The sequence below is a fragment of the Streptomyces sp. NBC_01471 genome (assembly GCF_041438865.1).
GTDB lineage: Bacteria > Actinomycetota > Actinomycetes > Streptomycetales > Streptomycetaceae > Streptomyces.
This window is the reverse complement of the sequence record NZ_CP109450.1, coordinates 513,292-627,243: the sequence shown is the minus strand read 5'-3', so window position 1 is coordinate 627,243 and position 113,952 is coordinate 513,292. Positions and strand designations below refer to the sequence as shown.

Annotated in this window: 101 protein-coding genes, 4 pseudogenes and 2 riboswitches (2 of these 107 cut by a window edge); of the genes and pseudogenes, 52 read left to right on the top strand and 53 right to left on the bottom strand. The window is 70.9% G+C overall.

Features of this window, described 5'->3' with window-relative positions:
* Positions 1-660: the 3' portion of a DUF3048 domain-containing protein gene (locus OG285_RS02710; RefSeq protein WP_371790044.1), read on the top strand. It extends 246 nt beyond the left edge of the window; the window shows 660 of its 906 coding nt (coding positions 247-906); the start codon falls outside the window, past its left edge; its stop codon occupies positions 658-660.
* Between the two features lie 36 nt (positions 661-696).
* Here the strand turns inward: OG285_RS02710 and OG285_RS02705 are convergent, their stop codons facing one another.
* Complete coding sequence (locus tag OG285_RS02705; protein WP_371793436.1) at positions 697-1,287, bottom strand: TetR/AcrR family transcriptional regulator; 591 nt, start codon at positions 1,285-1,287, stop codon at positions 697-699.
* A gap of 210 nt (positions 1,288-1,497) precedes the next feature.
* Between OG285_RS02705 and OG285_RS02700 the strand changes: the two genes are divergently transcribed.
* The 4 genes and pseudogenes from OG285_RS02700 to OG285_RS02685 all read left to right on the top strand — a co-directional run bounded on the left by OG285_RS02700 (position 1,498) and on the right by OG285_RS02685 (position 6,040).
* Entirely contained in the window at positions 1,498-2,967 is a 1,470-nt protein-coding gene (locus tag OG285_RS02700) for a cytosine permease (RefSeq protein WP_371790043.1), read from the top strand.
* A 93-nt stretch (positions 2,968-3,060) separates the two neighbouring features.
* Positions 3,061-4,719, top strand: a complete 1,659-nt coding sequence (locus OG285_RS02695) for an amidohydrolase (protein WP_371790042.1) — start codon at positions 3,061-3,063, stop codon at positions 4,717-4,719.
* 54 nt (positions 4,720-4,773) lie between these two features.
* A pseudogene (locus OG285_RS02690) lies at positions 4,774-4,979 on the top strand (acyl-CoA dehydrogenase family protein); the annotation flags it as partial.
* Positions 4,976-6,040: an enoyl-CoA hydratase/isomerase family protein gene (locus OG285_RS02685; RefSeq protein ID WP_356831592.1), complete on the top strand. Its 1,065-nt coding sequence runs from the start codon at positions 4,976-4,978 to the stop codon at positions 6,038-6,040. The pseudogene OG285_RS02690 and the gene OG285_RS02685, both read left to right, overlap by 4 nt.
* Before the next feature lie 272 nt (positions 6,041-6,312).
* Here the strand turns inward: OG285_RS02685 and OG285_RS02680 are convergent, their stop codons facing one another.
* Positions 6,313-6,795, bottom strand: coding sequence for a MarR family winged helix-turn-helix transcriptional regulator (locus OG285_RS02680; RefSeq protein ID WP_371790041.1), 483 nt, complete (start codon positions 6,793-6,795; stop codon positions 6,313-6,315).
* Between the two features lie 58 nt (positions 6,796-6,853).
* On the opposite strand from OG285_RS02680, the gene OG285_RS02675 reads away from it, so the two are divergent.
* Positions 6,854-7,381, top strand: coding sequence for a DUF6790 family protein (locus OG285_RS02675; protein WP_356831588.1), 528 nt, complete (start codon positions 6,854-6,856; stop codon positions 7,379-7,381).
* 231 nt (positions 7,382-7,612) lie between these two features.
* On the opposite strand, the gene OG285_RS02670 is transcribed toward OG285_RS02675, so the two are convergent.
* Positions 7,613-7,879, bottom strand: a complete 267-nt coding sequence (locus tag OG285_RS02670; protein ID WP_356831586.1) for a DUF6295 family protein — start codon at positions 7,877-7,879, stop codon at positions 7,613-7,615.
* 2 nt (positions 7,880-7,881) lie between these two features.
* Positions 7,882-8,625, bottom strand: a complete 744-nt coding sequence (locus OG285_RS02665; protein WP_371790040.1) for a dienelactone hydrolase family protein — start codon at positions 8,623-8,625, stop codon at positions 7,882-7,884.
* 48 nt (positions 8,626-8,673) lie between these two features.
* Here OG285_RS02665 and OG285_RS02660 point away from each other — a divergent pair, with 48 nt between their 5' ends.
* The gene (locus OG285_RS02660) at positions 8,674-9,120 is read left to right on the top strand and encodes a MarR family winged helix-turn-helix transcriptional regulator (protein WP_371790039.1); all 447 of its coding nucleotides are present in this window, start codon (positions 8,674-8,676) and stop codon (positions 9,118-9,120) included.
* 15 nt (positions 9,121-9,135) lie between these two features.
* Here the strand turns inward: OG285_RS02660 and OG285_RS02655 are convergent, their stop codons facing one another.
* Positions 9,136-10,050, bottom strand: coding sequence for a LysR family transcriptional regulator (locus tag OG285_RS02655; RefSeq protein WP_356831580.1), 915 nt, complete (start codon positions 10,048-10,050; stop codon positions 9,136-9,138).
* Between the two features lie 205 nt (positions 10,051-10,255).
* Between OG285_RS02655 and phnA the strand changes: the two genes are divergently transcribed.
* Both phnA and OG285_RS02645 read left to right on the top strand, forming a co-directional pair.
* Entirely contained in the window at positions 10,256-11,512 is a 1,257-nt protein-coding gene (gene phnA, locus OG285_RS02650) for a phosphonoacetate hydrolase (RefSeq protein ID WP_356831578.1), read from the top strand.
* Between the two features lie 256 nt (positions 11,513-11,768).
* Positions 11,769-13,178, top strand: coding sequence for an MFS transporter (locus OG285_RS02645; protein ID WP_371790038.1), 1,410 nt, complete (start codon positions 11,769-11,771; stop codon positions 13,176-13,178).
* A 52-nt stretch (positions 13,179-13,230) separates the two neighbouring features.
* Here OG285_RS02645 and OG285_RS02640 read toward each other — a convergent pair whose 3' ends face one another.
* A complete protein-coding gene (locus OG285_RS02640; protein ID WP_371790037.1) occupies positions 13,231-14,298 on the bottom strand; it encodes an IS110 family transposase in 1,068 nt (355 codons plus the stop codon).
* Positions 14,299-14,504: 206 nt separating this feature from the next.
* Here OG285_RS02640 and OG285_RS02635 point away from each other — a divergent pair, with 206 nt between their 5' ends.
* A complete protein-coding gene (locus tag OG285_RS02635; RefSeq protein ID WP_371790036.1) occupies positions 14,505-15,638 on the top strand; it encodes a TIGR03364 family FAD-dependent oxidoreductase in 1,134 nt (377 codons plus the stop codon).
* Between the two features lie 90 nt (positions 15,639-15,728).
* Here OG285_RS02635 and OG285_RS02630 read toward each other — a convergent pair whose 3' ends face one another.
* The 4 genes from OG285_RS02630 to OG285_RS02615 form a co-directional block, all read right to left on the bottom strand.
* Entirely contained in the window at positions 15,729-17,207 is a 1,479-nt protein-coding gene (locus OG285_RS02630) for an aldehyde dehydrogenase family protein (protein ID WP_356831572.1), read from the bottom strand.
* 202 nt (positions 17,208-17,409) lie between these two features.
* Positions 17,410-17,889, bottom strand: coding sequence for an SRPBCC family protein (locus OG285_RS02625; protein ID WP_356831570.1), 480 nt, complete (start codon positions 17,887-17,889; stop codon positions 17,410-17,412).
* Positions 17,890-18,012: 123 nt separating this feature from the next.
* Positions 18,013-19,590: a M81 family metallopeptidase gene (locus OG285_RS02620; protein ID WP_371790035.1), complete on the bottom strand. Its 1,578-nt coding sequence runs from the start codon at positions 19,588-19,590 to the stop codon at positions 18,013-18,015.
* An 82-nt stretch (positions 19,591-19,672) separates the two neighbouring features.
* Complete coding sequence (locus OG285_RS02615; RefSeq protein WP_356831566.1) at positions 19,673-20,818, bottom strand: ROK family protein; 1,146 nt, start codon at positions 20,816-20,818, stop codon at positions 19,673-19,675.
* A gap of 307 nt (positions 20,819-21,125) precedes the next feature.
* Here OG285_RS02615 and OG285_RS02610 point away from each other — a divergent pair, with 307 nt between their 5' ends.
* The 4 genes from OG285_RS02610 to OG285_RS02595 are packed head-to-tail and all read left to right on the top strand — an operon-like array spanning position 21,126 to position 26,889.
* Positions 21,126-22,976, top strand: coding sequence for a peptide ABC transporter substrate-binding protein (locus OG285_RS02610; RefSeq protein ID WP_371790034.1), 1,851 nt, complete (start codon positions 21,126-21,128; stop codon positions 22,974-22,976).
* A complete protein-coding gene (locus OG285_RS02605) occupies positions 22,973-23,923 on the top strand; it encodes an ABC transporter permease (RefSeq protein WP_356831562.1) in 951 nt (316 codons plus the stop codon). The genes OG285_RS02610 and OG285_RS02605 overlap by 4 nt, the downstream gene beginning before the upstream one ends.
* Positions 23,920-24,819 carry an ABC transporter permease gene (locus tag OG285_RS02600; protein ID WP_356831560.1) on the top strand — a complete coding sequence of 300 codons (900 nt, stop codon included), beginning with the start codon at positions 23,920-23,922 and terminating at the stop codon, positions 24,817-24,819. Before OG285_RS02605 ends, OG285_RS02600 begins: the two co-directional genes overlap by 4 nt.
* A 48-nt stretch (positions 24,820-24,867) precedes the next feature.
* Entirely contained in the window at positions 24,868-26,889 is a 2,022-nt protein-coding gene (locus OG285_RS02595; RefSeq protein WP_356831558.1) for an ABC transporter ATP-binding protein, read from the top strand.
* Between the two features lie 32 nt (positions 26,890-26,921).
* Here the strand turns inward: OG285_RS02595 and OG285_RS02590 are convergent, their stop codons facing one another.
* On the bottom strand, positions 26,922-27,593 hold the full coding sequence (locus OG285_RS02590; RefSeq protein WP_356831556.1) for an endonuclease V: 672 nt from the start codon (positions 27,591-27,593) through the stop codon (positions 26,922-26,924).
* A 198-nt stretch (positions 27,594-27,791) separates the two neighbouring features.
* Between OG285_RS02590 and OG285_RS02585 the strand changes: the two genes are divergently transcribed.
* Complete coding sequence (locus OG285_RS02585; RefSeq protein WP_356831554.1) at positions 27,792-28,349, top strand: DoxX family protein; 558 nt, start codon at positions 27,792-27,794, stop codon at positions 28,347-28,349.
* A gap of 170 nt (positions 28,350-28,519) precedes the next feature.
* Here the strand turns inward: OG285_RS02585 and OG285_RS02580 are convergent, their stop codons facing one another.
* Both OG285_RS02580 and OG285_RS02575 read right to left on the bottom strand, forming a co-directional pair.
* Positions 28,520-28,780, bottom strand: coding sequence for a type B 50S ribosomal protein L31 (locus tag OG285_RS02580; RefSeq protein ID WP_356831552.1), 261 nt, complete (start codon positions 28,778-28,780; stop codon positions 28,520-28,522).
* Positions 28,781-28,847: 67 nt separating this feature from the next.
* On the bottom strand, positions 28,848-29,087 hold the full coding sequence (locus tag OG285_RS02575; RefSeq protein WP_356831550.1) for a DUF6296 family protein: 240 nt from the start codon (positions 29,085-29,087) through the stop codon (positions 28,848-28,850).
* A 242-nt stretch (positions 29,088-29,329) separates the two neighbouring features.
* On the opposite strand from OG285_RS02575, the gene OG285_RS02570 reads away from it, so the two are divergent.
* A complete protein-coding gene (locus OG285_RS02570) occupies positions 29,330-29,521 on the top strand; it encodes a DUF6381 family protein (protein ID WP_356831548.1) in 192 nt (63 codons plus the stop codon).
* Positions 29,522-29,661: 140 nt separating this feature from the next.
* On the opposite strand, the gene OG285_RS02565 is transcribed toward OG285_RS02570, so the two are convergent.
* From OG285_RS02565 to OG285_RS02555, 3 genes are all read right to left on the bottom strand, one after another.
* Positions 29,662-30,219, bottom strand: coding sequence for a hypothetical protein (locus OG285_RS02565; protein WP_371790033.1), 558 nt, complete (start codon positions 30,217-30,219; stop codon positions 29,662-29,664).
* A 61-nt stretch (positions 30,220-30,280) separates the two neighbouring features.
* A complete protein-coding gene (locus tag OG285_RS02560) occupies positions 30,281-31,450 on the bottom strand; it encodes an epoxide hydrolase family protein (RefSeq protein ID WP_371790032.1) in 1,170 nt (389 codons plus the stop codon).
* A gap of 177 nt (positions 31,451-31,627) precedes the next feature.
* The gene (locus OG285_RS02555) at positions 31,628-33,082 is read right to left on the bottom strand and encodes an MFS transporter (protein ID WP_371790031.1); all 1,455 of its coding nucleotides are present in this window, start codon (positions 33,080-33,082) and stop codon (positions 31,628-31,630) included.
* A gap of 393 nt (positions 33,083-33,475) precedes the next feature.
* On the opposite strand from OG285_RS02555, the gene OG285_RS02550 reads away from it, so the two are divergent.
* Positions 33,476-34,639, top strand: a complete 1,164-nt coding sequence (locus OG285_RS02550) for a glutathione-independent formaldehyde dehydrogenase (protein ID WP_371790030.1) — start codon at positions 33,476-33,478, stop codon at positions 34,637-34,639.
* 204 nt (positions 34,640-34,843) lie between these two features.
* The gene (locus tag OG285_RS02545) at positions 34,844-35,500 is read left to right on the top strand and encodes a PepSY domain-containing protein (protein WP_371790029.1); all 657 of its coding nucleotides are present in this window, start codon (positions 34,844-34,846) and stop codon (positions 35,498-35,500) included.
* A gap of 19 nt (positions 35,501-35,519) precedes the next feature.
* Here the strand turns inward: OG285_RS02545 and OG285_RS02540 are convergent.
* The 3 genes and pseudogenes from OG285_RS02540 to OG285_RS02530 form a co-directional block, all read right to left on the bottom strand.
* Positions 35,520-35,705: pseudogene (locus OG285_RS02540) on the bottom strand (hypothetical protein); the annotation flags it as partial.
* Positions 35,706-35,854: 149 nt separating this feature from the next.
* Entirely contained in the window at positions 35,855-36,496 is a 642-nt protein-coding gene (locus tag OG285_RS02535) for an NAD(P)H-dependent oxidoreductase (protein ID WP_356831538.1), read from the bottom strand.
* A 57-nt stretch (positions 36,497-36,553) separates the two neighbouring features.
* Positions 36,554-37,078 (bottom strand): DsbA family protein, encoded by a 525-nt coding sequence (locus OG285_RS02530; protein ID WP_371790028.1) that lies wholly within the window; start codon positions 37,076-37,078, stop codon positions 36,554-36,556.
* 176 nt (positions 37,079-37,254) lie between these two features.
* Between OG285_RS02530 and OG285_RS02525 the strand changes: the two genes are divergently transcribed.
* Positions 37,255-37,710, top strand: a complete 456-nt coding sequence (locus OG285_RS02525; protein WP_371790027.1) for a winged helix-turn-helix transcriptional regulator — start codon at positions 37,255-37,257, stop codon at positions 37,708-37,710.
* Between the two features lie 313 nt (positions 37,711-38,023).
* On the opposite strand, the gene OG285_RS02520 is transcribed toward OG285_RS02525, so the two are convergent.
* Together OG285_RS02520 and OG285_RS02515 are read right to left on the bottom strand one after the other, a co-directional pair.
* Entirely contained in the window at positions 38,024-38,275 is a 252-nt protein-coding gene (locus tag OG285_RS02520; protein ID WP_371790026.1) for a hypothetical protein, read from the bottom strand.
* Between the two features lie 285 nt (positions 38,276-38,560).
* Positions 38,561-39,493, bottom strand: coding sequence for an NADP-dependent oxidoreductase (locus OG285_RS02515; protein ID WP_371790025.1), 933 nt, complete (start codon positions 39,491-39,493; stop codon positions 38,561-38,563).
* Between the two features lie 86 nt (positions 39,494-39,579).
* On the opposite strand from OG285_RS02515, the gene OG285_RS02510 reads away from it, so the two are divergent.
* Positions 39,580-39,960, top strand: a complete 381-nt coding sequence (locus OG285_RS02510; protein WP_356831532.1) for a helix-turn-helix domain-containing protein — start codon at positions 39,580-39,582, stop codon at positions 39,958-39,960.
* A 180-nt stretch (positions 39,961-40,140) separates the two neighbouring features.
* Here the strand turns inward: OG285_RS02510 and OG285_RS02505 are convergent, their stop codons facing one another.
* Entirely contained in the window at positions 40,141-40,890 is a 750-nt protein-coding gene (locus tag OG285_RS02505; protein ID WP_371790024.1) for an HAD family hydrolase, read from the bottom strand.
* 125 nt (positions 40,891-41,015) lie between these two features.
* Positions 41,016-42,224: an MFS transporter gene (locus OG285_RS02500; RefSeq protein ID WP_371790023.1), complete on the bottom strand. Its 1,209-nt coding sequence runs from the start codon at positions 42,222-42,224 to the stop codon at positions 41,016-41,018.
* A 90-nt stretch (positions 42,225-42,314) separates the two neighbouring features.
* Here OG285_RS02500 and OG285_RS02495 point away from each other — a divergent pair, with 90 nt between their 5' ends.
* From OG285_RS02495 to OG285_RS02480, 4 genes are all read left to right on the top strand, one after another.
* Complete coding sequence (locus OG285_RS02495) at positions 42,315-43,076, top strand: DeoR/GlpR family DNA-binding transcription regulator (protein WP_356831527.1); 762 nt, start codon at positions 42,315-42,317, stop codon at positions 43,074-43,076.
* Positions 43,077-43,794: 718 nt separating this feature from the next.
* Positions 43,795-44,121 carry a hypothetical protein gene (locus tag OG285_RS02490; RefSeq protein WP_371790022.1) on the top strand — a complete coding sequence of 109 codons (327 nt, stop codon included), beginning with the start codon at positions 43,795-43,797 and terminating at the stop codon, positions 44,119-44,121.
* A gap of 291 nt (positions 44,122-44,412) precedes the next feature.
* A complete protein-coding gene (locus tag OG285_RS02485) occupies positions 44,413-44,553 on the top strand; it encodes a hypothetical protein (RefSeq protein ID WP_371790021.1) in 141 nt (46 codons plus the stop codon).
* A gap of 278 nt (positions 44,554-44,831) precedes the next feature.
* On the top strand, positions 44,832-45,821 hold the full coding sequence (locus tag OG285_RS02480) for a TauD/TfdA dioxygenase family protein (protein WP_371790020.1): 990 nt from the start codon (positions 44,832-44,834) through the stop codon (positions 45,819-45,821).
* Positions 45,822-45,944: 123 nt separating this feature from the next.
* Here the strand turns inward: OG285_RS02480 and OG285_RS02475 are convergent, their stop codons facing one another.
* From OG285_RS02475 to OG285_RS02465, 3 genes are all read right to left on the bottom strand, one after another.
* Positions 45,945-47,753 (bottom strand): ABC transporter permease/substrate binding protein, encoded by a 1,809-nt coding sequence (locus tag OG285_RS02475; protein WP_371790019.1) that lies wholly within the window; start codon positions 47,751-47,753, stop codon positions 45,945-45,947.
* On the bottom strand, positions 47,746-47,919 hold the full coding sequence (locus OG285_RS02470; RefSeq protein WP_356831519.1) for a hypothetical protein: 174 nt from the start codon (positions 47,917-47,919) through the stop codon (positions 47,746-47,748). The genes OG285_RS02475 and OG285_RS02470 overlap by 8 nt, the downstream gene beginning before the upstream one ends.
* An 815-nt stretch (positions 47,920-48,734) precedes the next feature.
* Complete coding sequence (locus OG285_RS02465) at positions 48,735-49,004, bottom strand: hypothetical protein (RefSeq protein WP_371790018.1); 270 nt, start codon at positions 49,002-49,004, stop codon at positions 48,735-48,737.
* A 339-nt stretch (positions 49,005-49,343) separates the two neighbouring features.
* Between OG285_RS02465 and panD the strand changes: the two genes are divergently transcribed.
* The 7 genes from panD to OG285_RS02430 all read left to right on the top strand — a co-directional run bounded on the left by panD (position 49,344) and on the right by OG285_RS02430 (position 59,022).
* Positions 49,344-49,775: an aspartate 1-decarboxylase gene (gene panD / locus OG285_RS02460; protein ID WP_356831744.1), complete on the top strand. Its 432-nt coding sequence runs from the start codon at positions 49,344-49,346 to the stop codon at positions 49,773-49,775.
* A gap of 977 nt (positions 49,776-50,752) precedes the next feature.
* Positions 50,753-52,363 carry a class I adenylate-forming enzyme family protein gene (locus OG285_RS02455; RefSeq protein WP_371790017.1) on the top strand — a complete coding sequence of 537 codons (1,611 nt, stop codon included), beginning with the start codon at positions 50,753-50,755 and terminating at the stop codon, positions 52,361-52,363.
* A gap of 353 nt (positions 52,364-52,716) precedes the next feature.
* On the top strand, positions 52,717-53,499 hold the full coding sequence (locus OG285_RS02450) for a trans-aconitate 2-methyltransferase (protein WP_371790016.1): 783 nt from the start codon (positions 52,717-52,719) through the stop codon (positions 53,497-53,499).
* Positions 53,500-53,777: 278 nt separating this feature from the next.
* Positions 53,778-53,964, top strand: a riboswitch (cobalamin riboswitch).
* Positions 53,965-53,998: 34 nt separating this feature from the next.
* The gene (locus OG285_RS02445; protein ID WP_356831511.1) at positions 53,999-55,579 is read left to right on the top strand and encodes an ABC transporter substrate-binding protein; all 1,581 of its coding nucleotides are present in this window, start codon (positions 53,999-54,001) and stop codon (positions 55,577-55,579) included.
* 1 nt (position 55,580) lies between these two features.
* Complete coding sequence (locus tag OG285_RS02440; protein ID WP_371790015.1) at positions 55,581-56,528, top strand: ABC transporter permease; 948 nt, start codon at positions 55,581-55,583, stop codon at positions 56,526-56,528.
* Positions 56,525-57,400, top strand: coding sequence for an ABC transporter permease (locus OG285_RS02435; protein ID WP_371790014.1), 876 nt, complete (start codon positions 56,525-56,527; stop codon positions 57,398-57,400). Before OG285_RS02440 ends, OG285_RS02435 begins: the two co-directional genes overlap by 4 nt.
* Positions 57,397-59,022 (top strand): ABC transporter ATP-binding protein, encoded by a 1,626-nt coding sequence (locus tag OG285_RS02430; RefSeq protein WP_371790013.1) that lies wholly within the window; start codon positions 57,397-57,399, stop codon positions 59,020-59,022. The genes OG285_RS02435 and OG285_RS02430 overlap by 4 nt, the downstream gene beginning before the upstream one ends.
* A 142-nt stretch (positions 59,023-59,164) precedes the next feature.
* On the opposite strand, the gene OG285_RS02425 is transcribed toward OG285_RS02430, so the two are convergent.
* Both OG285_RS02425 and tsaD read right to left on the bottom strand, forming a co-directional pair.
* The gene (locus tag OG285_RS02425) at positions 59,165-59,311 is read right to left on the bottom strand and encodes a hypothetical protein (protein WP_371790012.1); all 147 of its coding nucleotides are present in this window, start codon (positions 59,309-59,311) and stop codon (positions 59,165-59,167) included.
* A complete protein-coding gene (tsaD, locus tag OG285_RS02420; RefSeq protein ID WP_371790011.1) occupies positions 59,308-60,378 on the bottom strand; it encodes a tRNA (adenosine(37)-N6)-threonylcarbamoyltransferase complex transferase subunit TsaD in 1,071 nt (356 codons plus the stop codon). The genes OG285_RS02425 and tsaD overlap by 4 nt, the downstream gene beginning before the upstream one ends.
* Positions 60,379-60,710: 332 nt before the next feature.
* Positions 60,711-60,785: riboswitch (cobalamin riboswitch) on the top strand.
* Between the two features lie 59 nt (positions 60,786-60,844).
* On the opposite strand from tsaD, the gene OG285_RS02415 reads away from it, so the two are divergent.
* Both OG285_RS02415 and OG285_RS02410 read left to right on the top strand, forming a co-directional pair.
* The gene (locus OG285_RS02415; protein ID WP_371790010.1) at positions 60,845-61,336 is read left to right on the top strand and encodes a CbtA family protein; all 492 of its coding nucleotides are present in this window, start codon (positions 60,845-60,847) and stop codon (positions 61,334-61,336) included.
* A complete protein-coding gene (locus tag OG285_RS02410) occupies positions 61,333-62,079 on the top strand; it encodes a (2Fe-2S)-binding protein (RefSeq protein ID WP_371790009.1) in 747 nt (248 codons plus the stop codon). Before OG285_RS02415 ends, OG285_RS02410 begins: the two co-directional genes overlap by 4 nt.
* 284 nt (positions 62,080-62,363) lie before the next feature.
* On the opposite strand, the gene gndA is transcribed toward OG285_RS02410, so the two are convergent.
* The 5 genes from gndA to OG285_RS02385 form a co-directional block, all read right to left on the bottom strand.
* On the bottom strand, positions 62,364-63,803 hold the full coding sequence (gene gndA / locus OG285_RS02405; RefSeq protein ID WP_371790008.1) for an NADP-dependent phosphogluconate dehydrogenase: 1,440 nt from the start codon (positions 63,801-63,803) through the stop codon (positions 62,364-62,366).
* 329 nt (positions 63,804-64,132) lie between these two features.
* On the bottom strand, positions 64,133-65,488 hold the full coding sequence (locus tag OG285_RS02400; RefSeq protein WP_371790007.1) for a GH1 family beta-glucosidase: 1,356 nt from the start codon (positions 65,486-65,488) through the stop codon (positions 64,133-64,135).
* Positions 65,489-65,602: 114 nt separating this feature from the next.
* On the bottom strand, positions 65,603-66,511 hold the full coding sequence (locus tag OG285_RS02395; RefSeq protein WP_356831490.1) for a carbohydrate ABC transporter permease: 909 nt from the start codon (positions 66,509-66,511) through the stop codon (positions 65,603-65,605).
* On the bottom strand, positions 66,504-67,565 hold the full coding sequence (locus OG285_RS02390) for a carbohydrate ABC transporter permease (protein ID WP_371790006.1): 1,062 nt from the start codon (positions 67,563-67,565) through the stop codon (positions 66,504-66,506). Before OG285_RS02390 ends, OG285_RS02395 begins: the two co-directional genes overlap by 8 nt.
* A gap of 13 nt (positions 67,566-67,578) precedes the next feature.
* Positions 67,579-68,904 (bottom strand): sugar ABC transporter substrate-binding protein, encoded by a 1,326-nt coding sequence (locus OG285_RS02385; protein WP_371790005.1) that lies wholly within the window; start codon positions 68,902-68,904, stop codon positions 67,579-67,581.
* A gap of 142 nt (positions 68,905-69,046) precedes the next feature.
* Here OG285_RS02385 and OG285_RS02380 point away from each other — a divergent pair, with 142 nt between their 5' ends.
* Entirely contained in the window at positions 69,047-70,372 is a 1,326-nt protein-coding gene (locus OG285_RS02380) for an ROK family protein (RefSeq protein WP_371790004.1), read from the top strand.
* A gap of 40 nt (positions 70,373-70,412) precedes the next feature.
* Here OG285_RS02380 and OG285_RS02375 read toward each other — a convergent pair whose 3' ends face one another.
* The 4 genes from OG285_RS02375 to OG285_RS02360 all read right to left on the bottom strand — a co-directional run bounded on the left by OG285_RS02375 (position 70,413) and on the right by OG285_RS02360 (position 75,399).
* Positions 70,413-71,465 (bottom strand): hypothetical protein, encoded by a 1,053-nt coding sequence (locus tag OG285_RS02375; RefSeq protein WP_371790003.1) that lies wholly within the window; start codon positions 71,463-71,465, stop codon positions 70,413-70,415.
* Positions 71,462-71,836, bottom strand: a complete 375-nt coding sequence (locus OG285_RS02370; RefSeq protein WP_371793435.1) for a PadR family transcriptional regulator — start codon at positions 71,834-71,836, stop codon at positions 71,462-71,464. The genes OG285_RS02375 and OG285_RS02370 overlap by 4 nt, the downstream gene beginning before the upstream one ends.
* Positions 71,837-71,956: 120 nt before the next feature.
* On the bottom strand, positions 71,957-72,739 hold the full coding sequence (locus tag OG285_RS02365) for an SAM-dependent methyltransferase (protein WP_356831480.1): 783 nt from the start codon (positions 72,737-72,739) through the stop codon (positions 71,957-71,959).
* 65 nt (positions 72,740-72,804) lie between these two features.
* The gene (locus tag OG285_RS02360) at positions 72,805-75,399 is read right to left on the bottom strand and encodes a glycoside hydrolase family 3 C-terminal domain-containing protein (RefSeq protein ID WP_371790002.1); all 2,595 of its coding nucleotides are present in this window, start codon (positions 75,397-75,399) and stop codon (positions 72,805-72,807) included.
* A 160-nt stretch (positions 75,400-75,559) separates the two neighbouring features.
* On the opposite strand from OG285_RS02360, the gene OG285_RS02355 reads away from it, so the two are divergent.
* Complete coding sequence (locus OG285_RS02355; protein WP_371790001.1) at positions 75,560-76,909, top strand: transglycosylase family protein; 1,350 nt, start codon at positions 75,560-75,562, stop codon at positions 76,907-76,909.
* On the opposite strand, the gene OG285_RS02350 is transcribed toward OG285_RS02355, so the two are convergent.
* From OG285_RS02350 to OG285_RS02325, 6 genes are all read right to left on the bottom strand, one after another.
* Positions 76,879-77,901 carry a DMT family transporter gene (locus OG285_RS02350; RefSeq protein WP_371790000.1) on the bottom strand — a complete coding sequence of 341 codons (1,023 nt, stop codon included), beginning with the start codon at positions 77,899-77,901 and terminating at the stop codon, positions 76,879-76,881. The genes OG285_RS02355 and OG285_RS02350 overlap by 31 nt on opposite strands.
* 174 nt (positions 77,902-78,075) lie before the next feature.
* On the bottom strand, positions 78,076-79,095 hold the full coding sequence (locus OG285_RS02345; protein WP_371789999.1) for an ABC transporter permease: 1,020 nt from the start codon (positions 79,093-79,095) through the stop codon (positions 78,076-78,078).
* Positions 79,092-80,054: an ABC transporter permease gene (locus OG285_RS02340; protein ID WP_371789998.1), complete on the bottom strand. Its 963-nt coding sequence runs from the start codon at positions 80,052-80,054 to the stop codon at positions 79,092-79,094. The genes OG285_RS02345 and OG285_RS02340 overlap by 4 nt, the downstream gene beginning before the upstream one ends.
* Positions 80,047-81,558, bottom strand: a complete 1,512-nt coding sequence (locus tag OG285_RS02335; protein WP_371793434.1) for a sugar ABC transporter ATP-binding protein — start codon at positions 81,556-81,558, stop codon at positions 80,047-80,049. Before OG285_RS02335 ends, OG285_RS02340 begins: the two co-directional genes overlap by 8 nt.
* A gap of 23 nt (positions 81,559-81,581) precedes the next feature.
* Entirely contained in the window at positions 81,582-82,670 is a 1,089-nt protein-coding gene (locus OG285_RS02330) for an ABC transporter substrate-binding protein (RefSeq protein ID WP_371789997.1), read from the bottom strand.
* Between the two features lie 167 nt (positions 82,671-82,837).
* On the bottom strand, positions 82,838-83,887 hold the full coding sequence (locus OG285_RS02325; RefSeq protein WP_371789996.1) for a LacI family DNA-binding transcriptional regulator: 1,050 nt from the start codon (positions 83,885-83,887) through the stop codon (positions 82,838-82,840).
* A 133-nt stretch (positions 83,888-84,020) separates the two neighbouring features.
* Between OG285_RS02325 and OG285_RS02320 the strand changes: the two genes are divergently transcribed.
* Positions 84,021-86,648, top strand: a complete 2,628-nt coding sequence (locus tag OG285_RS02320) for a PA14 domain-containing protein (protein ID WP_371789995.1) — start codon at positions 84,021-84,023, stop codon at positions 86,646-86,648.
* Between the two features lie 63 nt (positions 86,649-86,711).
* Here OG285_RS02320 and OG285_RS02315 read toward each other — a convergent pair whose 3' ends face one another.
* The 3 genes and pseudogenes from OG285_RS02315 to OG285_RS02305 all read right to left on the bottom strand — a co-directional run.
* A complete protein-coding gene (locus OG285_RS02315) occupies positions 86,712-87,038 on the bottom strand; it encodes a hypothetical protein (protein ID WP_356831760.1) in 327 nt (108 codons plus the stop codon).
* Positions 87,020-87,538 (bottom strand): TRIC cation channel family protein, encoded by a 519-nt coding sequence (locus OG285_RS02310; protein ID WP_356831460.1) that lies wholly within the window; start codon positions 87,536-87,538, stop codon positions 87,020-87,022. Before OG285_RS02310 ends, OG285_RS02315 begins: the two co-directional genes overlap by 19 nt.
* A 22-nt stretch (positions 87,539-87,560) precedes the next feature.
* Positions 87,561-87,725, bottom strand: a pseudogene (locus tag OG285_RS02305) (alkyl sulfatase C-terminal domain-containing protein); the annotation flags it as partial.
* A gap of 109 nt (positions 87,726-87,834) precedes the next feature.
* Here OG285_RS02305 and OG285_RS02300 point away from each other — a divergent pair.
* Together OG285_RS02300 and OG285_RS02295 are read left to right on the top strand one after the other, a co-directional pair.
* A pseudogene (locus tag OG285_RS02300) lies at positions 87,835-89,139 on the top strand (hypothetical protein); the annotation flags it as partial.
* Between the two features lie 541 nt (positions 89,140-89,680).
* Positions 89,681-92,023 (top strand): GH92 family glycosyl hydrolase, encoded by a 2,343-nt coding sequence (locus OG285_RS02295; protein WP_371789994.1) that lies wholly within the window; start codon positions 89,681-89,683, stop codon positions 92,021-92,023.
* On the opposite strand, the gene OG285_RS02290 is transcribed toward OG285_RS02295, so the two are convergent.
* Entirely contained in the window at positions 91,956-93,278 is a 1,323-nt protein-coding gene (locus OG285_RS02290; RefSeq protein WP_371789993.1) for an MFS transporter, read from the bottom strand. The two genes, OG285_RS02295 and OG285_RS02290, sit on opposite strands and share 68 nt — an antisense overlap.
* Before the next feature lie 73 nt (positions 93,279-93,351).
* On the opposite strand from OG285_RS02290, the gene OG285_RS02285 reads away from it, so the two are divergent.
* The gene (locus OG285_RS02285) at positions 93,352-94,125 is read left to right on the top strand and encodes a helix-turn-helix transcriptional regulator (RefSeq protein WP_371789992.1); all 774 of its coding nucleotides are present in this window, start codon (positions 93,352-93,354) and stop codon (positions 94,123-94,125) included.
* 41 nt (positions 94,126-94,166) lie between these two features.
* On the opposite strand, the gene OG285_RS02280 is transcribed toward OG285_RS02285, so the two are convergent.
* Positions 94,167-94,583, bottom strand: a complete 417-nt coding sequence (locus OG285_RS02280) for an SH3 domain-containing protein (RefSeq protein WP_356831450.1) — start codon at positions 94,581-94,583, stop codon at positions 94,167-94,169.
* Positions 94,584-94,858: 275 nt separating this feature from the next.
* Between OG285_RS02280 and OG285_RS02275 the strand changes: the two genes are divergently transcribed.
* The 11 genes from OG285_RS02275 to OG285_RS02225 all read left to right on the top strand — a co-directional run bounded on the left by OG285_RS02275 (position 94,859) and on the right by OG285_RS02225 (position 108,863).
* Positions 94,859-96,313, top strand: a complete 1,455-nt coding sequence (locus OG285_RS02275; protein ID WP_371789991.1) for an SDR family NAD(P)-dependent oxidoreductase — start codon at positions 94,859-94,861, stop codon at positions 96,311-96,313.
* A 297-nt stretch (positions 96,314-96,610) separates the two neighbouring features.
* The gene (locus OG285_RS02270; RefSeq protein ID WP_203600357.1) at positions 96,611-96,811 is read left to right on the top strand and encodes a hypothetical protein; all 201 of its coding nucleotides are present in this window, start codon (positions 96,611-96,613) and stop codon (positions 96,809-96,811) included.
* Between the two features lie 198 nt (positions 96,812-97,009).
* Entirely contained in the window at positions 97,010-99,397 is a 2,388-nt protein-coding gene (locus tag OG285_RS02265; protein WP_371789990.1) for an alpha-L-fucosidase, read from the top strand.
* 147 nt (positions 99,398-99,544) lie between these two features.
* Positions 99,545-101,617, top strand: a complete 2,073-nt coding sequence (locus tag OG285_RS02260) for a SpoIIE family protein phosphatase (protein WP_371789989.1) — start codon at positions 99,545-99,547, stop codon at positions 101,615-101,617.
* Positions 101,618-101,750: 133 nt separating this feature from the next.
* Positions 101,751-103,127 carry a wax ester/triacylglycerol synthase family O-acyltransferase gene (locus tag OG285_RS02255; RefSeq protein ID WP_371789988.1) on the top strand — a complete coding sequence of 459 codons (1,377 nt, stop codon included), beginning with the start codon at positions 101,751-101,753 and terminating at the stop codon, positions 103,125-103,127.
* A gap of 19 nt (positions 103,128-103,146) precedes the next feature.
* Positions 103,147-104,103 (top strand): aldo/keto reductase, encoded by a 957-nt coding sequence (locus tag OG285_RS02250; RefSeq protein ID WP_371793433.1) that lies wholly within the window; start codon positions 103,147-103,149, stop codon positions 104,101-104,103.
* 6 nt (positions 104,104-104,109) lie between these two features.
* A complete protein-coding gene (locus tag OG285_RS02245) occupies positions 104,110-104,949 on the top strand; it encodes an amidohydrolase (RefSeq protein WP_371789987.1) in 840 nt (279 codons plus the stop codon).
* 61 nt (positions 104,950-105,010) lie between these two features.
* On the top strand, positions 105,011-105,763 hold the full coding sequence (locus OG285_RS02240; protein ID WP_371789986.1) for a LytR/AlgR family response regulator transcription factor: 753 nt from the start codon (positions 105,011-105,013) through the stop codon (positions 105,761-105,763).
* A gap of 66 nt (positions 105,764-105,829) precedes the next feature.
* Positions 105,830-106,192 (top strand): hypothetical protein, encoded by a 363-nt coding sequence (locus tag OG285_RS02235; protein WP_356831435.1) that lies wholly within the window; start codon positions 105,830-105,832, stop codon positions 106,190-106,192.
* Positions 106,189-107,679, top strand: a complete 1,491-nt coding sequence (locus tag OG285_RS02230) for a cation acetate symporter (RefSeq protein ID WP_371789985.1) — start codon at positions 106,189-106,191, stop codon at positions 107,677-107,679. The genes OG285_RS02235 and OG285_RS02230 overlap by 4 nt, the downstream gene beginning before the upstream one ends.
* Positions 107,676-108,863, top strand: a complete 1,188-nt coding sequence (locus OG285_RS02225) for a histidine kinase (RefSeq protein ID WP_356831431.1) — start codon at positions 107,676-107,678, stop codon at positions 108,861-108,863. Before OG285_RS02230 ends, OG285_RS02225 begins: the two co-directional genes overlap by 4 nt.
* Before the next feature lie 48 nt (positions 108,864-108,911).
* On the opposite strand, the gene OG285_RS02220 is transcribed toward OG285_RS02225, so the two are convergent.
* The 5 genes from OG285_RS02220 to OG285_RS02200 form a co-directional block, all read right to left on the bottom strand.
* Positions 108,912-109,397 (bottom strand): hypothetical protein, encoded by a 486-nt coding sequence (locus OG285_RS02220; protein WP_356831429.1) that lies wholly within the window; start codon positions 109,395-109,397, stop codon positions 108,912-108,914.
* Between the two features lie 220 nt (positions 109,398-109,617).
* Positions 109,618-110,289, bottom strand: a complete 672-nt coding sequence (locus OG285_RS02215) for a sigma-70 family RNA polymerase sigma factor (RefSeq protein ID WP_371789984.1) — start codon at positions 110,287-110,289, stop codon at positions 109,618-109,620.
* Between the two features lie 39 nt (positions 110,290-110,328).
* Positions 110,329-110,790, bottom strand: a complete 462-nt coding sequence (locus OG285_RS02210) for a universal stress protein (RefSeq protein WP_356831427.1) — start codon at positions 110,788-110,790, stop codon at positions 110,329-110,331.
* A gap of 32 nt (positions 110,791-110,822) precedes the next feature.
* Positions 110,823-111,587, bottom strand: coding sequence for a hypothetical protein (locus tag OG285_RS02205; RefSeq protein ID WP_356831425.1), 765 nt, complete (start codon positions 111,585-111,587; stop codon positions 110,823-110,825).
* Between the two features lie 27 nt (positions 111,588-111,614).
* The gene (locus tag OG285_RS02200) at positions 111,615-112,166 is read right to left on the bottom strand and encodes a hypothetical protein (RefSeq protein WP_371789983.1); all 552 of its coding nucleotides are present in this window, start codon (positions 112,164-112,166) and stop codon (positions 111,615-111,617) included.
* A 330-nt stretch (positions 112,167-112,496) separates the two neighbouring features.
* On the opposite strand from OG285_RS02200, the gene OG285_RS02195 reads away from it, so the two are divergent.
* The gene (locus OG285_RS02195) at positions 112,497-113,309 is read left to right on the top strand and encodes an SAM-dependent methyltransferase (RefSeq protein ID WP_356831421.1); all 813 of its coding nucleotides are present in this window, start codon (positions 112,497-112,499) and stop codon (positions 113,307-113,309) included.
* Positions 113,306-113,952, top strand: partial view of an EAL domain-containing protein gene (locus OG285_RS02190; RefSeq protein ID WP_356831419.1) — the beginning only. It continues 1,537 nt past the right edge of the window; 647 of the gene's 2,184 nt are visible here — the first part of the coding sequence; it begins with the start codon at positions 113,306-113,308; its stop codon lies off the right edge, out of view. Before OG285_RS02195 ends, OG285_RS02190 begins: the two co-directional genes overlap by 4 nt.

The following is a 113,952-nucleotide window of genomic DNA, read 5'->3' as shown; positions in this document are numbered from 1 at the left end:
CTCATGGCCGTCTACGACAGCAGTCATCTCCCCTCGACGGTCGGGCCCGTCCGCAGCGCACGCGAGACGGACCTCCAGCTGCTCGCCGCGTACGACCGGCCCGCACTCGCGTTCTCCGGCGCCCAGAGCAGGCTGCTGCCCGTACTCAAGAGCTCGGACATCATCACCAGAACCGGTACCGGCGCGTTCTTCCGCGACCCCGGCCGGCCGGCCCCGCACAACGAGTACGTCCGCACGAAAGGGCTCGCCGACGGCGCCGGTGCGGCCAAGGACATCGGTCTGCGTTTCGCCTCGAAGACGCCGGGCGGCGGTGAGCCGACGGCCGTCACTTCGGCCTCGATGCCCGCCGCCCGGTTCACCTTCACCTGGGACGCGCCGCGGTACCGGGTGGCCATGGACGGGTCGACGTCGCCCTGGACGGCCGACAACGTGATCATCCAGCGGGTAAAGGTCAGGGAGTCGCGCTTCCACAGCCGTACGGGGTACGTCCCGTTCTCCGAGACCGTCGGCAGCGGTTCCGGCGTGGTGCTGCGGGACGGGCGTGCGTACGACGTGCACTGGAGCAGGCCCGCGGCGGACGCCGGGACGACGTACACGTCCGACGGGCGGACCCTGCCGCTGCGGCCGGGCAGGACCTGGATCGTGCTGTCGCCGGCCTGACGTCACGGTCCGCGGGGACGGGGGAGACCGCGCGGCTTACGGGTGCGTGCCGGATTCGCGGGCGTCCTCCAGGTCCGTGACGCCGAGCAGCCGTGCCGCCGCCGACCGGGCAGATGCCAGCGCCGCCCGGCGGTCCGCGCCCCGCTGGCCCAGCGCGACCCGGGTGCTCAACCCGTCCAGCAGCGCCAGGAGTTCACCTGCGCGGCCCGGTACGTCGTCGATCGTGAAGTGCTGCTGCGCCACGCCCCTGGCCAGCACCGCTTCGAGATCCTCCTGCCAGCCCCGGTCCAATTCCTCCTGGGCGGCGCGCAGCTGTTCGTCCGACCCCGCGCGCGCCCACAGTTCGATCCAGAGCATCCAGCGCGGGTCCCGCGCACCCTTGGGCAGATACAGCTGGAGGAAGCGGTCGAGCCGGCGCGGCGCCGCCGTCCGGCCCGCGAGCAACGCCCGGCGTTCCCCGGTGAGCGCGTCCTCGCTCCAGCGCAGCGCTTCGAGGAGCAGCCGGTCCTTGCTGCCGAAGTAGTACAGGATGTGGCCGCCGCTCGTCCCCAGCCGTTCGGCGAGTGCGGACATGGTGAGCGCGGCGAGACCGTTCTCGGCGATGGCCGTCATGGCCTCTTCGAGCATCCGGTCCCGTGCGATCTTCCCGTCCTTGCGATGTGCCACTTCCGCCCCGCTCACGCTGGTCTGCTCCGGACGCTGCCGAGCCTATCCCCGACCGGGGAAGCCAATCCGGCCGGAGGTCTTGACGTGTCAGGGGTGCGGGGCGCATCTTGAATGCCGTTCTAACTCTTAGAACGGCATTCAAAGTATGGATGCGGAATACGGAGGCCTCGTATGGCGCGACAACCGACGGACGTCACCGACCGGAGCGCGCCGACGAGTGCCCCGCCGAGTGGCGAGCGGCCGGCCGGACGGGGTACCGGTGTCAGCAGTGACGAGGTCTTCCAGGTCGAGACGCACGGCATCGACCCGATCCCCGACGACGAGCGGCACGGCAGTGCCAAGGACCTCTTCTGGCTCTGGTTCGGCTCCAACCTGACTTTCACCTACGTCATCAACGGCGCTCTCGCTGTCGGCTTCGGGCTCTCCTTCTGGCAGGCCACCGCCGTCGTCGTGATCGGCGGGCTGACCTTCTTCGTCATCAGCGCCGCCGGCCTGAGCGGCATCCGTACCGGCACCGCGACCCTGGTCATCTCACGGGCCTCCTTCGGCGTCCTCGGGAACTTCCCCGCCGGGCTGCTGAACTGGATCGTCTCCATCGGCTACACCATCGTGAACACGGTGGTCGGCACCCTCGCCCTCGAAGCGCTCTTCGCCGACCTCGGCTGGCACGGCGGCGGCGACACCGTCCGGGCGCTCGCGCTCGTCATCACCCTCGCCGTGACGTTCGCGGTCGCCATGTGGGGCCACGCCACCGTGCAGTTCGCCGAGCGCTGGATGGCGTATGTGCTCGCCGCCGGATTCGGTGTGCTGCTGGTCTTCCTGCTGCCCGGCGCCACGACCGGTGCCTCCTCCGGCGGCACGCCCGGGTTCTCCGGCTGGACGCTCGCCTTCGTCGTCATGCTGGCGGGGCCCTTCTCGTACCTGCCGATGCCCGCCGACTACACCCGCTACCTGCCCCGCGAGACGTCGCTGCGCTCCCTCACCTGGACCGGTGCGCTCGGTGGTCTCATCTCGTCCGTCGCGCTCGGCGTCGCCGGTGTCGCGGCCGCCACCCAGGCCGACATGACGGACGCCGTGGCCGGGGTGGAGAAGCTGCTGCCCGGCTGGTTCCAGCCGGTCTTCCTGCTTCTGGTGCTCGGCGGTTCGGTCACCAACTCGATCCTGACCCTCTACTCCTCCAGCCTGAACCTCCAAGTGCTCGGCATCCCGTGGAGCCGTTCCAGGGCGATCATCGTCAGCGTGGCCGTGACCGCGCTGGGCTCGCTCGGCGCCCTCTTCCTGGTGGACTTCACCGAGTCGCTGCTGAGCTTCCTCTCCCTGCTGATCATCGTGTTCGCCCCGTGGGGCGGGGTCTTCCTCGCCGACATGCTCATACGCCGGTGCCGGTACGACACCGCGGCACTGCACGCCGGACGCGACGGGGCGTACTGGTACCGCGGCGGATTCCATCCCGCCGGGATGGCCGCCCTCGTCGCCGGTATGGCCTTCGCGGCGCTGACCTGCAACTCCGAACTGTGGACCGGACCGCTGGTCGCTCCGCTCGGCGGCGGCGACCTCACCCTGCTCGGCTCGGTCGTCTCCGGGCTCGTCTACTGGGCGCTGGCCCGCCGTCAGCTGCGGACCGCCCCGGTGACCGGCTGACCGGGCGGAACCCCGGTCCCGCCGGCCGCCGCACCCGCTTCAAACCACCCCGTGCCGCCGAACCACCCGTACTACCCCAGGAGTCCATCCCTCATGACCCGCACCACCGCCCCCGCCGACCTGGTCCTGCGCAACGCCCGTATCCACACCGTCGACCCGCGGCTCCCCGCTGCCGAGGCGCTCGCCGTCCGCGACGGCCGGATCGTCTGGGTCGGCCCCGACGCGGAGGCAGCCGCCTGGACGGGGGAGGACACCCGGCTCATCGACGGTGCGGGCAGGCTGGTGCTGCCCGGCTTCATCGACGCGCACAACCACGTACGGCTCGGCTCCGACGACGCCTGTGTGCAGCTCGCCGGGGCCCGCACGCTCACCGAGATCCACCACCGCATCACCGCCTGGAGCGCCGATCATCCCGACGCGGAGTGGATCGAGGCCGAGGCCTTCGACTACTCCGCGATCCCGGACGGCCGGATGCCGAACGCGGCCGACCTGGACACGGTCACCGGCGACATCCCGGCCTTCGTCCTCAGCTACGACGTCCACACCGCATGGCTCAACACCGCGGCCCTGCGGCGCCTCGGTGTCACCAGGGAGACGACCTCGCTGCCGTTCGGGCGTGCCGAGACCGATCCGGTCACCGGTGAACCCACCGGATTCATCAAGGACTTCGCCGTCAAGGGGCTGTCCCGCGACGGGCACCGGGCGCTGCGCGAGCTGGGTGTTCCGTGGGCCGCTCCCGACCGCCAGTACGGCCGACTCGTGAAGAGCCTGGACGACGCGATCCGCTTCGGCATCACCACCGTGGTCGAGCCGCAGAACTCCCTGGACGACCTGGAGCTGTTCACCCGCGCCCGCACCGAGGGCCGGCTCCGCTCCCGCCTGGTCGCCGCGCTCTTCCACCCGCGCGGCACCACCGACGCCGACCTGGACGACTTCGCCGCGACCGCCGCCCGGTTCGACGACGACCGCATGCGGGTCGGCCCGCTCAAGCTCTACATCGACGACGTGGTCGAGCCGCGCACCGCCGCGCTGCTGGAGCCGTACACGGGTTGCGGCAAGCACCGGGGCGACACCTTCTACCCGCCGGAGGAGTTCGCCGGGCTGCTCACCAAGCTGGACGCCCGGGGCTTCCAGTGCTTCGTGCACGCCACCGGCGACCGGGGCATCCGCACCGTACTGGACGCCGTCGAGCACGCCATTGAGGTCAACGGAGCGCGTGACGCCCGCCACCAGGTCGTCCACGTGGAGTGCCTCGACCCGCAGGACACGGCGCGCTTCGCGGAGCTCGGCGTCGTCGCCTGCATGCAGCCGAGGCACTGTGCTCCCGAGATCGCAGGGCCCGGCCAGGACTGGGCGGAGAATGTCGGCTCGGACCGCTGGCACAAGGCCTGGCCGATGCGCAGCCTGCACGAGGCGGGGGCCGTGCTGGCTTTCTCCAGTGACTGGAACGTGGCCGAGATGGACCCCATGATCGGTATCTACACCGCGGTCACCCGCCGTCCTCTCGGTGGCGGCGAGCCCTGGCAGCCCGGCGAGACGGTGGACGTCGAGACGGCGGTCCACGGCTACACGATGGGCTCCGCCCACGCCAACTTCCTTGAGGGCGAACGCGGTTCACTGAGCGTCGGCAAGCTGGCCGACTTCACCGTGCTGTCCAGGGACATCCTGCGCATCAGCCCGGAGGACATTCCCGGTACGACGGCCGAGCTGGTCGTCGTCGGCGGCGAGGTGGTCGCCGGGACCGGGGCCTGAGACCCGGGCGGCGGCCGGGCCCCCGGCCGCCGCCCCGGCCGCGTACGGCATCAGCTGCGCGCGAAGGACAGGCGCTTCACGGCCGACACCAGGCACGTCGTCGCCGACGGCCCCTCCACCTTTGCGGAGGCCACGGATACGTGGACGAGTACGGTATCGAGAAGATCGTCCGAGATCCCCGTGTCCGCCGGCTTCTGGAAGGAACCAACGAGATCATGCGCGTCATAGTGGCCCGTGGGCTGAGGGAGGTGTTCCGATGACCGCCGACGAGGAGCACGTACTTCTCCGTACCGAAGGCCGAGCCGCCTACCTCACGCTCAACCGGCCGCAGGCGCTCAACGCCCTCACCCACGCCATGGTGCGTCGTATCGACGAGGCCCTGGCCGCCTGGGAGGACGATCCGGCCGTGGAGACCGTGATCATCACTGGTGCGGGAGGACGCGGACTCTGCGCGGGCGGCGACATTCGCTCCGTCTACGAGGACGCGTGCGCCGGAGGCACCGCCTCCTTCGGCTTCTGGCGGGACGAGTACCGGCTCAACGCCCGCATCGCCCGCTACCCCAAGCCGTACGTCGCCGTGATGGACGGGATCGTGATGGGCGGCGGTGTCGGAGTCTCCGCCCACGGCAGCGTCCGCATCGTCACCGAACGCTCCCGGATCGCCATGCCGGAGACGGGCATCGGCTTCGCTCCCGACGTGGGCGGTACGTATCTGCTCGCCCTCGCGCCCGGTGAACTCGGCACCCACCTTGCCCTGACCGGTACGCAGATCGGCGCGGGCGACGCCCTGCTGTGCGGGCTCGCCGACCACTTCGTACCCTCGGATGACCTGCCCCGGCTGCTCGACGACCTCGCCAAGCAGCCGGTCCGGGACGCGCTCCGGCCCCACGTACGTCAGCCGCCTCCTGGCGAACTGGCCAGGCACCGGGTGTGGATCGATCCCTGCTATGGCGCCGACACCGTCGAGGAGATCGTCACCCGGCTGCACGGCCACGGACCGGGCGCCGCCGACGCGACGGCCGACATCCTTGCGGCCAAGTCGCCCACGGCCCTGAAAGTCACGCTCGCCGCGATGCGCAGCGCACGGCGGCTCGGCTCGCTGGAGCACGTCCTGGAGCAGGATTACCGGAGTTGCTGCGCCGCGCTCGCCTCGCACGACCTGGTCGAGGGGATCCGCGCCCAGGTCATCGACAAGGACCGCAAGCCCCGTTGGGCACCGGCCACTTTGGCTGAGGTCACCAACACTGAGGTGGCGCGCTACTTCGCCCCGCCCCCCGGAGGCGAGCTTCACCTGACCACGCCGCAGCATCACATGCCCTGAGGAGACTGCCTGCTGTCTGGTCTACGCGCCGGTCATCATCCTGGTCCCTGAACTGGTGCGCATCGTCGGCTCGTGGTGGGGCAATCGAGTAGTTTCCGCGGCCTCGCACCGGTAAGCCCGCATGTCGACGTGTCAGGTATGCGTGGCTGAAGCCAGCCAGCCAGCCGGCCAGCCAGCCAGCCAGCCAGCCAGCCGGTCGGCCAGCCGGCCAGCCAGTCATCACGTTCAGTGCGTATCTTCAGGCGCTGCCGCACCGGCGCGGGCGACAGCCCTCAGCCCGCTCGATCCGGTTCTGGTGTGCCGTTCGGTTGCCGGACCGTGGCTGTCCGCCGTGGCGGTGCCGGTGTCAGCAGCGCGGCGAGCCGGTGAGTCTCCTCCAGGTAGCGGTCGTAGGGGAAGCCGGCCTCCAGGAGAGCGGTGCGGAGCTCTTCCTCCAGGGGCTTGCCCTCGGCCAGGAAGGTGTCCTGGCCCGTCGGGGTGAGGGTGACCAGGCGTCGGCGTCGGTGGGCGGGGTCGACTCTGATCGTCACGTACCCCTGCGCCTCCAGTGGGCGCAGGGAGCGGCTGATGGCGGGGTCGGACAGGGCCAGGGCCTCGGCGAGCTGGTGCTGGGTGGCGGGTTGGATCTCCTCAAGGGTGCCCAGCAGCCGCAGTTGACTGTGGGAGAGGCGCTGGTTCGAGTCGGAGCGGCGCCTGGCCGCCTCGCCCATCAGCATGACCACGCGGTACAGGAGCTCTGCCAGTCCTTCGTCCATACGTCCATCCTACCGGAACACTTGCAGCGTTAATATTAACCATGCAACACTCGGATTCATGGACAACCTCCCGTACGCCGTTCAGACCACGTTTCCGCTTCTCTTCATGCTGGTACCCGCTCTCGGAGCGCTGCTGAGCTGCCGTCGCCGCCGCCCGGGCCGGTCGGCGGCGGAGATCTGGCAGCGCTGGTGGGCGGTCGGCGCCCTTGGCATCGGAAGCCTGTGGATCACGCTCTCGTTCCTGGCGGTCCCGAAGGGCATGGCGGACGCCATCGGCTTCGCCACCTCGCCGTTCCAGTTCGAGATCGCCTTCGCCAACCTCGGCCTCGCCGTGCTGGGCTTCCGCGGCGCGTCCGCTTCGCCCCGTGAGCGCCTCACGAGCGGGCTGGCGGCCGCCGCGTTCCTGTGGGGAGCCACGATCGGCCACGTCTACCAGTGGTTCGCCAACGGCGACCACGCCGCCGGAAACACGGGTGGCATCCTGGCCAACGACGTACTCATTCCCGCCGTCATGATCGCCCTGGCCGCCCGGGACGTCCACCGCGCCGGCCCGGGCCGCGGCCACAACGCCCTCCCGGCGGCCTGACCACGGCGGCCCGCCCGCCCGGTGGCAGCGGAGCCCGCGACGGTCCATCGCAGCCCCCATCGACGAGCGAACCCGGGCGGAGGCTGTGGGACAGGGGTCTCCGGGCCGCATCCGTCGGCCCGTTATCGGCGGGGCGGCACGACAACGGGCGGGAGGGCGCGCGTGGTCACGCGCGCCCTCCCGCCCGGGTGATCCGGTCGGTGACCGCTCAGCGGCGGCCCGGCACCACTGTCAGACGGTCAGGGCGGGCGGAACGGCCGCCAGCGCCTCCTGGATCGCGGCGACCAGGGTGCGGGCGGACTCGGCCGTCAGTTCCAGGGCGACGCGCGCCGAGGGACCCTTCGACGGGTCGGTGAAGTCGATGTTGAGCGTGTGCTCGGCCATCGCGTGCACCGGGTGGTCGAAGTACACGGTCACGTCCGACACATGGAACCAGGAGCTGCCCGGCCCCTTGGCGCTGCCGTCCACGGTGTCCTTGATGGTCGTGTAGGTGCACATGCTCAGGCTCCCAGGTGCTTGGCGAAGAAGGTCTCGACCCGCTCCCAGCCGTCGTTGGCGGCGGCCACGTTGTACGAGGGCCGGTCGGTGGCGAAGAACGCGTGACCCGCGCCCTCGTACGTGTGGAACTCGAAGTCCTTGCCGTGCTCCGTGAGGATCTGCTCCAGCTCGGCCACCTGCTCGGGGCCGGGGAAGCTGTCGTCGGCCCCGAACAGGCCGAGCAACGGGGCGCGCAGCCGGGGGAGTTCGCCGACCAGATTGCTGACCTGCAGCGGGAAGCCCTCGGGCGGTGTTCCGGTGACGAACGCGCCGTAGCAGTCCACCGCGGCGTCCAGGTCGAGACGGCACGCGGCGAGCACGCTCTGCCGTCCGCCCGAGCAGTAACCGATCGTGCCCACCTTGCCGTTGGAGGTGGGCAGCGCGCGCAGGTACGCCGCGGCCGCGGCCACGTCCCCGGCGAGGCGGTCGTCCGGCACGCCACCGGCCGCACGGTTGGCGGCTGCGGCGTCGTCAGGTGCCGCGCCCGGCGCGTCGCGGTAGAAGAGGTTCGGGCAGATCGCGTCGTAGCCCATCTCGGCGAACCTGCGGACGATCTCCTTGCTGCCCCGGTCGTAACCCGGCATGTGGTGGATGACCACGACTCCGCCGCGCGGGGTTCCGCCCTCCGGACGGGCCAGATATGCCTCGATCTCGTCGCCGTCGTGACCGGCGAGCCTGATGGTTTCCGCGGTTAGTGAGTCACTCATGAGACAGCTATACCATAAGGCTGGACTAATCAGTTTATGCTGACGACCATGGTGAATACGGGCGACTCGGCTGACTCGGGGCGGATGGCGGCGGACCTGCGGGCCTGTCTCGGCCCGCTGGTGCGCAGGCTCAGACAGGTGGAGCCGGACGGCGAACTGACGCTGGCGCAGACCTCCGTACTGGTGCGGCTCGACCGGGAGGGCCCGGCGACGCCCGGCCGGCTCGCCGAGGCCGAGGGCATCCGCGCCCAGTCCATGTGCACGATCGTCTCCGCCCTCCAGGAACGCGCTCTGGTGGCCCGCACCCCGGACCCGGACGACGGCCGCCGGGTCGTCGTGTCGCTCACCGCGGCGGGGGTCGAGGGGCTGCACGGGGCCCGGAGGGAACGGGCGCGGCGGCTCACCCGGGCCATCGAAGCGGAGCTCACCACCGCCGAGCGCGAGCAACTGGCCGTCGCGCTGCCCCTGCTGGCCCGTGTCGTCCACGGTCTCTGACCGCCCCCCTCGCCGCTACCCGGCGGACAGCTCCCGGGGCCAGCTGCCGGTCGTGCGCAACAGGGCGATGAATGCCCGCTCGGCGGGGGAGAGCAGCCGGTCGCGCCGGCTCACCAGACTGATCGGGCGGGACCGGGGCCGCGGGCCGACCGGCACCACCGCCAGCGAACCGGCCCGTACGTCCACGTCGACCGCGTGCTCGGAGATCAGCGTGAGCCCGAGGCCGGCTGCCACACACTGCTTGACGGCCTCGGGACCCCAGACGTCACCGTGCGACACCTCCGTCAGGCCCCACTCGGCCAGCACCTGTTCCTGAAGCTCCCGCGTCTGCGAACCGGGCTCGCGCAACAGGAAGCGGGAACCCGCCAGCTCGGCGGGACGGACTTCGCCGGCGCCCGCCAGTGGATGCGACGGCGCGGCGACGAGCACCAGCCGCTCGTCCAGTACGTGTTCGACGACCAGCTGCGCCGCGGTGGGTGCCCCCGCCACCACCGCGACACCGATTCCGCCCCCGGCCAGCCGTTCCAGCACGGCCTCGTTGTTGCCCACGAAGATGTCGCACTCGATGCCCGGATGAGCCGCCTGGTACCGCGCGAGGAGCGGGGGCAGCAGATAGGTCCCGACCGTCGTCGTACCGCCGATCAGTAGCCGCCCCGAGGCCAGCCCGCTCACCTGCTGCACCGCCGCGACGGCCTCGTCGGCCAGCAGGAAGACCCGTTTGCCGTACTCGGCCAGAACCTCGCCCTCGGCGGTGGGCCGGGTCCTGGCGCCCGAGCGGTCCACCAGGGTGACCCGCAGGGACTGCTCCAGTCTCCGCACCTGGTTGGAGACGGACGGCTGGCTCATGTAGAGCTTCTGCGCCGCAGCGGAGAACCCGTGGTGCTCGACCACTTGCATGAAGATCCACAATCGGTGGAGGTTGAGTTCCACGGGCCTCCTGACGTTGCTCACCGACCGTCCGCGCGGTGAGCCTAGCGGCCAACGGCCCTGGTGGGGAGGGGGTGTACCCGCCCCTGCGGAGCTATGGCGGCCATAGCGATTCCGGTGGTTCTCCACCGGTGGCGGCGGGTGCTACCCATGAAGAGGAGAGCGGCAGCCACCGCTCCGGACTTCGACCTCAGGGGTGGATCCGTACATGAAGGAATCTGTTGCCGAACGGCTCGATGTGAACGGGCGCGGCTACGGCCGGCCCTGCCGGCCGGTCGTCGTGGTCTGCATCGACGGCAGCGAGCCCGCCTACCACGAACGGGCCGTGGCGGACGGCCGGATGCCCTTCCTGGAGCGCATGCTCCAGCACGGCAGCGATCTGCGGGCCGACTGCACCATGCCGTCCTTCACCAACCCCAACAACCTCTCCATCGCCACCGGCACACCGCCGTCGGTGCACGGCATCTGCGGCAACTACTTCTACGACACCGCGTCCGGTACCGAGATCATGATGAACGACCCGGCGCTGCTGCGGGTGCCCACCCTCTTCGCCGCGTTCTCGGCGGCCGGAGCGAAGGTCGCCGTCATCACGGCCAAGGACAAACTGCGCAGGCTGCTGGGGCGCGACCTGGTCGACGGCATGTGTTTCTCGGCCGAGAAGGCCGACCAGGTCACCGAGGAGGAGAACGGCATCAGCAAGGTGCTGGAGCGCGTCGGCATGGAGCTGCCCTCCGTCTACAGTGCCGGGCTCAGCGAACTCGTCATGGCCGCCGGTACGGATGTACTGGCGCAGGAACGGCCGGACCTCATGTACCTCTCGCTCACCGACTACATCCAGCACAAGCACGCACCGGGCTCCCCCGTCGCCAATGACTTCTACGCGATGCTCGACGGCTACTTCGAGCGGATCGATGCACTCGGCGCCGTCCTGGTCGTCACCGCGGACCACGGGATGAACGCCAAGAGCGACGCGCGGGGCGAAGCCCGGGTGGTGTTCCTCCAGGACGTCCTCGACGCACGGCTCGGCGAGGGAACGGCGCGGGTCGTGCTGCCCATCACCGACCCGTACACCGTGCACCACGGGGCGCTCGGCTCGTACGCGACCGTGCACCTGCCCGCCACCACCGACGTGGCGCCGCTGGTCGCCGCGCTCGCCACGCTGGACGGCGTGGACACCGTCCTCACCCGCGCACAGGCCTGCGAGCGCTTCGAGCTGCCGCCGGACCGGATCGGCGACCTCGTCGTCATCGCCGAACGCAACACGGCGCTGGGCACCACCCCGGCCCGCCATGACATCTCCGGCTTCGAGGAGCCGCTGCGCTCGCACGGCGGGCTGACGGAGCAGCGGGTGCCGTTCCTGGTCAACGCCCCGACCGGACCGCTCCCCGAGGGTCACCGGCTCCGGAACTTCGACGCCTACTGGGTGGGCACCGCACTCGCCGCGGACCGGCCGCTCACCACCTGACCCGGTCCGCGCAGCCCGCCCCCTCCTCCGAATACCCCTGACCCCCGTATCGCCTCGATCCCGTATCGCCTCGCTCCCCCCGGAGATCCCCGATTCCCGGAGACCCTCTCGGAGATCCCAGAACCGAACGCTCCCGCACCACTGACCCGGCCCCGGCGTGCGCTGTCGAGGCGTGCGCCGGGGCCGAGCCATGTCCAGGTACGACTCCGATCCCTCACCCGCACCCACCGCGCCGAGGACAGGACAGGACACCGCCATGGCAGACACCCCACACCAGCAACCACCACCGACCGGCACTCCGGTCACCACACGTGAAGCGCTCGACCGCATCTCACCGCTGGTCCGCTCCGCGCGGGCCCGTCGCTGGCGCCGGCAGATCTTCGCGATCACCTGGCTCGCGTACGTCGGTTTCTACTTCGTCCGGCAGGCGTTCTCCGTGGCCAAGCTGGGCATCCTGGACGATCCCTCCGTGAACACCGTGCTCACCGAGCACGTCCTCGGCGTCATCGACGCGGTCTACCTCGCGGCCTACGCGGCAGGGCAGTTCCTCTGGGGCATGTGGGCCGACCGGTTCGGGCCACGGGTGGTGGTGATCGGCGGGATGGCCGGTGCCATCGCCGCGGCCTGTGCGATGGGGCTGAACAGCGCGCTCCTGGTGTTCGGCGGCGCCATGGTGATCCAGGGGCTGTCCCAGTCGGCGGGGTGGGCGCCGCTCTGCAAGAACATGGGGAACTTCTTCGCGGTGGGGGAGCGCGGCCGGGTGCTCGGCGTGTGGAGCACCAACTACGCGTTCGGCGGTCTCGTGGCCCCGCCGTTCCTCGGGTGGGTCGCCTACTCGGTGCTCGACAGCTGGCGGGCGGCCTTCCTCGCGGGCGCCGTCACCCTCGCCGTCGTACTCCTGCTGTTCGTGCTCCTGCAGCGCGACTCACCCCGGGACGTGGGCCTGCCGGACCCGATGGACCCGACGGGACCGACGGACGCGATGGACCCGGCGGAGTCCACGGATCCGGCGGAGTCCGTACGGAGCGCCGAGCCCGGAACCGACGGTGCGCCGCGCCGCTCTGCCATCGGTCTCTACCGCGAAACCCTGCGCGACCGCATGGTGCTCACCCTCGGCCTCTGCTACTTCCTCCTCAAGCCCGCCCGTTACGCCATCCTGCTCTGGGGGCCGGTGATCGTCAGTCACCGGCTGCCCGAGATCAACAAGGTCGGCGCCACGCTCATCCCCATCGCGTTCGGGGTCACCGGCGTCCTCGCCCCGATCCTGGTGGGCTGGGTCTCCGACCGGCTCTTCCGGTCCCGGCGGGTCCCGGCGTGCGTCCTCGCCCTCGGCGTACTGACCGTGGCACTCGCCCTGTTCATGCCGCTCACCGCGGCGGGCAGCGTCGGGGTGATGATCGCCGTTCTCGCGGTGATCGGACTCGCCGTGTACGCGGCCGACGCGATGATCTCCTGTGTCGCCGCCGTGGACTTCGGCAGCGCCAAGGGCGCGGGAACCGCCGCGGGTCTGGTCAACGGCTGCGGATCGGTCGGCGCCATCCTCGGCGGCCTGCTCCCCGGATTCCTCTCCGGCGGTGTGCTGTTCACCGGCTTCGCGGGAGCCGCACTCCTCGCCGGACTGCTGATGCTCCCGCACTGGAATCGCGTACCGCGCCCCACGTCCTGAGCCTCCTGCACCCATCGAGAAGGAGTCTCAACAAGGAGTCTCAATGATGAAGTCAAGCCGCTTGCGCGACCGGTGGGGCGGAGGCGAAGACCCGGTCGTCGCGCAGAACGGCCCACAGGACACCGGCCCGTCGGCGGGCGAGAGCGATAACGGCCTGGGCGTGTTTGCAGCCCTCGCCACGCTTCTTGAGGTAGAAGTCCCGGTTGGGTCCGTCGCGGATGATGCTGGTCTGCGCGGACATGTAGAACACCCGGCGCAGGCGTCGGCTGTATCGCTTGGGCCGGTGCAGGTTGCCGGTCCGGCGTCCGGAGTCGCGGGGTACGGGCACAAGCCCGGCGGCGGAGGCCAGGTGGCCGGCGTCCGCGTAGGCCGTCAGGTCGCCCGCGGTGACGACGAACTCGGCGCCGAGTATTGGCCCCATGCCGGGCAGGGATTCGATGGTCTCGGCCTGCGGGTGGCTGCGGAAAGTCTCACGGATCTGCTTGTCGACGCGTTTGAGCCGGTCGTCCAAGTCCAGAATCTGGGCGGCGAGATCGGCAACGAGCTGGGTGGCGACTTCTTCTCCGGGCGGCACGGTGTGCTGGGCGTCGGCGGCTTCAAGCGCGGTGGCCGCGACCGTGTCGGCGCCTCGCACACTGCGGTGGGCCAGCCAGGCCGTCAGCCTCGCGCGGCCTCGGCGGTGGAGGGCGGCCGGGGTCTGGTAACCGGTGAGCAACGCGAGGTCGGCGGCGAGCTGGGCAGGCACACCGATCGTGGTGAAGTCGCGCCGGTGGCGCGCGGTTTCGGCGATGACGTAGGCATCGCGGGCGTCGGTCTCGGCCTCCCCTCGGTAAGCCCCGGACATGCGGTTGGCCGTCCGTCCGGGCACGTAGACGGCCTGTTGGCCGTGGGCGGTGAGCAAGGCCAGCAGCAGCGCGGAGGACGTGCCGGAGATGTCCACCGCCCAGCTGACCTCGTCGGTCAGGTCCAAGATCTCGCCCAGTGCGGTCAGGATCGCTGTCTCATCGTTGTCGATCTTCTTCGACCACAGGGTGGCGCCGGTCTCGTCGACCACTGCCGCCCAAGGGTGGCCCTTGCCTGCATCGACGCCGGCCCAGAGCCGGACGCGTCGGTTGCTCATCTGCCCCTCCTCGTTCCGCGCAGCCTGCTGCCAGCCCGAGGGACACCCCGCTGTCATCTCCGTAATCAGCGACCGAAGCGCACATCTCAATCAGCAGCCAGGGCGCCCAAGAGAGCCGGGCGGCCACTCCTTCGAAGCCACTGAAGGCAAGAACCCATCAGCCACACCCGGCCCTCCCGGGCCGCCTAACAACTTACGGAGCACCCATGACCGTCAACCGTGCCGACACCGCCGTCGTCGGCGGAGGCATCGTCGGCCTCGCCCACGCACTCGCGGCCGCCCGCCGTGGGGACCGCGTCGTCCTGTTCGAGCGTGACGACTTCGCCGTCGGCGCCTCCATCCGCAACTTCGGCATGATCTGGGCGGTCGGCCAGCAGCGCGGCGAGATCTACGAACGAGCTCTGCGGACCCGCGAGATCTGGCTGGACATCGCCGCCAAGTCCGGGCTCTGGGCCGCACCGACCGGATCGCTGCACCTCGCCCACCACCCCGACGAGGTCGCGGTCCTGGAGGAGTTCCTCGCGATCACACCGCCGGCCCGGGAGCGCGGTGCCCGGATGATCACCCCCGACGAGACCCGCGACCGCAGTGCCACCGCGCGCACCGACGGACTGCTGGCCGCGATGTGGAGCCCGACCGAGCTCAACGTGGACCCGAGGCTCGCCATCCCGGCGGTCGCCAGGTACCTGGTGGCCGAGTACGGCGTCGACATCCGGTTCGGCACGACCGTACGCGGCATCGATCTGCCGGAGGTCTCCACCACCGAGGGCGAGTGGCACGCGGACCGGGTCTACGTGTGCAGCGGCAATGACTTCGCGACGCTGTACCCGGAAGTCTTCGCCCGGAGCGGTCTGGTGCGGTGCAAGCTCCAGATGATGCGCACCGGGGCCCAGCCAGCCGGCTGGCAGCTCGGCCCGATGCTCTGCGGCGGGCTGACCCTCCTGCACTACGCGGCCTTCGACGACTGCGTCTCGAAGGCGGCGCTGGCGGCCCGGCTGGGGGATGAGCTGCCCTTCCACCGGGAGCACGGGGTCCATGTCCTGCTCTCCCAGACCGCGGACGGGCGGCTGACCATCGGCGACAGCCATGCGTACGCGAAGACGCTCCACCCCTTCGAGAGCGAGGAGATCAACGAGGCGGTCGTGGACTACCTCGGCACGTTCGCGCAGTTGCCGAACCCGGCCATCACCGAGCGCTGGAGCGGCTACTACCCGTCCCTGCGGGACGGCCGTACGGAACTGGTGACCGAGCCCCAACCGGGCGTCACCGTCGTGAACGGCGTCGGCGGCGCCGGGATGACGCTGTCATTCGGACTGGCCGAGGAGATCATCGGCCGCTGACGCCGGACCACCGGCCCACGCGGCGGTGCCCCTCACCGGATCTCCGGTGAGGGGCACCGCCGTATGCGGTCGGCACACCTGTCAGCACACCTAATAACTGATGCAGGCCGAATGCCACTCCGTGTAGAAGTCCCACACCTCGGGGGAACACTCCGGCGGGCCGTACTGCGACGCCTTCGAGCCGACATGCGGCAGATGCGCGTACGCCCCTACGCCGGGCCGGTTCACATGGAGCATCCCGGCCTCGAACCGCTCGATCGCCTCGAACGCCCGCGACTGGGACGCAGTGAAGACGGTGCCGGACATCCCGTACTTCACGGAGTTCGCCACGGACATGGCGTCGTCGAAGCCGTCCGCGTCGATCACCGCCAGCACCGGCCCGAACACCTCCTCCTGCGCCAGCGCGCTGTCCCCGGGCACATCGCGGATGACGGTCGGCCGGACATAGCAGCCTTCGGGCAGATCCGACCGCTCCTCCCGGTCCCCTCCGCACAGCACCTTGCCGCCGTCGCGCCGCGCCCCGGCGACGGCCGCCAGGGCAGCGTCCATCCGTACGGTGTTGACGACCGGGCAGACCCGGGACGCCGGATCGTCGCCCGGCCCGACCCGCAGACCGGCGACGCGCGCCACCAGCCGGTCGAGGAACTCCTCGCGCACCCGGACATCCACCACGGCCCGGCTCGTGGCCGAACACCGCTGGCCCGCCTGGCCGAAGGCGCCGTTCACGACAGCGTCGACGGCCTTGCCGATGTCGGCGTCGTCGCACACGATCAGGGCGTTCTTGCCGCCGAGTTCGAGCTGCGTCCGGAGCAGCCGGTGCGCCCCGCCGCTGTGGATGGCGGTACCGACCGGCAGCGAGCCGGTGAAACTGATGCCCGCGACCGCCGGGTTGGCGACCAGCGCCTCGCCCGCCGCCGCATCGCCCTGCACCAGATTCAGTACCCCGGCGGGGATCCCCGCCTGCTGGAAGATCTCGACCAGCAGCGCCGAGGTCAGAGGTGTCAGCGGGGACGGCTTGAGCACCGCCGTGCATCCCGAGAGCAGTGCGGGTGCCACCTTCCACATCGGGATGGCGAGCGGGAAGTTCCACGGGGACACCAGACCGACCACCCCGATGGGCCTGCGGAAGGTGTACGCGAAGGTGCGCTCCTCCTCGGCGGGCGCGGTCACCCCGCCGAGCAGCCGTGCCTGTCCCGCGGTGAAGTCGATGACGGCCCGCGCCCTGGCCACTTCACCGCGGGCCTCGCTGAGCAGCTTGCCCTGCTCGCGGGTGATGACGGACGCGACCTCCGCCGCCCGCTCGCCGAGGATCCGGCTCGCCGCGGTGAGATGTACGGCGCGCGCGACCGGTCCCAGCGCGCGCCACCCGGGCAGCGCCGTGGCCGCGGCGTCGACCGCGTGGTCCACGTCGACGCCACCGGATTCGGTGAACTCGCCGATCACATCCGAGAGATCGGCCGGGTCGATGTTCTCCCGGAGCTGTCCCGATTCCGCCGGGAGCCACTGCCCGTCGATGAAGTTGAGCCGAAGGTGCTGCGGAACCTGATGCCACTGCGCAACGCGTGTCATGCCCTCCCCTTCGCTGGACCTGCCGGCGCCGCTGCCGGTCCTGGCCAGGCTCGCTCAGGGGGCGGGCCGTCACAATGCGCGATTGGTGAATACACCGGATAGCCGGCGCCTATCGGGCCCCCGCTGCCCCGCGCGCCGGGGTCGTGGCGGACCGCCACCGGCTCGCACGCGACCCGGTCGCGGACCCGTCACCGGGGCCGTACTAGACCGCCTGCTCCACGGTCCGCGCGAGGATGCCGAGCGTGGCACGCAGCCCGGCTTCGGGGATGACCGGGAAGATGCCCTTCTCGCGGTAGCGCTCCTCGATCCGGCTCCAGTCGTAGTACGAGGTGACGAGCGTCCCCGTCGCACTGGGGCTGAGCCGGTAGCCGTACAGGTGCTGGATCGGCGGCTGGATGGTTCCCGAGATCGTCCACTCGATCAGAGCGTCCTGCTCGAACCGGGTGATGATGACCGTGACGTCGTACTTGCCCATCGGGATGTCGCCGAGCGCCTCCCGGTCCATGTGGACGACGAACGTGTCGTCCGCCTTCCGGACCGGATCGCCCTCGGCCGACTGGAGCATCCCGGAGCTGTCGATGGCCACATGGCCCTGCGGGTCGCACAGCAGCGCGAACACGGTGGCGGGGGATGCTGCGATCTCCCGCTGGACTTCGAAGCGTTCTGAGCGTTCTGTCGTCATGCCCGCCACCGTACGGTGCGGCCCGGTGCGCAGGCGGACGGGTGCGGCCGCCGGCCGGAGCGGCCGGGGCCGGCGGACGATCCCCTCGTCCGCCGGCCCCGGCCGTACTGTCCGCCCCTCCCGTCAGAGCAGCACCGGCGTCAGGTCCGGGCCGCCCTCGTTCTCGTACGCGTCCTCGTCGAAGGGGTACAGCGGGCGCTCCACCCGGTGGTGGCCCAGGCGCAGCAGGTCCTGGTCGACGCCGCCGGGGGTGAGGGCGAGGAGCCAGTCCGCCGCCATGTCGTGCAGCTCCGGTTCCAGGTAGCCGATCTTCACGACGACCAGGTCGAAGGTGCGCGGGTCGATCCCCAGACCGCCCTGCGCCGGTCCGGTGAAGTCGGCGACCGTGTGGAACGGCTTGCGCTGCCCGGTGACGACGACCGTGAGCCCGCCGACCGTGATCGCCGCGAGGTCGCAGCCGCGGTCGTACGCGCCACCCTCGGCCCGGTCCGTCTTGTCGGCCGCGCGCTGCAGGCCGGTCACGGTGCCGGTGATCTCGTAGGGCCCGCCCTGGCTGGTGTCGACCTTGCCGCCGACGCCGACGGTGACGGTGGCGCCGATCCCGGCCTCGAAGCAGGCGCGGACCGCGGCCGGGTCGGTGATGCCGGGGTGGACGGCGGTCACCCTGCCGGAGGCGATCTTCTCGTTCTCCAGCAGCTTGGCGAGCATGTACGCGAGGTCGCCCGCGCCGCCGGCCGTCGGGTTGTCCCCGGAGTCGCTGATCAGGAACGGGCGGCGCTCGGACGCCACCGCCGCGGCGACGCACTCCTCGGCGGTGCCGGTCGGGCCGACGAACTCGAAGTCGCGGCGGACGTCCCAGTACTGACGGGCCAGGGACTCGGCCTCGGCGGCGGCGAGCGCGGCGTCGTCGCCGGTGACCACGATGGCCGCCTTGCAGCGCGGCTCGTCGGCCCAGGCGTACCCGACCCAGATCGCGGCGTCCACGATGCCGGGCTTCGCCTCGATGCCCGCGAGACGCCCGTACAGGCCCTTGGCCGGTTCCAGCCGCGTGCTGGTCTTCTCGCCGGGCAGCAGCACGGGCACCTGCACCCACGCGCGGTGCGGACGGCGGTCCGCGGCGGGCAGCCGGAGCCGCTCGACCAGCTTGCGGGCCGCGCGCTCACGGGTGTCCCAGGCGTCCTCGTGCGGGGCCAGCCGGTGGGCGGTGAGCAGCTCGATCGGCTCGGCGAAGCGGCGCGAGACGTTCCCGTGCAGGTCCATCGCCGCGGACATCATCGGGCGGCCGGACTCCGGGTCCTCCGGGGTGCCCACCGCGTCCAGCGCGGCGCGCACGGCCTCGGTGAGGTCGCCCTCGGCGTCGGTGAGGCCGATGACGCTCATCGCGCCGTGCAGGTCGTAGACCATGCCGTCCAGGGGGCCCGCGGCCCGGATCCGGGAGACCAGCTCGTCCTTGAGCAGCAGATACGACTCCGCCTCGACGGGGCCGCCGGGCAGGGCGGTGGCGTGCAGCAGCGGGACCCACTCGATCAGCGCGCCAAGGTCCGACCCCGGCTGCGTCCAGGTGTAGCGGTCGAGGAGATCCTGCCCGCGGGTCTGGCGGAAATCGTCCACGGTGGAGCGGTGCGGGCAGAAGGTGGACGACTCGATGCCGATGCCGCCGATGGCTATGCGCAGACGGCGGGCGGGGGTGGCGGTGGTCATGTGGCGCTGCTCTCCGGGTTGCGGGTGGGGTGGTGGTACGGGGGCCGCGCCCGCGGGGTGTCCGGGCGGGGCGGGGCCGGGCTCAGGGCGCTTCGGCGTGCGGCAGGCTGTCGCGCAGGGCCGTCAGCCCCGCGCCCAGCAGGCCCGCGTCGCGGCCCGAGACGGTGGTGGTGATTTCGAGCCCTGCCGTGGCCATCGGCAGGCAGCGCTCGTACAGGACCCCGCGGACCGCGGCCACCAGGGGCTCCGCCGATGCCAGTGCGCCGCCGAGTACGACGGCCTGCGGGTTGAAGAAGTTGACGACGACGCTCAGGACGGTGCCGATGTGGCGGCCGGCCGCCCGGACGAGGGTGGTCGCCTGCGGGTCCCCGTCGGTGACCAGCCGCAGCAGTTCCGCGGTGCCGTCCACCGGGGTGCCCCTGCGGGCGAGTTCGCGCAGCACGGCCGCGCCGCTGGCGACCGTCTCCAGACAGCCGATGTTCCCGCAGCTGCACGGGCGGTCCTCGGCGGCGTCGACCCGGACGTGGCTGATGTCGCCCGCGCATCCGTTGGCGCCGCGGTGCGGGCGGCCCGCGGAGATCACTCCGCAGCCGATGCCGCGGCCCGCCTTGACGACGACGAGGTGCTGGAGCTCCGGCCTGGCCGACTGGTGCTCGCCGACGGCCATCAGGGTCGCGTCGTTGTCCACGACGACCGGCAGTCCGAGCCGGTCGGCCAGGACGTCGCGGAGCGGGAAGTTGTGCCAGCCGGGCATCCGGGAAGGGGTGAGCACCCGGCCGGCCGGGACGTCGACCGGGCCGGGGAAGGCGATACCGACGCTCCGTACGGTGCGGCCCGCCGCGCGCTGGCGGTCGGCGAGCGCGGTCAGCCGCTCCACCAGCCAGTCGGCGGCCTGTTCGGGGCCGTCGGTGAGGTCGTGGCTGTGGTCGGCGGCGTCCCGGACCGTGCCGTCGGCGGAGACGGCGGCCAGCCTGCCGTGGTGCGAGCCGAGGTCGGCGGTGAGGGCCACCCCGCCCTGCTCCGGGATCCGCAGCAGCCGCGGGCGCCGGCCGCCGCGGGACGCGCCCTCGCCCGACTCCGTGAGGAGCCCGGCGGCGACGAGCTCCTGCACCCGGAGCGAGACCGTCGAGGCGGCAAGACCCAACTCCCGGACCAGATCGGCCCGTGAGGACGCGGTGCCGGACGTGACCATGCGCAGAATCTGCTGGTTCGATGCGCTGTCCGTCATTGGTCTCCCCGTCATCGCGCTCCCCGAATTGCTCTGCGTGGCTTCGAGTTACTTCGATATGTCAAAACAAGTGTGTGCTGTCTCGATGAAAGTTAGCGATCCAAGGGCATCTTTCGCCAGGGGTAATGGGAAAGTTTTCAGCAATCCTGTATCGCAATATGGGACATAAATGTCTAAAAGCTCCAGGAAGGATGCCCTAAGTCGAACATCTACTCTTGACTTAGTTTCGGCCACCGTCCTAACTTTCAAGCATTCTCCAGCCGATGTTCACGTCGGCTCGCTGCTGGAACCCGATGGAGGCCCACCCATGCGCCCAAGGCGCTCATCCGCGCGGCGTCGCGCGCTCGCCGCAGCGGTCACCGGGGCGGCGCTCGTCGTGGCCCTCTCGGCCTGTTCGCAGGACGGCGGCAAGATCGACATGGGGCCCACCGGCGGCACACCCGTCGAGGGCGGCACCGCCACGATGGCGCTGCCGCCGGCCGCGACCCCCAACTGGATCTTCCCCATCGGGGCCCCGGGGTACGGCGCCACGTACAACTACGCCATCCAGTCGCTGCTGTACATGCCGGTCTACGACGCGGTGAAGAAGGGCAGCGCGCTCACCACCACCGGGCCCAACACACTGGGCCAGAAGCCCGTCTACAGCGACGGCAACAAGACGGTCACCGTGCCGCTCCGCAAGGGCATCACCTGGTCCGACGGCAAGCCGGTGACGGCGCGCGACATCGAGTTCTGGTTCAACATGGTCAAGGCCAACAAGGCGGAGTGGGGCAGCTACTCGGTCGGCACCATGCCCGACAACGTGAAGAGCTTCGAGACCGTCGACGCCCACACGGTCCGGCTGCACCTCAACCGCTCGTACAACCCCGACTGGTTCACCGCCAACCAGCTCACCCTGATGCGGGCCCTTCCGCAGGCCGCCTGGGACGCCAAGAAGGACGGCGGCCCGATCGGTGACTGGGACCGGACCACCTCCGGCGCCAAGGCGGTCTTCGCCCGGCTGACCACCCACTCCAAGAGCCTCGGCGCCTACTCCAAGGACCCGCTCTGGAAGACCGTCAACGGGCCCTGGAAGATCGCCGAATGGCAGAACACCGGCCAGGTCACCCTCGTACGCAACCCGAAGTACACCGGCACCGACAAGGCGCATCTGGACAAGGTCGTCCTCAAGCCCTTCACCACCGCCGACTCCGAGTTCAACGTGCTGCGCTCCGGCGGCGTCGACTACGGATACATACCGCCGTCGGTCCTCGCGCAGAAGAAGAAGTTCGAGAGCCGCGGGTACCGCGTCGATCCGTGGGAGGGCTGGGCGGCGACCTACATCGTCTACAACTTCAACTCCTCGCACGGCGGGGCGGCCATGCGCCAGCTCTACATCCGCCAGGCCATGCAGCACCTGGTCGACCAGAAGTCGATGAGCAAGGTCATCTGGCAGGGCAGCGCCGACCCGACGCTGGGTCCGGTCCCCGTCACCCCGAAGACGCAGTACACCACCCCGGAAATGCAGAAGAACCAGTACCCGTACTCGGTGAAGGCGGCCCGCAAGCTCCTCACCGATCACGGATGGGCCGTCCGCGACGGCCAGGCCCGCTGCACCCGCCCCGGCACCGGCGCGGACCAGTGCGGGGCCGGCATCGCGAAGAACGCCCCGCTCAACCTGACCCTGCTCTCGCAGTCGGGCTCCACCGAGTCCACCAACATGATGCAGGAGCTGAAGTCCTCGCTGAGCAAGGCCGGCATCGACCTCAAGGTCCGCCAGCAGCCGCTGAACTCGGTCCTCGGCAACTCCGTACCCTGCAAGGCCGGACAGCCGGGCTGCGACTGGGACATGTCGTTCTTCGGCACGGCGGGCAGCTGGTACTACCCGCTCAACCCCAGTGGTGAGCAGCTCTTCTCGACGGGCGCCTCCGCCAACTTCGGCAACTACTCGGACCCGAAGGCGGACAAGCTCATCCGCGCCGTCCAGTACTCCAGCGACCCGAACGCCATCCACGCGTACGGTCAGTACCTCTCCCAGCAGCTCCCCGTGATGTGGATGCCGAACCCCGCCTACCAGGTGTCGGTGATCCGCAACGACCTGCGGGGTGTCGACCAGAACCCCACCGTGACCCTCGCCCCGCAGGACTGGTACTACGTCAAGAAGGGGGCCGACCAGTGACCGGCTTTCTCCTCAAGCGCCTCCTCCAGGCGGTGGTCGTTCTCTTCCTGGTGTCGGTCATCGTCTTCGTCCTTCTGCACATGCTGCCCGGCGGACCGGCCCGTGCCATCCTCGGGCCCAAGGGCACACCGCAGCAGATCGAGCACTTCAACCACGCCCAGGGGTACGACCGTTCGCTGCCCTTCCAGTACTTCGAGTACCTGAAGCGGCTGCTCACCGGCGACCTGGGAGTCTCGTACAAGCTGAACCAGCCGGTCTCCGACCTGCTCGTGCAGCGACTCCCCAAGACGCTCCTGCTGACGGCACTCTCCACGCTCCTCGCGGTGATCATCGCGATCCCGCTCGGTCTGCTCCAGGCCGTCCGCCGCGGCAAGATCACCGACTACCTGCTGACCGGGGCCGCCTTCCTCGCCTACGCGACGCCGGTCTTCTTCCTCGGCCTGATCCTGATCATCGTCTTCTGCCAGACGATCCCGATCTTCCCGTCGGAGGCACCCCAGGGTGAATCCCTGTCCAGTATCTTCAGCGGCTTCTCCGGCATGGTGCTGCCCATCGTGACCATGGCGCTCGGCGTCATCGCGATGTTCAGCCGCTACATGCGCTCCGCGACACTGGACAACCTCACCGAGGAGTACGTCCGTACGGCGATGGCCAAGGGCCAGTCCAGCCGGCGGATCCTCGCCAAGCACGTGATGCGCAACGCGCTCATCCCGCTCGCCACTCTCCTCGGCCTCTATCTGCCGACGCTGTTCAGTGGCGCCCTGGTCGTCGAGGCGATGTTCAACTACCCCGGTATGGGCCTGCTGTTCTGGAACGCCGCACAGGGCTCCGACTTCCCGGTACTGCTCGGAGTGACGCTGGTCGTGGGCGTCGCCACCGTGGTCGGATCGCTGCTCACCGACATCGTCTACGCCGTCCTCGACCCCCGGATCCGGAGCGTCTCATGAGCACCGCCGTCATAGCCCCCGGGCACGAGGACGCCGACCTCGCCACGCCTTCGCTGGCCCGCCGTACGCTGCAGGTCTTCACCGGCAACAAGCTCGCCCTCACCGGCGTGATCGTGCTCGTGCTGCTGCTCGCGTTCTGCTACCTCGGCCCGCTGATCCACTCCACCGACCAGGTCCACACCGACCTGGCACAGGCCAACCTGGCCCCCGGCAGCCCCGGACACGTCCTGGGCACCACGGACCTCGGCTACGACCTGCTCGGCCGGCTGATGCTGGCCGGCCAGTCCTCGCTCGAAGTCGGCCTCGCCGCCGGGCTGCTCGCCACGCTCTTCGGCACGCTCTGGGGCGCGGTCTCCGGCTACTTCGGCGGCTGGACCGACGCCGTGATGATGCGCGTCACGGACGCCGCACTCGCCATCCCGGCGATGTTCCTGCTGGTGGTCGTCGCCGCGATCATCACGCCCAGCAAGGGCGTGCTCATCGTGATCATCGCGGCGGTGGCCTGGCTGTCCCCGGCCCGGCTCGTGCGCGGTGAGGCACTCTCGCTGCGCGACCGCGAGTACGTCCAGGCCATGCGGATGATGGGCGGCGGCGGAGCCCGCGCGGTGTTCCGGCACATCGTGCCCAACGCCATCGGCACCGTCATCGTCAACTGCACCTTCCAGATCGCCGACGCCATCCTCTACGTCAGCTACCTGGCGTTCCTCGGCCTCAGCATCCCGCCGCCCGCCACCGACTGGGGGTCGATGCTCTCCTCGGGCATCACCTACACCCAGAACGGCTACTGGTGGCTGATCTTCCCGCCGGGCGTCGCCATCGTGCTCGTCGTCGGTGCGTTCAACTTCGTGGGCGACGGCCTCCGGGACGCCTTCGAAGTACGGCTCCAGAAGAAGTAGCCACACCCCCGCCTGCTTTCCTGCCTGCACTGCCCGGAGGACACTCCCATGACCGAGCCGCTGCTGCGGATCGACGATCTCCATGTCGACATAGCGTCCCGCAACCGCACCGTCCACGCCCTCGACGGCGTCAGCCTTGACCTCGCTCCCGGCGAGGCCCTCGGCGTGGTCGGTGAGTCCGGCTGCGGCAAGACCATGACCGCGCTGAGCGTCCTCGGGCTGCTGCCGCCCGGCGGCGCCGTCGCGTCGGGCCGTGTCCTCTTCGACGGACACGACCTCGCGTCGGCCGGCGAACCCGTCCTGCGCGATGTGCGGGGCAACACCATCGGCATGGTCTTCCAGGACCCGCTGACCTCGCTCAACCCCACCATGACCATCGGCGCGCAGGTCGCCGAACCCCTCCTGCTGCACCGCCCCATCAGCAAGCAGGAGGCCTGGGCGCGGGCCGAGGAGATGCTCGGACTGGTCGGCATGCCGCAGCCGTCCGAGCGGATGAAGGCCTATCCGCACCAGCTCTCGGGCGGTATGCGCCAGCGCGTCGCCATCGCCATGGCCCTCGTCTGCGAGCCCAAGCTCCTCATCGCCGACGAGCCCACCACCGCCCTCGACGTCACCACCCAGCACCAGATCCTGGAGCTCATCGACGGGCTGCGCTCCCGCCTCGGCATGGCGATGATCCTGGTCACGCACGACCTCGGTGTCATCGCCAACCGGGTCGACCGGGTCGCCGTGATGTACGCGGGCAAGGTCGCCGAGACCTCCGGCGTGCGGGACCTCTTCGCCCGCCCCAGGCACCGCTACACCCAGGCGCTGTTCGCCGCGCTCCCCGAGAAGGCCGTCGAGGGCGAGACCGAACTGCGCACCATCCCCGGTCTGCCGCCCAACCTCGCCACCGCGCAGCAGGGCTGCCGGTTCGCAGCCCGCTGCGCGTTCGCCACCGACGTCTGCCGCACCGATGAGCCGCAGCTCACCGAGGGCGACCACCGGTTCGCCTGCTTCCACCCCGTACCGGAGGAGGGCGAGCCGAACCTCGGCGAGGCGCTCGCCCAGGAGCGACAGGCCGCCCCCGTCGTACCGGACGGCGCGACCCTCCTCGAAGTCGTCGACCTCCGCAAGGACTTCCCGCTCACCGGCGGCCCCTTCTCGCGCAAGCGCGGCACGGTCAGCGCCGTCGGCGGTGTCTCACTGACGGTGCGCAAGGGCGAGACCTTCGGCATGGTCGGCGAGTCGGGCTGCGGCAAGACCACCATCGGGCGCATGATCGCCGGTCTTGAGGACCCCACGGCGGGATCGATCGTCTTCGATGGCCAGGACCTGGCCACCATGGACCGGGGCCAGCGCCGCGCCCACCGCCGCCGGATCCAGCTGATGTTCCAGGACTCCGCCGCGGCCATGGACCCGCGCATGCGGATCGGCACCATCCTGCGCGAACCGCTCGTCATCCAGGGCGTCGGCGACCGGGCCGAGCAGGACCGGATCGTCGGTGAACTCCTCGACGCGGTCGGGCTGCCGCGCGGCGCCGTCGACCGCTACCCGCACGAGTTCTCCGGCGGTCAGCGCCAGCGCCTCGGGCTCGCCCGCGCGCTGACGCTCTCCCCGGACCTGATCGTCGCCGACGAGCCGGTGTCCGCGCTCGACGTCTCCGTACAGGCCCAGATCCTCAACCTGATGCGCGAACTGCAGCGCGACCGCGAGCTGACGTACCTCTTCATCTCGCACGACCTGGCCGTGGTCCGCTACCTGGCCGACACGGTCGGGGTGATGTACCTCGGCAAACTGGTCGAGTCGGGCCCGGCCGATGAGGTGTACGCGAACCCCCTCCACCCGTACACGCGCGGCCTCCTCGACACCGTCAACGTCCCGGACCCCGAGACGGCGGGCCCCGGCCGCGCCCCGCTCGGCGGTGAGACGCCCTCAGCGGCGAACCCGCCCTCCGGCTGCCGGTTCCGCACCCGCTGCCCGATCGCGCAGGACATCTGCGCCGAGACCGAACCGCCGGCCAGTACCCCCGGCCGCGCCGACCACCAGGTGGCCTGCCACTTCCCGCTGGTACGGGAGGCTGCGGCCTGACCCGGCCGGGACGCCGCGCGGGGCGCCGCCCGTTACGCCACCGCCTCGCGCAGCGCCCGCCGGCAGAGCGCGTCGGCGCGCCGGGTGGACTCCGGCAGCCGGTAGTCGGGGGAGAGCCGCAGTGTGTGGGCGCAGGCGTTGTCGAGGCCGACCCGGTGCCCGACGGACACGAAGACCGGCTTCACCCCGTCCTGGGTGCGCAGCGCCCTGCCCACCTCCTCGCCGCCGTCGGCCAGCAGCGGCGCCCCGTCGCCGCGCCGGTCGCCGGGCTGCTCGTACGAGAAGGTGAAGGGGTTCTTCGCCACCCCGATCACCGGCAGACCGGTCAGCACCCCCAGATGGCTGGCGAGGCCGAACCGCCGCGGATGCGCCAGTCCGTACCCGTCGCAGACGACCAGACCGGGACCGGCGGAAAGCGCTTCGAGAGCCGCCAGCACGGTCGGGATCTCCCGGAACGCGAGCAGTCCGGGGACGTACGGGAACGTCACCCGGCCGACCGCGGTGGCCTCGTCGACCACGGCCAGCGTCGCGGCGTCGAGCACCACGGCGGCCGCGGCGACCACGTCCCGCTCGTCGTCGTACGCCACATCGACCCCGGTGATCAGCCCGGTGCCCGGGGCGGGACCCGGCTCGTCCAGCACCACACGGGTGCGTAGTTCGTCCTGGACCGCGCGGGCTGCCGTCTCGTCGGCGGGTGTCTCCATGGGCCTCACCCTATGAGGGCGGCACAGCGCCGGGCGAAACCGTGGTGACCTGCGGCTTCGCCCGGATGGGCCAACCCCGTTGCGGGAGGGCCGGGCGGGGCGAGGAGAGTGGGTACGTACGTCCGCCGCCGGTTCGGCTCACGCTGCCCGGCGGGCGGCCGTCGCCGCTGATCCGCTGCCACAGATCTGGAGACTCCGATGACCTGCATCAACCGACGTGACCTCGGACTGCTCGCCCTGCGGGCCGGTACCGGGGCGGTGCTCGTCGCTCACGGTTCGCAGAAGCTGTTCGGCTGGTTCGGCGGCGGCGGGCTCGCGGGCACCGCGGCGGGGATGGAGCACATGGGATTCCTGCCGGGGCACCGGAACGCGGTCGCGGCGGGCCTCGGCGAGGCGGGCGGCGGAGCGATGCTGGCGCTGGGCCTCGGCACCCCCGTGGCAGGCGCCGCCGTCGCGGGCACCATGGCGGGAGCGGTCGCCGTCCACGCGCCCGCCGGCTTCTTCGCTCAGTCGGGCGGCTACGAGTACCCGGCCTTCCTCGGCTTCACCGCGGCGGCCATCGGTGTCGCGGGCGCCGGACGCTACTCCCTCGACCACGCCACCGGCAGCCGCCTCGACCGGCCGTGGATGCTCGCCCTGGCCTTCGCCGGTAGCGCGCTGGCGAGCGCCGCGGTGGTCAGCAAGCGGAGCAGGGCACAGGCCGCGAAGGCGAAGGCCGAAGCCGATGCCGACGCGGTGCCGGGCGCCGGGGCATAACACGGCCGCGCCGTCCGGGCGCTGGAGCAACCGGGGGCCGGGCGGCCGCACGCCGCACGCCGTACGCACCGACAGCCGGAGGCAGTTGGCCGACTGCTCGGTCCTCCCGCAGGCGTACGGTTCGCAGGATGGCCGGCACGCCCGTCCGGCTTCCGCATTCGGTCGGGCGGTTATCCCTGCTTCCCGTCGCCGTCCCCGTACCGCTTCTCGAATTTGGCGACCTGGCCCTCCGAGTCGACCACCCGCGCCTTCCCCGTGTAGAACGGGTGGCTCTCCGCGGAGATCTCCACATCGACCACCGGGTACGTCTGCCCGTCGTCCCAGGCGATGGTCTGGTCGCTCTCCGCCGTGGACCTGGTGAGAAACGCGAATCCGGCGGAGCGGTCGCGGAAGACGACCGGCCCGTACGAAGGGTGCTTGTCCTCTTGCATCTGCTGCTCCTTGCCGATGGTTCACGGGTGCCCCGCCGGTGCACCGAGAGCACGGGCACCGCCGGTCTCAGGCTCTGTGCGGGTGGACCTCCAGCGGAGCCACGTGCGCCTGGTGGCCTCCTGATGCCAGCATGCGCACCTCGCCGCCCTGGCTGATCTCCGCGCGCACGATGCCCGTTCCGTCGGCGTAGACCGGGGAGCCGCCCGCGCCCTTCATCGTGGTGCGCCGCACGAGGACGGTGTCACTCCCATCGCCGGGCGTGCTGAACACGAGCTCGTAGCTTTCCGGAAATTCAGATGTGTTCATGGTCGGCTCACACTTCCCGGTTGAGCTGCGCCTTTCCGAGTACGCCCCCGTACGTGCACCGGCACGCCGACGGGAACCCCGTACCCACCACGATGCCGGGTTTCGCCCGGCCGCGCACGCCGGGCCGCACGGAGCGTGGGAGACCGCGCCCCTCCCGTACGGTGCGTGACCACCTGGGATGCGGGGCGCAGCGGTACCTGGTTCGCTGAGGGGACCCCTTCCAGAACACACCAGGAGCTGTGATGAGCGGTTCGGGCGAGAGTGGCAGCCGGGTACAGCAGATGCGCGCCAAGGCACAGGACCTGAAGCAGGCGGCCGAGCGGAGCGCCGACCCCGAGGAGCGGCGCCGGCTCAACGAGAAGGCGAGCAGGCTGGACCGGCAGAGCGAGCAGGAGAGCAGCATGGCGGCCGGGGACATCTATCCGTCCGAGTGACGGTCTCGTCCGGGGGCGATCCCGTCCGGTGGCGATCGTCCCGAACTGCCGTGTGTCCGCGAGCTGTTGTCCGGCGGGCGGCAGGCCTGCGCCCGCTGTGACGCCGGATCGCGGGCGCTCCGGGACGGCCTGCCGATCAGTCAGCCCGTACGGTGTCCTGTCCACGCCCTTCCGGCCTTCGCCGCGCGGGCGCGGTAGGCGCGGAGCGCGGGGCCGCCCTGCTGCGCGCGGCCGGTCCAGTAATCGGTGAGTGCGTGGGCGAATCCGGTGACCGCGTCGGTGATGTCCGGTGCGGTGGCCAGCGGGCAGGGGGTCAGCCGCTCGTGGAGTCCGCCGAGCGCGCTCATCACGGCGTCCACATCGGGTGAGCCGGGGGAGAGTTCGGGGTGGCGGCCGTTGACGTACTCGAAGACGAGCGTCACCCAGCCGTGGCTCTCCACGGACATCAGCATCCGTGGCCCGACTCCCGGGGGAAGCACCGCGTTCGCAGTGGCCTCGTTCCGGTACATGGGAGCCTGCGCGTTGTCGGCCCTGATCGCCTTGACGAACACCCCGCCGCCGTACGGAGACGGAAGGCGCACCCGGACGCCGGGCGTGAACCCGCCGTCGACGGGCTCCGGTGGTCCCGTGGGTGTGAACCGGCCCAGGAGGAGCGCACGCAGGGCGGTCGGCAGATCGTCCCAGCAGGGTGTGGTCACGGATGCCTCCGGGTGAGCATGCGCCTGCGGCCGACCGTCCGGGCACACAGGTGACGGGCCCTCACATCGCTGACCGGTAGGGGCGGAAGAACGCCCGCAGTTCCTCCGCGTAGAGCTCGGGCTCCTCGAAGGGCGCGAAGTGTCCGCCACGCGGGGGTTCCGTCACGCGTACGGTGTTCGCCGTGCGATCGAGCCACGCTCGCGGCGGGCGGACGATGTCGCCGGGGAAGAGCGAGAAGCCGGCCGGAGCCTCGACCCGGCGGGCGTGCTGCGCGGGCGGGATCGCGGCGTTCGCCCGGTACATGCGCATCGACGAGCCGATGGTCCCGGTGAGCCAGTAGAGCGTGACGTTCGTCAGGATCTCGTCCTTGGTGAAGCTCCGCTCGATGTCGCCGTCGCAGTCACTCCAGGCCCGGAGCTTCTCGACGATCCACGCGGCGAGCCCGGCCGGCGAGTCGGTGAGCCCGACGGCGGCGGTCTGGGGCTTCGTCCGGTGCATGGCGGCGTAGCCGCCCTCGGTCGCGCCCCAGGCCGCGGCGCCGTCGAGCCAGGCTCGTTCCTCGGGAGCGAGGTCCGCCGGGTCGCCGGTGAAGACGGGCACGCCCGCGTCGGTGCGGTGAACGGCCACCATCCGGTCGGGGTGGTCGAGCGCGAGGTAGCGGCTCACGTGGCTGCCGATGTCCCCGCCCGCCGCGCCGAACCGCCGGTAGCCGAGGGTGTCCATGAGGCCGGCCCACAGGCCCGCGACGGCGGGGGAAGCGAGGGGCGGGCCGGTGGGGCGGTCGGAGTATCCGTAACCCGGCATGTCGGGTACGACGACGTCGAACGCGTCGGCGGGGTCGGCCCCGTGGGCGCCGGGGTCGGTCAGGAGCGGGATGACTTTCGCGTACCGCCAGAACGAGTCCGGCCAGCCGTGGCAGAGGACCAGCGGAAGGACGGACCCGGCCGGTGCGGCGGCCCGGGCGTGTACGAAGTGGATTCCGAGTCCGCCGAGCGGGACGCGGAAGCGGGGCAGCCGGGCGAGCGCCGCCTCCTGGGCCGGCCAGTCGAACCCGTCGGCCCAGTAGGTCACGAGCTCTCGGAGGTACGTGAGGTCGGTCCCGAGCGACCACCCGGCGTCCTCCGGAGAATCGGGCCAGCGCGTCGCGCGCAGCCGCGCACGGAGATCCTCCAGCGCAGCGGGGGAGGCCTGCGGAGTGAACGGCTCAGGGCGGGGCGTGGCATCCGGCACGAGGATCACCCTATGTGCGCGTCACCGGAACTTCGAGCCGCAACCGACCCGAACGGACGGGCTGGTGGGCCCTGGCCGGGCTCGGCTTCCCGGCGCGCGGCCGGGGGCCGCGAGCCCTCGCCGTGGACCTCCCGGAACAGGCAGGCGCCGCCGCCCCGTAAGTCCGGCAGCCCTCCTTCACTCGTGCTTGATGCGGTTCGCGCCGATGTCGGCCACCGCGGCGATCAGCGCGGCGGCCACGAACGCGACCGAAACGATCAGGCCGTGGTCGTAAGCGGTCGGCCAGCCTTCTGTCACCTGGGCGAAGAAGACGGAACCCACGGCGGCGATGCCGATCGCCGAGCCCACCCGCTGTCCGGTCTGGAGTGTGCCTCCTGCGCTGCCCGCCATCGCCACCGGAACCTCCGACAGCGTCAAGGTCTGATTGGGGGCGATGACCAGGCCGCTCCCCAGCCCGGCCAGCAGCAGCGGCGCTGCCATCGCCCACCCGGCCCCGCGGCCCGGCACCATGTGCACTGCCAGGGCTGTGCCGCCCAGTCCGATCGCCACCATGGTCAGCCCGGTGGCGATGAGGGGCCGGCCGAAACGGCTCACCAGCCGGCCTCCCAGGGCGGCCGTGGCTCCGGAGCCGAGCGCGAAGGGGGTGATGGCCAGCCCGGCGAGCAGCGCGCTGTAGTGCAGCCCGCTCTGCAGATAGAGCGTGCTGATGAAGAAGATGGAGGTGAACCCGGCGAAATACAGCAGGATCAACAGACATCCCAGCCAGTACGAACGCACCCGGAAGAGCGCCATGTTCAGCACGGGCTGGATGCCGTGCCCGGAGCAGCGGTACTCCCACCAGGTGAGACCGCCGAGCAGCAGCAGCGCGAGCGGGAGCAGCAGCCACTTCTGCCAGCTGTGCCACTGCTGGGCCTGGACGAAGGGCAGCAGCAGCGCCAGCACACCGGCGCCGAGCAGGAACACCCCGAGGGGGTCGAGGTCGCGCGGTCGCACATGACCGGCCGTCGGGGTGTCGGGCAGCAGCCGCCGGGCCAGCGGCAGGCAGACGGCGCCCAGCGGGAGGTTGACGTAGAAGACCCACCGCCAGCCCTCCTCCGGACCGGCCGCCTGGATCAGCAGGCCGCCCAACAGCGGCCCCACGGCTGTCGAGATGCCCACCACGGTGCCGAACATCCCGAAGGCCCTGCCGCGCTCGTCGCCGGAGAACATCTGCTGGATCAGTGCGGAGATCTGCGGAGAGATCAGGCCGCCCGCCATGCCCTGCACCAGCCGTGCGATCACCAGCCACGTACTTGACTGGGCCGCACCACAGGCCGCCGACGCGAGCGTGAAGAGTGCGAGGCCCACCATGAACACCGCGCGGCGGCCCCGCGCGTCGCCCAGTCGTCCTGCCGGGACGAGGAACAGACCGAAGGCGAGCGCGTACCCGGACAGCACCCATTGCAGATCGGATTCCGGGGTGTGCAGTCCCTCGCGGATCGAGGGCAGCGCGACGTTGACGATGGACACGTCCAGGAGGGTCATGAAGCCGGCGATCAGGCACACCCCGAGCGCCGTCCAGCGCCGCGGGTCCGGGGCTCCGGACGGGTCGCCCTGGCCGGACTCCGCATCGCTCACGGGCTGTGAAGCCACAGAATTCTTCCTTTCGGGCACGGTGGAGAGGGGGGACCGGAGGCCGAGTCGCCCGCGCCCCATGATCTTGATGCCCGTTCTGTCCTGCCGCACGTACAACGGGCCCACCGGCGTGGCCCTCAGGTCGCCCTGCCGGATCCGCGCCGCTCACCGCGGGTGCCGAGCATTTGACAGGGCGACCTGCGGTGGGACGGTTGAGGAGGCGCGCGGTTCGGCGGTCTCCCCCGGGAGGATCCCATCCGGTGCGCGAGGGACGGCCCGTGCGGCAGCCCCGAAGCGCCCTGGGCCGTGCCTTTGCCGACAGACCGGCGCAGGGACGCGCCGCGAGTGGACTTCAGCAGGTCGCGGCTTCTGCGCCGGCACGTGAGCAGAAGAGAGGGCGGCGGTCTCGACATGCGGGCAGCAGTGTACGAAGGACCGCGGACGGTCACAGTGAAGGACGTGCCGGACGCGAGGATCGAGCACCCCTGCGACATCATCGTGAAGATCACCAGCACCAACATCTGCGGTTCCGACCTCCACATGTACGAGGGGCGGACCTCGTTCGAGACCGGGCGCACGCTCGGGCACGAGAACCTGGGGCAGGTCGTGGAGGTGGGGCCCGGTGTCAGCAAGGTCAAGGTCGGTGAGTACGTCGTCCTCCCGTTCAACATCGCCTGCGGATTCTGCAAGCAGTGCGAGAAGGGGCTGACGAGCTACTGCCTGACCATGCAGCCGGAACCCGCCCTGGCGGGGGCCGCGTACGGGTTCGCGGAGATGGGCACCTACCAGGGCGGCCAGGCCGAGCTGCTGCGCGTCCCGTACGGCGACTTCAACGCCCTGCGGCTGGGTGAGGACGCGGCCGAACGGCAGGTGGACTACGTGATGCTGTCCGACATCTTCCCCACGGGCTACCACGCCACCGAGATGGCTGACGTCAAGCCGGGGGACCAGACCCTCGTCTACGGTGCCGGTCCGGTCGGCCTGATGGCCGCCTACTCGGCGCTCCTCAAGGGCGCGGGACGTGTGTGGGTCGCCGACCACCAGCCCGACCGGCTGCGTATCGCCGAGGAGATCGGGGCGATTCCGATCGACACACGCCGGGAGGACCCGGCCGAGGTCGTCAAGGAAGCGACACTCGGACTGGGCGCCGACAACGGCTGCGAATGCGTCGGCTACCAGGCCCACGACCCCCAGGGCAAGGAGGACGCGGCCCTCACGCTCAACGGCCTCATCGACGCCGTGCGGTTCACCGGATCGCTGGGAGTGGTCGGCATATTCCTGCCCGAGGATCCCGGCGGCGTCGAGGCCCAGGGCGAACTCGAAGGCCAGGGCAAGGTCGCTCTCGACTACGGCCTGATGTGGTTCAAGGGCCAGCGGATGGGGACCGGCCAGGCACCCGTCAAGCGCTACAACCGCGCCCTGCGCGACCTCATCGCGGGAGGGAAGGCCGAGCCGAGCTTCCTGGTCTCCCACGAACTCGACCTCGCCGAGGCGCCCACCGCGTACGAGAAGTTCGACGCGCGGGAGGACGGCTGGACCAAGGTCGTGCTCCACCCGAACGGGTCTTCCGCCTGACACCGGCAGCGCGCACACAGCCGGATTCCGGCGGGGCCGGGTCACGTTCGGCCCCGCCGGGCGCCGAGCCCGCCGGAACAGCCCCCGCACCGGCCGCTCCGTACGGGCCGGGCTGCCCGCGTCGCTCCGGTACCCGCGTGGACCACGCGTTTAGAGTCCCTTGTTGCACCACCAAAACGGGCTTTTCTTGCAAAGGGGTCACTCATGGCGTGGATCAGGTGTGTGGGTTCCTTCTCGGCGGTCACGGTGGCGGGCGCACTCCTGATGTGCGGGTGCGCCGGTTCCGGCGGTCAGGCCCCGTCGCGCGGCACCGCGGCGTCACAGGCGTCCCCCGGCGGGTCACCCAGTGGCTCGGCCAGCCCCTCGGGGAATCTGACCGAGGACCAGGCCGAGCGCAAGGCACTGATCCCGGCGGCCGCGGTGGGCTACGAGAAAGCCGTCAAGGCCGCCGTCAAGGCGGTGCCCGGCTCCAAGCCGGTGTCCGTCGAGCTCGAACGGGGCGCGGACGGAAAGCCGGTGTGGAAGACGGAGGTCGCCGCGAGTGACGGCGCCAGCAGCAAGGTCCCGGTGGATGTCACCACCGGCAAGGCGGGGCAGCCGCGGACCGACACCGGCGAAGACAGCGACGACAAGGCCAAGTTGGCCGCCCGGCTGCGCAAGACGAAGGTGACGATGTATCAGGCCGCCGCCACCGCCACGGGTCGCAGGAAGGGCACGGTGAGCACCGCCGAGCTGGACGACGAGAAGGGTGCGCTGGTCTGGAAGGTCGACGTCGTGACGCACGTGGACTGGAACAAGACCACGTTCGATGTCGACGTCAACAGCGGGAAGGTGCTGCGGGAGAATGTCGACAGGGACTGATCCGGACCGGGGCCGGCTCGCCGACGGCGTGGATCCGCACCTCCTGGGCCGCCGGTGCGCTCGGTGAGCGGATTGCCGGTGAGGCGACCGGCACGCACATGCTCGATCCAGTTCATCACCGACACGTAGCGCTCCCGCGCGACTCGCATGGCCCCCAGCCGCGCGGCGCCGCGATGAGGATCAGCATCGGCAGCAGACGCGGGTTGGTCGTTGCGAACGCCGTGCCCCCCCCCGCAGGTCGTGTCGCACTGCGGAGGGCCGGCGCTCCGTACAGCTTGAAAGGCGGCCTGCGGGCGTGGAGCGGTGTGTGCGCTGCACAGCCCACAGGGGATGGTGCGTCAACCAGCCGATATGTCAGGCGGCACGCGGTGTGCCGAAGGTCGTGGCGAGGGTGCGGGCCTTGTCGTGGGCGGCCGTCATGGACGCCTCGTGCAAGGGGAGGAGAGGGGCCAGGGCCGGAGCGACCGGGGCCATGGTCAGCTCGGGTATCACGGTGGTGACGTCCAGTCCGAGCACGGCACGGCCCAGCACGGCTTCCAGCGTGGGCACCACGTGGTCGAGGCCCTCCCTGGGGGTGCCGGGCCCGTAGCCGCCGCCCCGGGCCGAGATCACCAGGGCGGGGCGGCCCGCGGCGGGGGGAGTGCCGGTGAGGCTCATGGTGCGTTCGCTGATGATGATCTGGTCCAGCCATGCCTTGAACACCGACGGCATCGACAGGTTGTACATCGGCACCGTGAACAGATACGCGCCGGCGCCGAGGAACTCCTCGATCAGCTCGTCCTGGAGAGCTGCGGCCTTGGCCTGCTCGGGGGTGTGCTGGTCGGGGTCGGTGATGCGGGCGGTGACGCCCGCTGCCGTCAGGTGGGGTACCGGGGAGGCGGCGAGGTCGCGGTGGACGACGGGGCCCTGCCACTGGTCGCGGAAGGACTGGGCGACCTGACGGGAGACGGAGGCCTCGCCGAGCGAGGAGGAGTCGATGTGGAGCAGGTATGACATGGCGGTTGCGCCTTTCGAAGAGAACGAGATGAGTGAGTGGGGGGATTGAGTGAGGAGTCAGGGGCGGGCCGGGACGGCGCAGCCGTCGGGGCCACAGCTCTGGGTGGCGCCCGCAGCGGTGAGGGTGACCGGGTGGTTTTCGTGCCAGGCGGTGCGCACCTGGGTGCGGTAGCGGCGCTCGGTGAGGACCTGGCGTGTCTGGTCACGGTCCAGGCCCAGCTCGTCAGAGAGCTTGAGCAGGTCGTTCAGGGCGAAGACGGGCTCGGCCCTGCCGAAGTAGGTACGGAAGACCGTCTCCCAGGCTTCGCGGTTCTCGCCCTGCGCGGAGGCGTGGGCCAGGAACTCGTGGGCCGGCCCGGTGTTGCCGACGGCGTTGTCCAGGACCCGGTAGGGGCTCAGGCTCTCGGAGGCGGCCAGCGCCTCGATCTGCCGGGTCGTCGCCTCGGCCTGGGCTCCGCCGATGCCGTACTGGCTCAGCAGGGCCTCGCGGACGCTGACCGTGCGGTCGGCGGGGAAGCTGCCGCCCAGCGGGAAGGAGCGGTGGACCACCTCGACCTGGTCGCTGTGCGCGAAGCGTTCCACGGAGCGGTCCACGCGGTGGCTGCCGAGTCCGCCAGGGGCAGGTGATCTCGGCCCAGACTTCGACTTTCACGGCCCGACCTCCAATTCCTCTCATTTGTTCGTAACGCCATGATGCGCCAGTATGGAAGGCGTTACAAAAGGCACATCGGTGTGCGCGACGGAGAGGAATGGGCGCCATGCAGGACAGCGCAGGTACGGACATGGCGGCGGCGATCGGTCCGTGCGCGAGCATTCCCGCCGACCACATGGCCTTCATCCGGCAGGTCCTGGACCGGGTCGGCGACAAGTGGAGCATGCTGATCGTCGCCGTCCTGGAGGACGGCCCACTGCGCTACACCGACCTGCAGCGCCAGATCCCCGGCATCTCCCAGCGCATGCTCACCCACACCCTGCGCCAGCTCAAGGAGGACGGTTTGATCACGCGGACCGCCTACGCCGAGGTGCCGCCGCGCGTGGAGTACGGCCTCGCCCCGCTCGGCCGCGGCCTGCACGAGATCGTCATGCAGCTGATCGGCTGGGCCGCCGACCATCACGACGAGATCCGTGTCAACCGCGACCTTGCCACCACCACCTCATCCCGTTCGCGAGCCACAGCCACAGCCACAGCCACCGACGCTTCGGCAAAGCGGTGAAGCGGACCTGGGTCACGAACTGCGACTGGTCCTCACTGCACGAGCCGAAGGGCGTAATCCTGCTCGCGGCTTCTGGCAGCCGTCGTACGAACGCCACCGCCAGCGGGCCGAGGGGCAGCCAATGCGCCACGGCTCGCCGCAGCTCTGTGAGTGTCCGCCGCAGATCCTGCTCGGCATCGCGGACGGGACCGGGTCCCGCGGCCAGGGATACCTCGCCCGCCTCTTCCTGGCGCAGTTCCCACACCTGCGCGAAGGCCGCGTGCGAGTCGTCGCACCGGTCCAGTACCCGCGCATACATCGCACGTCGTTCCCCTCACAGCCGCGCACGGGCCTGCGCCCCGGCTTCCTCGCGCACCTGCAGCACTGCTGCCTTCCGCTGCACCCGGGCACCGCCCAGGGTGCCACCGAGAGTGCCCAGCACCGCCAGCGATGAAGCCCACAGCGTCGCTATGCCTTGATCCACAGCCCCTGCCCTCCCGCCGTTGCCGCGACTGACGGTGCAGCCGGCCTCCCAGTCCACCTGCCACGAGACCGGGTTGGGGCTGACTTCAATCAGGTGGTCCACAGCTCCGTAACGAAGCCGAGGGGATGATCAACGCTCTTGAAGAACTTCCGGGCCGTCGAGCAGTACGTCCTCCGCGTGCCAGTGCGGCGGTTGATGCCGACGATCCGGCAGGCTTCCGTGTTGCTTCCCGAGATCCACGAGGCGAAGGTATTCCTCCCGCTCACGGGCCTGAGGCCTGCGGCCGTAGTTCCCTCGCTCGGACCGGTTCTCGAAGTCCATCGCACCCCTTGAGCTGGGGTGTTGCGACGACCACCAGAACGGAAGCAGGTGAGGCCCACGACGGGATCAGACGGTGAGGACGAGCTTGCCCTGGAGGTGACCGCTGTCGAGCACCCGGTGCGCGACGGCGACGCGCTCGAACGGGAACGTCTCCTGCACGTGGATCCGGAGCCTGCCCTGTTCGACGAGTTCGACGAGCCCTCGCAGGGCGACCGGATCAGGGTCGACCGCGATGCCGCTGAAGCGCATGCCGGCCGCCGCGTACTTGGCGGCAAGGGCCGAATCCCCCTCGGCGACCGCCGTCACCAGGTGACCGCCTGGGCGGAGTACTTCGAGCGACCGCTCGACGGTGTCGCCGCCGATCGTGTCGAGCACGACGTCGATGTCGCGGACCGCCTCGGTGAAGTCGGCCGCCGTGTAGTCGATCACCTCGTCCGCGCCGAACTCCTCGACGAACTTCCGCTTGCCCCCGCTGGCGGTCGCGATCACGTGCGCACCGAGTGCTTTCGCGATCTGGATGGCGACGTGGCCGACCCCGCCACCACCGCCGTGGACCAGGACGCGGTCGCCCTCGGTCACGCCGGCGAGGTCGACGAGCCCCTGCCACGCCGTCAGCCCGACGACCGGCAGGGCCGCCGCCTCGACGTGCGAGAGCGACGCAGGCTTGCGTGCCAGGTGCAACGCCGGCGCCGCCACGACCTCGGCGTAAGCGCTCCCCGCCCGCGGGAACAGTGGCATCCCGAACACCTCGTCGCCGGGCCTGAACCTGTACGTCAGCGGCCCCTCCTCGACCACGCCGCTGATGTCCCAGCCGAGGATGAACGGCGGCTGGCCGAGCAGCGGGGGGAACTCGCCGGCGCGCAGGAGCGCCTCCAGCGGGTTCAGCCCGATCGCCTTGACGCGGACGAGAACCTCGGTCGGGAGGGGTTGGGGCTCGGGCGCGTCCACGATGGTGAGCACCTCGGGACCGCCGAACGTCTGCTGGGTGATGACTCGCATGACTCTCCTGGCTCTTGGGGGAGAGAACCCAGGCTATGAATCTGACAGGAACCAGCAGGTACCTTCGGCGCAGGTACCTTTGGCGCATGAGCGGTTTCTGTCCCGGCGATCCCTTTCTCGCCGACTGTCCGGCGCGGCTGGCGGTCGAGGTGATCGCCGACAAGTGGACGGTGGTCGTGCTCTACGGCCTCAGCAAGGGCCCGGTGCGCCACGGCGAGCTGATCGAGCTGATCGGCGGCATCTCCCGCAAGATGCTCACCCAGACGCTCCGACGGCTCGAGGCGCACGGACTCATCCGCCGCCACGCCTACGCCGAGGCGCCGCCCCGCGTCGAGTACGAGCTCACCTCGCTCGGGGCCACGCTGATCGAGCCGATCCACATGCTGACCGAGTGGGCCAGGGCGAACGGCGACGCAGTGCTCGATGCGCTCGACGCCGACCCTGCGTCTGTCGCCCATAGCGACTGAGACCTCCGCTGGCACTGCGTACCCTCTCGGCCGCTACTCGGTATCGGCCCGGCCGCGCTCGGTCCCCGCCTTCCCGCAACGGACCGCACGGCTCGTCCCGGACCGCGAGGAAGATCCGCTGCACATCCGCACCACGCGGAACGAAGACCCTGGGCGCTTTCCGGTTCGCCTCCGCACGGCTCATCCCCTCGGCGACCAGGAGGAGTAGCCGGGATGACGGCCGGACTTCGGCCAGGACTTTGAGCCGCCGGGCTCGTGGCGCGTGTCTCGGCCCTGGCCGCCGCTGGACGGTGTGGGGTCAGGGTGTCGGCAGCCAGGTGTCGGCAGCCAGGTGTCGAGAGCCCGGGCCAGTTCCTCGCGCCCGGTGAAGACGTGTCCGTTCATGCCGGTGGCCTGCGCTGCGCGCACGTTCTCGTCGCGGTCGTCGATGAAGAGGAAGTCGGCGGGGGCGGCGTGCATGGCGACGACGCAGTGGCGGAATGCCGCCGGGTCAGGTTTGGCCGCTTTGATCTTTCCGGAGAAGGTGACGTGGTCGAGGTGGCGGACCCAGGGCTGGGCGGTGAGGAAAGCATCGGCGTGGTCGGCGGGGATGTTGGACAGCAGGGCGACCTCGGCGCGCTCTCGCAGGGATTGCGCGTAGGCGACCATGCGGTCATCGACGCGTGACCAGCCGGCGATGTCGGCCAGGCGAAGTTTCTCGATCGTGTCGGGGCCCGCGGTGAGTGACAGCGAGTCCAGGACGGTTGTCCAGTACTGGGGTGCGGTCCACTGTCCGGCGTCGTAGGGCTGGCGGAAGGTCCAGTAGGCGGTGGTGAAGGCGTCTGTGGGTGCGCCGCTCAGTCCGGCCATCTCCCCCATGGCGCCGGGGCGTTGATGGCGTGCGATGACGCCGAAGAGGTCGAACAGCACGATGGGCCGGTCGGTGGACATGGCGGGGGCTCCCTGGTTCCGGAAGGGCGTGTCAGCGGATGGGGACGGGGGTGGTCGGGAGTCGCGTGGCGGGGGTTGGTCAGGGGGAGAGGCGTATCCGCTCGGGACTGTGCCGCGCAGGTGGGTCAGTGGCTGCTGCGTGCCATCTCGCTGCGGTGTGTGCGGTCGGATCCGGCGCGCAGGACTCCGGCGGCCGCAGCGGTGGTCACGCACAGCAGGGTCAGCAGGATGAAGGTGTGGTTGAGGGCGACGAGGTGGGCCAGCCAGCCGATGACGGCGGGGCCGGCGAGCATGCCAACGTAGCCGAGTCCGGCGACGCGAGAGACGTTGGCGCCGGCGGCGGTGGGATCGGCGTGCCCGGCCGCGCTGAACAGCTGCGGGACACACCCTGACAGGCCCAGGCCGAACAGTGCCCAGCCGGCGAACGCGGTCCACATCCACGGGCCGAGGGCCACGAACGTGATGCCGACGGCGGCGGTGGCGGCGCCGTAGCGCAGGATCGCCATGGAGCCGAACCGGGAGACGAGGCGGTCGGCGAGCAGTCGCCCGGCGGTCATGGCCGCCGCGAAGGTGCCGTACGCGAAGGCGGCTGTGCTGCCGGACGCGCCGAGGACGTCCTTCAGGTGCAGGGCGCTCCAGTCGTTGGCGGCGCCCTCGCACAGCATGACCATCAGCGCCAGGACGGCGAGGAGCCGGACGCGCCCCGCGATGCTGTGGCGCGTGTCGACCGGTGACGCTTCGGTCTCCTCCGCTGAGTCGGTGTCGGCGGCAGCGGGGGCGGTCGGCAACAGGGCGCGTGCCGACGCCAGGGCGATCACGATGCCCGCGGCTCCCATGGCAGCCATGCCCGTGGCCGGGTTCAGGCCGGCGCTCGCCGCACCCGCTCCGACGAGCGCGGCCAGGACGCCGCCGACCGAGAAGGTGGCGTGGAAGCCCGACATGACGGGGCGGCCGTACGCCTTCTCCACGTGCACGGCGTGGGCGTTCATGCTCACGTCCAGGCAGCCGTTGCAGAAGCCGAAGACCAGCAGGGCGGCTGCCAGCGTCCACGGATCCCGGGCAAGGCCGGGCAGCACCAGGGCCGCGCCGCACAGCACGCCGCCTGCGGGGATCACGACACGTGCGCCGAGGCGGTCGGTCAGACGACCGGCGACTTGCATCCCGGTGAAGGCCCCGAGCCCGAGCAGCACCAGCAGGCCGCCCAGCGTCGCGTGGCTGATGCCCACGCGCTCCTCGATGGCAGGAATGTGCACCACCCAGGTGCCCATCAAGGTGCCGCACAGGACGAAGTAGACATAGGTCGCCACACGGGCGGTTCGCAGTGAACGTTCCATGCCACTCACCATAACGAACATAATTGCTGTTTGAAAGTGGCAGTTTTGAACATTCTTGATGTTCGTTAACCGGTGGTGTTCAATCGCGGTATGAGCAACGCAGACCGGCACGGGCTGATCGCCAAGGCCGTCAGGGACTCGGGCGGCGCCACAGTCCAAGAGCTCGCCGAGCTGACTGGCGCCTCGGAGATGACCATCCGGCGCGACCTCGACACCCTGGCCGCCCAGGGCGTCCTCGAACGCGTCCGCGGCGGGGCGCGCACTCTGCTGCTCCGCGGCGAGGAACCGCCCTTCGCGCTGCGCGCCTACGAGGCGATCGACGCCAAACGCCGGATCGCGACCGAGATCTCCGCACGCATCGCCGACGGCGAGAGCATCCTGCTGGACAGCGGCACCACCTGCCTGGAGGTCGCCCGCCTCCTGCGCGAGCGGCCCGTCACCGTGATGCCCCTGTCCCTCCAGGCCGTCCACCTGCTCGGCGAGACACCCGGACCTGCCACGCTGGTGGTGCCCGGGGGGCAGCCCCGCGCCGCCGAGGGAGCCCTCACCGGCCCCCTCACCCTCGCCTCCCTGGCAGCCCTGCGCTTCGACACCGCCGTCATAGGCTGCTGCGGACTGAGTGCGGCCGACGGCCTGACCGCGTACGACCTCGACGACGCCGCGGTGAAAAAGGCGAGCATCGCCTCCGCCCGCCGCACCATCGTCGCCACGGACGGCGGCAAACTCGGCCGCACCGCCTATGCCTACGTCGGCCCCGCCACGCTCCTGCACACCCTCGTCACCGACACCACCGCATCCGCAGAAGAGGTAGCCGCGCTCGAAGGCGCCGGCGCCTTCGTCAAGACCGTCTGACCACTCCGCCGTGCGGGCGCACCACACCCGCACGGCGGCGGCCAGGTGAGGGAGCGGGCCGGCCCGGTGAGTTCGGGATGGGCGGGCCACGCCTCCTCATGGAAACAAAGCGGCCACGGCGGTGACGGCGGACACGGCGGCCACCGCGGTGACCGCAGGCTCGGGGTCGACATCACGGCCCACCTCAAACGCCTCGGCGACCGCCTGAAGTTCAACTGCAAGGACACGCGGGCTTTCCAGGCCGCCGCCCGGAGCAATGTGCGGGCCGTCACCCGGGCTTCGACGCGTACGACTTCTACCGGGAGAGCACATGGACCCCGAGGCCGTGCTCGTCCTGGCCCGGCCCACCGGAGAGAACCAGGTGGCCCTCGTGCACGGGAAGGACGGCCTGGAAGCCGAGAAGTACTGACCGGGTCGGACAAGCTCTCAGCGGGGTGCCGGCCGGCGCAGAACGTGGTCGATGAGGCCGTGTGGCCCGCACCGCTTTCTTCCGGTGCGGGCCTCGCCGCATGCCCGCCGCCTCGCCCGCCGCTGGAGGGGCGCAGAGCCTGGTGGTGGGCGCGGTCGGACTGCGCTCCGCCGTTGCGGGCGTCCTGGGCCCCGGCGGATCGTTCCCGCGCTCAGTACCGCATTCGGGACGCCGTACGCGGGGGACTTTCGCCGCAAGGACCACACCGGTCCCCGGGACAATCCCGGCAACCATGAAGGAGTGAGTCGCATGACCACCACCCAGCGCCTGCGCCGGACCGGCCTGCGAACCCTGGTCACCGCGGCCGCCGCCCTCTTCCTCGCCGCCGCCCCGGCGGCCGGGGCGGCGGCCGCATCGCACACCACGGCGATGCGGGCGGGCGAAACGATCACCTGTCAGGAAGTGGACGCGGACCTGCCCGGCGTGTTCGGGCGGGAATGCACCGCCAGGCAGTGGGGACCGCTCTCCGGCTTCACTCTCACCGACGCCGCCTCGGGTGAGTCGTACCGCTGTGAGAACGGCTGGGCCGAGGGCGGCTTGTGGGTGAAGGGGAACGACTGCGTCCCGGCCAACTGACGCAGAGCCCCCAAGTCGCCTCGCCGCCCCCGCCGTTCCAGCGGGGGCGGCGATCAGTTTCGAACAAGCGTGCTCCGTCCGGACTCCGCGTACACGGGAGACCGGGCAGCCGGGCCGGAGAGAGGACCACAGCGATGGCCACAGACACCGGCATCCATGTGCTTGCGGCAGGTCGCCTGGAACTGGTGGCGACGACGCCGGAGTCGGGATGGTGACCGACTGCGATGTCCCGAAGCGGGTCGTGCTCGGGCGGGCTTGACCGCATTGACGGGGGCCACCCACAATGCGTACATGATCCTGTACTCGCTGACCACCGTCGCCCTGCGGATGACGGAGCCTTGCGGCGAGTGCGCTCCGCGGTCCACCACCTGTTTGCGCCGCCGCGGCCGTATCGGCTCGCCGCCCGCCCGGGACGGCGTCCACTCGCGCTGAGCGATCGTCAACCACTCGGCTGCTTCCCAGAATGAGGCCGAGACCTCAACGTCGGTGTTGTCTCTCTCCGGCCTCTCACGATCAGTGGACGACCCCACCTTGTCCCGCACCTGCCCGGCTGGCACCCGGCGCGGATGTGCATGACTCACCTCATCGCTCGCTGCCCTCACCGCACCGCCAGAAGCCCTCGGCCGTTGTCGCGGGCCCCGTCTTTCCGGATGCCCGGGACCCGCTCACCGGAGCCCATGGCGGTTCGCCCTCCTGCAAGAAGGAGCCGTATGACCTCCACCGCCACCTCCCAAGTGACCGCTGCGCCCGGCGCCGCCACGACCACCGACCGGCCCGCCGCCACCCCACCTGTCCTGCGTGAGGCACGCATCCCGCAGGACGGCCTGTACGAGGGACACCGCGTCCTGGAACGGCTGCCGGCCGACGCGACGGCGCGCCCGTACACCCTCTTCGACGTCGTCCCGCAGGCCCGCACGATCGGCGCCGAGATCCACGGACCGGACCTCTCGCAGCCGCTGGAGCCCGCACTGCGCGAAGAGTTGAACCGTGCCCTGTTGGAGTGGAAGGTGCTCTTCTTCCGGGGCCAGAACCTCACGTCGGCCGCTCAGCGCGATTTCGCACGCAACTGGGGCGAGCTGGAGGTCAACCCGTTGCTGGCCAGGGGAGACAGCGAAGACGTCGTGCGCTTCGACAAGGCGGCGGGCGCACCGAAAACGTTCGAGAACGTATGGCACACGGATGTCACCTTCCGTGAACGCCCGGCTCTCGGTGCCGTCCTGCAACTGCGAGAGGTGCCTCCGCTGGGGGGAGACACCATGTGGGCCGACATGGCTGCCGCGTACGACAACCTGCCGCAAGAGGTGAAGGACCGTATCGACGGGGCGAGCGCCGTCCACGACTTCATCCCCGGCTTCGCACGCTTCTACCCGCCCGAGCAGCTCGCCCCCCACCAGGAAGCGTTCCCGCCGGTCGAGCACCCGGTCGTGCGCACGCACCCGGAGTCGGGACGGCGCATGCTGTTCGTCAACACCTCATTTACGACCCGGATCGTCGGCGTCGACAGCGCGGAGAGTGACCGTCTGTTGCGATTCCTGTTCCAGCAGGCGCACGTACCCGAGTACCAGGTGCGTTTCCGCTGGCAGCCGGGCGACATGGCCTTCTGGGACAACCGGGCGACCCAGCACTACGCCGTGAACGACTACGCCTCGCACCGGCGGGTCGCCGAGCGGGTCGCCATCGCGGGAGACCGCCCGTTCTGAGCGGACGGTGGCTGCCGGGGGCGGGCGCGGCACGGCGCCCGCCCCCTCCGGGGGCGGCTGACCACCTCCGGGGATGTAACGGCCCGGTGGTATGCGCCCCGGTTCGTTACCGCAGGCTCCGGGTCAGGAGGAGAGCGGGGCCATCTTGTCGACTATGCCCGGATTCTTGGCGATCCACTTCTCCACGGCTTTTTCCTCGTGGCCGGTGCCCTCGTCCTGGATGGTTGCCTCCAGGTCCGCGAGTTGCCCGTCCGACATATGCATCTTCTTGAGCCAGCCGTAGAACTCGGGAAACTTCTGCGGGAACGACTTGTGGCCGAGCGAGCGGATCTGGTTCACATCGCCCCACAGCTTCTTCGGATCCTTGAGCTTGGTCAACTTGTACTTGCTGTAAGCCCAGTGCGGCGACCACAGTACGACCGCCACCGGTTCATGCTTCCGCAACGACCTCTGAAGCTCCAGGATCATGCTGGGGGAGCTGCCGTCGGTGACCTTGTACTCCTTGTCGAGCCCGTACCCGGGAAGCACCTTGTTCTTCAGCATGTTCATCTGGCCGGTCCCGGGCTCGATGCCGATGATCCTGCCGCCGAACTCCTTCGACCTTCCCTTGAGATCCGCCATCGAGTGGATTCCCTTGACGTAGCTGGGCACCGTCACTTCCAACGTGGTCTTGTCGTACCACGGGCCGATGTCGACCAGGTCGTCCTTGTACTTGTCCCAATACTGCTTCTGAGCGTTCGGAAGCCAGGCATCGAACTCCACATCGACCTGGCCGCCGGCCATCGCGGTGAACATCGACCCGACGTCGTACTGGTGGATGCTGGGCTTGTAGCCGCGCCGTTCCAGGATGTTCTTCCACAGGTACGTCATGGCGACGTCCTCGTCCCACGGGAAGAAGCCGATGTCGGGAGCCGCGCCGGCCTCCTTCCCCAGGTCCTTCTCCTTCACCCCCGGGTGGCCGTCATCCGAGCCCGAGACGAACTGCAGGCCGCCCGCGAGGAGCGCGAGGACCAGCACACCGATGCCCGCGAATGTCGTGCTGGGCCTCCACCGCAGGGCATTGCCCGACCTGAGAGAGGCCGCCTTCGCCAACGCACGGCGACCGAGGGGCGAGATGCGCTGATTGAGCGCACCGGTCATGCGGTCGAGATACATGGCGACGATGACCACCGCGAGGCCCGCCTCGAAGCCGAGGCCGATGTCCACCGAGCTGATGGCCTGGAAGACGACGGTACCCAGACCGTCGGCGCCGACCATGCCCGCGATGACCACCATGGACAGGGCGAGCATGATGATCTGGTTGATGCCGGCCATGATGGTCGGCAGGGCCAGTGGCAGCTGTACGCGCAGCAGAATGGAGCGCGGGGTGGCTCCGAACGCTGACGCGGCCTCCACCAGTTCCTCGTCCACCTGCCGGATACCGAGTTCGGTCATCCGTACGCCCGGCGGCATCGCGAAGATGACCGTGGCGACGATGCCGGGCACCACGCCCACCCCGAAGAAGGTGATACCGGGAACCAGGTAGACAAAGGCCGGCATCGTCTGCATGAAGTCGAGAATCGGCCGGAGGGCCGCACTCACCGATTTGTTACGGGCCGCCCAGACGCCGAGGGGGACAGCTATCACCATGGTGATCGTGACCGCCACGATGAGAAGCGACAGCGTCTGCATCGTCTGTTCCCACAACTCGATCGAGTCGACCAGGAAAAAGGCCGCGAAAGTGAGGACAGCCGCCACCGTGCCCCGCAGCCACCAGGCAATCAGCGCGAGGATCGCCGCCATCATCAGCGCGTCGGGGCCCGAGAGGACGAAGTACACGCCGTCGTACATGCCTTGGCCGACGGAGTGCAGGAAGTCGAAGAGCCAGGGCAGTCGATCTTCCAGAAAGTTGACGGCACTGTTGACGCCGGCCCCTATGGGGAGTCTAATCACGGCTCTCCGCCTTCGTCGCACCGGTGTCCGCGATGCCGACACCGGCCCTCATCACCGGTGTTCCGCTGCTCGGACCGGTCAGTCCCAGCAGGTACTGCGCACCATCGGCGAGCTCATCGCCGCAGGGCTTCTCCCATCCGTCGGGACCGTGCGGTCTCCGTGACACCTGGGCGCCTGGCGGGTGTTCCTCATCCGCACGGCGGGGGACCTCGAACATCACCGGCGCCTTTCGCGCCTTCCGCAGGCCCTCACGGTCCGTTCCGACAGTGCCGGGCTCAGCTGTGGTTCGCCCGGTCCTCCCGCCGACGCCGTACCTGCATGGGTGTTCTGTCGTCAGCCTGGTCACGTGTACCTTTCGCGTTGACCTGAGGCCTGGCGAAAGAGACATAGCACCGCCAGGCCCCTTGGTGGTGTGGGACGTACGGGCGCGCGGCACATGACCATGGCAGCGCCCCAGTCGGGCGGATATGTGTCTCGGCAGCCGGGTCTCGAAATGCTGCCGTGCCATCCGCGCGGCTGCCCGGAGGCGTCCGCGCCCGGACAAGGTGGTTCGGGCTGCGGTTACCCCGTGCCCAGGAAGATAAACGGTCGTTTTCCCGCCGCCGGGGAGCAAGACCAGCGCGCCGATCGTCGTGACCCCGGTTCTGCCCTCTCGGGCGGCCGGAGCGGCACCGGGAGGGGCGAGACCCGGCACCACCCACAGCGACCACGGCCTGGTCGTGTTCCTTCAGGGCGCCGGCTTCGCCGACCCCGACGCCATTCTGGACGTCCCGCCTGGGTGGAGTGGCGCGGCGGCGGGTTCGGGCACGGTCGTCAGCGGTTCCGTCCGGTGCACCCGCGTCGCCCGACCGGATGCTCGTCACCCGCACGCCCGACCCGGGACAGCCTCGGCCCGAGCGCCCGACCTGTTCGGATCGATGAGCGCCACCGCCTGGCGGCGACCAGCACCGACTGACCCGTCGTCGGTCGGCGAGAAGCGGTTCAGCGTCCGTCCGACGAGCGCCGTGGCAGGCCCATGGTCCTGGTCGGAAGGGCGTCTACGGTTCGGGTCGGCAGAAGTCGCTTCAGCGCGACAGTCGTGCGTGCGTCGGTGCCGACGAGGTAGCGCGGCCGGGGTCGGCTCGCGGTGAGCGCTCGCTCCACGACGGCGGCGACAGGCTCTGGCGCACCGGCCCCTGCCTCCATCTTTTTGTTGAACTGGACAAGGATATCCATGGCTTGGCCGTACTGGCGCTCCGCCGTATCGCCCATGACCGCACGGTCCGTCTCCGCCGTCGCCTCGGTTCTGGCCCGGTTCTTCTTCGCGGACAGTCATGGAACCGCTGTCAGCTCGTCGGGGTGATGGCAATCACGGATACCCGAGGGGGAGCGCTGCGTAGGCTTGGGAAGTCGTCGCGATGGGGTCCGGGAGGGCGAGCGGAACCGCTCCCACCATAACCTGATGACACGTCCGGAAAATTAGCAAGTGGTCAGCATGAGTCCTGAAAAACCTGGGGAACGCTGCCCTGACATGCGACTCGTTGTAGGGTGAGGAAACAGCCCTTGACCTGCAAAAATGCAGGCAGGGAGCCTATGTCCAGGAGCTACTCGATGATGCGCACCATGTTCAAATCCAAGATCCACCGTGCCACGGTGACCCAGGCCGACCTGCACTATGTCGGGTCCGTCACCGTCGACGTCGCCCTGATGGAAGCCGCCGACCTGCTGCCCGGCGAGCTCGTGCACATCGTCGACATCGACAACGGCGCCCGCCTGGAGACCTACGTCATCGAGGGCGAGCGCGGCTCGGGCGTCATCGGCATCAACGGCGCCGCCGCCCATCTCGTGCACCCCGGCGACCTGGTGATCCTCATCAGCTACGCCCAGGTGGACGACGCCGAGGCGCGTACGCTCCGGCCGAGCGTCGTGCACGTCGACGCGGACAACCGGATCGTCGCTCTCGGCGCCGACGCGTCCGCGCCCGTACCGGGCACCGACCAGGTGCGTGCCCCGCACGCCCGGCCACTCGCCGCCGGGGCCTGACTGCGGGACCACCTGCGGAAGCCGGACTGTGCCCTGCCACTCGACGCCGACGCCGGGGGCGGGCCCGGCGTCGATGTCCTCCCCCTGTTGGCGGTAGGCGCCTGGGGGCGCTTCGATGCGGCGGACCGCGGCGGACTCCGGTCGCCGTGGCCCGCACCGCCGACGCCGTGACGGACGCCCGTGTGATCGTGCAGGCCCAGACGCCCACGGCGGACGCGGCCGGCCGTACCGCCACTGCGATACCGGTGCTGTCGAGTCCGCTTCCCGGGCTGCGGGCCGCAGCAGGGCTGATTCGACCCGGCGGGCGTGGGCAGGCGCAGCGGGAGACATTGGTCAGGACACGCAGCCGAAGTGTGGGAGGTCAACCGTGACGCATCCTTATCCCGACCCTGTGCCGCCGACGCCGAATCCGGGCGGTCCGGATCCTGTGCCGCCGTCGCCGACTCCGCCGCCGGGCCCCGGCCCGCTGCCGCCACCGCTGCCCGATCCGCTGCCCGACCCCGTACCGCAGCCGCCCGGCCCCGAGCCGACGCCGTCGCCCGGACCGGGTCCCGTACCCGGCCCGGACCCGACGCCGGAGCCGCAGCCCGGCCCGGTGTAGGACCGCCGGCCGGGGCGCCGACCGGACGCTGACGCTGTGGCTACCACCGGTCAGGTGGTGCTCACCTCGGTGCGGTCCCGCCCCGGCGGGGCGTGTGGAACGAGCCCGCCCGGCCGGGCGGGCTCCAGGTCTTGGTGTTCGCGCCAACCGCAGACGGGCGGTCACCGGGGTCGGACCCCTGCACTTCCGGGGGGCAACGGACGAGGTGCCACGTCCCTGCCGCTCCGGCCCCCACCGTGCGGATTCGCACTGCGCGGACACGGGCTGCGGAGGGTCAACCACCCCTGCTGGAACGGGGCATGATACCCCGCCAGGTGAAAACCGGAGGAGGCCCCTGGGAGGTTGCGGCTCCTGAGGGGCATGTTTGCATATGTCAATGATCATTAGCACACAGAACCCGTACGAGCCACGGACCTACGTGGACCACATCCTGGAGCACTGGCAGAAGGACGAGGACGCCGAGGCGCTTGTCCAGGGTGCGCAGCGGTTGACCAGGGGGGAGGCCCGGCAGCGGCTGTTCCGTCTGGGGCACGCGCTGCGCAGCCAGGGGCTCGTGCCCGGCGACGGAGTGGGGCTGTTCCTGGCCAACCGGGTGGACTCCGTCCTGGTGCAGCTCGCGGTCCATCTCATCGGCTGCCGCGTCGTGTTCCTGCCGCCCGAGCCGGGCCCCGGCGAGCTCGCCGCGCTGGTCGAGCAGTCCCGGGCGCGCGCCGTGGTCACCGACCCGCTGTTCGCGCAGCGGGCAGCCGCGGCGGCCGAGCACAGCGTCCACGCTCCCGTGCTGCTCAGCCTCGGGCCCAGTGAGCAGGGGTGTGTGGACCTGCTGGCGCTGGAGGCCGAGTGCCCGGCGGTGCGTCCCGACGGCGTGCCCGCGCCGGAACCGGACGAGGCCGTGACCGTCCTCTACACCGGCGGCACCCTGGGCCGTCCCAAGCTCGCCGCGCACAGCCACCGGCTCTACGACGCGCTGGTGAACCTGATGCAGGGCGCCCAGCAAGGCGCCCGGCCGACGCCCTTCCCGGCGATGGATCCGGGCACGGACCGCGTACTCGCCTCCACACTGCTCACCCACGGCAGTGGCCATCTCACCACCATTCAGGCGCTGGTGACGGGATCCGCCCTCGTCGTGCTGCCCGAGTTCGAAGCGGGTGCGGCGCTCGCGGTGCTGCGCGAGGAGCGGATCACCGCCACCATGTTCGTACCGCCGATGCTGTACGCGCTCCTCGACCACCCGGAGTGCGAGCCGGGGGCCCTTCCCGCACTGCGGCGGATCGCCGTCGGAGGCGCGGCCTCGTCGCCCAGCCGGCTCCAGCAGGCGGTCAAGGTCTTCGGGCCCGTGCTCAGCCAGGGGTACGGGCAGTCCGAGGCGCTGGGGATCGCTGCGTTCGGCGCGGAGGCCCTCGCGTCGGAGGGAGCCCTGCGGCCCGAGCTCTGGGGCAGCTGCGGTCGTGCGATCCACGACACCGAGATCGAGATCCGTGGTGAGGGCAGCGCCGCGGCGCTCCCCGTCGGGCAGGTCGGCGAGGTGTGCGTCCGGGGCGAGACCGTGATGCTCGGCTACTACGAGGACCCGGAGCGCACCGCCGATGCGCTGCACGACGGTTGGCTGCGCACCGGGGACCTGGGCTACCTCGACGCCGAGGGGTACCTCTACCTCGTCGACCGGGCCAAGGACATCATCGTCACCGGCAGCACCAGCGACAACGTCTACTCCCGGGTCCTGGAGGACTTCCTGCTCACGCTGCCCGGTGTGCGCAACGCGGCGGCCCTGGGCGTACCCGACGAGGAGTACGGCGAGGCCGTACAGATCTTCCTGGCCGTGGCGGAGGGCGCCGAGATCGACCCGGATGCGGTCCGCGCCTCGGTGACCGCCGAGTTGGGAGAGCTGTACGCGCCCCGGGAGACGGTCCTGCTGGACCAGCTGCCGACGACCAAGGTCGGCAAGGTGGACAAGAAGGCGCTGCGCGCCGCGTGGACGAAGGCGTGACCGGGATACGCGGCAACGAGGCAACGAGCAGAATGTGAAGGCCTGATCCACTCGGATTTACGTTCCGCCCCGTGCGGCGGGGGCGCGTCCGGCGGCGAGCCGGGCGACCTCCTCGACGCCGGGGCGGGCATACCGCTCCAACGGTGTGGCGCAGGTCCGGGAGCTCGGCGACGGCGGCTGTCTGCGCGTGCTGGAGGGGGCGAGGACCACGTCACGGTCTGCTGGATCGGTGCCCACGGCCGGATCCCACCGTCGCCCGACGGCGGGGTGCCGGGTGCGTCCGGGAGCCGGGCTGGGAGCGCGACTTCTCCGGAGCGGACGCGTGAATCACAGCTCCACCACCGGAGGAATCCATGACGGAGAAGAAAGCCGGTACGGACTGGCCTGCATGGCAGGCCAGTTGGGACCGGCAGCAGGAGTGGTACATGCCCGACCGTGAAGAGCGGTTCCGGGCCATGCTCGACATGACCGAGGCCCTGATCGGCCCAGCCCCCGTGATTCTGGACCTCGCCTGCGGCACCGGCACCATCACGGACCGCGTCCTGCGGCGCTTTCCCGATGCCCGGTGCACCGGAGTCGACCTGGACCCCGCGCTGCTCACCATTGCCGCCCACTCATTCGCCGACGACCGGCGGGTGGAGTTCGTGACGGCGGACCTCACCGATCCGGGCTGGACCCGGGCGCTGCCGCGCCGCTCCTACGACGCGGTCCTCACGGCTACCGCGCTGCACTGGCTGGACACCGAGCCGCTGCGCGCCCTCTACCGCCAACTGACGGGAGTGCTCAGGGAAGGAGGTGTCTTCCTCAACGCCGACCACATGGTGGACGAGTCCGCGCCGATCCTCAACGCCGCGGCCCGTGCCCACGCCGAGGCGCGCAAGGAACGTGAACAGGCCGCCGGGGCGCAGGACTGGGCCGCCTGGTGGAGCGCGGTCGCCGAGGACCCGGCGCTCTCGGAACCCGTACGACGGCGGTTCGTCCTGCTGGGCGACCCCCGGGTGCCGCTCGACGCCCCTCGCCCGGCGCGGCCCACCACCACCGACTGGCATACGCGGACCCTGCGGGAGGCCGGTTTCCGGGAGGCACGCCCGATCTGGTGTTCACCCAGTGACGCGGTGGTCGCCGCACTGCGGTGACCTGACCTTCCTGTGCGTCGAGCGAGCCGAAGCCGCATGACCGGCCCGCTCTGGCCGGTCATGCGGCTCTGGCGCATCGTGGTTGCGCGAGGTGGTCAGCTCCGGGACTTGGCCTGCGGTGCAGCCTCCGCGTCGACCAAGGGAAGTCGCCGCAACCCACCGGCCCCCTGGCGCGCGCCGTGAACAAGACGTTCCTCCGCACCTTGCGCGTCAGCGCTGCCGGGACCAGCTGATCGCACTCCCCGGAGCCGGGAGCAGAGCCGGGTCCGGCTCCGCTCGTCCCGTGCGCCACAATGGGTGCACGAGGCGACGGGGATCAGGAAGCCGGTGCGAGTCCGGCGCGGTCCCGCCACTGTGACCGGGAAGCGGTCCTCCTGCATGTCACTGTCCGCGGCTGCGGATGGGAAGGCGGAGGCGAGCGATGATCCGGGAGCCAGGAGACTGACCCGTCGCCGGTCCGACAGCAGGGGCGAGGACACCCCGGAGAGGATCGACTGTGATGACGCATGCCCGGACGGAGCCGGTACACCGGCCGGAACTCGGCAACCGGCCAGGCCCCGGCAGGCGGAGCGTGCTGGCCGCCGGGGGCGCCCTGGCACTTGCCGCGTCCTCCGGCCTGCTCACCGGCTGCGGCGCGGACGGGAAGGACGGGGGAGGCGGCGACCGGTTCCGCGCCGCGTTCACGGCCGGCGGCTCGCAGGAGACCCTCGACCCCCACATCGCCCCGAACTTCGTCGACCAGGCCCGCGCCAAGGCCCTGTACGACACGCTCGGCACGTACGCGGACGACATGTCCGTCCGCAAGCGTCTCGCGGAGTCCTGGGAGAGCGACGCCTCCGGAACCCGCTGGCGAATACGTCTGCGCAAGGCGGACTTCCACGACGGGAAACCGGTGACCGCGAAGGACGTTCTCTACAGTTACCGCCGTGCCGCGGACCCCGCCACCGGCTCCCCCTCGCAGGTACTGCTGTCAGCGATCGACTTCGACGCCACCAGGGCCGAGGGCGCGCGATCCGTCCTCTTCGTGTTGAAGGCGCCGAACTTCGAGTTCCCCACTGTCTTCGCCGGCCCCGGTACCGAGATCATCCCCGACGGTACGAGGGACTTCCGCAAGCCCGTCGGCTCCGGGCCCTTCACCTTTGTGTCCTTCACGCCCGGTGGCACCGCCCGCTACCGGCGCTGGGCCGACCACTGGGACGGCGCCCCGCACATCGCCGAGCTGGAGATCGTCCCCGCGAACGAGGAGTCGGCGCGGCTCAACGCGCTGCTGTCCGGACAGGTCCACTACGCCTCCGACATGGCCGGCGCCTCCGTGGACCGGCTGAAGAAGGAGGGCTCGACGCGACTGCTCACCGCGGAACGGGCCACCGCCCAGCAGCTGCTGCTGCGCACCGGCCGGAAGCCGTTCGACGACCCGCGGCTGGTGCGGGCCGTGCAGCTCGGGCTCGACCGCGAGGCGCTGGTCCGGGTCGCGCTGGCCGGGCACGGTGAGGCGGGGAACGACCTCTTCGGCATGGGCCTGCGCGGCTACCCGCAAGGTCTCAGGCCCCGCGAACGGGACGTCGGCGAGGCGCGGAGCCTGGTGAAGGCGGCCGGCGCGGAGGGGCTGCACATCACCGTGGAGACCAGCTCCGTCGACGCCACGTGGGAGACAGCCGCGGACCTGATGGCGCGGCAGCTGCGCGAGGTGGGGCTGAAGCTGACCGCCAACACCCGTGCGGCCAGCACGTATTTCAGCGAGATCAGGACGCAGGGCGTCGCCGCCTTCAACACCACCTCCACGCTGCCCGTGTCCGACTTCCTCCAGCAAAGGGTCCGCGGTGGAGCGGCCCGCAACCAGACGCAGTACGCATCGAAGAAGTTCGACGCGCTGCTGGAGCGCTCCCGGACCACTCGCGACGAGAAGGACCGGCCGGCGCTGCTCGCGCGCGCCCAGAAGATCGCCCGGGACGAGTCCGGGCTGCTGGTGTGGGCGTTCTCCGATGCCAACGACGCGATCGGCCCGTCGGTCCGCGGACTGCGCGCGGCACCGCCGAACTCGCACGACTGGGCCCGGTTCGACCGGGTCCGCATCGGCTGACGTGCGCGCCTATGTCCTGCGGCGCTCACTGCTGGCAGTGCTTCAGTGCCTGATGGTGCTGGTCACCGTGTTCGCCGTCGGTTCGCTGCTGCCAGGGGACACGGCCGACGTGCTCCGCGGTGAACTCGGCACGTCCGAACAAGTCGCCTCGCTCCGAAGCCAGTTGGGGCTTGACGAGCCGGCCTGGGCCCGCTTCTGGCACTGGCTCGGCCAGCTGCTCACCGGCGACTTCGGGCACTCCCTGACGACCGGGCTGCCGGTGGGCGACGACATCGGCCGCCGCATCGGGGTGACGCTGCTGCTGGGCGTTCCGGCGCTGATACTGGTCACGGTCCTGGCGCCACTCCTCGGCACGGTGTCGGGGCTGCGGGAGGGCAGCCGCGTCGACCGGACGCTGAACACGGCGACTGTTCTGCTGCACGCCGTACCGGAGTTCGTGCTCGGGCTGCTGCTGGTTGCCTCCGTGTCGCTGGCGGCCGGGCTGCTGCCCGCCACCGCGGTCGGCATGGACACGGGCGCGCTGCTGGCGCAGCCGGCCGTGCTGGTGCTGCCCGTCACCGTACTGACGGCCCGGCACCTGTGTGATCTGGCGCGGCAGATCCGGGCCGGTGTGGCGGCGGGGCGGCACGGTGCCGTCGCCGGGCACCTGCGGCTTCTGGGGATGCGGGAGCGGACGGTGGTGCTGCGCCATGTACTGCCGGGCGCCCTGGGTCCCGCAGCGCAGCAGTTCGCCCGCTGCGTGGAGGGGCTGCTGGGCGGCACCGTGCTGGTGGAGGCCGTGTTCGGCTTCCGCGGTCTTGGCAGCGGTTTCGTCGAGGCCGTGCAGAACCGGGACCTGCCCCAGGTGCAGACGTACGCGCTGCTGTTCACCGGCACCGCCGTCGCGGTGAACCTGCTCGGGGACCTGGCCGCCCACCGGCTGGCGCCGTACCGGGAGGTGGCGGCGTGACCTTGTGGGAGAAGTCCGATGCCGTGAACGCCGGCGGGAGCCGTGGCCGGTGGACCGGTGGCGCCGTGCGCACCGGCCGGCCCCGCCGGCCGTGGATCGCTCTGGTGCTGCTCGGCGTGCCGGTGCTCGCAGCCCTGCTGGGGCCGTGGGTGGCCGGTAACGCGCCGTCGGCGGAGGGCGCGCTGCCGTCGCAGCCGCCCGGAGCGGGGCACCCGCTCGGTACGGATGTCCTGGGCCGGGACGTGCTGTGGCTCGTGCTGCACGGCGGTGCCTCGGTGCTGGGCAGCGCCCTGGGGGCCCTGCTGATCGGCATGGCCGCGGGGGCGCCGCTCGGGCTCCTGGCCGCCGGCCCGCGGCGCGGCCTCGACGAGACGGTGATGCGCGGCCTCGACCTGCTGCTTGCGTTCCCCGGACTGCTGGTGCTGATGACCCTGGCCGCGACGGGGCACCGTGACTGGTACTGGCTGGTGACGGTCGCCGGGGTGCTCCAGGTCCCGGCCGTGGCACGCCTGGTACGCGGGGCCGCGCTCGCGCCCGGCTCCCGCACGGTCGTCGAGGCGCTGCGGATGCAGGGGCGCGGCTGGGCGTACATCCATCTCCGGCACCTGGCAAGGGAGTTGGCCGCCCCGCTGGCCACCGACGCGGGGGGCCGGTTCTCCGTGGTGCTGTACCTGCTGGCATCCGCCAACTTCCTCGGCCTGGGTCTGCCCGTGTCCTCGCCGGACTGGGCGGTGCTCGTCGAGCGCAACAGCGACGCCCTGTTCACCCAGCCCGCCGCGGTGCTGGTGCCCGCCGGTCTGCTGACGGCGCTGTGCGTCGGCGGCAACCTGCTCGTGGACCGCGCCCTCGCACGGAAGAGGACGGGCCGTTGACCGGCTCCGCGCCCGGGCCGCTGCTGGATGTCCCGGAGCTCTCCGCGCACGCCGACGGGGCGGAGCGCCCGCTGCTGGACCGGGTCGCACTGACCGTTCCGGCGGGCGCCGTCACCGCCGTCGTCGGCCCGTCGGGCAGCGGCAAGACCACGCTCGGCCTGGCGGCCCTCGGAACCTCCCGGAGCGGCGTGCGGCTGGCCGGACGCGTCCTGCTGGCGGGCACGGACCTGCTTCTCCTGGCGCCGTCCCGGCGTCCCGCGGTCCGGGCGGGCCTCGCCGCGCATCTGCCGCAGCACCCGGAGACGGTGCTGGATCCGGTACGCCGGGCCGGCGGCGCACTCACGGAGCTGGCCGCCCTCGGCCATCCGGGACGAGCCGCGCGGAAGCCCGCCGCCCTCCGGGCACTGACCTCCGCCGGTCTGGAGTGGGCGGCCGTCCGGCGTCGCTTCCCGCATCAGCTCTCCGGCGGCCAGCAGCAACGTCTGGCGCTCGCCTCCGCCTTGGCGACGGGGGCGCGGCTCCTGGTCCTCGACGAGCCGACCAGCGGCCTCGACCCGGCGCTCGCGCACGCCCTGGGCCGTACGGTGCGGGCGCTGGCCGACGACGGCGCGGGCGTGCTGCTGCTCAGCCACGACCTGCGGCTGGTACGGGAGACGGCCGACAGGGTCATCGTGCTGGAGGACGGCCGGGCCGTGGACGACGGTCCGGCAGGCGACGTCCTCGGCGCGGGCGGCCCCGTCGCCGACTCCGTACCGACCGCCGTCCGGCTGTCCGCCGTCCGCCATCGGGCCACCCGGGAGCTGCTCACCGCGGAACACCCCACCGGCGTGGGCGAACAGGCAGGCCCCGGCGGGCCCGGCCCGGCTCCGGAGGTCCGCGACGGGGTCGCCGCCACGGGCATCGTCGTGCGCCGCAGGTCCGGTGATCCGCTCGCCGGACCCGTGTCGATGGCGTTCCCGCCGGGCAGCAGGACGGCACTGCTCGGTCCTTCCGGCTCGGGCAAGACGACGTTCGCCCGGGTGCTGGCCGGACTGACCACACCGTCCCTGGGAGAGGTACGGTTCGACGGCCGACCACTCCCGCGCCGCATCGACCGGCGCACCGCAGCACAGCGCCGCGTCACCCAGTACGTGCACCAGAGCAGCGCCGGCTCCTTCGAGGAACACCGTCCGGTCCTCGCGCAACTCGCCGACACCGCAAGGCTGCTGCGCGGGCTGCGGAGCGAGGAGGCGACGGCCGAGGCGATGGAGACCGGCGCTGTGCTGGGCCTCGACGACACGCTGCTCCACCGGACCCCGGACCGGCTCTCCGGCGGCCAGCTCCAGCGGTGTGCGCTGGTGCGGGCCCTGACCGCTCGTCCGGCACTGCTGATATGCGACGAGGTGACGTCGGCCCTGGACACCGCATCCCGGCAGCGCGTCCTCGACGCGCTGCCCCGCCTGCTCGCCCCGGCCGGAACCGCCCTGCTGTTCATCAGCCACGACCTGCCCGCCGTGCGGGCGATCGCCGAGGAGGCCGCACTGTTCGACGGGGGCCGCTGTGTACGCCGTGGGTCCGTGGACCACGTGTTGCCCGCCGCGTGGTCCGGCCCTCCCGGCATCAGCGGCTACGACGGCGGGTGATCTGTTCGGGCAGCCGGTGACCGGCCACAGCGGGTCGAGTCATTCCACGGCCACGACCCGGGGCGGGCACGGCCCGCCGCCAGCCGGGGCACTTGATGGGTCCGGATGCCGGGGGCCGAGGAACGCCCCGCATCCGGACCCCTCAGGTGCCCGCGAACCGGCCCGCCGCCTCATCGTCCTGCGACCAGGGCGCGGCGCCGAACGCCTCGGCATACACCTGGCGCCCGCCCGCCTCGCGGCCCAGCAGCTCCGGGCCGGAGACGCGCCGGAGGGCGATGGCGTTGTTCATGCCGCTCTCGCGCCGGTGCGGGAGACGGGGTGCAGGGCTGCGTACTCCAGCGGCGCGGACGGGTCGATCGAGACATCCAGCGGGGCCGGCTTGGCGCCCGCCCGGACCAGGAGGTCACCGACGGCGGCGATCATCGCGCCGTTGTCGGTGCACAACTTGAGCGGGGGCACCCGCAGCACGATCCCGGCAGCCGAGCAGCGCTCCTCGGCCAGCGCCCGCACCCGGGAGTTGGCGGCCACCCCGCCCACCACGACCAGCGTCCCCACTCCGTGCTCACGGCAGGCGGCCACCGCCTTATGCGTCAGCACATCGGCCACGGCCTCCTGGAGCGAGGCCGCCCCGTCGGCGACCGGCAACTCCCCGCCCCGCAGCCGGTACCGCTCGGCCCAGCGGGCGGCGGAGGTCTTCAGCCCCGAGAAGGAGAAGTCGTAGCGCGAATCCCTCGTCCCCGTCAGCGGCCGGGGAAACGCCACGGCCCGTGGGTCGCCCTCCCGCGCGGTGCGGTCGATAGCCGGCCCACCCGGATACGGCAGCCCGAACACCCGGGCCACCTTGTCGAAGCACTCACCGGCCGCGTCATCGATGGTGTCGCCCAGGTGCACGATCGGATCCCTCGCCAGATCCCGCACGAGCAGCAAGGACGTGTGCCCGCCCGACACGATCAACACCATGCACGGGTCGGGCAACGGCCCGTGCTCCAAGGTGTCGGCCGCGACGTGCCCGGCCAGATGGTGCACCCCGTGCAGTGGCACCCCCAGCGAGAAGGCCAGCGTCTTCGCCCCCGCCAGCCCCACCTGCAACGCCCCCGAGAGGCCCGGCCCCGTGGTGACCGCCACCGCACCGATGTCCGACATCCGCAGCCCGGCCCGCTCCAGCGCCTCCCGCACGACCGGAACGAACGAGTGCACGTGCGCACGGGCGGCGATCTCCGGGACCACTCCACCGAAACGGGCGTGTTCGTCCATGCTCGACGCCACCGCATGCCCCAGCAGCCGCCCGTCCCGCACCAGCCCGGCGCCCGTCTCGTCGCACGACGACTCGATCCCGAGCACCACAGGAGAACCCACGACAACCTCTTTCACACACCAACCGCAGTTGCAACCGATGTGCAATAAGGTACGCCGTCGGGTCATGGCTGCAACGGCGCAGGGGTCAGCCTTCAGAGGACCAACCACCGGTCATGGAGCGCCCAGCCCGCGCCTCAGTCACCACTCGGTGCACTCGTCGTGTCACACCGACCGGCCGTCCTGAAACACCGCGCCAGTCTCCGGATGGTGGAGGCCCCCCTGGTCGGGTGGCCGGATTCCGCGGTGCCGCGGCTCTGATCCGGATTTGCCGTGGGCTTGATTGACCAGCTGGAGAACCGATCCGTACGCTCCCCCGTGTAGTGATGGCATAAGGAAGCTGGTGAGATTCCAGCACGGTCGCGCCACTGTGAGCCAGGCCACCGGAAGGTGGTCGGCGAGTCAGACACTGAGCCCTCACTCCGCCCGCATACGCAAGGGACGCACGATCCCAGAGGGAGGGCTCGCCTTGAGCGCCGTTTCCACATCCCTTCCGGTGGCCACACCGGTTGTCCTGCCGATCTCCACGTCAGTTCGCTGGCTGGTCGGCACCGCGCTGATCGCGCCGGCCGTCTACCACTTCATAGGCGTCGACCAGGGCGCCGTGTCGGTGTTCGGCGACTGGAACGCCACCCTCCGCACCGGCGCCGCGCTCGTGGTCGCGATCGGGATCGTCATGCTGCTCCTGCCGCAGCTCGGCCACCTCGCGTCCGACAAGGAGAACTTCGGCAAGCACGCCACCGAGACCCCGTTGCCGCTGGCCGACTCGAAGGGCCACATCGTCTACCCGGGCTTCCCGGCCGACGTGCTGTTCGCCTTCCGCTTCTCCTCGGTCGCAGCCCAGTTCATCCTCTGGACGGCCATCGGCCTGGTCTTCGCCCCGCTGGCCGAGCGCCTGCTCCGCCCCGCGCGGCCCGACGCCGCGGCCCCCTCGCCGGAGCCGGACCCCGTTCCGGCATGAGCAGCCCTCCTGCGGCGAGCGCGGTGATCGAGGAGGTCGCCGCGCTCGGCCCGTTCTTCGCCGTGCAGGTCCACCCGCCCGGCACGGAGCTGCCGGGACCCTGGCAGCGGATCACCCGCCCGCTGCTCGAAGCCCGTGTGACCGGCGTACGGGACTGGCTGGCCGCGGCCGGCGAGCAGCCGCCGGACGCGGTCGAGACCCGGGTCGCGGCATCAGTCGCCCACCTGGGACTGGCCGCCCGGCTGGTCTCACCGGCGCTGGCCGCCGCCGTACTGCACGGCCTGGTCCCCGCTCCTTCCCTCGCGGATCTCCGATGGCAGCCCGTGATCGGCGGCCCGGTTCCCCTGTCCCTGCCCGGCGACGCCTTTGCCGGCGACGCCTCCTCCGAGGGCTCCGCGGATGTGCCGGCCCAGCTCGCCGACGAGCTGAGCACCCGTCTGCTGGACGGCCCGCTGTGCGAACTCGCCGATGCCATGGCGGAGTTCTCGCTCTCCCGGCACATCCTGTGGGGCAATACCGCATCGGCCGTCAACGGAGCCGCGACCATGATCACGACAACCCGTCCGGATCTCACCGCACGGACCCGCGCCATCACCTCGCTTCTCCTGGAGCGGCCCCCACTGCGCGACGCCGGCACCACTACGCCCAACGGAGCGTTCCGGCGCCGGAGTTGCTGTCTGATCTACCGCGCTGCCCCCGGCGGCGAGGGAGCTCTGTGCGGGGACTGCGTACTGTCCCGCTGACCAGGCTGCTCGCCTTGCCGTTCGCACCGGTGGAGGAATCGCCGCGGGCCGACGTCCCGAGCCTCGCAGAATCGTCCTCGACGGCGCGCCGCCCGTCGTGCTCACACCCGAGGAATACGAACGTCTCGTCCTGACCCGCCGCCGGCCCGGCGGCCGGAGCTCCCGCATGAGCTGTACGTCGTCGAGGAGTCCCTCGATCACCTCCTCAAGGTCGAGACGCCTTTCCGTGCGTGCACGCCGTGTCGCGGGGTCGGTGCCGGTGAGCTGGTGGTGGGTCAGGTGGGTCAGCTTTCGATTTCGGTCTTGTCTGCGCCCCAGAGGGTGTGGAAGGTGCCGTCGCGGTCGGTGCGGCGGTAGGTGTGGGCGCCGAAGTAGTCGCGTTGGCCCTGGGTGAGGGCTGCGGGGAGGCGTTCGGCGCGCAGGGAGTCGTAGTAGGCGAGGGCGGCGGCGAAGCCGGGGGTGGGTACGCCCTGGGTGACGGCGGTGGCGGTGACCGCGCGCCAGTCGTCCTGTGCGGCGGCGATCTCGTCGGCGAAGCCCTTGTCGGCGAGGAGGCTGGGCAGCTGGGGCTGTGCTTCGTAGGCGGCGGTGATCCGGTCGAGGAACGCGGCGCGGATGATGCAGCCGCCGCGCCAGATCGCGGCGATCCTGCCGAGGTCGATGTTCCAGTCGTACTGCCGGCTGCCTGCGGCGAGTTCGTGGAATCCCTGGGTGTAGGAGACGATCTTCGAGGCGTACAGGGCCTGTTCGACCTTGTCGGCGAAGGCCGCGGCTTCGTCCTTGCCCAGGGGTTGGGCGGTGGGTCCTGCGAGGTGACGCGAGGCTTCGCGCAGGTCGGCGTGGCCGGAGACGGAGCGGGCGAAGACCGCCTCCGCGATGCCCGAGACCGGCACGCCGAGGTCGAGGGCGATCTGGACGGTCCAGCGGCCGGTGCCCTTCTGCTCCGCCTGGTCGAGTACGACGTCCACGAAGGGCTTGCCGGTCGCCGCGTCGACGTGTGAGAGCACCTCTGCGGTGATCTCGATGAGGTAGGAGTCCAGGCGCCCGGTGTTCCAGGTGCGGAAGACGTCCGCGATCTGGGCGGGCGAGTAGCCGGCCACGTCCCGCAGCAGCTGATAGGCCTCGCCGATGAGCTGCATGTCGGCGTACTCGATGCCGTTGTGCACCATCTTCACGAAGTGGCCGGCCCCGTCGGGGCCGATATGTGTGGTGCACGGGGATCCGTCGGTGGCCTTGGCGGCGATCTTTTCGAGCATCGGCCCGAGCGACTCGTACGACTCGGCCGATCCGCCGGGCATGATGCTCGGCCCGTGCAGTGCGCCCTCCTCACCGCCCGAGATCCCGGTACCGACGAAATGGATTCCCCGCTCGCGCAGTTCCTTCTCCCGGCGCCTGGTGTCCGCGAAGTGCGCGTTGCCGCCGTCGATGATGACGTCGCCCTCCTCCAGGAGCGCCGCGAACTCCTGGATCACGGCATCGGTCGGATCGCCCGCCTTCACCATGATCACCAGCCGGCGCGGTCGCTCCAGGGCCGCCACGAACTCCTCCGGGCTGTCAGCGGGTACGAAGATGCCCTCCTCGCCGAACTCCTCCACCAGTTCGTGCGTCCTGGCCGCGGTGCGGTTGTGCAGCGCGACGGTGAACCCGTTGCGTGCGAAGTTACGGGCGAGATTGCGGCCCATCACCGCGAGTCCCGTGACGCCGATCTGGGCTGTTCCACTCATTGGCCGTGCTCCTCGGAAATCGGGGGGGGGTGCCACGCCTGGTCGTATACCTGACCGTACGTCCGGCGCCGCGATCCTGCCGGGATCTGCGGGCCGCGCGGCGTACCGGGCACCCAGGTCGTTCCGAACACGGCTGCCCAACTCCACCGGGTCGTATCCCCGTTCAGTGACGCCTGCCGCCCGCTCGGGAGCGGAGCCGGACTGCGAGCAGATCGGAGAGCGCTCTCCCGACTCCGGTGCCGCGCCGAAGGGGCCCCGCGGCACCGGAGCCCCCTCGGTCATGCGGGTTCAGCGGTTCACGCGCTTCACCTGGCCGGTGCGGTCAACGCTCACGCGGCCCTCCGCCCCCGGCCGCGGGCGGAGCGGACGATGTCCGCGTACCGGTGGCCGCTGCTCTTGACGGTGCGCCGCTGCGTCGCGTAGTCGACGTGCACCAGGCCGAAGCGCTTGTCGTAGCCGTACGCCCACTCGAAATTGTCCAGCAGCGACCAGGCGAAGTATCCGGCCAGCGGGACGCCCTTGCGGGCGGCGCGGGCGCAGGCGGCCAGGTGCTCGTCGAGGTACCGGACCCGCTCCGGGTCGTCGACCGATCCGTCGGCGCGGACCACGTCGGGATAGGCGGAGCCGTTCTCCGTGACGTAGATCTTCTGCGCGCCGTACTCGTCGGTCAGCCGCAGCAGGATGTTCTCCAGCCCGTCGGCGTTGACCTCCCAGTCCATCGCCGTGTGACGGGCGCCGGGCAGATAGACCTGCTTGGCGTGCGGCAGCGGACCCGTCGGGTCGGCGGTGACCACATTGCGGAAGTAGTAGTTCACGCCCAGCCAGTCGAGCGGGGTGGCGATCGTGTCGAGGTCACCGGTCCGGACGGGGAGGTCGACACCGTACAGATCGACCATGTCCTGCGGGTAGCCGCGCCCGTGGATCGGGTCCAGCCACCAGCGGTTCGTGTGGCCGTCGGCACGGACCGCCGCGGCCCGGTCCTCCTCGCGCTCGGTGGCCGCCTCGCAGGGGCTGAGGTTGTTGACGATGCCGACCCGGGCCCCGGGGACGGCCGCACGTATCGCCTGGGTGGCCAGCCCGTGGCCCAGGTGCAGGTGGTACGAGGTGCGGACGGCGGCGGTGATGTCCGTGAGGCCGGGCGCCATCCGGCCCTCCAGGTGGCCGATCCACGACGAGCAGAGCGGCTCGTTCAGCGTCGTCCAGTCCTTCACCCGGTCGCCGAGACGCCGGGCCACCACGGCCGCGTACTCGGCGAAGTGCTCGGCCGTCTCCCGGGCCGGCCAGCCGCCGCGGTCCTGGAGGGTCTGGGGGAGGTCCCAGTGGTACAGGGTCGGGAAGGGGGTGATGCCGGCTTCGAGGAGGCTGTCGACCAGCCGGTCGTAGAAGGCGAGCCCCTTCTCGTTGACCGGTCCGTCGCCGCCGGGTACGACACGCGGCCAGGCGACGGAGAACCGGTACGCGTCCACGCCGAGCTGCTTCATCAGCCCGATGTCCTCACGCCAGCGGTGGTAGTGGTCGCAGGCCACATCACCGTTGTCCTCGTTGTCGATCTTTCCGGGAAGGTGCGAGAACGTGTCCCAGATGGAAGGCGAACGGCCGTCTTCGGCCACGGCTCCCTCGATCTGGTACGCCGCCGTGGCCACTCCCCAAGTGAATTCCGCGGGAAGGGAGTTGTACTCGTTCACGGGCTGCCTTTCTGCTGCGCGGTGCTGAGGGTGCTGAGGAGTGCTCAGGGGTGCTGAGCGCTGCTGAGGGTGCGGGATGGTACTGGGCGGTCCGAGTGCGGAGAGGCCGGGCGGTCACTTCACCGCGCCGGCGGTCAGACCGGCGACGAGGTACCGCTGGAGGAGCAGGAACCCGGCGACGACCGGCACGCTGACGACGAGCGAGGCGGCCATGATCTGGTTCCAGTACACGTCGTTCTGTGTCGAGTAGCCCTGGAGCCCCACGGCGAGCGTCCGCGTCGTGTCGTTGGTCATGACCGAAGCGAAGAGAACCTCGCCCCACGCCGTCATGAACGCGTACAGGGTGACGGCGACGATGCCGGGGATCGCCGCGGGCACGACGATCCTGAAGAGCGCGCCGAGCGGCCCGCAGCCGTCCACCATCGCCGCTTCGTCCAGGTCCTTCGGGATGGAGTCGAAGTACCCGATGAGCATCCAGATCGAGAACGGCAGCGAGAACGTCAGATACGTGAGGATCAGACCGCCGCGTGAGCCGTACAGGTTGACGCCGGTCGAGTTCCCGATGTTCACGAAGATCAGGAACAGCGGGAGCAGGAACAGGATGCCGGGGAACATCTGGGTGGAGAGCACCGTGACCGTGAAGACGCGCTTGCCGCGGAAGCGGTAGCGGCTCACGGCGTACGCGGCGAAGATCGCGACCACCACCGAGCAGACACTCGCCGTCCCCGCCACGATCAGCGAGTTCAGGAAGTATCTGGCGAGCGGGATCGTGCTCCAGATGTCGATGTACGGGCGGATGGTGAAGCTGGTGGGAATCCAGGAGAACTTGCCCGACACGTCACCCAGCGGCTTCAGCGAGCTGCTGATCATGACGTACACGGGCACCAGCGTGAAGAGCGACACCAGGGTGAGCACCACGCGCCGGGTCCAGAGGAAGGACCGCGGCGGCGCGGTGGGGGAGCGGTGGACGGTGGCCGGGCGTGGTGCCGCGGGGGAGCGCGGCGCGGTGCTGGTACTAGACATCGGTGCTCTTCCTCCCGCGCGACGTGAAGATCAGGTACACGGCCGTCACCAGGAGCAGGAAGAGCAGGAGCAGTACGGACATCGCCGAGCCGCTGCCGAAGTTCCAGGTGTCGAACGAGGACTGGTAGATGTGGATCGAGACCAGGTCGGCGGCTTCCGGTGCCGACCTGCCGAACAGGACGTACGGCGTGTTGAAGTCGTTGAAGGTCCACAGGAAGAGCACCAGGACCAGGACCTGGTTGACGGAGCGCAGCGACGGCAGGGTGATCTTCCGGATCTGCTGCCACATTCCGGCGCCGTCGATCGACGCCGCCTCGTACAGCTCGCGCGGAATGTTCTGGAGCGCCGCCATCACCATCAGGAAGGCGAACGGCCAGGACTTCCAGATGGCGACGATGACCAGCGCGTAGAAGCTGTTGTCGCCGATGAGCCAGAACGACGGCTTGGCGGTGATGCCCAGCTGGTCGTGGAGGACGTGGTTCACCAGGCCGTTGTCCCGCTGGAACATGAACGCCCAGGTGATGATCGCGGCGTAGGCCGGCAGGGCGTACGGGATGAGGAAGACGGTCCGCAGCAGTCCGCGGCCGCGGAAGTTCTCCTGGAGCAGGATCGCCACACCTGTGCCGATCAGCCAGGAGAGGCCGACGGCCAGCACGGTGAACCCGCAGGTGACATAGAAGGAGTGGAGGAGGGCCTTGCCGATCGGCGCGTTGAAGTCGACGGCGACCTTGAAGTTGTGCAGCCCCGTCCAGGGGGCCTGGCCCCAGTTGCGGATGAAGAACTGGGTGAGGCCGCGGAAGCTCATCACGATACCGATGGCCATCGGCACGATGTGGATGAGCAGTTCGAGCACGAGCGCGGGCAGGAGCAGCAGATACGGCAGGCCGCCGCGGCGGATCCGGTCGGGGATGCGCGGGACACGTGGCCGCGCACCCCCGGACTTCAGAACGTCACCGCCGGCCGCCGGGGGCACCTGGGACGTGGCCTCCAGAAGGACGGGTGAGGCCGGGCCTCTCGTGAGGGAGTGGTGGTCGGGTGACGGGTGGGAGGTCATCGGAATCAGTGCCTCACTCGGTCATCTGCTGCTGCGCCTTGGTGAGTTCGTCCTTGACCGAAGCCGTCGTGATGGGCTTGCCGCCTGCGGCGTCGGCCCAGAGGTCCTTGATGGCCGTCCCGACGGTCGTCTCGAACTGCGACTCCGAAGCCACCTGCGGCAGTGGCGCCGCACTCTTGATCAGCGTGTCCTTCAGGACCTTCACACCGGGCACGTTGAAGGCGGGGTCCGACTGGGCGGCCGTGACGGGCGGCACGGCGCCGTAGGCCTTGTTGAGGATCTTCTGCTCGTCGTCGCTGGTCATGAACTTCACGAACTTCAGCGCGCCCTTGGTGTTCTTGGTGTTCTTGAAGACGGCCATGTTGATGCCCGCGACCATGGAGTTGACGTTCTTGCCCTGCCCCGGGGTCCCGGAGGCGACCGGCGCCGGAGCGGCCCCCCAGTCCTGCGGCTTCATCCCCTGCGAGGCGAAGGTGGACGCGGCCGCCTGCCAGAGCACCATGGCGGTCTTGCCCTTGGAGAAGTCGCTGAGCGACTGGTTCTGGCTGTACTCCGCGTTGCCCGGAGCGATGATCTTGTCCTTGCCCATGAGGTCGACGTACTGCTTCACGGCGGCCACGGCGCCGGGTGAGGTGAAGGTCGGCTTGCCGGACGCGTCGTAGAAGTCGGCTCCGTGCTGCTGGGCGAGTACGAACGCCTGGTGGATGTTCTCGGAGAGGTTGCCGCCCTCGGCGCCGAGGCCCCACTTCCCGCTGGTGCCGTTCTTGGAGATCTTCTGTCCGTCGGCGACCAGTTCGTCCCAGGTGGCCGGGGGCTTGGCTATGCCCGCGTCGGCGAACATCTTCTTGTTGTAGTAGAGCGCGTACGAGAGGGAGTACAGCGGGACGGCCGCGGGGTCCTTCTTCGCGGCGCCCGCCGAGGCGACCGCCGCGTCGACGAACCGGTCGCGGCCGCCGATCGCGTCGAAGTTGGCCTTGTTCCAGGGCAGCAGAGCGCCGGTGGCCTGCAGCGAGGCCGACCAGGTGTTGCCGATGTTGAGCACATCGGGGCCCTGGCCCGAGGTCGTCGCCGCGAGGATCCGCTTCAGCAGGTCGGCCCAGGGCACGACCTCCAGGTTGACCTTGATCCCGGTCTGCTGCTCGAACTTCTTCAGCTCGGGCGTGAGGATCTTCTTGTCGGCGGGGATGTTCGGTCCCTGGTTGGACGCCCAGTAGGTGAGCGTCTTGGGGGATGTGTTGCTGCCCCCGCCACTGGAATCACCGCCTCCTCCGCACGCCGTGGCGCCGGCGAGCGTGGAGATGGTGACGGCGACTGCTGCTGCGGCTCTGATACTGCGCATGTGCGTTGGCCCCTTCCCGGGGAGGGCTGCGTTCAGGATTCGAACGGCCTTCACGACTTAATTCAGATCGTGAGTTAAGTAGTGAGAGAAGGTCGCGTCAAGAGCTTTCACAGGGGTATGTTGCCTACCGGGAAGGAGTCACATGGCTGAACAGAGCAGACGAACTGTGCGTGACCTGCGGCGCGGCAACCGCGCTGAGGTATTGCAACGGTTGTATTTCGACGGGCCGCTCAGTCGCCAGGAGCTCGGCTCGGCCACCGGTCTGAGCTCGGGTTCGATCAGCAACGTGGTCGCTGAACTGGCCGCGGACGGACTGCTCGAAGAGGCCGGGGTGGTCGACTCGGAGGGCGGCCGGCCGCGCACCCTGCTGCGCGTCGCCCCCGCCAGCGGCCATCTGATCGGTATCGACGTGGGGGAGACCCGTGTCCGGGTCGAGCTCTTCGACCTCGCGCTCGGCGAACTGGCGCGCGCAGAGCGCCCGTTGGTGCACCACGGCTATGACGTCGGCCGCATCGTCGGCCATATCCGCGAAGCCGTCGCCGATGTGCTGCGGGACGCGGACGTGAGCGCGGGCCGGCTCGTGGGTGTCGGAGTCGGCGTACCGGGGATCATCGACCGCGGCGGGCCCGACGGGGTCGTCGTGCACGGCCAGACCGTCGGCTGGGACGCCGTCCCGCTGGAGGCGATGCTCCGGGAGTCGGCCGAACTCCCCTCCTGGGTACCGTTCTTCATCGACAACGGGGCCAAGACCCTCGGTCAGGCGGAGATGTGGTTCGGTGGCGGGCGCGGGACGAGCGACGCCGTCGTGGTGCTGTTCGGCTCCGGAGTGAGCGCGTGCATCGTCGTCGACGGTGAGCTCTACGGCGGCGCGGACAGCAGGGCCGTCGAGTGGGGCCACACCACCATGCGGGTCGGCGGGCGGCGCTGCCGCTGCGGTTCGCCCGGCTGCCTTGAGGCGTACGTGGGCGCCGAGGCCATCCGGGAACGGTGGCTGGAGTCGGGCGGCCCGGCGGCGGAAGCGGCCGACGAGGAGACGGCGCTCGCCACGCTGCTCGCCGCCGCGCTGCCCGCTGCCGGGGGCCTCACGGGTGACACGGCCGCTGCCGGACTCCTGGACGAGACCGCCGAGTACCTGGGGGCGGGCATCGCGGACCTGATCAACCTGTTCCGCCCCGAACGGATCCTGGTGGGCGGCTGGGCCGGCCTGCTCCTCGGGCCCGCGCTGCTGCCCGCCGTGCGCCGGTACGCGAAGGAGTACGCGATGCGCCACCCGGCCGAGCACGTCACCATCGACCTGGGCACGCTGGGCGCCGACGCGGTGACGCTGGGGGCGGCCACCCTGCCGCTCGCCGATTTCCTCGCCCGCGGCGGCAGGCACCGCCGACACGATGCTCCGGACCCGGGGGCCGACCCTGCCGCCCTGCTGCGGCAGGGGAGTTGGCGGCCCGTAGTGGTCGAGCGGCGGTAGGTGCTGCGCCCGGCCGCCCCGCCGCCGGGCGGGCGAGGCGTCAGGCGCGCGGGACGGGGCGGGCGGCGGTGGCCGTCGTCCGTGCGAGCAGACCGCGGGTGCCGCTGACCGCCAGCGTCACCACCAGCACGGTCAGGGCCGCTGCTTGGATCCAGCCGCCGAGGACGAGGGCACGCGGTGCCTGCGCCGATGCCAACAGGTCCTGAAGGGCGCACCGTTGGGCCAGCACGGCTGCGGAGAGCGCCGCCAGCGCGAGCGGCAGGGCGGGCTCGGCGGCCCCCGCACCGCTCCGGGCCGACCGGATCCGTACGACCCACCAGGCGGCCCCCGCCGCGACGACAGCGGTGCCGCTGCCCCAGACCGAGTCCGCACCCTGCGGCCACACCACCATCGAGGCGCCCATGAGCACGCAGGCACCCAGGAGCGCGGGGCCCGCCGGGGCGAAGGGCAGCCGGGCGGGCGGGGCGTCCGAGTGGTACCCGCACCGCACGGCCGCGACCGTCAGCCACGCCGTCGCCGCCGCCACGACCGTCAGTGCGGACGGGGCCACGCCGGGCCCCTGTCCCGTCGGCCACCCGACGAGATACGACAGCCAGGGTGCCGCCGCGAGCAGGGCGAGTACGGATGCCGCCCGCCGGCGGTCCCGCAGCAGCGCCGCGTACGCCACCGGCCAGGCGAGCGGAAGCGCCCAGAGCAGGGCCTGGACCACCCCCATGAGCACTCCGTCGCCGGTGAACGTCCTCAGGTAGTCCGCCCGGTCCCTGGGGCCCGCGCCCGTGAGCCAGGCCGCCGGGAGGGCCCGTTCGGTGAGGGCGTCGGCTGCCAGCAACGCCACGCTCAGCAGGGCGAAGAGGCGCACGGCCGACCCGATGGCCGCGTAGCGGGGCGGAGCGCCCGAGCTGCCGAGCCTGGTGCGGACCGAGAGGGCGGCAATGCTCGCCACCTCTCCCCAGGCCGGGCGGGAGAGATCCTGGTCGGCCTCGTCCATGTCGTCCAGATAGGTCTCGACCATCTCCTCCTCCCGCTCGGCACGGTAGTAAGCGGGCAGCAGCCGCAGCACCGTGCGGTAGCGCTGTTCGAGCAGGGTGGTCACGCGGCACCTCCGGCGAGGCCCGGGCGTCCCGGCCGGGCGGTGGGCTGCGGGTGGGCGTCCGCCGGGCGGTGCGCGGCCATCCGGCGGGTCGCGGTACGCGCTCCGGCCGCCATTCGCTCCGCCTCGGCCGAGAGCGCGGCGGCGCCGTCGTCGGTGAGCGCGTAGTACCGCCTGAGCCGGCCCTGCTGGGCCTCCTCGCGGTCCAGCTCGATGAGCCCGTCCGCCGCCAGCCGGTCCAGGACGCCGTACAGCGTCCCGACCCGGAGCTGGACCTCGCCGTCGGAGAGCTCCTCGACCTCGCGCACGATGCCGTAGCCGTGTCTCGGCTCGTCGATCAGCGCGGTCAGTATGAAGAACGCGGCCTGGGTCATGCCTCGGGAAGCCATGAGGGTCAGGTTATATCGGCTTCCGATATATAGCGAGAGGGTGAGTGTCCGCGCGCCGCACCGACGGCGTTCGCCGGGTGTCCGCCCGTCTGCCGGGCTGTCCGCCTACGGCACGAGCCCCACGCCGACATAGCCCGGATACGGCGTCAGCTCGGGCGCGGGTGTGTCCTTGAACCACTCGGGCCCCGTCACCACGCCGGGCTCCACCAGATCGAGCCCGTCGAAGAACCGCACGATCTCGGCGCGTGACCGGGGCCGGAAGGAGATCTTGCTGGAATAGGTGCTGGCCACATGCTCCTCGGCCTCCGGGAACGCGTCGAGACTGGCCTGCGCGAGGATCAGGCAGCTGCCGGACGGCAGGTGGCCGACCAGCTCCCGCACGATCGCGCCCGGGTCCTCCTCGTCGAGGATGAAGTGCATGATCGCGATGAGCGACAGGGCGACGGGCCGACTGAAGTCCAGGAACGTACGCGCGTGTTCGAGGATCAGCTCCGGTTCGCGGACGTCGGCCTGGATGTAGTGCGTGGCGCCCTCCGGGCTGCTGACGAGCAGGGCCTCGGCGTGGCGCAGCACGATGGGGTCGTTGTCCGCGTAGACGATGCGCGCGGCCGGAATGATCTCCTGGACGATCTGGTGGAGGTTCGGCTCGGTCGGAATCCCGGTGCCGATGTCCAGGTACTGGTCGATGCCCTGGTGCGCGGCCCAGGCGGCGGCGCGGTGCATGAACGCGCGGTTCTGCTCCGCGCCGACCCGGATGAAGTCGGCCAGCTTCTCGCCCAGTTCCCGGTCGACGAGGTAGTGGTCCTTGCCGCCCAGCAGATAGTCGTAGACGCGCGCGGGGTGCGGCTTGCTGGTGTCGATCTGGTGCTTGGGGGTGCCTGCCGTCATGGGTGCTCCGTTGCGGTCCGAACATGGCGAGGAAACGGGCGGGCCGGGCGGCGGAGCCGCGGCGCTCACGCACCGCTCAGCCGTCCGGTCCCACCTCGAAGTCTGTCACTCCCGCGCCCGTCCGTGCGGGGGGAGTGGTCGGACGCCCGGATACGGGCCTGACCTGGCCGTGCGGCCGCTGCCGGGCCCGGGCTGCCCGGTCGGCGCAGTGCGCTCGCCATCGGCGCGGCGACCGGAACGGTTACCTCCGCGCCGAGCGGCAGATCCCCCGCCGACCGTCCCGCGTACACCGTGAACGCACCCGGCTCGACGCGCCAGCACCCCTCCGTCACCGACCAGTGCCGCAGGGCCCTGCCGGACACCCGGACGATCGCCTCCGCCGTCCCGCCGGGCCGCGCCCGTACGGCGGCGTGGCCCGCGAACCAGCGGACCGGGCGCTCCACGGCCGACGCCTCGCGCGCCAGATAGAGCTGGACGACCTCGCGACCCTCGCGGTCACCCGTATTGCGGACCCGAACCCGCACCTCGAACGAGCCGTCGCCGGACACCGCTTCGGGGACGTCGAGCCGTTCGTACTCCCAGCTGGTGTACCCGAGGCCGTGCCCGAACCAGTACGCGGGCTCCACCCGCCCCCGCAGCCAGGCCCGGTAGCCGGTGTGCAGACCCTCGGTGTACCGCAGCGCGCCGTCCCGGGGGGTGGTACCGAGCACCGGTACGTCGTCCTGCCGGACCGGCCACGTGGTGGGCAGCCGCCCGCCCGGTTCCGTCCTGCCGAAGAGGATGTCCGCCACCGCGTGGCCCGCCTCCTGGCCGGGGAACCAGCCGATCAGTACCGCCGCCACCTCGTCGCGCCAGGGCAGGGTGACCGGACCTCCCGAGTTCACCAGGACCACCGTGTCGGGACGGGCACCGGCCACCGCACGTACCAGCTCGTCCTGCCCGTCGGGCAGCGCCAGTGACACCCGGTCGCTGCCCTCCGACTCGGTCTCCTCCGTGGTCCCGACGACCACCAAGACGGCGTCGGCGGCGCGGGCCGCGGCGACGGCGTCGGCCAGTGCGCCGGCCCGGGCGGCGGGCGGTGGCGCGGCGGCGAGGATCGTGGCGATGCCGGTGTCCGGGGCCAGCCCGCGCCGGGCGACGATCTCGGTCTCCGCACCTGCGGCCAGGGCGATCCGCCCGGACCGGTACGGGGGCGAGACGTGGATATGGGTCGGATCGTCGGTGTCCCGGGCGAACACGCCCTCCACGACGGTCCGTCCGCCGGCGGTCAGCGATACCGGACCGAATCCGCCGACCGCCAGGGTCCATTCACCCGTTGTCCCCGGCCGCAGCAGGGTGCGGATCTCCACGGTGGCCGCGCCGTCGACCCTGGCCGGTTCCACGATCCGCCCCGACAGCCGGTGCTCCGAGTGCAGGACGGCCCCTTGGGCGTCCAACAGGCTTACGAGGAAGCCCGGTTCACCGGTCTCCGGGTCGCGGGACACGTCCCGGGTGAGCGGCGCGGGCCTGCGCTCCGGTGGCACTCCGGGCGCATGCAGCACCCGCACCGCGGAACCGAGCGCCGCCCGGATCCCCTCCAGCGGGGAGACGACGGACGCGGGGAACACCTCGGCGCTGCCGCCGCCCTGGATACGGGGCCCGGCGGCCCGCGGTCCGATCACCGCGACGGTCCGCAGCCCGCGCGGGTCGAGCGGAAGCACCTGCCCCGCGTTGCGCACCAGCACCGTCCCGGCCGCCGCCGCCCGGCGCAGCAGCGCACGCCGCCCGGCCTCCGGCACCACGGGACGCCACACCGGCGCCGGTGAGCCCAGCGCGCCCACCCGGTCGGCCAGCCGCAGCAGCCTGCGCACTTTGTCGTCCACCGCGGACTGCGCAACCGCCCCTGTCCGTACGGCCGTCAGCAGCGCGTCACCCCAGACACCGCCCGGTCCTGGCATGGCGAGATCCTGGGCGGCCCGCGCGGTCTCCACGGTGGTGCGCACCGCGCCCCAGTCCGAGACGACCACGCCGTCGAAGCCCCACTCGCCCTTCAGCGGTTCGGCCAGCAGCGGACTCGCCGACATGGTGGCGCCGTTGACCCTGTTGTACGCCGACATCACCACCCACACACCGGCCTCGACAGCGGCTTCGAACGGCGCCAGATAGACCTCGCGCAGGGCCCGTTCGCCCACCCGGACATCGACCGTCAGGCGGTCGGTCTCCGCGTCGTTCGCCACGAAGTGCTTGGCCGTGGCGGCGACTCCGCCCGCCTGTACACCGCGGATCACCGCGGCGCCGATACGGGCGGTGAGCAGCGGATCCTCGGAGTAGCACTCGAAGTGGCGGCCGCCGAGCGGTGTCCTGTGCAGGTTCAGCGTGGGGGCCAGCAGCACGTCGACGCCCTTGTGCCGGGCCTCGGCGGCGAGCAACCCGCCGAGCTCCGCGGCTAGTTCCTCGTCCCAGGCCGCCGCGAGCGCGGTCGGGGAGGGCAGGACCAGCGAGGTCTCCCGTTCGTCCCATGACTCGCCTCGTACGCCCACCGGGCCGTCGGATGTGACCAGCGCCCGCAGCCCGGCCGCCGGTTCGGCGTGGGTACGCCAGCCCGACGCGCCGGTCAGCAGACGCACTTTGGCCGCCTGGCCCATCGCGGCGACCAGGGCGTCCAGCTCTTCGTCCGTCATGAAGACCCCTCCGCGCCCACCGCTCGGAGAGCGCTCTCCCGTATCAGTTGCAAGGTTACGGTGCACACGCGCTCTTGTCATTCCCTCCACGGCGGCCTTACTTTTGCGCCCTGCGACGTGTCCGACGGACGTGTCCGACGCGCGAGTGGGGGAGCCGAGCATGGCCGCATCCGGTCGTCATCGCCGTTACGAGCCGAGCCGGATCAACCGAGCCTCGCTCGCGGTCACCGCGGGCGGTGCCGGACTCGCGCTGCCGCTGCTCACCGCGGGATCGGCCGGCGCGGCCTCGGTGGACGTCTGGGACAAGGTGGCGCGCTGCGAATCCACCGGCGACTGGCAGATCAACACGGGCAACGGCTACTACGGCGGGCTCCAGTTCAGCCGTTCCACCTGGCAGGCGTACGGCGGAGGCGTCTATGCCGCGCGTGCGGACCTGGCGACCGAGCGGCAGCAGATCGCGGTCGCGGAGAAGGTGCTCCGGGCGCAGGGGCCCACAGCCTGGCCGGTCTGCTCGGTGCGGGCCGGGCTCAGCAGGAATGACGCCGCGCCGGAGGCCGTCGTACGGACCGGGGCGGGGAACGGCGCGGCGCGTGCGGCGGCTCCGAAGCCCCCGACACCGAAGCCCCCGGCCGCCAGGCCGGAGCACGCGTCGCCCCCGAAGCCCCGGAGCGAACCGGGATCCGGGGCCGCGGCCCGGTCCGGATCCCGGCCCGCACCGTCCGCGAGACCGGCGGCCGCCACCGCTGCCGGTGCGCACCACGCCGCGTACACGGTGGTCAGCGGCGACTCGCTCTCCGGCATCGCCGAGGCAGAGAACGTCAGCGGCGGCTGGCACCGGCTGTACGAGGGGAACCGCGCGGTGGTGGGTGCCGACCCCGACCTGATCCAGCCCGGCCAGCGGCTCAGCATCGGCGGGCAGCAGCGGCAGAAGGCCCCGGCGGAGCACCGGGCCCGACCCGGGAAGTCCGCCGCGAAGACGCGCCCCGCCAAGCAGCACGCGCCGCGAACGGACGCGGCGCCCGCCGGACCCGCGGCACCCCACGCGAAACCCCACCGGACGGCACCGGCCGCGAAACCCCACTCCCCGGCGCCGGCCGCGACATCGACGGCCCTGGTCGCGCCCGTGCCCGGCCACCACACCACGTCGTACCGGGCGTCCGGCGGCTCCTGGTCCAGCGGCCACCACACCGGTATCGACTTCCCGGTCCCGACCGGCACCTCGGTCGAGGCGGTCGCCGCGGGCCGGGTCGTCGCCGCGGGCTGGGGCGGGGCCTACGGCTACCAGGTGGTCATCCGGCACGCGAACGGCAAGTACACCCAGTACGCCCATCTGTCCGCACTGACGGTCCGGATGGGCCAGAACGTCCAGCGGGGGCAGCGCATCGCCCGCTCCGGGTCGACCGGCAACGCCACCGGCCCGCACCTGCACTTCGAGGCGCGGACCGGCCCGGAGTACGGCAGCGACATCGACCCCCTGGCCTACCTCAGGGCGGGCGGCGTCGCCGTCTGACTGCCCTTCTTGGACCGGGTGCGCGCGGCCACCAGCCGCGGAGCCGGTTCCTGCGGTCCGCCGGGTGGCGGGACCGGCGCGGAGGTCTGCCGGTCCTCTGACCCCTGCTCGTCCTCCGACCCGTGCCGGCCCTCAGAGCCGTGCTGGTCCCCGGGCCCGAGCCGGTCTGCGGAGAGCCGTTCCGTCGTCAGGAGGATCAGGCCGCCCGCCGCCACGACACCGCAGGCGAGGGCCAGCACCGTACCGGTCACCCCGTAACGGAACTGCTCGCCGAAGAGCGTGACCCCGATCGCCGCGGCCAGGACCGGGTTGACGACGGTGACCGTCGCCAGCGGGGCCGCGAGCCCGGCTCCCCGGTACGACGCCTGCGAGAGAAGTACCCCGGTCCCCGCGAACCCGGCGATGGCCAGCAGGCTCGCCCACTCGGCGGTCGGGGCGTGCGAGGTCCAGTCCACGGCGACGGTCTTGGTGAAGACGGATGCGGCGCCGAAGGCCACACCCGCCGCCGTCGCCAGCACGATGCTCCGGACGACCGGCTTGCGCATGCGCAGGGCCACCAGGAAGAGCACCGCGATCCCGCCGAAGGTCGCCAGTGCCAGGACGGTCCGCTCACCGCCCGGCAGCGACCCGTTGTCCGCACCGCCGGTCAGCGCGAGGAGCCCGGCCAGGCCCACCGTGGCCATGATCGCGCCGCGCCAGGCAGCGGCGCCCGCCCTGCGCCGTACGAACACGGCGGCCATCGGGAGCGCGAAGACGATGGTCAGCGCGCCGAGCGGCTGCACCAGACTCAGCGGCCCGTAGGCCAGCGCGACCACGTGCAGCCCCGCCCCGAGGCCGTTCAGCGTCATGGCGGCCCACCAGCCGCCCTGACGCAGGGGTGCGTACGGGCTGCCGGGCGTGGCCGTGGCGACGCGTTCCTGCACGATGGCCCCGGCCGCATACGCGACCGCGGAGACCAGCGACAGCAGCACGGACAGCGCGAGGGCACTCATGTATCAACGATCTCTCCTTTCGGCCGGAATGTCGTCGTACCCAGGCACCGAATCCTTCGTACTACCAGAGCAGTACGCGGCTGCGCGGGACGTAGTACTCGCGGTGGTCGTGCGACAGGCCGGGATCCGCCCGCTGCGACGGCAGCCGCAGCCCGTGCGGGGCGGGCCCGGCTCTCACAGCATCCTGCGGCGCCTGCCCAGCCAGGTCTGGGCGATGACCACGGCCGCCAGGAAGGCGCCGCTGACCACCTGCTGATACGCCGAGTCCAGCGAGCCGATCTGGTTGATGACGTTCTGGATGACCTTCAGCAGCAGCACACCGACGAGCGAGCCGCTGATGAAGCCGAATCCGCCGGTCAGCAGGGTGCCGCCGATGACCACCGCCGAGATGGCCTCCAGCTCCATGCCCGAGCCGAGGATGGTGACCCCGGAGACGAGCCAGGCCGCGTTGAGCGCTCCCGCGAGCCCCGCGCAGACCCCGGAGAGCGCGTACACGGCCGTCTTCGTACGGGCGACGGGGGCGCCCATCAGCGCGGCCGCGTCCTCGTTCCCGCCGACCGCGTACACGTACTGGCCGAAGCGGCTGCGGCGCAGAACCACCGCGCCCAGTACGAAGAGCGCGACGGTGATCCAGACGGGTACCCCGACGCCGAGCAGCTTGTCCTGGCCGAGATGGGCGAAGAACGACGTGTCGTCGACCAGGTAGGTCGTCGCCCCCTCATGGGTGATCGCCAGCAGAATGCCGCGCGCGGCGAGCAGGGACGCGAGTGTCACGATGAACGGCGCCAGTCTGGCCCTCGCGATGAGCAGCCCGTTGACCAGGCCGATCAGCCCGCAGACCGCCAGCGGGAGAAGCAGGGCCACCAGGGTCCCGTACCGTGAGCCCCAGGCTCCGAGCACGCCTCCCAGCGCGAAGAGCGAGCCCACCGACAGGTCGATTCCGCCCGTGATGATCACGAAGGTCATACCGAGGGCCACGACGGCGAGGAAGGCCGAGGAGACGGCCATGTTGCCGAGGTTGTCGGTGGTGAGGAAGGTGCCGAAGCTCAGCGAGGCCGCGATCACGGCGACGACCAGTGTCACCAGGGCGCCGTGCTGCTGGGCGAGGGCGCTGATCCGCTCGCCGCGGGTCGGGCCGGCCGGCTCGTCCCCTCCGGTCGAACGACCGGTCCCGATGGTCTGCACGGCGGTCACCGCTTCCCCCGTTCCCGTGCCGCGTACACCGCGAGCACGATCACCACGGCCTGGGCGATCTGCGTCCAGGACGGAGGCAGATCGTGCTTGATGAGCGTGGCGGTGAGCAGCTGGATGAGGACGGCCCCCGCCACGGTGCCGCCGATCCTGATGCGGCCGCCGCTCAGCGGCGTGCCGCCCACGACCACCGCGGTGATCGCGGAGAGTTCCATCAGACTGCCCAGCGAGGTCGGATCGCTGGCCTGCAGACGTGCCGACGCGAGGACACCCGCGAAGGCGGCCAGCACCCCGGAACAGACATAGACCAGGATCAGCACCCGCCGGACCGGAAGGCCCGCGAGTTGCGCGGCCGGTCTGCTGTCGCCGATGGCGAGCAACTGCCTGCCGAAGGTCGTACGCCGCACGGTGAACGCGACGACCAGGGCGAGGGCGGCCGCGATCAGCACCAGATAGGGGATGCCGAGCACGTCGCCCGAGCCCAGCGACGCCATGCCCGGGTCGTGGATGTCCTTGAGCTGAGGGAGCAGGACCAGGGCGACCCCGCGTCCCGCCACCATCAGGGCGAGTGTCGCGACGATCGGCTGGACACCGATGAACGCGATCAGCGAGCCGTTGGCCACCCCCACCACGATCCCGCCGATGACGGCCGTGATGAGCGCGATCCACACCCCGTAGCCGAGATAGAGAGAGACCAGCGAGGTCGAGAGGGCCATGACCGAGCCCACGGAGAGGTCGACGCCCTCGCTGCCGATCGCCAGCGCCATTCCGAGCGCCACGATGAGGACCGGCGCGACCTGTACGGCCTGGGTTCGGAAGTTCTCGGCGGACAGGAAGTGCGGGGTGAAGGCGATGTTGGCCAGGATCAGTACGGCCACCCCGGCGTACACCCCGTACTCCTGGAGGAGCCGCAGCAGCCGGTCACGGTCGTAGGAAGTGCGCCGGAGCGCCAGGTCAGTCATGGTCCCCGCCCTTCGCGGCGATGGCCCGCAGCAACCGCTCCCCGGTGACGGCGTCACCGGACAGCTCCGCGACGACGGCGCCGTCGCGCAGGACGACCACCCGGTCGGAGCCCTCGATCAGCTCCTCCATGTCGGAGGAGATCAGCAGCACGCCCAGCCCGTCCTCGGCGAGTTCGTCGATCAGTTTCTGGACCTCGGCCTTGGCGCCGACGTCGATGCCCCGGGTCGGCTCGTCCAGGAGCAGCACCTTGGGCTGCATGGCGAGCCAGCGGGCGAGCAGCACCTTCTGCTGGTTGCCGCCGGAGAGTTCGCCCACTTTCTGATGCGGACCCGCGGCCTTGATCCGCAGCCGCGCCATGAAGGTCGCCACGATGCTGTCGATACGTTTCTCGTCGACCAGGCCGAACCGCGAGAGCCCCGGCAGCGCGGCGAGTGCGATGTTCTCCCGGACCGAGAGCCCCGGCACGATGCCCTCGGCCTTGCGGTCCTCCGGCAGCAGGCTGATGCCCGCCCGGATGGCCGCCGGAGTGGAGCCGGTTCGGACAGTGCCGCCCGCGACCAGCACCCGCCCCGCTTCGGGCGGCAGCGCTCCGGCGATGGCCTTGGCCGTCTCGCTGCGGCCCGAGCCGAGCAGCCCGCCGAGACCGACCACCTCGCCCGGCCGGATGGCGATCGATACATCGTGCAGAGCATGACGGACCGACAGTCCTTCAGCGCTCAGCACAGGTGCGGCATCGTCGGCGTGACCGCCGGTGAACTTGGTGAGGCCCTCGCTGCGCACCTCACCCATCTCGCGCCCGAGCATCATGGAGACCAGCCGCAGCCGGTCGAGCCCGGCGATCGGACCGGTGTGCACGACCTCGCCGTCCCGCAGCACGGTCACGGTGTCGCAGACCTCGTACAGCTCCTCCAGGCGGTGGCTGACGTAGATCACCGCGATCCCGCGCTCCCGCAGCATCCGGATCACCCCGAACAGGGTCTGGACCTCGGCCGGTTCGAGCGAGGATGTCGGCTCGTCCATGATGACCACCCGCGCGTCGACCGAGACCGCCCGGGCGAGCGCCACCATCTGCTGCGTGCCGACGCCGAGCGTACGCAGCGGCTTGCGGACGTCGGTCCGGACGCCCAGCGAGCGGAGTGCCTCCTCCGCCTCGCGGTGCATCCGGCGGAAGTCGATCAGGCCGATGCGGTTGCGGGGTTCGCGGCCGAGGAAGAGGTTGCGGGCCACGCTCAGCAGCGGGACCAGATTCACCTCCTGGTAGATCGTGGAGATGCCGGCGTGCTGCGCGGCGAGCGGGGTGGCGAAGCCCACTGACTCCTGACGGTAGGTCAACTGGCCGTCGTCGGGGCGGTAGACGCCGGTCAGCACCTTGATGAGGGTGGACTTCCCGGCGCCGTTCTCACCGATCAGCGCATGCACCTCGCCGGGCCGTACCGCGAAGTCCACCCCGTCGAGCGCACGGGCACCCGGGAACGTCTTGGTCAGACCGGTGACGGACAGCACCGGCGGTGCGGGCGCCCCCATGCTCAGAACGCCTTGCCGATGTCGGACTTGGCGTTGTCCTTGCTGTACTCGCTGTCCTGGATGATGATGTCCTGCGCGACCTTCTGGCCCTTGGTGAAGTTGTCGAGCGTCTCGAAGGCGAGCGGTCCGAAGCGCGGGTTGGACTCCACGTCACCGCTCATCCAGCCGTCCACGATCTGCTGGACGCCGTTGCGCGTGCCGTCCACGGTCACGATCTTCACCGCACCGGCCTTCTTGCCCGCACCCTTGAGCGCGTTGACGGCACCGAGGCCCATCTCGTCGTTCTCCGCGTAGATCCCTGCGATGTCCGGATTCGACTGGATCAGCTGCTCGGTGACCTGCTGGCCCTTCTCGCGGACGAACTCACCGGTCTGCTCGAAGACCACCTTGAGCCCGGGGGCCTTGGCCTTGATCTCGTCCTTGAAGCCCTTGGTGCGTTCGGTGGTGACGTTGTTGCCCGCGGAGCCCAGCAGGATGGCGAGTTTGCCCTTGCCGCCGGTCGACGCGATCATCTGGTCGGCCGCCCGCTTGCCCTGCTGGACGAAGTCGGATCCGATGAAACTGACGTAGTCCTTGCACGGCGTCGCGTTGATCTTGCGGTCCACGGTGACGATCGGGATGTGCTTCGCGGCCGCCGTACGGAGCACCGGGCCCCAGCCGTCCGAGTTCAGCGGGGCGATGACCAGCAGGTCCGCGCCCTTGGCCATGAGGTCCTGGACATCGCTGATCTGCTTGGAGAACTGCGACTGGGCGTTGGCGGTGAGCAGCTTCAGGCCGCGCTTCTTGGCCTCGGCCTTCATGGACGCGGTCTCCGCGATCCGGAAGGGGTTGGCCTCCTTCTCCGACTGCGAGAAGCCGATGGTGGCGCTCTTGATGTCGAGCTTCTTGCCGCCGAACCGACCGATGGTGCAGGTCTTGGTGTCGCCGGCCGACGGGGTGGCGACGACCTGGCCCGAATCGCCCTTGCCGGACGATGCGGAGGTGTCCTTCGAGCCGTCGTCCTCGGACTTGGCGCAGCCGGACGCGAGCGCGAGGCTCGCGGCGAGGCCGGTGGCGAGAAGGGCTTTGCTGGTGGTACGTCGAAGGAGCATGCTCGGATTCATGGCGTCCCCAGATTTGGCGCAGGCCCGTGGCAACGAGGCACGGGAGGCGGGCTCGTACGAGTCGACTCAGCGTTCCGGGCCACTTTTTACAACGTTAGAAGGGTCCTGTAAACCCTCCGCGTACCTGACAACCCGATACCGCTCCCGATACCGCGTCACCGGCGCCCCAGCGTGCTCTCCCGCTCCACCAGCCGGAATTCCGCGATGAGTTCACGACCTGCCGGTGTGCCGGCCACGTGTTCCGGCTGCTGGTCGGGACCGCTTTCGGTGCTCTGGAGACCGCCGATGACCGACTCCACCGCGAGCCGCGCGATCGACTGCTTGTCCGGCGCGATGGTGGTGAGGGTGACCGCGCCGAATCTGCCCTCAGCGATGTCGTCGAAGCCCACCACCGCCACGTCCCACGGCACCCGCAACCCCCGCTCCGAGAGCACCCGCATCGCACCGACCGCGACCAGGTCGTTGTAGGCGAAGACGGCGTCCGGACGCTGGCCCGAGTCCAGCAGCCAGGCCATCGCCTGCGCTCCGTCGCCGCGGTCCCAGCCGCTGGTGGGGGCCACCAGCGCGTCGGGCGCCGGCAGTCCGGCGGCGGTCAGCTCGTCGCGCCAGCCGCGAAGCCTCAGCTGGGCGGGCCTGTTGATGCGGTCGGTGCGTGCGCCGAGGTACGCGATGCGGGTGCGGCCGAGTCCGATCAGGTGCCGCACCGCCCTGCGTGATGCCGCGATGTTGTCGATCGCGATGTGGTCGTACGGGAGGTCGTACTCGCGCTCGCCCAGCAGCACCAGCGGGGCGTCGTGGATCCGGCTGCGCAGGTCGTCGGCCTCCAGCTCGATGGGGGAGAGGATCAGGCCGTCGATCACCCGCCCCCGGAACCCCTGACTGACCAGGATCTCCTGTTCGCGCTCGCCCCGGGTGTGGTCGAGCAGCACGGTGTAGTCGTGCTCGGCCGCCGCGTCGATGACGGCCCCGGCGAGCTCAGCGAAGTAGGGGTTGCCCAGTTCGGGCACGGCCAGCGCGAGGATTCCCGTGCGGCCTTTCCGCAGGTGGCGGGCGGTGAGGTTCGGTACGTAACCGAGCTCGTCGATCGCCGCCTGCACCCTCGCCCGCATCGCCGGAGTGACGTGCTGGTAGTTGTTCACCACGTTCGAGACGGTCTTGATCGAGACGCCCGCGAGCCCGGCGACGTCCTTGAGGCTTACGCCCACTGAGTCTCCCCTCCGAGTGGTCCTGCCGCTGGACAGCAGGCAGGAGTCGTGCTCTCATGCCAACTGCCGTTCCTTCCAACGTTGTACAGACTGTTGCAACGAGCCGCCACCCTTCCTCACCAAAGGAGGATCCGTGCGCACCAGAAGAAATCTGGCCCTACTTCTCGCCGCCGTCACCGGCTTCGCGGGGCTCTCCGCGATACCGGCCGCGTCCGCCGCTCCCGCCGCGTCCGCCGCTCCCGCACACCCGAGCCCCGCCGTCACCGCCCACGGGCTCAAGGGGGAGTACTACACCCAATCGGCCCCGGGAGCCTTCGACTTCGCGCAGCTCAAGGCCACCGGATTCGATCCGGACATCGACTTCCCCACCCTGGAGTCACGGCTCCAGTCCGCCACCGGCCAGTCGGACAACGACAGCGTCCGCTGGACGGGGAAGATCGTCCCGGAGAAGTCCGGCGCCCACACGTTCTCGATGATCGGCGACAACGGCTTCCGGCTCTGGATCGACGGGAAACCCGTCATCGACCACTGGGTCGACGACTGGGAGAAGGAACAGACCTCCCAGCCAGTCGAGTTGACCGCGGGCAAGGCCTACGACATCAAGATCGAGTACTTCGAGCACGAGGGCGGTTCCGATCTCCATCTGAAGTGGACCCCGCCGGGCGGCACCAAGACGCCGGTCCCGCAGTCGGCGTTCCGGCTGCCGGACGGGTACGACTACGACGGTGCCATCGCCGCCACCGTCCTGAAGTCCGGCCGCACCCTCAAGCTGGACTTCGCGCAGAAGCTCGCGCCCCCGCCCGCCCGGCTGGCGGGCCATCTCGATGCCGTCATAGGCGGCGCGACCTGGCCGCTCGGCGCCGTCAAGGCGGACCCCGCCGACGCGCACAGCCTCACGGTCGCACTCAGGCAACCCGTCGTCGGCAAGAAGGGCGGCGGAGCCAATGGTCTCGCGGACGTCAGCTACGACGGACAGGGTGCGCTGAAGGGCCAGGACGGCAAGGCGGTCGGAGCCTTCTGGTCGAGCGGTGCCAACAACTCCGAGTACGAACTGCGCACCAAGTGGGCCGACGACGTCAGCCCCTCCAACGCCCACCCCGAGTACCCGAGGCCCCAGCTCACCCGTGACGACTGGCGGAACCTCAACGGCAGCTGGCAGTTCGCCGCCGCGAAGGCGGGCGAGAAGCCGCCGGTCGGGAAGAAGCTCGCGGAGAAGATCCTCGTTCCGTACCCGGTGGAGTCGCAGCTCTCCGGGGTGGAGCGGCACGAGGACCGGATGTGGTACCGGCGTACGTTCACCGTGCCCAAGGGCTGGAAGGTCGGCTCCGGCAAGCGGCTCCAGCTCAATTTCGGGGCGGTCGACTGGCAGGCCGAGGTGTACGTCAACGGCACGAAGGTCACCGAACACAAGGGCGGCTACGACAAGTTCGGCGCGGACATCACCGACGCGCTGAAGCCGGGCCGCACTCAGGAAGTGATCGTCGGGGTCTACGACCCGACCGACGCCAAGGGCGGCGAGAATCCGCCCATGGGCAAGCAGCGCCTCGACCCGAGCGGCATCTGGTACACGCCGTCGTCCGGCATCTGGCAGACCGTGTGGATGGAGCCGGTCGCTGCCGACCACGCGGACTCGCTCAAGCTCACCCCGGACATCACGGCGCAGAAGGTGGCCGTCGATGTGCAGGGCGTCCGCAGCGGGGTGCCCGTCACGGCCACGGCATACGACGGGAAGCGCAAGGTGGGCACCGCCACCGGCCGTACCGGCGCCGCACTGGACGTACCCGTGCCCAAGCCGCACCTCTGGTCCGCGGACGATCCACACCTCTACCAGCTCAAGGTCACCGTGGGATCCGACCGGGTCGGCAGCTACTTCGGAATGCGCTCGATCGCGGTCGAGAAGGTGAACGGCACCCCGCGCACCGTCCTGAACGGCAAGCCGGTCTTCATGATGGCCACCCTCGACCAGGGATTCTGGCCGGACGGCCTGCACACCGCGCCGACCGACGAAGCCCTCGCGTACGACCTCAAGATGCACAAGGCGATGGGTTTCAACGCGGTCCGCAAGCACATCAAGGTCGAACCGGACCGCTGGTTCTACTGGGCGGACAAGCTCGGTCTGATGGTCTGGCAGGACATGCCGGCCATGGAGGCGGGCACCAACCCGTCCCCGGCCGCCCGCACCGAGTACGAGCACGAGATGAAGCAGATGATCGACCAGCACAGCAGTCACCCGTCGGTCGTCATGTGGGTGACGTTCAACGAGGGCTGGGGCCAGTACGACATGGCGCGCATCGCCGACCAGGCCAAGGCGTGGGACCCGACGCGGCTGGTCAACAGCATGTCCGGCATCAACCTGGGAGCCGACGGCGGCACTGGCGACATCATCGACGAGCACGGCTATCCGAGCCCGGCCCTGCCGGCGCCCGACGGGAGACGCGCGCTGGTCAGCGGTGAGTACGGCGGACTCGGGCTGGCCGTTCCCGGGCACGCCTGGGCGGTGCAGCAGTCGTACGTCGCGGTCGACCCGGCCACGTACACCGACGACTACCTCGCCAAGCTCGACGAGGTGCGCAAGCTCGCCTGCCAGGGCAGCAACGGCGCCGTCTACACCCAGATCTCCGATGTGGAGGGCGAGTTGAACGGGCTGATGACCTACGACCGGAAGATCGTCAAGCCCGATGTGAAGCGGGTCAAGGCCGCCCAGGACGCGCTGATCCACGACGCGTCACAGGCGGTTCCGGCAGGGTGCCCGGCCTCCTGACCGGTCCGGGGGCCCCGGACCGCGTGTGGTCCGGGGCTCCTGGAGCCTGCCCGGCCGCTCATGTCACGACTGGTCGTGACGGTCGCTCTGTGCCGGCCTGCCGGACGGTGCGCCGGCGCCGGGCTCCTCGTGGGGTTCGACCGTCAGACCGAGCAGCCGCAGTTCGCGGGTGGATCTGCCCGCGATCTTGCGGCCGAGGAGCGGGCGGCCGTCGTCGTGGCGGTAGACGCCGACCGGTTCGGCGGCCAGCGGTTCCTCCCAGGCCCGGTACAGGGCGGTGAGGCGGATCGTGAAACCCGCCAGGAAGGCGAGCGGCGCGCTCGCGGCGCGCGGCAGCCCCGCCTGGTCGAGGGCGATCCACACCGCTCCGGTCAGCGCGGCGATGGCCACGGACCACTCGCCCGGACGAACTGCTTGGGCGGGACACCGCAGGAGATGTCGATGAGGAAGCGCCCGGTGGTGGGGCCCACGACGGCGAGGGCGAGGGATCCCAGGACCGGCAGGCCGACATCCACGCCGGTCTGCGCGCCGACGATGGCGTACCAGGGCAGCGCGAAGGAGGTGACGAACTGGAAGAGCCCTTCGCGGAACAGCTGCCCTTTGTCGTAGGCCAGGTGGTAGCCGACGAACCCGGCGAGCAGGCACAGGGCGATGTGCGACGAGTTGGTCAGCGCCGCAGGGACGCGACCCACCAGTACGTCGCGGCTCACTCCGCCACCGATGCCGCCGAGCAGCGCCATCAGCAGGATGCCGACCACCGTGAAGTTCTTGTAGTGGTCCGGGCGGCGGGCGAGCAGCGCGCCGTTGAGGGCGTTGGTGGTGGCAGCGACCAGGTTGATGAACGTGCCCCCACCGGTGAATGCGAAGGATCCGAAGCCGACGGGCCCCATCGCCGGCTGCTGACGCGGTGTCGGTGCTGCGGTGGGTGAGGGCCCCGTTGGGCAGCAGCAGGTGCCAGGTGCGGCCCTCGTCGGTGACGTTCCAGGTCATCGAGAGCTTCTCGTCCCACGCGCGTGGCCCGTCGACGGGTACGGCGAGCGAGCCGATGAGCATGTCGGCGGTGAGAGCCATCGCCATCTCGGGATTGGTCATCTCCAGCGTGGTCCGGTCGGAACTCTTGACGCGAGCCCGACAGGAACCAACAATGATCGCGTTCTGACAACGTTGTCCAGGGAGGCGGAGCGGCGTGTCGCACCACCCGTACGAACCGAGCCGACGCCGATTCGCCCAACTGCTCGGCCTGTCGGCCGCGTTGGCGGCCGCTCCGCTGGTCACGGGCGCGCCACCCGCCGCAGCGGACAGCGGCCGGCCCGCCCGGGGCGCACAGCCCGGGCACCCGGATCCCCCCGACGCGGTGGCCGGCACCTACTACCGGGTCCTGCTCGCCCACACCCGCTGGTCCGAGACCCAGTGGGACGCGCAGTCCGGCCACTACACCGCCACCGACTTCGGCTTCGCCGTCGTCCTGGGCAACGCGGTCCTGCTGACGCGCGGACACTACGATGCCGACGCCGCCGGGACGGACCGGGAGACCCTGCGCACGCGGACCCTCGCCACGATCCGGCACTTCGCCGCGTCCAACCGGCTCACCGGTGGCACCGAATGGGGTCGCACGCTCTTCTTCGACACCACCTTCCAGTCGTACTTCATCCTCGCCGCCCGGCTGCTCTGGACAAGCCTCGACGCGGAGACCCGGCGCAACGTCGACACCATCGCCCGTGCCCAGGCCCGGTACACGACCGCCCTCGGCACCGGCGACGACCCCGGGTCGGGCAGCTGGACCCCGCACGGTGCCTCCGGTGGCTTCCAGGGCGACACCAAACTGGAGGAGATGGGCGTCTACGCCCAGTCGCTCGCACCGGGAATCGCCTGGGCACCCGGCGACCCCCAACGGGACGACTGGCGCGCCGCGTTCGGCCGCTGGAGCCGCAACGAGGCCGGGCTGCCCGCCGCCGACCTCGCCAACCCGGCCCGGGTGGACGGCGTCCCGGTCGGCGACAACACCGCGCAGAACCTGTACGACACCTTCATCGTCGAGAACCACGGCTCGTTCGGGCCGCACTACCAGGCCGAACTGTGGCGCACATCGGGCCGCAACGCCGCCCACTTCATCACCGCGGGACAACCGCTGCCCGAGGTCCTCACCGCCCAGCCGAACGCCGGCCCGCTCTGGGAGACCCTGCTCATGGTGATGAGCGACGCGGGCGAACCGCTGATGCCGATGGTCGAGGACCGCGAGCACCTGTACGGACGCGATGTCATTCCGCTCGCCTTCCTCGCCCAGGTCGCCGGGGACCGGGCTGCGGCCCGCGCGGAAGCCGCGCTGGCCGGCCGGCTCCTGGCGTACCAGGCGTATCCGCCGCAGTACCGGATGGCGAAGTTCTCCGGGGAGCCCAAGTACGAGCCCGAGGCCCGCGCCGAGATCGCCATCAGCTATCTGCTGCACGAGTGGCGCGCCCGCACCGGCGCCCCGGTGCGCCCGCTACACCGTCACCGCTCCCGGCGGCCGAAGTGCCCGGGTGACCCTGCGCTCCGGACGCCGGTACGAGGTCAGGGTCGCGGGAGTCATCCCGTACCCGCTCACCGATGCCGCGCTGGGCCGGACCACCTTCCCGACCGCTCCGCTCCCGCCGGGCATGTCGGACCCGGCGGCCGCGGTCGACGGGGCACGCCACACGTCGTGGACGCCGGGGCCCGGCGGCCGGATGGTGGTCGACCTCGGTTCCGTGCGGCGGGTGAGCGCGGTGCGGGCCGCGTGGACCGGTGGCCGGACACCGGTCGCGCACGCGGAGCTGAGCGCCGACGGTACCGGCTACCGGCCGGCGGGTGAACTCACCCGCCGTGGTCACGAGAGCGGACTGAGCACGGACGGTTCCGCCCGTTATGTTGCCCTTGCCGTCCCCGGCTGGCGCCACGGCGACGCGACGCTCGTCTCGCTCAGCGTCTCCTGATCCCGCGCTCTCCATCCCGACCGCCCCCCCCAGACCCGGACACGCCTGGTTCGCCCTTCCTACTCGTGGAGGTCTCCACCCATGTACTGGACACAACGGCTGCGCGGCGCAGGGACGGCCGTTGCCGCCGCCGCGCTCATCGGCGGGGTTCTCGCCGTGCCGGCGGCCGGGGCCGCCGGCGCCCGTCACGGCGGTCAACTGACCGATCTCGTCAACCCGTTCATCGGCACGGAGAACGAAGGGAACACCTACCCGGGCGCGGCGGTGCCCTTCGGGATGGTCCAGCTCTCGCCGGACACCGGGCACAACACCGGCTACGACCACGCCCAGAACGAGATCCGCGGCTTCTCCAGCGTGCACATCTCGGGGGTGGGCTGCGGCCTCGGCGGTGATCTGCCCACCCTGCCGACCACCGGCGACGTCACCGAGACCGACTACGCCAAGTACGCGGCGAAGTTCAGCCACGACACCGAGAAGGCGAGCCCCGGCTACTACAAGGTCGGCCTCGACTCCGGCATCACCGCCGAACTCACCGCGACCAGGCGCACCGGGGTGCAGCGCTACACCTTCCCCGCCACCGACAAGGCCAACGTCCTGCTGAACGCGGGCCAGTCGCTGCACAAGACGGTTTCCACCTCCGTCGAGGTCCTCGACTCGCGCACCATCCGCACCGCCATCACGGGCAGCGGATTCTGCCAGGACACCAAGCCGTACACCCTGTACACCGTCACGCACTTCGACCGGCCCTTCACCACCTCGGGCACCTGGAAGGACGGCACCGTCACCAAGGGCTCACGGAAGTCCACCGGGACCGGCGGCAACGGCGCCTGGGTGCGCTTCGACACGTCGAAGGACCGCACGGTCGAAGCCACCACGGCCATCAGCTACGTCGACGCGACGGGCGCGGCCCGCAATCTGCGCGCCGAGGGCGGCAAGAGCTTCGACCGTGTCCGGCGCGCGGCGCAGACGAGCTGGGAGGACCGGCTCGACGACGTCCGGGCGCAGGGCGGCAGCGACACCCAGCGCCGTACCTTCTACTCCTCGCTCTACCGGTCGTTCCTCGCGCCCAACATCGGCAGCGACGCCGACGGCCGGTACACGGGCTGGGACCAGAAGATCCACCGGGCCAAGGGGTTCGACTACTACCAGAACTGGTCGTTGTGGGACACCTACCGCACCCAGACCCAGCTGCTCTCCCTCCTCGCCCCGCGCGAGGAGAGGAACATGGCGATCTCCGTACTGAAGATCGACGAGCAGAGCGGCTGGCTGCCCAAGTGGGGCTACGGCACGGTCGAGACGAACATCATGACGGGTGACCCGGTCACCCCCTTCCTCACCAACGCCTACCGGCAGGGGCTGCTCAAGGGGTACGAGGAGCAGGCCTACCGCGCCCTCAAGAAGAACGCCGACGGGACCCCGCCGGCCGATTCCCCGGCGGTCGGCCGTGAGGCCAACGTCCAGTATCTGAAGGACGGTTTCGCGCCGTACATCAAGGACCGCACCCATGTGAAGCCCGGCGACTCGGACTTCGACCACGGTGCATCGGCCACCCTGGAGTACGCGCTCTCCGACGCCATGCTCGGTCAGATGGCGGGCGACCTCGGACACAAGGCGGACGCCATGCGCTACGCGGCCCGCGCTCAGAGCTACCGCAACATCTTCGACCCCTCGACCGGATTCTTCCGGGCCCGTGACGAGAAGGGGAACTTCACCGGACCCGCCGACCCGGCGCAGGGCGAGGGCTTCCACGAGGGCACGGCCTGGCAGTACCAGTGGATGGTCCCGCAGGACCTGTCCGGCATGGTGGACCTGATCGGCGGCAAGGACGCGGCCAACAAGCGCCTCGACTCCTTCTTCGCCTACGACCAGCTGCTCGCCGACCCGGCGAAGACGGCCACCGACGTGTGGGTCAACGGCCCGTACGACTACTACAACGCGGACAAGTACAACCCGCAGAACGAGCCCGACCTGATCGCCCCGTACACCTATCTCTCCACCGGCCAGCCGTGGAAGACGACCGATGTGGTCCACGCCGCGCTGACGCTCTTCACGGACGCTCCGACCGGTATGACGGGCAACGACGACCTGGGCACCATGTCCGCCTGGAACGTCCTGTCCTCCATCGGTGTCTTCCCGGTCCAGCCCGGCACCGACACCTGGGGTCTGTCGACGCCCGCCTTCCAGCGCGTCGATCTGAAGCTCGACCGCCGCTACTACCCGAACGGCGGCTTCACGGTGAAGGCGCCGGGAGCCTCCGACACCGACCGGTACATCCAGTCGGCCGCCGTGGACGGCGCCGTCCACGCGAAGACGTATCTCACCACCGACGAGATCCGCTCGGGCCGCACCCTCTCCTTCACCGTCGGAGCCAAGCCGTCCGACTGGGGTACGGACGCCTCCGCAGCCCCGCCCGCCGTTCACTGACCGGCCGACCGGGACCGCCCGCTCCCGCACCAGGGGGCGGGCGGTCTCCTTCGCGTGCGGGCAGGACACCGACGATCAGACCGGCCACGGCCGCGACGACTCCTGTGGCCACCACGGCGGCCCAGCCGCCGCCCGCCCATGCCAGCGAACCCGCAAGCGATCCGAGCGCGATCCCGAGAAAACGGAAGGTGAAGTAGAGGGTGTTGAGACGGCTGTGGATACGCGGGTCCAGGGTGAAGAGCACGGTCTGGCTGACCGCCTGACCGCCCCAGACCCCCACATCGAGGACGACCACCCCGGCCACCAGCCACCAGAACCGGGTGCCGCCCGGCAACAGGACCAGCCACCCCGCGACGACCAGCCCGATCAGGGCGGCCAGCGCACCGCGACGGCCGATCCGGTCGGCCAGCCGCCCGGCGAACGGCGAGAGGAGAGCACTGGCCGCCGCGACAAGACCGAACAGCCCGACGCCGGTCGGCCCGACGCGGTAGTGCTGCTCAAGGAGGAAGGTCAGCGTGGTCCAGAAAGCGCCGAACGCGATACCGACCAGCGCCCCCGACACGGTGATGCGCCGGACCAGCGGATGGGCCAGGAACAGCCGCGGCAGCGAGGAGAGGGTGGCCCGGTACGAGGCCCCGCCGCTGGAGACCGGGACGTACGGCAGGGCCCGGCGCAGCACGAGCACCAGCAGCAGGGTCAGCAGGCAGGAGCATCCGAACACGGCACGCCAGCCCGCCAGTTCGGCGAGGGAGCCGGAGTAGGCGCGGGACGCGAGCACGCCCATCAGCAGGCCGCCCTGCACCGTGCCGACGATCCGCCCGGCACCCGGTCCGGTCCGCCCGTCACCCGCCAGCGCCACGGCGAGCGGAGTGACCAGCTGCGGGACCGGCGACAGCAGACCGACGGCCAACGACGCGACGACGAGCCAGCCCACCGAAGGGGCCAGCGCGCACCCGGCGAGCGCGACGGCGGAGGCCGTGCCGAGTCCGAGGATCAGCTTCCGCCGGTCATGGCTGTCGCCGGCCGGTACGAGCAGCAGGATCCCTGCCGCGTAGCCGAGCTGGGTGGCCACGGGTACGGCCGCGAGCGCGTCGGGCCGGGCCCCGAGCGACGCGGCCGCCGCTCCCATGAGCGGCTGACTGAGATAGACATTGGCGGCAGTGACGGCGCTGGTGGCCGTGAGCAGCAGGGTCAGCCGCCGGGCCCGGTTGCCGCTCGCGCGGCTCTGGCCTGCTGAAACGTTGGGTTCGATCACATGGATCGACGTTAGGGCGGGCACCCGATGGCATACTTTCTCCGCTACGCCATTGTCTATCGAGAATGCGCCAATGTACGGGAAGAGCGAGCAGCGCGACGACTACCAGTCGGTTCCCCGACCGCTGGCGGCCATGGCCAGGGACCTGCCCGACGGCCACCACATCCCGCCGCACCACCACCGGCGCGCCCAGCTGATCTACGGCACGACCGGAGCCATCACCGTGGTCACCGGCCACGGGGCCTGGGTCGTCCCGGCCACCCGCGGCGTCTGGGTGCCGGCCGGCCTGACTCATGAGATGAGCTGCGCGGGGGCGGTCGCGATGCGCACCCTGTACATCGAGCCGCAGCCGGACCTGCCCCGGGAGCCGACCGTCGTCTCGGTGTCGCCGCTGCTGCGCGAACTGATCGAGGAGGCCACGCGGCTGCCGGTGGAGTACGACCCGGAGAGCCGCGACGGCAAGGTCATGGAATTGCTGCTCCTCCAGCTGACCCCGCACCCGGTCCCCGCGCTGCACCTGCCCGCCCCCGCGGACGCCGCTCTCGCCCCGCTCTGCGCGGCGGTCGTACAGGACCCTGGCGCCATCTGGCGGACGACGGAGGCCGCGGCCTTCGCGCATCTGAGCCCGCGCACCCTGCAGCGCAGATTCCCGGCCGCAACCGGAATGAGCCTGGCCCGCTGGGTGCAGCAGGCCAGGCTCATTCACGGGGTGACACTTCTCGCCAGGGGGGTGCCGGTCACCTCGGTATCCGGCGCGCTGGGTTATGCGACACCGAGCGCCTTCACCGCGATGTTCCGCCGTGCACTCGGTACGAGTCCCACCGGGTACTTCGCCCCGGAGTGCTGAGCGTGCCGGGCAATCCGGACGCGCTCCGCCCATGAGGCTGATCAGCCCTTGGCACCCTTCGGCACCGAGTTGATCAGGTCGGGGCTGCTGCGCAGGACGTCCTTGCAGTAGTTCACGTAACCCGTGTTGTCCACGTAGCGCGCCGAGATCCAGACGTTGGAGTCACGGAGCAGGTACCAGACGGTGTTGCCGTCGATGTTCTGGGCGCGGACCTTGCACTTCAGGCCCACCTGCCGGTGGTAAGGCAGGGATCCCTTCTCCGACGAGTCCGTGCTCGGGAACTGGCGCTCGATCAGGCCGGTGGGGGAAGTGACCGTCCCGTACGGGCGCGGCGGGGCGGCCTGGGCCGGGGCGGCGGCCATCAGCGTGGCTCCGAGGGCCACGGCCGTGGTGAGCGCGCCTGCGCCCGCGATGATGTTGCGGCCGCGCACGGTTCGGAGGACAGCGGTTGTGGACAAGACGGTCTCCTGTTTCTTGAAGCGCAATGACACTCATTGGCGCAACTGGGACATTACGCCGCAAAGTGCCCAACGAGTTGCAGGAAACGCGGTGTTGGGCCGAACGTGTGAGGGTGAATTCCGCCTTCGCTGACCGGCGGAGACCGGTGCGCCGCCGGCGTCGCGAGCTGGGTGCGCGGCCGCTGTTTTTGGCATCCCGCCCGGCTGCGTATATCTTCGTCAGTTGGTCGATGGCCGACTGCTGACCTGGGGCTACGGAACACAGAGGAACGACGATGACGGTGACAGAGGACAGCCAGGCATTCGGCCCCGGCATCGATCCGGAGCGGCTTGCCCTCTGCCTCAGCGTGCTCGACGAGCTGGACAAGATCGACGTCGATCATCCGGACGCCATCGCGGTGCGCCGTGCCACCGCCGGTGTCTACCGCACCGTGAAGCAGCGCCGCAGGCAGGAGCGCCGCGCCGCGAAGACCGCCCACGACAAGGCCGTCACCGAAGCCACCGCGACCGGCTCCGCCGAGCGCATCGACGACGAGACGCAGGGGGTGCTGCCGTCGTCGAGCGCCGTCGGGGAGATCGCGGGCATACTCCAGCGCCCCCGGTCCTGCTACATCTGCAAGACCCGGTACGTCGAGGTCGACGTCTTCTACCACCAGCTCTGCCGTGACTGCGCTGCGGAGAACCGCTCGCGCCGCGACGCACGCACCGATCTGACCGGCAAGCGGGCCCTGCTCACCGGGGGCCGGGCCAAGATCGGCATGTACATCGCGCTGCGGCTGCTGCGCGACGGCGCCCACACCACCATCACCACCCGCTTCCCGAAGGACGCGGTCCGCCGCTTCAAGGCGATGCCCGACAGCGACGAGTGGATCCACCGTCTGAAGGTCGTCGGGATCGACCTGCGCGACCCCGCCCAGGTCGTCGCACTCGCCGACTCGGTCGCCGCCGAGGGACCGCTCGACATCCTGATCAACAACGCCGCGCAGACCGTGCGCCGCTCCCCGCAGGCGTACAGCGAACTGATCGCCGCCGAGACCGCGCCCCTGCCCGCGGGTGAGCTGCCCTCGTCGCAGGTCATCGGCGCCTTCGGCAGCGGGGCGCAGGTCTCGCTGCCCAGCGCCAGGCCCGGTGGGCTGAGCGCCCAGGACGTGGCCGAGCTCGCGCTGGTCACCGGCTCCGCGTCGCCAGCCCGGATCGAGGCCGGTACCGCGATCGACGCGGGCGGACTCGTGCCGGACCTGCACGACACCAACACGTGGGTCCAGACCGTCGAGGAGGTCGACGCGGTCGAGCTGCTCGAAGTCCAGCTCTGCAACTCCACCGCGCCGTTCATCCTGATCAGCCGGCTGCGCCCGGCCATGGCGGCAGCGGCGGCCGGCCGCACCTATGTGGTGAACGTGTCCGCGATGGAGGGCATCTTCAGCCGCGGCTACAAGGGCGCCGGCCATCCGCACACCAACATGGCCAAGGCCGCGCTGAACATGCTGACCCGCACCAGCGGCCAGGAGATGTTCGAGTCGGACGGCATTCTGATGACCGCGGTGGACACCGGCTGGATCACCGACGAGCGCCCGCACCCCGACAAGATGCGCCTCGCGGACGAGGGCTTCCATGCCCCGCTGGATCTGATCGACGGCGCGGCCCGGGTCTACGACCCCATCGTGCGCGGCGAGGCGGGCGAGGACCTGCACAGCGTCTTCCTCAAGGACTACGCCCCCGCGAACTGGTAGGGGCGCGGGCTCCGATCCGTCGGCCGACGCCACCGGTCTGTCCTTCCCCGGAGTGCCGTCGGGCGGATTCGAGCGGATCATGGCCGGATGGAAGGCCTTCTGAACAGAAGGCAAAGAAAACTTGGCCATCGGACTGGGGCCCCTATCGAGCGGAACCCCGCTCATTTGGTTACTCTGATGCAGACGGACAGTCGATGAGGTCCCACCAAATCTCTCGTCCCGTCCTGGGACAGGCACGCACCACGGCCGCGGTCCCGCCAGGAAACCGGCGCCACCGCGTCCGAACTGCCCCTGTCCATGCGGTTACGCGACACAAAGGAGTGCGCGGTGACATCAGAGACCATCACGAAGCGCGAGCAGCGCCCGGCGGAACGTACCGGGACTGTCCGGCCCGAGAAGCTCCTCAATCTCGACGTCTGGGCCAGGTCGGCCCCGATCCGGCTGGCCGGCTACGAGGACGACCTCGCCGAGCCCCACATCCTGCAGGGGATCGACTGACCGCTGCACGCACGCCCTGACGGCCCGCTCCGCATCTGGAGCGGGCCGTTCGCGTTGCGCGGGCGGAGGTTCCACCGAAGGCGTGGGTCGGCTCCCGTCAGGCATCCGATGTCTGATGGGGGGATTATTTCTCTGTGTTGCGTTCTAGGCTGTCGAGTGTATTGACAGGCACTCGTCATGCTCCAATCATCGGACCTCATGACCGAACTTCCAAGACGCCATGTACTCGGAATGACGGCGGGGGCGGCAGTCGGCGCCGCCCTGCTCGCCCCGGCCACGGCCGACGCGGACACCGGCACCCCGGGGCCCCGGACCCCCGGTACGGGAACGGCGGTTCCCGGCACACGAACGAAGAGCGGCTGGGGAGCGGTTCCGGCCGCGGTCCCCGTACCGCTCGACCAGTGGTTCGACAACGACGGCATCGACACCGCTGACGCCCGCGGCGGTGACTTCGACGGCTCCGGCTACACCTTCCCCGGTGAGGAACTGCCGTCCGGCACCGTGCAGTTGAACGGCATCGGATTCGATCTCCCCGCCGCGACCGCAGGTGCCAAGAACAACATCGTCGCCCTCGGGCAGCGGTTGGACGTGCCCCGGGGGCGCTATCTGTCCGGGGCGTTCCTCGTCGCGTGCAGCTACGGGGAGGTGTCCGGCCAGGCGACCCTGCACTACGCGGACGGCTCCACCGGCAGCGCCGGCCTCGGCGGACCCGACTGGTACGCGGGCAGCGGCCCGCTCACCGCCCCGTACCGATACACCCCGTCCGGCGGCAAGGATCAGCATCAGGTCGTTCTCGGGGTGTCCGAACTGGCCGTCGACGCCACCAGGGAACTGGTGGGGATCACCCTGCCGAAGACGAATCCGGCCGAGGCTGACAAGTCGGCACTGCACGTCTTCGCCCTCTCGCTCCAGCCCGCGGCCGAGGGCCGGGCGCTGGCCGTGCGGGATGCCCACTCCACCACCAGCCTGCTCGAATCGGGCGCCCAGAGCGTCGAGGCCACCGTCGTCAACGCGGGCACGGTCGCCGTGCGCGGCTCCGACGCGCTCACCCTCTCCGTCGAGGTCCAGGGCGCCCGTACGGTCGTCCCCGCCCGGGTGCCACGGCTCGCCCCCGGCGATCAGGCGCGGGTGCGGATCGGTATCCGCAGCAAGCCCGGGGTGAAGCCGGGCACCGCGCGCGACGGCCGCGTCGTGGCGCACGGCCGCGGCTCCGACGCGGCCGCGGCGGCGAGCAGGCTCACCCTCGGTGTGCCGGAGTTCGAGGCCACCGATGCCTCGCTCTCCACGCACCGGGCGCCGTACTGGTTCCAGGACGCCAAGTTCGGGATCTTCATCCACTGGGGTGTCTACTCCGTGCCCGCCTGGGCCCCGGTCGGCAAGCAGTACGCCGAGTGGTACTGGAACCAGATGCAGGACCCCAGCAATCCCACATACGCCCACCACCGCGACGTCTACGGCGAGAACTTCAACTACGACGACTTCATCCCGAGGTTCACGGCGGAGAAGTTCGATCCGCGCTCCTGGGTCGAGCTGTTCCGGGACGCCGGTGCGCAGTACCACGTCCTCACCTCCAAGCACCATGAGGGCTTCGCGCTGTGGGACACCAAGGTCTCCGATCGCAACGCCGTGAAGATGGGGCCGAAGCGCGACCTGGTGAAGGAGCTGTTCGACGCCTCCCGCCGGTACGCGCCGGAGCTGCACCGGGGGCTGTACTTCTCGATGCCCGAGTGGTTCAACCCGGACAATCCCTGGAGCGGGGAGCTCTATCCGCCGCGCAATCCGTACACCCTCGACCCCGTTCCGTACACCGGCTACACGGCGGGCAAGGACTACATCAAGGACTACCAGGCGCCGCAGATGCTGGAGCTGATCCACGGATACGACCCCGAGGTGCTCTGGTGCGACATCGGCGGGCCGAACGACAGTCACCGGGTGCTGGCCGAGTACTACAACAACGCCAAGGACCGGGCGCGGCCGATCGGGGTCGCCGTCAACAACCGGTCCGGCATCGGGCCGCACGACTTCACGACCCCCGAGTACGCGACCTACGACTCGATCGTCACCGACAAGTGGGAGGCCAGCCGGGGACTCGACCCCTACAGCTACGGCTACAACCAGGCGACGCCGGACAGCATGTACATGTCGGCGGAGGAGATCGTCCACACGCTCATCGACACGTCGAGCAAGAACGGGAACTTCCTGCTCGACATCGGGCCGCGTGCCGACGGCACCATCCCGGAGATCATGCAGACCAGGCTGCGCCAGACCGGCAAGTGGCTGGAGGTCAACGGCGAGGCCATCCACGGCAGCACCTACTGGGCGCGGATGCCGCAGCTCGGCGAGGATCTGCGGTTCACGGTCCGGCCCGGCAAGGCGTTCTACATCCACTCGCTGGTCCGGCCGGGTGCCGCGCTGACCGTCGAGGCGCCGGTGCCGATCCGCAGCGGGGACCGGGTGACCATGCTCGGTTACCGGCGGCCGCTCACCTGGCGTACAAGGGGGGACAAGCTGGTGATCGACGTGCCCGCGGGCGCGCGCTCCGCCGGTGAGTACGCCTGGGTCTTCAAGGTCGAGCAGAGCGGGTAACCGGTCCGGGGTCCGCCGGGGTGCCGATTCCGGCGGACCTTGCCCCTTGCTCCTCGCGCCGGTCGCGGCTCGCAAATAGAACAGACATTCCCGTATTCGGTGGTGGGACCCCTCGAAGAATGGTGCAAACCATGACAGAGTGATCGCATGGTTGAACGGGCAGAGGGCGCCCTGTCCCTACCGTCGGACTGGCCCGCCCACCCCGATCTGAGCCTTGCCCTCAACCGCATGGGCAGCTTCGACTGGGACCTCGACACCGGGCTGATGCACCTCGATCAGGCCGCCCTTGACGTGTTCGACCTCTACGCCGACGAGTACGACGGCCGTCCGGAGACCCTCGCCCGCCGGGTGCCGCCCGACGAGTCGTCCCGCCTGGATGTCATGGTCTCCCAGGCACTCAAGAGCGGAGCCACCTTCTACGGCGTGTATTTCCGGCTGCGCCGCCGCGACGGTTCGCTGCGGTGGGCCCATACGCAGGGCGCCGTCCGGCGTGATGTCTCCGGCCGTCCGCACCGGATCATCGGCATCGTCAGGCACGCGGCCCAGGAGCTCGCGGACGCCGCGGTCCGTATCGCCCTGGACGACGAGGGCCGGCGAAGAACCAGCGTGGTCGCGGGCACCACCGCGGCCCTGGCCCATGCCCGTACCGTCCAGGACGTCATCGATGTGCTCAACGACGCCCGGGGGCTCGAATACCTCGGCGCGACCAGCCTGGTGGTGGGGCTCATCGACGGCGGGCGGATCCGTCTGGTCGCCGACGGGCCCGAGGGAAGCTTCGTGCCCGGCACCCGCTACACCCGGGTGGACGAGCAGTTCCCGATGGGTGAGGTGATCCGGACCTTCGCGCCCCGCTTCATCGAGTCGGCGCACGACTTCGCGGTCTCGTACCCCGGGCTGTGGCCGCACATCAAGGGCCTCGGCATCACCTCGGCCGCCTATCTGCCGCTGATCGCGCAGGCCAGGCCGATCGGCGCGATCGGGCTGCTCTACCGCGACAAGGTCGGCTTCAGCCCGGACGAGCGCGATCTGCTGATCGCGCTCGGCAGCTCCATCGGGCAGAGCCTCCAGCGGGCCGTGCTCTTCGAGCAGGAGCACGACCTCGCCCAGGGGCTCCAGCAGGCCATGCTGCCGCGCCGGATACCCGAGGTCACCGGCGGACAGGTCGCGGTCCGCTACCGCTCCGCCGGGATGGGCCGGGACATCGGCGGCGACTGGTACGACGTGATCCCGCTGCCCGGCGGCAGGTTCGGCATGATCATCGGGGACGTGCAGGGCCACGACACCCACGCGGCCGCCGTGATGGGCCAGCTCCGCATCGTGCTGCGGGCGTACGCCGCCGAGGGGCACAGCCCGGCGACCGTGATCGCGCGCGCCTCCGACTTCCTGCACCAGCTGGACACCGACCGCTTCGCGACCTGTCTGTACGCGGAGGTGGATCTGGCCACCGGAGTGGTCCAGCTGGTCCGCGCCGGGCACGTCGATCCGCTGCTGCGGGCACCGGACGGCACCTGCCGCCGGGTACCGGTGGAGGGCGGGCTGCCGCTGGGGCTCTCGGCCGAGTTCGCCGAGCTCGACTATCCGGTCACCACGCTGGAACTGGACCCGGGCCACACCCTTCTGCTCTTCACCGACGGGCTCGTGGAACAGCCGGGGGCCGACCTGGACGACGGGATGCGGCACCTCACCAAGGTGGTCCGGAGCGGCCCCCGGGATCTCCAGCTCCTCGCCGACCAGCTGTGCGACGTGGTCGACGACTGGGGCGGCGCCGACGACGTCGCGCTGCTCCTGGTGCGCAGGCAGGGGCTGGACGCGCCGCAGAGCGGTGGCAGGCTCCAGCAGCACGTGGCGCAGTCCGATCCCGGCGCGCTCACGGCCGCGCGCCAGATGATCCGGGCGGCGGTAGGGGCCTGGGGTGCGGCGGAGCGCGCCGACGACATCGAGCTGACCGCCGACGAGCTGCTGACCAATGCCCTGATGCACACGGAGGGCGGGGCAGTGATCACCCTCAGGGTGCTGTCCCGGCCGCACCGCCGGCTGCGGGTCGAGGTCGACGACTGCTCCAGCGCACTGCCGCGCCGCCGGGACGCGGGGGAGACGGGGGTGTCCGGGCGGGGGCTGCTGCTGGTGGACCGGCTCGCGGACCTGTGGGGGGTCGAGTCACGGGGTGGCGGCAAGTGTGTCTGGAGTGAATTCGCGGTACCGGACAGGACGTCGATGTGAGGGATACGAGATGGTAACTGTCAGTATAGAGATCGTACTTGATCGTAACTGACCTATGGGGCCTGACTGCTGCATCCCGGGTGTCTGTCCATGGCATCGCGCGGCACCGGCTCCCGACGACATCGAGGATCTGTTGAGCTCCGAGCTGCTGGCCCCGCTTGATCTCGCGTTCTGGCACCTCGAATCCCCCGAGCACCCCATGCACCTCGGGGCCCTCGCGGTCTTCGGGCCGGGCCCCGCCCCGGGGCCCGGCCCGAAGGAGGTCATGGACCTGCTGGCGGAGCGCGCCGCCGCGATCCCCCGGCTGCGGATGTGCGTACGTCCGGTGCTGCTGCCGCTCGGCGGCGCGGCCTGGTCCGAGGACAAGCGCTTCGACGTACGCCGTCACGTGCGGCACGCCGCCCTGCCGGACGGCGACTTCGCCGCCGCGGCCAACGGGCTGGCGGGCGAGCTGATGGAGCGGCCGCTCGAACGCGGGTGCCCGCCCTGGGAGATGTACGTCCTGAGCGGGCGCCCCGGTGACCCGTTCGCCGTCCTGGTGAAACTGCACCACGCGCTGGCCGACGGGATGCGGGCCGTGGCGATCGGCGCAGGGATCTTCGACCAGATCGCGGGCGGACGCGGCGCCGGCGGCGGGCCGGTGCGTCCCGTGCCGCCCCGCTCACGGGTGCCGGGGCCCGGCAAGTTCGCGGGATTCGCCAGGGAGCGGATCGAGGAGCTGGGCCGGGCCGTGGGGATCGGGGCCTCCGTCATGCGGGCCAGTCGCATCGACCTGTGGGCCGGATCCGCGCTGGCCGCCAGCTCCAGCGGCACCCGGCGGCTCGCCACCGCCGTGCTCGACCAGCACGACGTGCTGCGGGTGCGCAGGGAGGCGGGCGGCACCGCCAACGACGTGCTGCTGGCGGTGGTCGCGGGCGGGCTGCGCCGCTGGATGCTGGAGCGCGGCGAGCGGCTGCCGGGAGCCGATCCACGCGCCCTGGTGCCGGTGTCCCGGCGCCGGCCGGGCTCCCTGCCCGGCTCAGGCAACAAGCTGTCCGCCTATCTGCTCGGGCTGCCGGTGTCCGAACCCGACCCCTGGCGGAGGCTCGCCCGGGTCCGGGCCGCCATGGACCGCAACAAGGCGGCGGGACCCGCGCGCGGTGCGGGTGCGGTGGCCGTCCTCGCGGACCGGCTCCCCCCGCTGGCTCACCGGGTGGGCGCCCAACTGGCCGGTAACGCGGCGCGGATGCTCTTCGACGTCCTGGTGACCAGCGTGCCGCTGCCGCGCTCGACGCTGTCGCTGGGCGGCTGCCCGCTCCGCGAGCTGTATCCGCTGGCGCCGCTCGCGCACGGGCAGTCCCTCGCTGTCGCGCTCTCCGCCCACGGTGGGCGGGTTCACGTCGGCCTGGTGGCGGACGGCAAGGCGGTGCCGGATGCGGGACGCCTCGCCCAGTGTTTCTCGGACGAGCTGGCCGAACTGCTGAAAGCAACGGGCGAGAGATCACGCACGGGTGTTGACGCCCTGAAGTGATCCGATGAATATTCGTGTCATGCGGCGCAACAAGATCGGAAATGGCACGGTCGACGTCACCGAACTGTCCTTCGGGGCAGCGGCGATCGGCAATCTCTTCGCCCCGGTGGACTCTGCGGAGGCCACGAGAGCGGTGGATGCTGCCTGGGAGGCGGGTATCCGGTACTTCGACACCGCTCCGCACTACGGGCTCGGCCTCTCCGAGCGGCGGCTGGGGGACGCGCTGCGCGACCGGCCCCGCTCCGCGTACGTGATCTCGACCAAGGTCGGACGACTGCTGGAACCCGGACCGGACGAGGGCGACGACCTCGGAAACGGGTTCGCCGTGCCCGCGACCCATCGCCGCGTCTGGGACTTCAGCGCGGACGGGGTGCGGCGCAGCATCGAGGACAGCCTGGTCCGGCTCGGCACCGACCGGATCGACATCGCCTACCTGCACGACCCGGACGACCACGCCGAGGACGCCTTCCGGCACGCCTACCCCATGCTGGAGCAGCTGCGCTCGGAGGGGACGCTCGGCGCGATCGGCGCGGGGATGAACCAGACGGCGATGCTCACCCGCTTCCTCCGCGACACCGATGCCGACGTGATGCTCTGCGCCGGGCGCTGCACCCTGCTCGACCGGTCCGCCCTCGACGCCCTGCTGCCCGAGGCACAGGCGCGCGGCAGGAGCGTAGTCGTCGGAGGAGTCTTCAACTCCGGACTGCTGGCCGACCCCAGACCGGGCGCTCCGTACGACTACGGCGCAGCCCCGGCCGGCGTCCTCGACCGGGCGCTGCGGATGCAGGCCCTCTGCGGGCGGTACGGGATTCCCCTGCGCGCCGCAGCCCTCCAGTTCCCCCGGCGCCACCCGGCGGTGGCGAGCGTGCTCGTCGGCACCCGCTCGGACGCCGAGGTGCGCGACGCGGCCGAGATGCTGCGGCTCGACATACCGGAGGCGCTCTGGGACGAGCTCCTCGGGCTGCGGGAGGACTGAGAGCGGATGCGGATCATCGACGCCCACCACCACGTGTGGGACCTCACCGTGCGCGACCAGGACTGGATCACCGGGCCTGAACTCGCCCCGCTGCGAAGGAACTTCACGCTCGGTGAACTGGCGCCGCAGGCCCGGGCCGCGGGCGTGGCGGCCACCGTCCTCGTCCAGACGGTCACCGTCGCCGACGAGACCCCCGAGTTCCTGGCCCTGGCCGCGCGGAACGACCTGGTGGCCGGAGTCGTCGGCTGGACCGATCTCACCGACCCCGGCATCGCGGACACCCTCGCCGCGATGCGTGAACTGCCCGGCGGCGCGGGCCTCGTGGGCATCCGCCACCAGGTGCAGGGCGAACCGGACCCCGGCTGGCTGCTGCGTCCCGACGTCCGGCGCGGGCTCGCCGCCGTCGCGGCGGCCGGGCTGGCCTACGACCTGATCGTCCTCGACCACCAGCTGCCCGTCGCCGCCGCCGTCGCCGCGCAGGTTCCCGAACTCACCTTCGTACTCGATCATGTGGGCAAGCCCCCCATCGCCGGCGGGGCGCTCCAGCCCTGGGCGTCCGACGTACGCGCCCTGGCCGCCCGCCCCAACACCGTCTGCAAGCTCTCCGGTCTGGTCGCCGAAGCGGGCCCGGACTGGACGACGGACGGACTCCGTCCGTACGCCGACACGGTGCTCGAAGCCTTCGGCCCCGGCCGGCTGATGTTCGGCTCGGACTGGCCGGTCTGCACCCTCGGTGCCTCCTACGGCGAAGTCGTCGACACCGCACACCGGTTGACCGGCCGGCTGAGCGACGCCGAGCGCACCCAGATCTTCGGGTCCACCGCCGCACGGGTCTACGGGATCTGAGCCCGCATCCGCCACGGCGCCCCGGGATGCCGCATGTCCGGGAGGCCGTACACTCCGGGCCATGCTGCGCGTACTGGCCGTGGACGACGAGGAGCCCGCTCTTGAGGAGCTTCTCTATCTGCTCCGCAGCGACGCCCGGGTCCACAGTGCGGAGGGCGCGCTGAGCGCCACCGATGCGCTGCGCCGCATCGGTGGCGCGCTCGACGCGGGGGCCGATGACGCGGCGGCCGTCGACGTCGTCTTCCTCGACATCCACATGGCCGGGCTCACCGGCCTCGACATCGCCCAGCTGCTCGCGGGGTTCACCCGGCCCCCGCTGATCGTCTTCGTCACCGCGCACGAGGGTTTCGCCGTGCAGGCCTTCGACCTCAAGGCTGTCGACTACGTACTGAAACCGGTCCGCAGGGAACGCCTCGCCGAGGCCGTCCGCCGGGTCGCCGAACTCGTCGGTGACCGGGCCGCCCCCGTCCTGGACCCGGCCAACGACCAGATCCCGGTCGAACTCGGCGGTGTCGTCCGCTTCGTCGCCGTCGCCGACATCAGCTACGCCGAGGCCCACGGCGACTACGCGCGACTGCACACCGCCGACGGCAGCCATCTCGTCCGCGTCCCGCTCTCCGTCCTGGAGGAGCGCTGGCGCTCACGCGGGTTCGTCCGGATCCACCGCAGCCATCTCGTCGCCCTGGACCGCATCGACGAACTGCGCCTGGACGCGGGCTCCATGAGCGTCCGGGTCGGCCCGGCCGAACTCCAGGTGAGCCGGCGCCATACCAGGGCGCTGCGCGACCGTCTCATGCGGCGGCCCGCCCCCTGACCCCGCACGAGTGCTCCTTCTCCGTATCCCTCCCGGCGGCTCGCCGCGCTGCGTACACTCCGCGCCATGTCCGCAGAGCAGCTACCCCGACGCGAGACCGTGACGGGCGAGCCCCGGCGGGTGCGGCCGCTGCCCCGCCGCCGGGCGCAGTCGGAGATCGAAGAACAGACCGCGCTCGGCGACGCCTACGTACGCTCCCTGATGCGCGGACAGCTCCGCGCCGGACTCGGCGCCTTCACCCTCGTCGCGCTCCTCGCCGGCACCCTGCCGCTCGCCTTCGCCGCGCTCCGCAGCGACCTGGCCGTCTGGGTCGTCCTGGGCCTCTGCGCCTACCCGCTGCTGGTGGCCGTCGCCTGGTGGTACGTCCGCCGGGCCGAGCGCAACGAAGAGGACTTCGCCCGTCTCGTGGAAGGGCACTCCGCCCGGTGAGCCGGACGTACGCCGTGGTGGCGGTGACCGCCGTCGTCCTCGCCACCGTCCTCGTCGGGGGCTTCGGCCTGCGGATCTCCCGTACGACGTCCGACTTCTACGTGGCGTCGAGGACCGTGGGCCCGCGGTTCAACGCCGCGGCGATCAGCGGCGAGTACCTCTCCGCCGCCTCGTTCCTCGGGGTCGCCGGACTCGTCCTCGTCCACGGCCCCGACATGCTCTGGTACCCCGTCGGCTACACCGCCGGATACCTGGTCCTCCTGGTGCTCATCGCGGCACCGCTGCGCCGCTCCGGGGCCTACACGCTGCCGGACTTCGCCGAAGGGCGGCTGGAGTCGAGGCAGGTCCGCGGCCTGGTCGGAATCCTGGTCACCGGAGCCGGTTGGCTCTATCTGGTACCCCAGCTCCAGGGCGCGGGGCTGACCCTGGAGATCCTCACCGGAGCGCCCGGCTGGCTGGGCCCGGTGATCGTCGCCGCGGTCGTCCTGCTCTCGGTCGCCGCGGGCGGCATGCGCAGCATCACCTTCGTCCAGGCGTTCCAGTACTGGCTGAAGCTCACCGCCCTGCTGGTCCCCGCGCTCTTCCTGATCCTGGCCTGGCAGGGCGACGGACGGCCCCGGGTGCCGTCCGCCGGCCCCCAACTGGCCGTCGCCGCGGGCTTCGACCGGGCCGGCCATCCGCTGTACGCGACCTACGGACTGATCGTCGCGACCTTCCTCGGCACCATGGGCCTGCCCCATGTCGTCGTCCGCTTCTACACCAGCCCGGACGGCCGCACCGCCCGCCGCACGACCGTCGTGGTCCTCGCACTGCTCGGCGCCTTCTATCTGCTCCCGCCGGTGTACGGGGCGCTGGGACAGCTGTACACGTCGGAGCTGTCCCTCGGCGGCGACGCCGACGCGGCCGTGCTCCTGCTGCCGGGCCGGGTGATCGGCGGCACCGGAGGAGCACTGCTCGGCGCGCTGGTCGCGGGCGGCGCCTTCGCCGCGTTCCTCTCCACGGCCTCGGGGCTGACCATGGCGGTCGCCGGGGTCCTCACCCAGGGGGCCCGCGGCGTACGGCACTTCCGCCTGGCCACTCTGCTGGCCATGGGCATACCGCTCGCCGTCGCCCTGCTGGTCAGCGGCCTACCGGTCGCCGACGCCGTCGGGATGGCCTTCGCCGTCTCCGCCTCGTCCTTCTGCCCCCTGCTGGTCCTGGGCATCTGGTGGCGCCGCCTCACCCCGCCCGGCGCCGTCGCGGGACTGCTGCTCGGCGGGGGCTCCGCACTGATCGCCGTCGCGGTGACCCTGAGCGGGGGAGTGCGGCCGGGCTGGGCACACACCCTGCTCGCCTGGCCCGCCGTGTGGTCCGTGCCGGTGGGCTTCCTCGCGATGATCCTGGTGTCGCTGGCCACCCCGGGCCGTATTCCGCCCGGCACCAGCGCCGCCATGGCCCGGTTCCATCTGCCCGAGGCGCTGGCCGCGGCACGGGGCGGCGGCCGGTGAGCGGAGCCGCACTGGCCGCGCTGATCGTGCTCGGGCCGCTGCTGCTGGGCGCCGGGTTCCTGCTCGGCCGACGGACCCGCCCCGCGCGCGGCAGCGGCGTCGGCACGCCGGTCGAGCACGCGACGTTCGAGACACTGCACGCCGCATCGCTCGCCGCGCCGCCGCTGCGGGCCGGGCTCACCGGGGAGAGCGCCCGCAAGGCGGCGCGACGGCTGCGCTCCCTGCTCGGCACCGACGCGCTCTGCCTCACCGACGGAGAACGCGTCCTCGCCTGGGACGGCATCGGGGAACACCACCGCGCCCCGGTCATGGAACAGCTGGGCGTCCTCCTGGGGGCCGGCCGGGACCAGGCGTTCAGCAGCGCCTGCGACGATCTGGACTGCCCACTGCGCTGGGCCGTTGCCGTCCCGCTGACCGTCGACGGCCGGGTGCTGGGCGCGCTCGTCGCCTATGCGCCACGCGAGTCGGCGGTGCTCGCCCGGGCGGCCGGTGAGGTGGCCCGCTGGGTCTCCGTACAGCTGGAGCTCGCCGAACTTGACCGATCCCGAACACAGTTGATCGAAGCCGAGATCAAGGCGCTGCGGGCGCAGATCTCCCCGCACTTCATCTTCAACTCCCTCGCTGCCATCGCCTCGTTCGTCCGCACCGATCCAGAGCGGGCACGGGAACTGCTCCTGGAGTTCGCCGACTTCACCCGGTACTCCTTCCGGAGCCACGGGGACTTCACCACCCTCGCCGACGAACTGCACTCCATCGACCAGTACCTGGCCCTGGTGCGGGCCCGCTTCGGGGACCGGCTGGGCGTCACGCTCCAGGTCGCACCGGAGGTCCTGCCTGTCGCGCTGCCGTTCCTCTGTCTGCAGCCGCTCGTCGAGAACGCGGTCAAGCACGGCATCGAGGGGGAGGCGGGACAGAGCCGCATCACCATCAGCGCACTCGACGCGGGCGCCGAGGCCGAGGTGGTGGTCGAGGACGACGGCGTCGGTATGGAGCCGGACCGGCTGCGCCGGATTCTGCGCGGCGAGGCGGGGGTCTCGTCCGGCGTCGGGCTGCTCAACGTGGACGTCCGGCTGCGTCAGGTGTACGGGGACGACTACGGGCTGGTGATCGAGACTGCACGTGGCGCGGGCATGAAGGTGACCCTGCGCATCCCGAAATACCGTGCGGGCGTGCACGGTTCATGATCCCTCCGTCACCGGAAGGCTCCGGAGGAGTCCGGAAGGGAGTGTGCCCTAGAAGAGATGTATCGCCAGATGGCCCAGGGGCAGGCCCAGCTGCCAGGCCGGGGTCCACACCCGGGGCTCGTCGTCCTGGCCCGGCACCGCTCCCGGCGTGACCGCGTCGAGGTCGGCGGCGAACAGCTCGGTGTCCTCCAGCCACCGCCAGGCCGTCAGAGCCAGCGGCAGGTCGGGCCCCTGTCCGCCTGCCGAGACCAGCTCCCCGATACGGCCGCACACCCATTCCCGCCAGCGGGAGTCGTACGCGGTCAGCGACAGCCACTCGTCGAGCCGCGCCATCACCCGCGCCCCGCCGACCGGGCCGTCCGAGAGGAAGACCGTCAGCGCCAGCGCGTCGCGCCCCGCCTGGTACTCGATCGTCGTCGGCGGCATGAGGTCGCCGGTGCGCAGCAGCTCATCCGCGATGTACTCGGCGTACATCCAGTCCATCGGGACCAGCAGTTCGTCACCACTGGTCCCGTTGGTGCTCTCGGGACGCATCCCGTCTCGCCTCTTTCATCTCTCGGCCGGGCAGTTCTCCGACACGTCGGCAGGCGCGCCGTCAGACGCTCCAGGGAGCATTGAACCCGTGCCGGATGCCCCACGTGGCCAGAAACCCAGGATTCACCTAGCGGCGCCATGCGTTCGGGCAGACTCGGCTTGACTCGGGCTGAGCACGGACACCTGGACGGAGGCTGAGCAATGCCCCCGAGCACGGACCTCAGCGAACTCCGTCCGGATAGCCGGGCAGGCTGCGGCCCAGGGCGCGCAGAGCGTAGTGCGAACGGGACTTGACGGTCCCCGCCGGTATCCCCAGCGCCGAGGCGGCCTCGTGCACACTCAGCCCCCGGAAGTAGATCTGCACCAGCACCGCCCGGTGTTCCGGGCTGAGCGTCCGTACGGCCTCGCGGACGTCGAGGGCCGCGGCCGACCGCTCGGCGGGGTCGCCGTGGGCGGCGGTGGACTCCAGGAGCCGGTCGCTCACCTCGGCCGGGCGCGCCAGCCGGGACCTGCGGGCATCGATGGCCAGCCGTTTGCCCACCGTGAACAGCCAGGGCCGTATCGACTCGTACGGGGCTTCGAAGGCCTCGGGGTGCTGCCAGGCGCGCACCAGGGTCTCCTGCACCAGGTCCTCGGCGCGCTGCCGGTCGCCGTACGTCAGACGCAGCAGGAACCGCAGCAGTGCACCGCCGTGGCTGCGCTGGAGTTCGAGGAGATCCCGCTCGTCCGCCCCGCGGGATGTCTGTGTGGAGGTCACCTTCGTATACGAGCGCAGCGCGGCGGGAAGGGACAGCGGCCGGGCGGGGCTCTGCGGCGAGCGGTTGAACGGTGCGACGAACGGCACGGTGAGCGGTCGGAGTGCCGCGCGCGCCCTGCCGCCGTGCCCTGTCATGGGACTGCGCCGGTGGTACCGGACGGGCGGCAGGGGCGGCTACGGGACGACGGTGACCGGCCAGCGGCCGGACTTGACCAGCCGGACGGCCACCGATCCCACGATCCGGTGGCCGGCCGACTCGGAGGCCCCGACCACCACGGCGTCCGCCTTGAGCTCGTCGGCCGCGGTGACCAGACCGTTGTAGGGATCACCGCGGAAGGTGTGGAACTCCCAGCGCACGGCGAATATCTCCTTGACCCGCTCGGTGGCGGTCCGGATCTCGGCGACGAGCCCCTCGGCGATCTCCTCGGTGGTGTCCCCGACCGGGGCGCCCACGGACACCCCGGCGGAGAGCACCGGCTGGACGTACACGATGGCGAGCAGCGCGTTCTGCCGCCGGGCGAGCCCGGCGGCATACGAGGCGGCCCGCAGTGACGGCTGTGAACCGTCCATCCCGACCACGATCACCTTGGGACCGTCTGTACCGCGTTCGAACTGGTGAGGCTGCTGATCTGTCACGCCGAGAGGTTATCGCTCCGGCGTTCGGGCTCCTATTTCGCGTGCGGGAAGAGATCGAGGAACGGTCCGGCCGTGGCGGAGATGGCGCCCCGGCCGAAGGGCGCGTCGAAGTCCCAGATCAGGAACAGCAGGAAGGCGATCAGTGCGCTGAAGAGCCCGGCGAGCAGCAGTTCCTTCGGGGAGCGCCGGATCTGGAGAGTGAAGATCAGCCCGACGGTGATCACCGCACCGGCGATCAGGCCGAACCAGACCACCCCCGGCATCGTCGCCTGCGCGGCCTGCGCCCGCGAGCTGCGGGCGTCGTCCGCTGCCGAGACCTGGTCGACCAGGGGCTGGTAGGCCTCGCCCTCGTGATCGTTCGCCGGCTTGTAGTCGGTGACGTCCCGGCGTACCTGACCGAGGAGTTGCGCACCCCGGTCGGTGAGGTCGCCGTGCTCGCCCATGTGCTTCCACTCGGTGTCCAGAACGTAACTGACGTAGGTCTCCACATCGGTGTGGATGCGCTGATGGACCGCGGGGGGATAGACGGCCGAGCGGGCGTCGACCTCATGCAGGGCCTGGGCCTCCAGGCGTACGGATTCCTGGGCGGCGCCGCGGCCCTCCCAGACGCCTGCGATGGCCAGACCCAGCACGATCGCGTAGATCACGCCGATCATCATCGTCATGTACTCGATGACGTCGGGTGTCTGCGAGGGGTCGTCGTCGTCGGCGATCCGGCGGTTGCTGAGCAGGGTGATGGTCAGGACGACGGCACAGGCGGCCACCATCGCGAGAGTGAGAACAAGCCATTCCGACACGGGTGTCTCCGTCGGTCAGCGGGCGGATCAGCGGGAGGAGCGCGGGCGCAGCACGGCCACGGCGAAGACGGCCGGAGCCGTCACCAGAAGCATCAGCGTGACGATGGGCGGCCCGGTATGCGGCTTCTTCCGCACGGGGGCCTTGTACGCCGGGAGGGCGACGGGCTTCGGCGCGGGCGGCCGCGGGCGTACCGAGGGCTTCGGCGGCTTCGGCGGCTTCGGCGGCTCGGGCCGTGGCGCGGGGGCCGGCGGAGGCGCCGCGCGGTGCTGGACGGGCGGCGGGTGGTACACCGGCCGTGGCGGCGGGGGTGGCGGCGGTGGCGGCGGAGGTGGTTCGGGCTTCGGCTTCGGGGGTCGCGGTGGCGGGGGCTTCGGCGCATGGGTGTGCCCGGCCCGGCAGCTGCCGCTCCCGGAGACGACGACCGCTGTCCCCGAAACACCGTGCCCCGACTGGGAGATGTAGGCGTACGAGCAGTCGGCCGCGGCTGCGGGTACGGGTATCAGCGGGAACCAGAGGAGGCCCGCCACGGCCAGCAGCCGGCCGGTGAGCGGAACGAGGGTCCGCGGCGATCGGTACATGCCGAGCAGCATGATCCGCCCTGCGCGGCAGCACCCCGGCGTTGTCACTGATTCGCCGGAAGGGGGGATATCTGCGTCTTTGTGTTTGAGCCCGCCATCTCACGTGTCACCCGCGGGAATTGCCGCGGAGGACGGTGCTTACGATGGGCTCCGCCACGCTCGCACGGAGCGCGCGGCGGCAGGCCGGAAGCACTTGCCAGCGGCGTGTGACCAATAACGGACCGCCAATTTCCGTTTTTGCTCGCTCTCTTGCCGGGTGGTCAGTAGATTCGGCCCGAACAGTGGCCATGGACATGGCCGGACCGTCGTGCCGACTTGTTGGAGACATTGATGGAGCGTCCTGCCTGGGCCCCGCAGGGCATCGATCTTTCGGTGCCGAGCGTGTCGCGGATCTACGACTACTACTTGGGCGGCTCGCACAATTTCGAGGTGGACCGCGAGGCCGCCCGCAAAGCCATGGAGTTCATGCCGGGACTTCCCAAGGTGATGCAGGCGAACCGGGCCTTCATGCGCCGCGCGGTCAGGTTCGCCGTGGAACGGGGAATCACACAGTTTCTCGACATCGGGTCCGGCATACCGACCTTCGGGAATGTGCACGAGGTCGCCCAGTCCGTCGATCCGGACTCCCGGGTCGTGTACGTCGACCACGACCCGGTCGCCGTCGCCCACAGCAAGGCCGTGCTCGAAGGCAACGAGCTGACCGCCGTGACCGCCGCCGACCTGCGCAAGCCCCGGGAGATCCTGGACAGTCCGGAGGTCCGGTCGGTACTCGACCTCGACCGCCCGGTGGCGCTGCTGCTGGTCGCCGTACTCCACTTCATCGAGGACGCCGACGACCCGGACACGGCGGTCGCCGCTCTGCGCGACGCCCTCGCGCCCGGCAGCCTGCTGATCCTCACCCACGCGTCGTACGAGGGGATCCCCGTATTCCAGGAGCAGGCGGGCGGTGCGGTCGGCGTCTACCGCAACATCCGCAACCCGCTCGTGATGCGTTCACGCGAGGAGGTCGCCCGGTTCTTCGACGGGTACGAGCTCGTGCAGCCCGGCCTGGTCGCCATGCCGGAGTGGCGGCCGGACGCCCCGGCCGAACAGGAGGACCCGTACGCCTTCGCGGGTGTCGCAGGAGTGGGACTCAGGCCGTGAACGTGCCGAGGCAGAAGTCGGCGTCCTCGGCCGACCAGGACAGTCCCGAGGACAGAATCGGCCGCTTCGCGACCATCTGGAGCCGGGCCATCTTCCCGTCCACCGCCACCTCACTGACCCGGCCCGAGTTCGAGCAGCACCTGCTGCCGCTCGCGCACGGCCTCCGCGACGCGCTGCACGCCTGGCCCTTCGACCCGGCACCGGCCCACCGGGTCGGCAGCGATCTGGTGGCCGCCCACTGCACCGACCCGGACGCCCTCAGCCGGACGCTCGGGGTGGTCGACTCGTATCTGGTGCTGTACTGCGGGGCGAGGATCACGGGACCCGACCTCACCGCCGAGGAGATCCGCAACCGCTGCGCCCGCCTCCAGCACTCCCTGGCCGCCGGGTTCTCCCAGGCGCTCCGCGAGCGCACGCTCGCGGAGCAGGAGGCCATCGCCCGCTCGGCGCTCTCCGCGCGCAGCGCGGCCGAGGAGGCGCTGCATGTCACCGAGACGCGGTTCCGCGCGGTGTTCGAGGACGCGGCGGTCGGCATCGGCATCGCCGACCTCGACGGGAACATCCTGGAGATCAACGGCGCCCTGCTGCGGATGTTCGGCGGGGTCGACCACCATGTGCGCAGCCGCAGGGTGAACGAGTGGGT

Excerpts from the sequence above, each read along its gene's own strand:
- OG285_RS02705 (WP_371793436.1), bottom strand. The coding sequence starts at position 1,287 with ATGCTCGAAGAGGCCATGACGGCCATCGCCGAGAACGGTCTCGCCGCG.
- OG285_RS02700 (WP_371790043.1), top strand. The coding sequence starts at position 1,498 with ATGGCGCGACAACCGACGGACGTCACCGACCGGAGCGCGCCGACGAGT.
- OG285_RS02695 (WP_371790042.1), top strand. The coding sequence starts at position 3,061 with ATGACCCGCACCACCGCCCCCGCCGACCTGGTCCTGCGCAACGCCCGT.
- OG285_RS02685 (WP_356831592.1), top strand. The coding sequence starts at position 4,976 with ATGACCGCCGACGAGGAGCACGTACTTCTCCGTACCGAAGGCCGAGCC.
- OG285_RS02680 (WP_371790041.1), bottom strand. The coding sequence starts at position 6,795 with ATGGACGAAGGACTGGCAGAGCTCCTGTACCGCGTGGTCATGCTGATG.
- OG285_RS02675 (WP_356831588.1), top strand. The coding sequence starts at position 6,854 with ATGGACAACCTCCCGTACGCCGTTCAGACCACGTTTCCGCTTCTCTTC.
- OG285_RS02670 (WP_356831586.1), bottom strand. The coding sequence starts at position 7,879 with ATGTGCACCTACACGACCATCAAGGACACCGTGGACGGCAGCGCCAAG.
- OG285_RS02665 (WP_371790040.1), bottom strand. The coding sequence starts at position 8,625 with ATGAGTGACTCACTAACCGCGGAAACCATCAGGCTCGCCGGTCACGAC.
- OG285_RS02660 (WP_371790039.1), top strand. The coding sequence starts at position 8,674 with ATGGTGAATACGGGCGACTCGGCTGACTCGGGGCGGATGGCGGCGGAC.
- phnA (WP_356831578.1), top strand. The coding sequence starts at position 10,256 with ATGAAGGAATCTGTTGCCGAACGGCTCGATGTGAACGGGCGCGGCTAC.
- OG285_RS02645 (WP_371790038.1), top strand. The coding sequence starts at position 11,769 with ATGGCAGACACCCCACACCAGCAACCACCACCGACCGGCACTCCGGTC.
- OG285_RS02640 (WP_371790037.1), bottom strand. The coding sequence starts at position 14,298 with ATGAGCAACCGACGCGTCCGGCTCTGGGCCGGCGTCGATGCAGGCAAG.
- OG285_RS02635 (WP_371790036.1), top strand. The coding sequence starts at position 14,505 with ATGACCGTCAACCGTGCCGACACCGCCGTCGTCGGCGGAGGCATCGTC.
- OG285_RS02630 (WP_356831572.1), bottom strand. The coding sequence starts at position 17,207 with ATGACACGCGTTGCGCAGTGGCATCAGGTTCCGCAGCACCTTCGGCTC.
- OG285_RS02625 (WP_356831570.1), bottom strand. The coding sequence starts at position 17,889 with ATGACGACAGAACGCTCAGAACGCTTCGAAGTCCAGCGGGAGATCGCA.
- OG285_RS02620 (WP_371790035.1), bottom strand. The coding sequence starts at position 19,590 with ATGACCACCGCCACCCCCGCCCGCCGTCTGCGCATAGCCATCGGCGGC.
- OG285_RS02615 (WP_356831566.1), bottom strand. The coding sequence starts at position 20,818 with ATGACGGACAGCGCATCGAACCAGCAGATTCTGCGCATGGTCACGTCC.
- OG285_RS02610 (WP_371790034.1), top strand. The coding sequence starts at position 21,126 with ATGCGCCCAAGGCGCTCATCCGCGCGGCGTCGCGCGCTCGCCGCAGCG.
- OG285_RS02600 (WP_356831560.1), top strand. The coding sequence starts at position 23,920 with ATGAGCACCGCCGTCATAGCCCCCGGGCACGAGGACGCCGACCTCGCC.
- OG285_RS02595 (WP_356831558.1), top strand. The coding sequence starts at position 24,868 with ATGACCGAGCCGCTGCTGCGGATCGACGATCTCCATGTCGACATAGCG.
- OG285_RS02590 (WP_356831556.1), bottom strand. The coding sequence starts at position 27,593 with ATGGAGACACCCGCCGACGAGACGGCAGCCCGCGCGGTCCAGGACGAA.
- OG285_RS02585 (WP_356831554.1), top strand. The coding sequence starts at position 27,792 with ATGACCTGCATCAACCGACGTGACCTCGGACTGCTCGCCCTGCGGGCC.
- OG285_RS02580 (WP_356831552.1), bottom strand. The coding sequence starts at position 28,780 with ATGCAAGAGGACAAGCACCCTTCGTACGGGCCGGTCGTCTTCCGCGAC.
- OG285_RS02575 (WP_356831550.1), bottom strand. The coding sequence starts at position 29,087 with ATGAACACATCTGAATTTCCGGAAAGCTACGAGCTCGTGTTCAGCACG.
- OG285_RS02570 (WP_356831548.1), top strand. The coding sequence starts at position 29,330 with ATGAGCGGTTCGGGCGAGAGTGGCAGCCGGGTACAGCAGATGCGCGCC.
- OG285_RS02550 (WP_371790030.1), top strand. The coding sequence starts at position 33,476 with ATGCGGGCAGCAGTGTACGAAGGACCGCGGACGGTCACAGTGAAGGAC.
- OG285_RS02545 (WP_371790029.1), top strand. The coding sequence starts at position 34,844 with ATGGCGTGGATCAGGTGTGTGGGTTCCTTCTCGGCGGTCACGGTGGCG.
- OG285_RS02535 (WP_356831538.1), bottom strand. The coding sequence starts at position 36,496 with ATGTCATACCTGCTCCACATCGACTCCTCCTCGCTCGGCGAGGCCTCC.
- OG285_RS02525 (WP_371790027.1), top strand. The coding sequence starts at position 37,255 with ATGCAGGACAGCGCAGGTACGGACATGGCGGCGGCGATCGGTCCGTGC.
- OG285_RS02515 (WP_371790025.1), bottom strand. The coding sequence starts at position 39,493 with ATGCGAGTCATCACCCAGCAGACGTTCGGCGGTCCCGAGGTGCTCACC.
- OG285_RS02510 (WP_356831532.1), top strand. The coding sequence starts at position 39,580 with ATGAGCGGTTTCTGTCCCGGCGATCCCTTTCTCGCCGACTGTCCGGCG.
- OG285_RS02505 (WP_371790024.1), bottom strand. The coding sequence starts at position 40,890 with ATGTCCACCGACCGGCCCATCGTGCTGTTCGACCTCTTCGGCGTCATC.
- OG285_RS02500 (WP_371790023.1), bottom strand. The coding sequence starts at position 42,224 with ATGGAACGTTCACTGCGAACCGCCCGTGTGGCGACCTATGTCTACTTC.
- OG285_RS02495 (WP_356831527.1), top strand. The coding sequence starts at position 42,315 with ATGAGCAACGCAGACCGGCACGGGCTGATCGCCAAGGCCGTCAGGGAC.
- OG285_RS02490 (WP_371790022.1), top strand. The coding sequence starts at position 43,795 with ATGACCACCACCCAGCGCCTGCGCCGGACCGGCCTGCGAACCCTGGTC.
- OG285_RS02485 (WP_371790021.1), top strand. The coding sequence starts at position 44,413 with ATGATCCTGTACTCGCTGACCACCGTCGCCCTGCGGATGACGGAGCCT.
- OG285_RS02480 (WP_371790020.1), top strand. The coding sequence starts at position 44,832 with ATGACCTCCACCGCCACCTCCCAAGTGACCGCTGCGCCCGGCGCCGCC.
- OG285_RS02465 (WP_371790018.1), bottom strand. The coding sequence starts at position 49,004 with ATGGGCGATACGGCGGAGCGCCAGTACGGCCAAGCCATGGATATCCTT.
- panD (WP_356831744.1), top strand. The coding sequence starts at position 49,344 with ATGATGCGCACCATGTTCAAATCCAAGATCCACCGTGCCACGGTGACC.
- OG285_RS02455 (WP_371790017.1), top strand. The coding sequence starts at position 50,753 with ATGATCATTAGCACACAGAACCCGTACGAGCCACGGACCTACGTGGAC.
- OG285_RS02450 (WP_371790016.1), top strand. The coding sequence starts at position 52,717 with ATGACGGAGAAGAAAGCCGGTACGGACTGGCCTGCATGGCAGGCCAGT.
- OG285_RS02445 (WP_356831511.1), top strand. The coding sequence starts at position 53,999 with ATGACGCATGCCCGGACGGAGCCGGTACACCGGCCGGAACTCGGCAAC.
- OG285_RS02425 (WP_371790012.1), bottom strand. The coding sequence starts at position 59,311 with ATGAACAACGCCATCGCCCTCCGGCGCGTCTCCGGCCCGGAGCTGCTG.
- OG285_RS02410 (WP_371790009.1), top strand. The coding sequence starts at position 61,333 with ATGAGCAGCCCTCCTGCGGCGAGCGCGGTGATCGAGGAGGTCGCCGCG.
- gndA (WP_371790008.1), bottom strand. The coding sequence starts at position 63,803 with ATGAGTGGAACAGCCCAGATCGGCGTCACGGGACTCGCGGTGATGGGC.
- OG285_RS02395 (WP_356831490.1), bottom strand. The coding sequence starts at position 66,511 with ATGTCTAGTACCAGCACCGCGCCGCGCTCCCCCGCGGCACCACGCCCG.
- OG285_RS02390 (WP_371790006.1), bottom strand. The coding sequence starts at position 67,565 with ATGACCTCCCACCCGTCACCCGACCACCACTCCCTCACGAGAGGCCCG.
- OG285_RS02385 (WP_371790005.1), bottom strand. The coding sequence starts at position 68,904 with ATGCGCAGTATCAGAGCCGCAGCAGCAGTCGCCGTCACCATCTCCACG.
- OG285_RS02380 (WP_371790004.1), top strand. The coding sequence starts at position 69,047 with ATGGCTGAACAGAGCAGACGAACTGTGCGTGACCTGCGGCGCGGCAAC.
- OG285_RS02370 (WP_371793435.1), bottom strand. The coding sequence starts at position 71,836 with ATGACCCAGGCCGCGTTCTTCATACTGACCGCGCTGATCGACGAGCCG.
- OG285_RS02365 (WP_356831480.1), bottom strand. The coding sequence starts at position 72,739 with ATGACGGCAGGCACCCCCAAGCACCAGATCGACACCAGCAAGCCGCAC.
- OG285_RS02360 (WP_371790002.1), bottom strand. The coding sequence starts at position 75,399 with ATGACGGACGAAGAGCTGGACGCCCTGGTCGCCGCGATGGGCCAGGCG.
- OG285_RS02355 (WP_371790001.1), top strand. The coding sequence starts at position 75,560 with ATGGCCGCATCCGGTCGTCATCGCCGTTACGAGCCGAGCCGGATCAAC.
- OG285_RS02350 (WP_371790000.1), bottom strand. The coding sequence starts at position 77,901 with ATGAGTGCCCTCGCGCTGTCCGTGCTGCTGTCGCTGGTCTCCGCGGTC.
- OG285_RS02340 (WP_371789998.1), bottom strand. The coding sequence starts at position 80,054 with ATGACTGACCTGGCGCTCCGGCGCACTTCCTACGACCGTGACCGGCTG.
- OG285_RS02330 (WP_371789997.1), bottom strand. The coding sequence starts at position 82,670 with ATGCTCCTTCGACGTACCACCAGCAAAGCCCTTCTCGCCACCGGCCTC.
- OG285_RS02310 (WP_356831460.1), bottom strand. The coding sequence starts at position 87,538 with ATGGGGCCCGTCGGCTTCGGATCCTTCGCATTCACCGGTGGGGGCACG.
- OG285_RS02295 (WP_371789994.1), top strand. The coding sequence starts at position 89,681 with ATGTACTGGACACAACGGCTGCGCGGCGCAGGGACGGCCGTTGCCGCC.
- OG285_RS02285 (WP_371789992.1), top strand. The coding sequence starts at position 93,352 with ATGTACGGGAAGAGCGAGCAGCGCGACGACTACCAGTCGGTTCCCCGA.
- OG285_RS02275 (WP_371789991.1), top strand. The coding sequence starts at position 94,859 with ATGACGGTGACAGAGGACAGCCAGGCATTCGGCCCCGGCATCGATCCG.
- OG285_RS02270 (WP_203600357.1), top strand. The coding sequence starts at position 96,611 with ATGCGGTTACGCGACACAAAGGAGTGCGCGGTGACATCAGAGACCATC.
- OG285_RS02265 (WP_371789990.1), top strand. The coding sequence starts at position 97,010 with ATGACCGAACTTCCAAGACGCCATGTACTCGGAATGACGGCGGGGGCG.
- OG285_RS02260 (WP_371789989.1), top strand. The coding sequence starts at position 99,545 with ATGGTTGAACGGGCAGAGGGCGCCCTGTCCCTACCGTCGGACTGGCCC.
- OG285_RS02250 (WP_371793433.1), top strand. The coding sequence starts at position 103,147 with ATGCGGCGCAACAAGATCGGAAATGGCACGGTCGACGTCACCGAACTG.
- OG285_RS02245 (WP_371789987.1), top strand. The coding sequence starts at position 104,110 with ATGCGGATCATCGACGCCCACCACCACGTGTGGGACCTCACCGTGCGC.
- OG285_RS02240 (WP_371789986.1), top strand. The coding sequence starts at position 105,011 with ATGCTGCGCGTACTGGCCGTGGACGACGAGGAGCCCGCTCTTGAGGAG.
- OG285_RS02235 (WP_356831435.1), top strand. The coding sequence starts at position 105,830 with ATGTCCGCAGAGCAGCTACCCCGACGCGAGACCGTGACGGGCGAGCCC.
- OG285_RS02220 (WP_356831429.1), bottom strand. The coding sequence starts at position 109,397 with ATGCGTCCCGAGAGCACCAACGGGACCAGTGGTGACGAACTGCTGGTC.
- OG285_RS02215 (WP_371789984.1), bottom strand. The coding sequence starts at position 110,289 with ATGACAGGGCACGGCGGCAGGGCGCGCGCGGCACTCCGACCGCTCACC.
- OG285_RS02200 (WP_371789983.1), bottom strand. The coding sequence starts at position 112,166 with ATGTACCGATCGCCGCGGACCCTCGTTCCGCTCACCGGCCGGCTGCTG.
- OG285_RS02195 (WP_356831421.1), top strand. The coding sequence starts at position 112,497 with ATGGAGCGTCCTGCCTGGGCCCCGCAGGGCATCGATCTTTCGGTGCCG.